The following is a 115,343-nucleotide window of genomic DNA, read 5'->3' on the forward strand; positions in this document are numbered from 1 at the left end:
CGTAACCGTCGATGCCGATGTCTTCAACCTGGACACGGTCTCGTCCGTCGTCAGCGATGAGGTCAACGGCACCTCGATCCGGAGTCTGCCCCTCAACACGCGCAACCCTTACGACCTGCTCGAGCTCGCCCCCGGCTTCGCCGGTTCAGTCGGCAACGACTACAACGCAGTGAGCTACGCCGTCGACGGCGGTCGCCAGGGCTACACAGACGTTCTCGTCGACGGAACCCCGGCGGGCTTCCCCACCGTCAACGGCAACTCCGGCATCGGCATCTTTCCTTCGGTGGACGCTATCGGCGAGTTCCGCCTCATGGCCCAGAACTATCCCGCGGAATACGGCCGCAGCCTCGACGGCATTCTGAACGTGGTCTTCAAGTCGGGAACGAACCAATTTCACGGGGCAGCGTTCGAGTTCATTCGCAACTCCGATCTGGATGCCAACAACTACTTCTCCAAGCAGCACGGCACTCCCCTGCCGCCCTTCCGACGTAACCAGTTCGGCGGCACCCTTACCGGACCGATCTTCAAGAACCGCACCTTCTTCCTGCTCTCCACCGAACTGCTGCGCGAAGATGACTTCAACACTCTGACCGCAACTGTTCCCACCCTGGCCCAGCGTTCGGGAGACTTCTCGCAGACCTTTGGCGCCAATAAACAACTGATTACGATCTACAACCCGTTTACGACCCGTGCCAACCCCAACGGACCGGGTTCTATCCGCGATCCCTTCGCGGGCAACAAGATCCCCATGTCGATGATGAGCCAGGTCGCGCAAAAGGCGCTGGCGTATTATCCGCTTCCCAACGTTCCGGGCGACCCGGTCACTAACGCGAATAACTACTTTGCGACCGGCAGCACCGTTAACGCGATCAATGCCTGGGACATCCGCATCGATCACACGATCAGCGACAAGCAGAGGATCTTCGGACGCTACTCCGATCGCTTCTACCAGGACAACCCCAACCCACTCTTCCCCGCTGCGGATGCCGTTGCAGAGGGACTCATCAACAACCAGGACTTCGACCGTGGTCTCACCCTGGGCTACACCGCAACGCCCAATGCCCGCACTATCCTGGACGTCCGCCTCGGCTTCGCCCGGACGCTCTACAACTACCTGAACAACAGTCTCGGCTTCCAGGCCACAACGCTTGGCCTGCCTGCCTCCTTCAATGCAGCTGTGGGCACGACCGCGTTGTTCCCTGTCTTCTCTCCGGCTGGCTATGTCGGCCTGGGCAACAACGGCAACCGGCATAACGCCTTTATGACCTACAGCCTTCCCGGCTCTCTCACACTGGTGCGTGGATCTCACACGATCAAGATCGGCTTCGATGGCCGGCTCATTCGCGTGAACGACCATGAGAGCGCGGACAGCTCCGGCAACTTCACCTTTGGCACGACCTTCACCGGCGGACCAAACCCGAACGCCGCGAGCGCGAACGCCGGCAACGGCCTGGCTTCGATGCTGCTCGGCACCGGTACCGGCGATCTCATTCAGGCCTACAAGGACGACGCCTCGCAGAGCTACTACCTGGCGGAGTACGTACAGGACGACTGGCGTGTCACCAATAAGCTGACGCTCAACCTCGGCCTGCGCTATGACCTCGACACCCCACGCACGGAACGCTTCAATCGGATGAACTACTTCGATCCGACCGTCTCCTCTCCTCTGTCCTCGAATGTTCAAGGGCTGCAGGGTGGACTGGTCTTCGTGGGTGTCAATGGCGTCAGCCGTCACCAGTACCACATGGATACCAACAACCTCGCACCTCGCTTTGGATTCGCCTATACGGCACAGAAGTCGACCGTCATTCACGGCGGAGCAGCTATCGTCTACGGACCGTCCGCGCAGGCTGCGGCCGGTACGGTCGGGCCGTATGGCTTCCGTGTGCAAAACAACTGGATCAGCACCGCCAACAGCGATGGCATCACCCCTTCCAACACACTCGACAACCCCTTCCCGCAAGGCTTCCAGACACCGCCGGGCTCCTCGCAGGGACTTCTGACCGGTGTCGGCGGCCAGATCGAAGGCGCGATTCAGAACACTCCCACACCGTACGTCGTGCAGTGGAACCTGGACGTCGAACAGAGTCTGCCGTATGAGACGACCTTCGACATCGCCTACGTCGGTAACCGGGGCCGCAAGCAACAGCAGAGCCGTGAGGGTGGTATCGATTTCGATCAGCTTCCCCAGGCGGACCTCGCTCTTGGCTCGCACCTGAATGACGTCGTAACCAATCCTTACTTCGGCGCCATCTCGAGCGGAGCCTTGACCGGACCGACGACCAATCGCGCGCAGCTGCTGAGGAAGTACTCGCAATACACGAGTGTTCTTCCGCTGTTCCTCTCCGGTGGCAACGATCAGTACGACGGCCTGCAACTGCGCCTGTCCAAGCGTATGGCCTCGGGACTGCAGTTCCAGGGCTCTTATGTGTGGGCGAAGAACTTCGACAATGGAACGAACCATCAGGACAGCTTCAATCCTATGGCTGACTATGCGATCAGCTCGCAGGACATCCATCAACGCTTCATCATGAGCTACATCTACCAACTGCCCTTCGGACGCGGAAAGGCGTTCGGCGGAAACATGTCGCGCCTGGGAGATGTCTTCGCCGGCGGATGGCAGGTGAATGGCATTACAACCTTGCAGGGAGGCACACCGCTTCAGATCTCTGCGACCAATAACCTCTCCAACTTCGACTTTCAGACGCTCTACGCCAACACCAACGGCCAGAATGCGGCGCTCCACGGCAGCATTCATCAGCGTCTGAGCAAGTACTTCAACACGGCGGACTTCAGTCAGCCCGGCAACGCCACCAACCCCTTCGCTCTGGGCAATGGACCGGCGTACTATAGCAGCCTGCGCGCGCCAGGGTTGAACAGCACGGACCTGTCTCTCATCAAGGACTTTACGACGATCAATCGTCTAAAAGTACAGTTCCGTACAGAGCTGTTCAATGCCTTCAATCATGTCCAGTTCGCTGGACCGGATACGGGCGTAAACGATGCCTCGTTCGGCGAGATCACCTCGCAGAACAACCAACCCCGGCAGCTTCAGTTCGGCTTGAAATTGCAGTTCTAATCCAACCGGCGGGGAGGGTCGCCTTCCAGCAACCCTCCCCGCCGATTGATCTCAGCCAGCAGCATGAATACTCTTCATATTTATCCCCGTCTCAGATAAAAAGGACCAGCCCCGTTTTGATGAAACCTCTTTGCCGTTTGCTTCTGTGTGCCCTTCTCTTTGGACACATCACCAGGCCCAGCGCAGCACAATCGACGTCCGGCTCTCACGCAAAGAAACCGATTGTGGTTGTCGTTACGATCGATGGCTTCCCTGCACGCGCGCTCCAGGATCCCCGCCTGCCGATGCCCACGCTGCGTGCCCTCGCGGCCTCCGGAGCCGTCGCTACAGGAATGCGGCCGATCAATCCTACGGTTACCTGGCCCAACCATACCGCTATCGTGACCGGCGTCAACGCCAGCCGGCACTTCGTCATGGTCAATGGTCTGCTCACGTTTCCAGCGAATGGAACCGCGCCAGAGGTTGAGCCCTGGACGGACAAAGCGAAGTTAGTGCACGCGCGCACGCTCTACGAAGCCGCTGCTGAAAAAGGTCTTACAACGGGCCAGGTCGACTGGGTTGCGATCTATGGCGCGAAGGGCGTGAACTGGCAGTTCGGAGAGAGTCCCGATATGCATGACTCCACCCCTCAGGATCTGGTGGCCCGCGGCCTCCTTACGCCTGAGCAGGTGAAGCAATTCGACGAGGGCAGCAGCCCCGCCTGGCGCGACGAGATCTGGACGGATGCAGCCGTGGACATCATCGAAAAGCACACACCCAACCTGATGCTGATCCATCTCCTGCAGACGGATTCCATCCAGCATGAGTACGCTCCCCTCACGCCCGCAGCCTATGCAGCCTATGCCTATGCCGACCATTGCCTGACCAGAGTAGTGGAGGCGGTGCGCAAGGCAGGCGTACTCGATCGGACTACGTTCTTTATCCTCTCCGATCACGGGTTCACGACCTATACCCATACCCTCAGCCCCAACGTAGCTCTCATTCAGCAAGACCTCCTCCACAAGCAGGACAAGGATTATGCAGGAGACGTATGGGTCAAAGCCGAAGGCGGCGCTGCCGGAGTTTATATTCGCAATGCCAACCGCCGCGCGGAGCTGCTACCGAAGCTAAAGGCCTACTTCGAAGGCATCCAGGGAGTTGATCATGTCTATACGAATGAGGAGGCGCGGTCGATCGGCATTCCAGCGGACACCGATACCGATCAGGCACCGCAGCTTTATCTCACGGCCTCGCCGGATTACTCCTTCGATGACGACACCAGCGGTGAGCTGACGAAGACGAATCCCCCTCGTGGTCAGCATGGCTACCTGAATACCATGTCCGATATGCAGGCCCTCTTTGTAGCCTCTGGAGCGGCGATCAAACCCGGACTCAAACTGGATTCCGTCACCAATCTTCAGGTAACTCCAACAATCGCGAGGATACTCGGCCTGCAGATGCCCGAGGCGAAGGAGCCGGCGCTGGACGGTGTTTTGCGCTAGTGTCTTGAGTTTTTCATTCGTTATAGTTCTTGCTGTTGTTTTCTTGTTGTCATTCCCTGCGAGAATGACAACAAGAAAACAACAGCAAGAACAAAACAGCTTAAATTCAAGGCGCTCGGTTACAAGGCTCCGATGACGTTACCGAGTCCAGAACAAACCCAAAGTTCGAGCGGCGGCCATGCAGAACAATGGACGATCCTTCTGTCAGGGTGTTCACCTTGCATTGGCCATTCACGCGAATCGCATATCCCGTAACCAGCGCGTAGAGGCTGCGATAGGACTCCAGAGAGAGCCACCGTCCATCGTTTGTCTTCACATCTGCATAGTCTCTGGCCGTGCCTTTTCCTCTATGCGTTCCGACATGAGATACCGTGGCCTGTATGGATTCTGGCGACTGTGCCGTTTGAACAAGAACAACCCGAATGGCAGAGTCGAAGACGAAACAAATCACAGTGAGTACTGCGAATACCAGTAAGACCTGGTTACCCAGCTTCTTCCACCACGCAGCCTCTCCGAGCACCTTCGCATACCTGGCATGGAACCATGCCAACCCAAGCACTCCAACGCCAGATGCGCCTCGCATGGCGATATACAGGATTCGCAGCTGCTGCGCCCGCGTTGTGAGCAGCCGGAGAGCAACGCTGTCCAGCCACCCCCAAAGGAAGAAGATCGTACCTATCCCGCAGAAAAACAACATCAACAACAGCAGGATAGGAAGGTCAGCTTTGTGGGTTCGGGCGTTGTCGAATCTCGTAGCTCCTGCTGCCCCCTGTAGTCGCGTCCTTCTCTCTTGCCTCTGCCTGGTAAGGGCGGGCACCAGGGCGGCAACGATCAGAATCGCCATGCCCAGCACCAGGTAGAAGAAAGTTTGCATGATGCCCGATGCTACCGAAGAAATAGAGGCTTGGCCATTCGAGGGTAGAGGAATACCGCTTGGCGTTAGTGGCCCGGCGGGCTGGAAGCAGATTCCCTTGAGGAAATGACAAATACAAAAGCAAAACAACAGACTTGAGCACTTGCACTCTTGTGGCTGCGATTACCCTCTCCAGAATATCGTTTTGGGCCAGCAACACTACCGTTCATGAGAAAATTTCAATATGAGTGATTTCATTCCCAAAACAGGCGGAGTAAAAGTAGGCGGACTGAGCCGGGCAGCACAGAGGCTCCAGTCCGCACGCGAAAAGGCTGCCCACGTAAAAAGTGGCGCAAAACCCCTTCCCGGAGCGTCTGTGTCATCGTTTAATAAGGCGAAAGCCTCGTTTGCCGGCACGAAGAAGACGTCCTTTCAGCGCAAGGCCGTCTAGCCAGATGGCTTAGAGCCTTAGCCTGGGGGAGCAGTTCATCGCCCCCCAGGCTCGCCCAAAAGCCTCTACGAACGACCGGCCCGGAGCCTATTCCGCAGGCTCGTAATTCAGGTTCTGCCCGAGCCACCGCTCGACCTCAGCCACGCTCATCCCTTTGCGCTTGTGATAGTCGACGACCTGGTCGCGATCGATCTTGCCCAGGCTGAAGTACCGCGACTCCGGGTGCGCAAAATAGATCCCACTCACGCTGGAACCGGGCCACATAGCAAACGACTCCGTAATCTGCATGCTGGTGTTCGCCTGCACGTCGAGCAGTTGCCAGAGCGTCCCCTTCTCCGTGTGATCCGGGCACCCCGGATATCCGGGAGCAGGCCTGATTCCCCGATACTTCTCCTGAATCAGCTCCGCGGGACTCAGGCCCTCTGCGTGTCCGTAGCCCCATTCATCGCGCACCCGCTTGTGCAGGCATTCGGCGAAGGCTTCGGCCAGACGGTCGGCGATGGCCTCTGCCATGATCGCGTTGTAGTCATCGTTCTCGGCCCTGAAGCGGTCGCACAACTCCTTCAGTCCTATTCCGCTGGTGACCGCAAAGGCGCCGATGTAATCTAACAGCCCGGTCTCCTTCGGCGCAATAAAGTCCGCCAGCGACCGGCACGGCTCCGTGCCTTCCCGGTTGGCCTGCTGGCGAAGGAAGTGGAACCGGTCGAGTACCTCTGTGCGTATGCCGTCCGTGTACAGCTCGACGTCATCGCCCACGGCGCTGGCAGGAAAGAACCCATATACGCCACGCGCCGTAATCAGGTTTTTCTCAATGATGGTGTCCAGCAGCGCATTGCCTTCGGTGAAGACCTGGCGTGCCTGCGCGCCATGCTCCGGGTGATCGAAGATACGGGGATAGATTCCCTTCAGCCCCCAGGTGTGAAAGAACGGCGACCAGTCGATGAACTCGCGCAGCGTCGCCAGGGGAAAGTTGTCCAGCACGCGCACGCCGGTAAACTCGGGAACGGCGAGGTCTTCGGCCCGCCACTCGATGGGAGTCCGACGCGAACGAGCGGTCTCGAGGGAAACGGTCTTCTGTCGCGGCGAGGCGTGTGACTTGCGAAGCGCCTCGTAGTCGGCGCGATGCCGCGCCACGAACTCCTCCTTGCCGTCTTCGCTCAAAAGGCTGGTCGTCACGGGCACCGCGCGGCTCGCGTCCAGTACGTGGACTACGGGTTCGCTATAGTGCGGCGCAATCTTGACGGCTGTATGGGCCCGGCTCGTCGTCGCCCCGCCGACCAGCAGCGGCAGCTTGAAGCCCTGGCGCTCCATCTCCTTGGCCACATGCACCATCTCGTCGAGAGACGGCGTAATCAGGCCACTGAGGCCGATCAGGTCCGCCTTCTCCGCCTTGGCGCGTTCGAGGATCTTTTCGGAAGAGACCATCACTCCCATGTCGATGACCTCGTAGTTATTGCAGGCCAGAACCACACCGACAATATTCTTGCCGATGTCGTGAACATCGCCCTTGACGGTGGCCAGAACGATCTTGCCCTGGGCCTTTACTTCCTGGCCGGCCGCAAGCATCGCGGCCTTCTCGGCTTCCATGAATGGCGTCAGATACGCGACGGCTTTCTTCATCACGCGAGCGGACTTCACGACCTGGGGCAGGAACATCTTACCCGCTCCAAACAGATCGCCCACTACGCCCATGCCGTCCATCAGCGGGCCTTCAATCACCAGCAGAGGACGGCCCAGCTTCGCGCGTGCCTCTTCCGTATCGATGTCGATATAGGCATCGATCCCCTTGACCAGCGAGTGGGATAGGCGCTCCTCGACCGTACCGTTGCGCCACTCCTCAATCTTCTTCTCGTCCTGGACCGTGCCCGAGCTTTCAGCCTTCAGCTTTTCGCCGTGCTCCACCAGGCGCTCTGTTGCATCGGGACGGCGGTTCAGCAGCACGTCTTCGACCAGCACCTTCAACTCCGGCTCAATCTCCTCATATACCTCGAGCATGCCGGCATTGACGATGCCCATGTCCATACCCGCCGCGATGGCGTGGTACAGAAAGGCCGAGTGCATGGCCTCACGAACCTTATTGTTGCCTCTGAAGCTGAAAGAGATGTTCGAGACGCCGCCGCTGACCTTCGCGTGCGGCAGGTTGGCCTTGATCCAGCGCGTCGCGTTGATGAAATCAACCGCGTAGTTGTTGTGCTCCTCCATGCCGGTGGCAACCGTGAGGATGTTCGGGTCGAAGATGATGTCTTCGGGAGGAAAGCCGACCTCGTCGACGAGGATACGATAGGCCCGCTCGCAGATGCGTATCTTCTCCTCATACGTCGCGGCCTGGCCCTGTTCGTCGAAGGCCATCACCACCACCGCAGCACCATACTTGCGTACTGTGGCAGCGTTATGCCGGAACTTTTCCTCACCTTCTTTAAGCGAGATCGAGTTCACGATTCCCTTGCCCTGCAGGCACTTGAGTCCGGCCTCGATGACCTCCCACTTCGAGGAATCCACCATGAAGGGCACCTTGGCGACCTCGGGCTCGCTGCCCAGCAACTGCAGGTAGCGCGTCATGGCGACGGCGCCGTCGATCATGCCCTCGTCCATGCAGATATCGATCACGTTCGCGCCGTTCTCGACCTGCTGCCGCGCAATGCTTACGGCTTCTTCGTACTTGCCTTCCTTGATCAGCTTCGCGAACTTCGGCGAACCGGCCACATTGGTCCGCTCGCCGATCATGATGTAGACGCCGGACTGCTGGGTGAAGGGCTGTGATCCTGATAGGCGGAGCGGCTTCGTCTCCGTAACCGTGCTCATGCTCCCAACTCCCGCGGAGCCTTACCGTCAAGAGCTTTGGCAATCGCAGCAATGTGCTCAGGGGTATTGCCGCAACAACCACCAGCAATGTTGATCAGACCACCTCGCGCAAAGTCACCTAGGTAGCGCGCCATATCCTGCGGCCCCAAATCGAACCCGGTCTCGGAGAGCGGGTTCGGCAGACCTGCATTCGGGTAGCAAGAGATCGCCACGTCGGCCTTCTCCGAAAGCTCTTCCAGAAACGGATACATGAGATCGGGACCGAGAGAACAGTTGAGCCCCACCGACAGCGGCTTCACATGCTGTACTGCGTTCCAGAACGCCTCGGTTGTCTGCGCGGAGATCAGCGTCTCGCCGCCACGTCCCACGGCTGCTGAGATCATCACCGGCAACTCCTTGTTATTTGAGGTAAGGCCATCCTGATCGAACACCTCGCGGATGGCGACCAGCGCGGCCTTGGCGTTCAGCGAATCGAAGATCGTCTCCACCAGAAGCAGGTCGGAGCCTCCGGCGATGAGGGCGCGCACCTGCTGAACATAGGCGGCCTTCACCTGATCGAAGGTAACGACGCGGAAGCCTGAGTCATCGGCATCGGGCGAATTGGAAAGAGACACCGTCAGCGGCCCGATCGCACCCGCCACAAAGCGTTGACGCCCTGTCTCGTTCGCTGTCCGATCGGCCCACTCGCGGCACTGCCGCGCCGACTGCTCATTGATCTCCCAGGCCAGGTCGTTGAGGAACTTATCTTCGATGATCTTCTGGTAGAACTCGGGATCTTTGCGGCCGCCGTGCTCCCGCGGGTCGTCCACGAAGAACTCGCTCTGGGTGATCCCAGTCGCGCCGAAGGTGTTCGTCTCGATGATGTCCGCGCCGGCCTCCAGGAAGCGGCGATGAATATCACAGATCATCTTCGGCTGGGTCAGCGAGAAGAGGTCGCCGTTGTTCAGCAGGTCTTTCTTCGAGTCCTTGAAGCGCTCTCCGCGAATGTCGGCTTCTGTCATGCCATAGGTGCGGATCGTCGTGCCCATCGCTCCATCGATGATGGCGATTCGGCTCTCCAGGATCTTTTCAAGAGGATGTTGGTGGGCTTTCGTCATGTCTCCCTGATGGCCTTGCACGTGGCTATGCCGCAAGAGCGGATTATCCCGAGTTGTAATTCCCTGATCTCAACACAAGGGTTGGAAATGCGAAGAAAGCCTGAATGGCGTTCGTCGAAGTTCTTCCCGGCCATACGCTCCCGATGCACGATAAAGATCGGTTGTGTGCAACACCGCACAAAACCGAAGGCACCTGCCGGAGCTGACCTATTGAGTTCAACTGTGTGCTTTCGCGCTGCCGCATTCGGCACCGCAACACACCTCCTTCATTATAGCGATACCGTCAATGCCCCTTCCTGAAGCATCAGTAGCCACTCCTGCACTTTAGATTCAGAAGAGAGACTGTTGATTCGACGGCTCACCCCTCGTCCTTTTGCGGCGGTCATCGAAGACCGTCCTGCCACCCATCGACTTAGAGATGTGGTGCTCATGCTCCAGGGCAGCATTGAAGTCCGCAAACGGTTGGCCCTCCTGCTCGACCGTTCGTGTCAGGCGATCGAGCCGTTTGAAGCCCTCCACCTTTTCCGTATGCCCTAATCGAGCCGCCTCCAGGGAACGCCGCAAGATCTCGAGCGACTCATCATAGGTCTTGAGGGGCACAGGAAACGGATGCCCATCCTTACCGCCGTGCGCGAAGGAAAAACGCGCCGGGTCGGAGAAGCGGCTCGGCGCGCCATGGACGATTTCGGCGATCAGAGCGAGCGATTGCAGCGTCCGCGGCCCCAGGCCTTCTACAAGCAGCAGCGAGGCAAAGTCCCGAAGTTCCTGCTCGTGGGCGACGGCAAGAACTGCACCGAGCCGCTTTAGGTCGACATCTTTGGCTCGCACATCATGGTGCGCCGGCATCGTCAGCTTGCGTGCTTCACTCAATGCGGCTTCCATCGGTTCCCTCGCAATCGTGAGCAGAGCCTGTTGAGCCTTCGCAGCGCGGGCATCGACCAGATTGAGGATCTCCCCCTGGGGCTTCCCCAGGATTGCCGTATGCGGATTCGATACAAAATCCCGCACAGCAGCAGAGTGCCAGTGATAACGGCGTGCCAGATGGCTCTCAGGATTCATCCCCTGCTGCACCACCACCCATTCGCCTGATTTCGTAATCGCGAAGGAATGCAGATAAAGCTGAAAGCCATCGGCTACGGCGTTGTTATCGACACGCGCGGTAAGCCGGCTCGTGCGGGCCAGTAACTCTCCATCCAGGCCTGTCTTCAGCGAAAACGCTCGAAGCTCGTCCGGAGTGCCCACCGAATGGCGACCTCGCCCGCCACAAACCGCCAGCCCCAGTTCGGCAAAGCGAGGATTCAAGCCGTGCTTCAATGCTCCCATTACTGAGGTCGTAATGCCGGAAGAGTGCCAGTCCATGCCCATGACGCAGCCGAACGACTGGAACCAGAACGGATCGCTCAGCCGGCTCAGGAACTCACTCACCCCGTACTCCAGGATGGTGTACTCCGCAATCGCCGTACCCAGCGCCGTCATGCGGTTCGCGAGCCAGGGCGGCACGCGGCCACCGTGCAGCGGAAGGTCGGCACTCCCTGATCGTTTCATGTGCGCGCCTCATTCATTCTTTCCATCTTCGCCCTATCTTCGCTTACAATCAAGGGCATGAGCGGGGAGCGAGAGCTTCATCCCGAATCCGAGGCCGGGCATCCGCGCGAAGCTCCGCTTCGCAAGATCGTCCATGTTGATATGGACGCGTTCTACGCTTCGGTGGAACAGCGTGACGACCCAACGCTTCGCGGGAAGCCCGTTGTAGTAGCCTGGCGCGGCAACCGGTCAGTCGTCTGCGCCGCCTCGTATGAAGCAAGGCGCTTCGGCGTACGCTCCGCCATGCCCGCAATCACCGCCGAACGCCTGTGCCCTGAAGCCATCTTTCTGCCTCCCGACTTCACTCGCTATAAGGCTGTATCACGCGCCGTGCGAGAGATCTTCCAGCGCCACACCGATCTCATCGAGCCCCTCTCCCTGGACGAGGCGTATCTCGATGTCACGGTGAACAAGAACGGCCTGCCCACCGCAACGAAGGTCGCAAGCGCGATCCGTCAGCAGATCCGCGAAGAGTTATCTCTCACAGCGTCCGCGGGCGTTGCTCCTAACAAGTTTCTGGCCAAGATCGCCTCCGACTGGCGAAAGCCCAACGGCCTCTTTGTCATTCAGCCTGGAGACCTGGACACGTTCCTCCCCCCGCTGCCTGTCGGACGAATCCCCGGCGTTGGCAAGGTAACGGAGACTCGGCTCAACCAGGTTGGCATTCAGACGGTTGGGGATCTGCGGAACTTTGAACTGGCCACCCTGGAAGCACAGTTTGGCCGCTACGGTCTGCGCCTGCATGAACTCGCGCGCGGCATCGATCACAACCCGGTCGTCCCTGACAGGCCCACCAAGTCGATCTCCGCGGAGGATACGTTTCAGCGCGATATTCCGCTCTCCGAGACAGAGGAGTTGATTCGGCGTCTCGCGGAAAAAGTATGGACGGCTTCGCGCAGAGAATCGCGTATGGCGCGGACAGTCGTTCTCAAGCTGAAGACGAGCGAGTTCAATATCCTCACGCGCAGCCATACACCGCTCGTTCCCCCGGCATCGTGCGAGGAACTGACGACCATCGCGCTCTCTCTGCGCGAGCGTATCGATCTCGCAGCAACACAGCGCTTTCGCCTGGTGGGTGTTGGCTTGAGTAACTTTCGCGAGCAGGAGAGCCCACCGCCGCCGCTCTTTGAAGAGGCTGTGGAGTCCGATCTAGAGTGCGAAGCCTAACCGAGAACGCTGCTTTTGTTGTTGCGGCTGCCGTTCTTGTCGTTGCTTTTCTTGTTGTCATTCCCGCAGGGAATCTGCTGTTTGTTCGTACCACGGCAATTCTTCGTGAAAGCAAAGAGCGTGGTGCGAGCCGTGCCCCTTCCATTGTTGCCTCGCAAATATCGGTGCCGTGCTAGCAGGCAGCAGATTCCCTGCGGGAATGACAACAAGAAAAGCAACAGCAATTTACTCCGACATCTCACAAAGCCTGTCTAAAAAAGGCTCCTGCGTCTTCTTGATATGCTCTCGAGCTTCAGCAATCGAAAACCAGTGACCCCGGTCTACTTCAGGAATCTCCAATAACTGCCCCGACTTCGGAGGCCATTCGATCTCGCACGTATTGCTGACCAGTTCCGCGGGATCGCAGTCTCCCTCAAAAGCCCAGGCTGTGACAATCTTCCCGCCTGCCTGCTTTATCTTCCCTAAAGCTTTGAAGGGACCCTTCGCAACAAACCCTGTCTCCTCGACGAACTCCCGCCGCGCAGCCGCCTGAGGTTCCTCGTCCTTCTTATACTCACCCTTGGGAATTCCCCACGCTCCAAGGTCCTTCTTCGCGAAGAAAGGCCCACCCGGATGGACCAGAAAAACTTCCAATCTGCCTTCACGTCTTCGATACATCAATAGACCTGCACTTACTCTTGGCATCTTTAACCAGCCCGCACTTCAAAGAACAGATCGCCCGTTCCACGACAGGGTGTCGCGGAACGGGCAGCCTGCTTAGAATGCCAGCTTCAGAGCAAATTGCAAAATACGTGGAAAGTTCTGTTGATTGAGCGCGACAGTACCAAATCCCGTAAACCCACCATCTGCAAGACGAGTAGGTGGTCCGTCCGATGGGTTGGAATCAGGACCGGGAAACAGGACACTGTTCGTCAAGTTGAAGGCATCTGCACGGAAGGTAAGGTTGTACCGCTTCGTGATGGCAAAGGTCTTTTGCAGCGTCGCGTCAAGATTCGGGATCGAAGGCTGGCGCAGCGTAGCAATGCGATCCGGCAGGTTTTTCAGAGCGTATTCGGGGATAGTGGAGTAGCAACCCAGCTTGGTGCCGTTGCTATAGTCGTTGTAGAGATATTCGCCCAACGTCGGCCCTCCATTCGGACGGAAGCTGTGGTTGCAGTTGTAGTAGTAGCTGTTATTCAGGCTGACGGGGAAGCCGGTCTGCATCGACAAGATGGAGCTGAAGCGCCACTGATTGATCACACCGCCCAGAATCCGTCCGGGGTTTCTCAGAAAATGTTGCCCCTGCCCAATCGGCAGATTCCACTGATCCGAGAGCGCGAAGATGTGGGTACGGTCAAAGGAAGATATCTCGTACTTTACCCTCGGGTCCTGATACGGATAGGAGTTCACATAGTTCAGCGCGCTCATCGTCTTGGAGTACGTATAGGCAAGCTGGAAGCTCACTCCATCCGGGCCACCCAGACGCTTATTCAGCTTCACCTCGAGCGCGTCATACAGATTGCGGCCGAGTGGCGCGGCATCCCATGACACCTGTCCGAATGCCGAGTAAGGCAGCATCAGGGTAAGTGCCTTGATCGTTGGACTGGAGCCGATCGTCGATGTAGCCGGCAGAACTCCATAGTAGGGATTCGTCACCTGCCGGTCGAAGAGGTTGGGATTACTGATTCCCTGCTCCACCTGAGCCAGCGAAAGAGGATTCAGCGACGTCGATACGCGCAGATCGTAAGCGAAGTTACCAGAGAACCTGACATCCAACGTCATCTGGTCGGGCAGCTCACGCTGGAAACCAAGCGAGGTGATGTGGGAGTAAGGAATCTTTCGCTGCGGAAAGTCGAGCGACTGAGAGTTGCCAATCGCCGTCAACAAGCCGCCCGCAGCGCCAGCCGGCTGTTGGGCTCCGCTGGGAAAAGGCGTTCCACTGGCGAAGTATCCCGAGGGTGTGATGTTTCCGTTCAAAGAAGCCGTATAACTCGTCGTCTGCGAAAAGCCGGAGTTCGTTCCGTTCTCCAGGCCGAAGGAGTACATCAATCCATAACCACCACGAATCACGGTCTTGGAGTTGATCTGATAAGCAAAACCAATGCGCGGAGCTACATTGCCAAAGCTGGTGTTGTACGCGTTTTTCGGTTGACCGTTCGCTCCAGCGAACTGGAGACCGCCCGTTACAGTGGCGAGGCTGGTCGGATTAATCCCGGCAGCCGTGAGCGCCCCGGCAGCAGCCGCCAGATTCGACTGATAGGTTGAGTTGTTCGTCACCGGATTGACGCAGGTCAGGCACATGCCGCGATTCAACGCGTTGTGCCAGGCCTGAGCGCCGACCTGTACGTCATAGCGAATTCCCAGGTTCAGCGTAAGTGCTTTCGTCGCCCGCCAGTCATCCTGCGCATACAGCGCATACGTCGGATAGAACACGAAGGCGTTGGCGTTCCAATCCACGCCTCCGCTCGTCGGAGCCCCAAGCAGCATATCGCCCACATCGAAGCCATCGCTAACCCCGGGGATGGTGTTGCGCGTCAGCGGATTGGCCTGCGTGGCAAAGGTGCCGAAGGTGAAATCACCATTGGCATGCCCGGCCTGCTTGGGAGATCCATGCTGCAGCATGTGATATTCGCCACCAAAGTGCAGGGCCTGTGTTCCCAACTCCTTCGTAACATCGCCGTTGAAGCCGATATCGTTGTACACACCCGAGGTCAGAACGTTGCCAACAACCTGGGGGTAGTACCCACCAGTAGTAGTGAACTCCGGCAACTGTTTCAGAGAGGTCGTGGGAAGCGACGGCATATTCAGGCCGATGGTCGTGGGGTCCACCGCGTCCGCGAAATCGCCATCAGGAGAGAACATGGCATACCGAGCATAAGACGCCTTCAGATCCAATAGAAGGGTTGGAGAAAAGGTATATGTCATATCCTGCGCGGCAGTTACCGTCTGGTGGGTAACGTCGATGCTTCCATTCTCGGCAGGTGCGGGAAAACCGCTGGTATTCCGAAAGTCCGTTCCACTCTGATAGGCAATCAAGCTGTACCAGCGCACCGCATCTGAAGTGTTGTAATCGACACGCGCCATCTCCTGGTTGTAGGAGGTGCGGTCCGGAGTATTTGCGATGAAGTTATTCTGGACCGAGTTGACGTTGATATTGGGCAGGGGATAAAGGTTCAACACAGCGGCGCCGATCGCATTAATGCGGTCCGCAGGAATCGTGTCATTCGGAAATGGGTTGCGAATATAACTACCGCTGCAATTACCGATAGCTCCGCCAGCTACCGAGCAGTGGGTTGTACTCGGATCGTAGACGGTAAATCCGGTGCCGGTAAAATCAACTCCCTGGCCATTAGCAGGCCTCAAAAAGGCGGGAGGAACACTGGTAAGCGTTGTAAGACCTACAGATTCCCGAAACCCTTCGTAACTACCGAAGAAGAATACCTTGTTATGAATGACTGGTCCACCAACAGTCGCCCCAAACTGGTTCTGGTGCATGGACTGGCGAGGAAGGCCTGCAAGATTATTCTCAAAGTTATTGGCATTGAAGATGCCGTTCTCGAGATAGTCATACATGGTGCCATGCAGCGCATTGGAACCGGACTTCACCACCATATTGACCGTGCCCCCGCCCGTACGGCCATAGCGAGCATCGTAGGTAGAGGTCATGACGTTCACCTCCTGGAGAGCGTCGATATTAGGCGCCAGTTCCCAGGTTCCCTTCCCACCCGTACTCTGCTCGGTGATGTTCGTGCCATTGAGAGTGAACTGCTGGTAGCCCTGTGCGCCCCCGCCTACGACGTAGGCGTTGGAGACGTCCCAGCCACGAGTTCCCGTGCCATTGGAAAAGCTGGTCGTCGTAAACTGCGATCCCGGCGTCGTGCCCAGCAGGGTATAGATCTGCCTGCCATTCAGCGGAGCACTTTCAAGCTCGCGCTGCGACAGAATCGTTCCACCCGAGCCGCTCGCCGTGTCGATCAGAGGAGGCGCGTCGCTAATCGTGACGCTATCCGCAACGCTGCCGACCTGAAGAACAAAATTGACTCCACGGTATCCGCTCGCCTCGATCAGCACATTGTCCTGCACCTCTGTCTTGAAGCCCTCGGCACTGACGCTGACCGTATAAGTTCCTGGCAGGACGTAAGGAATGTAGTAATCACCGTTCCTGGTCGTTACCCCCTCATAGCTTTGCTGTGTTGCATTGTTAACAGCCTTTACACCGGCTTTCACCATCACAGCGCCTGAGGTATCGGTTACTCGTCCAGTCAGGGTTGCGCGAAACTCCTGTGCAACAGCCGACTGTATCGCCATCAACGCCAGAACCATCATCAAGCTACAGAAAGTCCTCTGTACCCATTTCATTGCTCGCATCGCTCTCCCTTTTGCACTTCAACTCCACTAGTAGCAGCTAAGAGAGGGCGACACCCGTCAAACCACAATGGAAAACAGTGGATGCGACGCAATACAACATCTCGCAACATTGAACATAAGAAATGACTTAGAGAAAAACATAGCAAGTTGGCGTTTATCGGAATTTAACTATCCCTACGGCTCACGATTGCAACTAGCTAAATCTGAATATCTTCTCGCCAGGTATAGCCCTGCCCGTGTAAGTGTCTGGTGTAACTCCATAAGGGCATGGAATATCGATCTATAGCCGCACAGGACTAACACTCGTTGTTTCATACAGCGCGGTAGATTGCAGCATCAGATTTTTATGACGGAATAGATCTTAGGGTATGTCGTTAAAGTGCAAACGCCGAGTGCTTGAAGGACGCCAAGTTTGCGCAGAGTTTCCTTTGCGTCAACTTGGAGTACTCAGCGCACTCGGCGTTTGCAGTTTGGCTTAGCACGGCATCTGCCGCACTAAGGTTATCTTCCGTTTGTTTCCAATCGAGGCTCCGGACCAAGATCCAAAGTCAATGTAGCTCCATTTACGATATCCGCATGAGTGATCTCCACCTTTGCGTAGGGAGCACCATTGAGCTTTGCCGACCGGATATATTGATTTGCAGTCGAGGCATGCTCCGCGCGGATCGTAAAGTCCTTCCCGTTATCCTGATGAATCACGATATGAGAAAAGATGGGGCTCCCAAGGGCATATACCGGCTTTCCTGGGCACACAGGATAGAAACCCATCGCACTCAGCACGTACCACGCGGACATTTGCCCGGCATCGTCATTTCCAGGTAGACCGCCTGGGCCGCCATGGTATTCGTTCTGCAAAATCTCCCGGACATGGCTTTGCGTCTTCGAGGCAGCACCAGCATAGTCATACAAATAGGCAATCTGGTGACTGGGCTCATTGCCTTGCTGGTAGAGCTTAGCTGCAAAGAGGCCATCGAGCTTCGCAATGAAGGCAGCATTTCCACCCATCGCCTGAATGAGACCGGGAATATTCTGCGGAACAAAGAAACTGTACTGCCACGGAACGCCTTCCGTAATGTAGTGATACTTCCCATCCGGACGAAACGGTTCAGACCACGTGCCATCCTCGTGACGGCCACGCACAAAACCAACCGAGGGGTCAAAGATATTTCTCCAGTTCTCAGCCCGGAGACGAAGTTTGGCTGCATCCGATTCCTTCCCTAAAGACTGGGCAAGATCGGCCGCCAGCGAATCGTCATAAGCATATTCGAGAGTTCTCGAAACCTGCTCCTGGTGGTGATAGGCATCCGGAACCTTGTCTTCGAGAGGAATAAACCCATAGTGAAGATAGGAGGAAAGCGCTCGTCTGCCCTTTCCATCCTTGTACTCCGCAGCTGGTGGTGTCACCATCGCACTTTGCAGGATGAGTCGATAGGCTTCGTCGACATCGAAATGGCGAAGACCTTTGGCATAGGCATCGACAATGATAGAGACAGCATGGTCCCCGATCATCTCGCCGGTATAGTTATTCCAGGCAGGAAATATCGGCAAAAAGCCGCCCTGTTCCCCTTTATCGACAAGCGACTGCACCATCTGCTCTTCCCTGTGCGGGTCGAGAATCGTCAAGAGCGGGTGCAAGGCCCGAAAAGTATCCCAGATCGAATAGTCGTCATAATAAGCCCCCGAATCCGCATGATGCAGCTTGCCCTCCTGCCCGAAGCCTGCGTATGTCCCATCCGCATCGCTCACTACATGAGGAGCAAGGGAGGCGTGGTACAGCGCCGTATAGAAGACCGTCTGCTGCTCAGCCGTTCCACCCTGTACCTGAATACGATTCAGCAGCGTCTGCCACGTCTTCTCGGTCGATCGTTTGATCTCATCAAAGTTCCAGCCACTCTCTTCGGCGTCAAGATTTTTCTCTGCTTCCTCGATGCTGGTAAACGACGTTCCGACTTTGACTAATAAAGATTTTCCTTCCCAATGAGAGAAGGTGACGAAAGCGCCGATCTTATTGCAGCCACCCTTCTGCTCCCGCCGAGTCCGGTCGATCTCCGAACCGCACCAGACTCCTGACTCCGCGAACGGGCTCTGGAAGCGCGCAACAAAATAGCCGTTGAAGCCCGCAGTCTGCCCACTGCCGGCATAAAGGCGATGGACAGGGTTATATCCGACAATCTCATCGCGGTCCGCCCGAATCTGCACATAACCTTCACCGGACTTTGCGTTCGGTGTGATCAGCAGATTGGCCCTCACCCCCCTGGGAAAGCGAATACGCAGCATTCCCGAGCAGGCAGTTCCTGTCAGCTCAACTTTTGTGTTGTATCGATCCAACAGGGTCGAGTAATAGGCAGGAGACTCGACTTCCTCCTCATGCCGGTAGGCAGAGGCTCTAAGCTCGGGAGTGACATTAAGCTCTCCCACGGTCGGCATAAGGGTCACACTGCCGTAGTCCTGCGTGCAGCTACCGCTTATCCAGTGGGTTCCTCGAAAACCTGTGATCCGCGTGTCCTTGTAGTAATAAGGAGAGATGCAGTGATCTTCGACCGTCCGCGTCTCGGGCGTCCAGCCCGTCATCGCAAAGGGAACGCCCACCACCGGGAGGGTCTGTCCCTCATTTGCGGTTCCTATGCGTGGGTCAACCAAGCGGTAAGGAGTAGCTGCGACCGCCGAAAGAGAAAACACCAGGGAAAACAGAATCGTTCTGTTGTACCAGCGTGCCGGCGAAATGCAGGCGCGCAGGATCGTAATCCATTTGAAATTGTATGACTCCATGTTAAGCGAAGGCGCGTACGCCAGGTTTCCTTTCCGTGTAGAGCGGGCTGTAGCGTTCCCAGGCTGGAGCCGGAGGTTCGGGTCTGAGAATCGATACCGGTTTCATCAACCCAAAGATCGCGACCTGTCTGGGCCTCTAAGAGTGTTGTAACCAGGAACACAAAACCCATTAATAACAGTCTGGCTCTCCTTGTATCGGTCAAATCACTTGAAGATACATGTCGCAGAACAGGGAGAAACACTCTTTTACAGGACAGATTACAGAGCCTTTACGCGAGAATATCTTTCATATCGTTCACTGAACTTTAACCAGCATGACGGAGCCCGCCTGACAGAGCAGAGCTACAGGTTCTCCCTGTCTAAAATTCTTAAATCTGGAGTTCACCTTCCCTGCCATAGCCTCATGGCATGAGGCTATGGCAGGGAGTGCAGCAGGTTGATTCATCAAACTTTAACTAAAGTGAGTTCTACTTGCTCCTTGAGCCTCCATGCCTGTTTCTCCCACAAGTAGTGTCGAAGATTCCCTGCCCATAACATCGTTTCGTGACGAGGAGCGATGGCTTATCGCGGAGCAAATCGCTACTTCAACGACGTTCGCCAGGTCGCCGCGGCTATCGCAATTGCTTCTTTATCTCTGCGAACAAGCTCTTCTTGGACACACCGCTCAGCTTACGGAACAGAATATTGCCGCGGAGTTTTTCGGGCGCAAGGGACGGTTCGATCCCGCGGCGGACACAATCGTTCGGTCTCACGTATTGCGTCTCCGGCAGAAACTTGAAGTATATTTTCAGGAAGAAGGCCGCCATACACGGCAGCGAATGTCAATTCCCAAGGGAGGATACGTCCCAGCCTTTGAGGATGTCCCAGAAGAAATTGCTGCCCCAATGCCGGATCAGCGCCTGACTCCTCCCGATAACGTATCTGTGGAAAGCTCTGTCGATCTCTCAAAATCCAAACACATCCATCGACGTCTCTTTATAGCCTGCGTGGCTCTGAGCGTCGCGTGCACGTTATTGCTTGCATCCCTGATCGTCAACCGGTCGCCCTGGCAACGCGGAAGCATCTTCGACCAATCCCCAAGACACCAGCTATGGAAACAACTCTTCACTCCCAGAATGGGAACGATGCTCGTGGCAGCCGACAGCGGCCTTGTGATGTTGCATGGGATTACACAACAAAACAGCACCTTATCGGAATATCTAGGAAGAAACTTCAGCAAGGAAACAGCCTCCATCACAACCATGCGGCCTGAGGTCGCGCTCTCCATCGCGGATCGGCGTTATACGTCATTTGTAGATCTGGAGTTTTTCGACCGGCTTACGCATGTGCCGGAGGCTCTTTCCAGAAGCTATGCCATCCGATACGCGCGCGATATCAACATCAATGACCTGAAGAATTCCAACGTAGTGCTTTCGGGTTCACAGGACGCAAATCCGTGGATCGAGGTCTTCGAACCTCAGATGAACTTTGTTCTTCAAAATGATCTACTGCACAATGTTCGAGCCTTCGCGAACCGCAAGCCGCAAGACGGAGAAAGCAGCCTCTATCGATGCGATCAGTTCGAATACGGCGTTCTGGCTTTTCTCCCGAACCTTAGCAACACCGGGAATGTGTTGATCGCCGAAGGAACCTCCGTAGCTGGAACAGAGGCTATCAGCGACTTCTTATTCGCGAACAGCACCCTGGATACGTTCCTCAGAAAAATAGCGAAACCTAATGGCACCATTCCGCATTTTGAGGTTCTTATGGAATCCGGAAATTTGAACGGTAGTGCTTCGCGTTCGCAGGTTGTGGCTTACCGGACCTACTAGTTCCCCCATCTTCAATCGCCAAATAGTAGATCTTGCCACCTTTGCGCTGTCGGTTAACGGGGGTAAGCTGGATCTGAACATGCGGAAGGGCGACATTAGCGTGTTCCGAATGGACACGAAAGAAATTGACGTTAAAATCTCGAACATAAAGACCAAGATTCATACCATTGCCGTTGAAGCTCTTGCTCACAAGGGCTTTGATCGCTGCACTTTATTTCGGAACGCCCTTCAAACCTAACGCGCTGCCAACGCCCACGATTCTTACGCCATTCGAGTAGAGACCGGATATGAGTGCAATTTTTTCGTCAACCATTCAGGTTCTTCATCCCGGAAGTAACGAGCTTGTCGTTCATTTTCCGGTGGAACATACGCTCTCCGTTCTGTTCGGTATCCTGGCCGGCGTCTTTACCCTGTTCTTTGGCGTGCTTATCAAAAGCAACGGCCTGCGTGCATCCTCTCTGGCGCTTCTTCCAGGATTTCTTCCGGCCATCCTTTTCCTCTACATCGTCACCCAATCCTCCTCCATCACCTTCTCCAAGATTGATAACAGCGTCGTCATCCAGGAACATCTGTTTTTTAGAACCCAGACAGCGCGCTACCCCCTCGAGAGTATCGACCATGCTGAAGTGGCCCTCGACGATGGCCATAGCCATATGTTCTACCTGGCCACGAACTCCGGGCAGCGTATTCCTGTAGGAGGCGGATGGACACCGCGGCGGGGATACTACGAGGCCGCCGACGCCGTAAATCAATTTATGCCTCCATCGCGCGGAACAGGCACTGGCATTGGTGCACCTTCTCCATCTTTCAACTTTGAAGAAAAGCGCAAGCAGGCCGAAAAAGCATTCCTCGACAAGGCCGATGAAACTCCCAAGACGAAATAACTGGAAGTCTATATTCGCTCGACCAACCATTCCCTGCTGAAATGAGCCTTGAAATGACCTCCAAAGACTCACACGCTCGCCTTGAACCTATCCAGGAATATTCGCTGCTCCCGATCAGAAGATCGAATGAATTAACAGGTTGCTCTCTCTATTGGATTCCAGTAAGTGACGTTCCTGTCTACGGAATCATTTCGCGTACCTCCTTCGAGGAAACGCTGGAGATGATCACGGAGACCGCCCAAAAGGTTTAGTCAAATGAGATGCCCCGAATCCTTCTTTCAGGATTCGGGGCATCTCAACCTGGTTACTTTCGCCCACAGTGACGTGAACCCGGCAACCCTATGCGAAGGGCTCCTTACGGAACCACGTAGGTTTGGGATCCAAGTACGCCGAAGCTGGCCGTTACATTATCCCTGTCGATATACTCGCCAACCTGCGCCGGTGCTGAGGTCGAACCAATTCCAGAGGCAACGTCAATCTGTTTTTGGTCAAACACCCGATCGATGCCGTAGGTGTATGCGTACGCAGGAACTGTGAGTGCAGAGTAGCCGGAAACTCCTCCGACAGTCTGCGTGCCATAGATCGCATGAAAGTCGTACTTGACGTTGTTGACGATGAGATAGTCGATGAACACGCACTCAACCGCTGTACCGCTGGTACCATCCTCCTTGCAAACGCTGGTATCGCCCGGCTTGAAGGTGACGTGGTACTGGACATGTACAGAGCCTGAGTAGAGAGCACCGGCTGCGTGTGTAGCAGGTGCGGTTCCAGCCCATCCGCGCTGGCTGGCCGTGCAGGTATTGCCGCTCGCTGCTGTGCAGAGGATCTCTTCATTGTCTACAAGAAGGATCATCCCCGGCTCAACAGTTGCGGCTGTCACAGAGCCCGTAACGTTGGGTGTAACCGTGAAGCTCTGCTGGGTGGCCGAGGTGATGCCAGCAGACAGTTTTCCGAAGGGCAATTGGCAATCGTGGTTAATCTTCGTCATCGACGAGAAGCCGGTAGCGCTGAAGTTTGTCCAGCCGGGTGCGTGCTGGCCGTTGTACTGCCAGCCGCCGTCAATGATGGAGCATTGGAACGAAGCGCCCAGGTAGCCATAGGTTGGAATCGCGACGTTCCATGAGTTCATGTCGAGCTCCCAGTTCTCAACATTAGCCGGGTTGATGGAAGCCGTATATTGCGGCCAGATATAGAAGTCCTCGATCATGGTAGTGCAGCTGTCGCATCCAACCGATCCGGTGTCATAAGGCCACAGCACCTGGAGACCGCCACCGGCACCACTCAAGTTCTCCGTAGTCATGTTGAAGTTGGTCGCCGTGCCGCCACCACTCGCGGAAGGCAATGATTGATTCGGCACCATGCCGATCTGGGTTGGAATCCCGCACACACCGTCGGCGCAGGTATTATTCCCGGGGCCGTAGTCGAGGTGAGGGGTGTTGTAACTGGAGACATACGGCGCGGACTGGCTCTCCGAGCTGGACAACACTGTCTTCCAGTCGCTCGTCGTAGCCTGCCCATTTTGTACCGCTACGCCAGTGTTACTGCCGCTTGTCATCTGCACAGCCGCTGCATTGATCGTGCTCCCCGGTGCAACTGTGATCGGACTGCCCGGAATATATTCGATGGATGCTTCCGTCGCCGTCGATCCATCCAGCGTATAGAAGATGCTGGCTCCCACGATCGAGGTGGACATTGTTACCTTGCCGTTAGAGTACGAAAAGCTGATCGTAGTCCCGGCAGTGTAAGAGTTGCACGCCGTGCCGCTGGGGGTATACCCGGAGGCCGTGGCGTTAGCGCAAATCGTCTCAGTGGTAGCCGGATCCACATATATGGAACCCGTATAGGCCGTGCTTGGTGTACAGCTTCCCGTCGCAACGTAGCACCACAAGATAGCTGCGCCGGAGGTGGGGTCTGTAATGGTCGTGCTTGTGGGCATCGCGTACATGCCGGATGCCAGTGTGATGGATGGCGTCGCCGTCTGGGCTTCTGCCTTGGTGTACTCGTGGCAGACAGTGGAGCTGACACTGTCCCCTGAGGCCGTTGCGTTGGCACAAATCGTCTCGGTGGTAGCTGGGTTCAAGTAAATCGCAGCGGTATAGGACGTATTCGGGGTGCAGTTCCCCGATGCGACATAGCACCAGAGGATTGAGGCTCCGGAGGTAGAGTCCGTGATCGTGGTGCTTGAGGGGAAGGTGTAAGAGCCGGAAGCCAGGGTTATGACAGGAGTCGCTGTCGTCTGAGCGTGAAGAGCCGTCGCACTCAGAGAGGCGATCAGCACGAGTAACATCGAAAATATTTTCATCGATAGATCTCCAGGATGGAATGTCGAAACGGGATAAACAAAAGCCACAACTCAAATACACATCGATTGAGGCGACTTGCCGTTCTCACCGATGCCTTCGCCGTACTGCTGCCTAAAGCCCAGCAAGGTCGGTTAACTTTGCTGTGTGCCATAGATCTCTCCCTGGAGCTACCGCTGGCGAGCGCATTGAGGAAACCGTGATGAGCCACAGTTTCCTCAATGCCTTTGCAGTTGCTCTTAGAAGTTGAAGGTGGCCTCGATCTGTCCCTGGCGATTGCCGGCAGAGAACTTCGTGGTGACCTGGCCGAAGTTGGAGGAGTTTACCGTGGTGGTCGGGAAAGGAGCCTGGGTGCGGTTGAACGCGTTGAAGTAGTCCATGCGAATCGCGAACGAGGTTCCATCGGTGAGACGGAACACCTTCTTGGCGCTCAGATTCTCCGCCGGATACCAGGGACCGCGCACCGCGTTATAGACGCGCTTGGCGTTACCCAGCACATACTCGCTGCCGGTGTTGCTCCAGGCGTTGGTGCTGAACAACAGCGGTGCCGGCCCTTTGCCCGTAAAGAATTTCGTAATCTGGCCGTAGTTACCTGACCAGAGCCGAACCAGAGGATTGAAGTTAGGACGGTTGGTCCCGTTCAGGAAGCTCTCACCGCTCTGCGTGATCGCCAGTGGCTGGGAGTTGTTGTAGGTCAGGATCGCCGATACCTGCCAGCCGCCCAGCCACTTACCTGTCTGGCCCGAATTGAGCCAGTGCTGGCCTGGGCCGAAGGGAAGCTGATAGAGAACGGCAGCCTTCGATTCGAACGAGCCCGTCGAGTCCTCTCCCCAGTCCGCCTTCTGGTTGAACTTGTTCACGGTCGTGACCAGGTTGTCGTATAGCCTGGGCAGTTCGATACTGGCCAGGAAATTTACGTTGTTCGACAGGTGCTTATCGGCCTGCACCTGGAAGGCGCTAAAGTACGTGGTCCCCGACTGATCCCAGGCCCACGCTACGTTGGAGTACTGCGGGTAGGGTTTCAGAGACTGGTACACCGTGGCGCTGCCGCCGAACTGCGCTGCAAAGTTCGCATAAGGAGCGGTGAAACCAGCAGCTTTCGCAGCAGCCGAGTTGATGTTATCCGACAGCAACGCTCCGTATTGCAGGACCGAAGGATCGGGCTGGCTGATGGGGTTGCGGTTAGAGCCCGAGAGATGTGTAACTCGGTTCCCGGTATAGTCGAAGGTCAGCACCGTGTGCCAAGGAATCTGCCGCTGGACGCTCAAGCTCCACATCTGCAGGTGCGGTGCCTCACCGTTGTGGGCGTAGTCCAGATAATAGATAGTTTGCGCAACACCCAGTCCCGAGTTGAAGGGATTGGGACTTACGTTGGGAATCGGGTTAACCGCGCCGGTTGCGGGGTTGGTCCATTGGCCATAGGCGGAGGTATAACCTCCGGTTGAGCTTAGTGTGTAACTACCGCCCAACAATCCAGCCATGTTATTGGGGCTACCACTCAAGCCTTCACCCTGGCCGTAAGCGCCACCATAGCCCAGGTAAGTAATGGTGTATCCGCCCTGAATCACCGTGTTCTTATCGACGCTGTAGGCGAAGCCTATGCGCGGACCAAAGTAGAGATGGTGCGTGGCTACATGGTTATAACCGGCACAGCCCGTGCAGTTGCCATACTCGGTAGCAGCACCCGGCAGATTTCCGGCTGCGGGATTTGGAGTTGCCGGAGCCAGGAACACATTGTTGTTCTGGGTCATCGTGTACGGAATCATTACGTCATAACGGAGGCCGGCGTTCAGCGTCAGCTTATTCGTGACCTTGAAGTCATCCTGGATGTACCCGGAGTAGGAATTCGTATCGAGCGCAGTCGTGGTTGACGCCGTACGGGTGGCTGAATCGGGCAGGCCCAGCAGGAAGCTGGCAAACGAACTGCCGTATTGGGAAAAGTTGACGTTGGTCGTGTCCGGGATAGAGGTTTCAGCCTGGCTGAAGCTGAAGTGGCCACTGCTGTAGTTGTTGAGGGTGTACTCCCAATAGTGGTGGTACTCAAACCCAATGTTGATCGTGTGGCGGCCCTTGTTCCACAGCCAATTGTTGAAGATGTTCCAACCCATGTTGTCGACGTAATAACGGACGAGACTACTGTTGCTGTTACCCCAGTTCGTCGGTGCTTCCTGGCCGTTGAAGCTAATGTACGGCAGGGTGTTACTGCCCAGCACTCCGCTAAAGTTCACACTGTTGTTAGCGTTCATATTGTTCTGAAACTTGTTTTGCGCAGCAAACCCAGCCGTCATCACCAGGTTGGGATGTATGACCTTGGAATAATTCGCCAGCCACATGTTGGCGTTGTCGGTAAGACCCTCCTGGCCGGTAAGCGGATTACTGGCAGGCACAATGGGAGCATCTTCTTCCTGAGTCACGTAGTAGTGGTTGCGCCACCAGGTAAAGGCAATGTTCTGGCTCTGCGAAATCTGGTGATTCAGCGTGATACCCCAGGCCTGGTTCTGGTTCGGCACCGAGCTGATCACCGGGTTCATGTTGTCCTGCAGACCGTAGTTGGTTCCTGTCGCATTCGGGCTGGGAATGTACTGGAGAAGCGACGCCGACAACGGGTCGATTCGGCTCGCGCAAATAACATTGAGTTTGCCGTTGCACTGGAACTGCTTCCCCGTCTGCGGATCGTAGATCGGAATCAACTGGCCACTGGGGTTAACGAAGTTGCTGAAGTCGCCGCTCTTCTGGGCTGGCGTTGGAACGGCGCCGATGGTCGTGATGCCCTGGTTCTTATTGAAGATGTCGAAGCTCAGCAGAAAGAATGTCTTGTTGTGGCCGTTGTATAGTTTGGGCAGAACTACAGGGCCTCCGAGGGTACCGCCCCAGTCCGTCTCCTGATCCACGGGAGCAATCGCCTTCCCTGCGCTGTTGAAGTTCGTCGGGAAAAAGCCGGCCGAGTCGAAGATGCTATTGCGGTCGATAAAGAAGCCATCACCATGCAGCTTGTTCGTACCCGAGCGCATGTTGTAATCAACCGCGCCCTGCACCATACCGTATCGCGCTGAAAAAGCATTGCGGATAACGCGAAATTGATCCACCATCTCATACGGCGGGTCCGAGTTAATGTCGGAGGCAGTATCAATCTGCAGGCCGTTGTAATAGTTGCCCGCCGAGTTGATCTGCGAAGCAGCTCCGCCCTCGACCGTCACGCTGCCATAGGAGCCGGCGCGCACACCAGGCGCCAAGGTGGCGAAGCTGGTGATCTGACGCATGTAGCCATTGATCAAGAGAGGCAGGTCCGACACTTCCTGCGTCGGCAGTATCGAGTCAAGCTGAGGATCGGTGGTGTCCAGCCGGACGGAATTCAGCGATGAGACCTCCACCGTCTGATTGATGGAGCCCACCGTCAGCTTGATATTGTTGGTCGCCTGGGCCCCGACTTCGACAACAACATGCGTCTGCTCGAACCGTTCAAATCCTTCCGCTTTCACCGTAATATCGTAGGTTCCAGCAGTCAGGGGCACCGTGTACAAGCCCACCGAGGATGCGGCAACCTTTGTCTTGATCCCAGTCGCTTCATTGATGAACATAAGTTGCGCACCAGGGATAGCGGCCCCCGAGGGGTCCGCCACCCTGCCGGTGAGACCGGCACTCTCCTGCGCATAAAGGTTTTGAAAAGCCGGTACCGCCAACACGAAGAGCAGAACCAACATCCGGACAGCGAACTGCTTAAACTTTCGACACGTCATTTGAAGTCCCTGTGTTTTTAGTGAGAAAGGGGAGAATATGCCAACCATCGCCGCTGTCGCTGAATGACCATACCGCGTCATATTCTGCATTGTTTCGTCTCCTGATGTTCCTACTGTGTCTCTTGTTGATTGCTGCTTCATCACGGTCATCTGCGTGCAACACTTGCTGTACCCGATGTCTGACTATGGCGCGCAACAATGCTTTGCCCAGCAGCCAACAGTACGTCCTTCTCTGCTAAGTTCCATCCCTGCAAGGTGAAATGAACGTCACCCGGTCCAACCGCGCCGGACGGCACATGAACGGCGACGGTGCGTTCTTCTCCAGGCAAAAGGGATATGTAGTTATCGCTGTAATACGCCGGTAGTACCCGCGTATGGTCGGCATGGAAGAGCGTCAGCTTCATCGCCACCGAGGGGCTTGCACCAACATTCTTCAAGCGAACATTCCAGATGCTCTCGTCGCCGCTTGAGCTGGAAAACGAAGGACCTGCCACCGTATGCGCCTCGATGGAAGCCGGTGCAAGGTCATTCAAGGCTCGATAGCTCGCATCGTCACGTGCAATCCAGTAGAAGTTGTCGGCTACCAGGGCACCCTTTTCATCACGCATCTCAAGCCGAACGAAGACGAGAGGATTCTTCTGGATCAGCGACGAAAGGGGCAGGTGCAGCACGGGCATTACGGCATTCGCGTCCGCCGTCACGGTAGCGTTCTCGGTATCGAGAGTCGCGTCGGAGGGAGAAGCGATTCGCACCGCAACATGGAGATTTTTTTGTTGCTGCAGCGTGGTGTTTACAGCAGCAACCGTGTAATCAGACAAGTCCATCTGCACATGAAGCGGAGCATTGGCCTTCTTTACGCCATAGAACGACGCCTGCGTGTCATAGTCCGAGCTGTACATCTGCCACATCGTGCTCGGCCAGGCAGGTTGAGTCATCCAGATCATGCGCCCACTGTTCGGCGACCACAGGTGGGCATACATGCCTTCAAAGATGGCCTGGTGGTCCACATAATTGAAGAGCTGAATGCGACGTTCAAATTCGGATAGCGACGTTGACGGTCCAAGCTGTAGATCAAGCGCACGCATCAGCTCATGGGTATCTCCCCCATTACTCCGGTGCCAGTCGTGATAAGCCCAGGCGTCGTTCAAAGGCCACTGATCTTCCGGTGCGACCGTGTGTTCGAACGCCTCTTTCGTAGGGAAAGAAGAGATTCCTAGTTCCACGGAAAAGCCGCGGTTCAACTTACTGAAATAAAGCGCAGGCTCACGCCACTTGTAAGGACCGCTGGGACGAAGATCAACAACATTCGAACTTGGAGAATAGAAGCGAGTGCCATCCTCCTCACGCAGCATATCGATCATCATGTCGTTGAGCGCAGGAGGAGGAACGCCTTCGTTGCGTCCACACCAGACCACGATGGACGGATGATTGCGATAGCGCCGAACAACATCGCGAGCATTATCGACAAACAAGGTAGGATCGTCTGGCTCTGCGTCCGTATTTTCGGTAGAGGCCCAGAAGTCGTTCCAGACCATCATCCCGTACTCGTCCGCAAGCTGATAGAAGGTCTCTTCCGTGCTCTGGCCTACCCAGTTGCGAATCATGTTGAGGTTGGCTTCGCGGTGCAGACGGAAGTACGGTTCAAGACGTTCCCGGCTGACACGCTTCCGGGAGTCGTCCATCCCCCAGTTGCCGCCACGCACGGCAATGCGGACGCCGTTCACCTTGAGGATGAGGTCCGTCAGACCCTTGTCATTAGCCAGGGGACGAATCGCAGAGGTTCCCTCTGCCTGCGGATCGATCGTGGAGGCCCATCCCTCCGCAGTCTGCCGCATGTCCTCGTGATGGACATCCACAGCGTCATACCCTTTGCCCAGGGTTTCCGCCGGAAGAGCTTCTACTCGCTGCAGCCGTCCTGCATGGTCGAAGAGAGTAAGTTCATAGGTCACTTCTCGAACTCCGAACGTGCTCTGCCGTTCATCCTCGATGACGCCGCTATCGGCTATCGCTTGAAGCTTCAAGTGATAAAGCTCCGGCGAGCCATAGCCGTTTGGCCACCAAAGGCGCGGATGAGAGAGATGCAGTTGTGCAAAGTCTCGCGGCAGAAGATGGAGGATCGTATCCCCCGGTGGCACGGTAGCGGGTATCTTCACGCGCACCCCTTCAAAAGCGGCAACGACAGCGATATGCAGAGGAGTAGCACCGGAATTATGTACCGGCAGATGCAGCTCTACATCGGCGGACGAGCGATCCGGCAACGGCAGCCGCGTGACGACTTGTGGGTCGCCGAACGTGACGGCGCCGGTCTCTGTGAGACTTACTCCCTGCCACAAGCCGGTGTCGCGGTCACGAATGGCCGGCACCCAATCCCAGCCTTCCGTGGCTACAAAAGTTGGGCCATCGATGGCCAGGAAGCCGCCATCCGGTCCTGGGCCTCCTTTAATGGATTGCTCCTGCGGTATGCCAGGATGAGGAGGCGGTGCAATCCGAACGGCAAGCGCGTTCATCACACCCGGACGCAAGAGATGCGTCACATCGAAGTCGCCACGCCGGAAAGCTCCACGAATCCGTCCCAGGCGCTGGCCATTCAACCACACCTCAGCGGCATAGTTGATTCCGGCGAAGTGAAGTGTTCTGCGCCTGCCAGAGATGTCAGTCTTCGGCGTGGGAAACTCCACGCGATACCAATAGTCATGTTTGTTGAGCGACTCGGGAATGGCCAGATTGTTCAAGCCGAAGTCCGGGTCGGGATAGATGCCTCGGTCGATCATGGTCGTAAGGACCGTGCCGGGAACCGTGGCGGCAAGCCATGAGGAATCATTGAAGCCTGGCAGAGAAACCTGCGCACCGGCCTTCGGAAGAATTGTCGCTGTCCCCACGTTCGACAGCAGACGCCAGTTCGCCGCGATCTCCCAGGAGTTCTTGCCAGTCTCGTGAAGCGTCGGCCCTGCTGGCGGCAGCGGCTTTGCCCGTGGCTTCTCCGGCGCTGCACCATACGGCATCTCTGCAGGGTCCTGCGGAGCACGGAGACCGATCCCCTGCTTTACCTGGATGCTCCACGGCTTGGCATTTTCCTCTCTCAGCTGCGCATCGAAGTTCGGAGCCGCTGCGAACATCTTCTGTATCTCCGCAGCCGGGATCGAACGCGCGGCCACGGAGAACCCGCCAATGTCACCACCGAAGCGAACCATGCCGCTCGAAGACGCATCCGGAGCTATCTGGATCTCCGGGCTGATATCACCTCTGACCGAAGAGCCCGATAACGCGGACATCCCATCCACATAGAGCGTGACTCGTGTGCCGTCATCCGTTACAGCAAGCATGTGCCATATCCCGAACCGTAGGGAGGACGTCGCAAGCAGCGAAGACTCCGCCGAGAAACGCACACCGGGCCGCCCATCACGAACTTCAAAGTAGCGAGCGTTAGAAGAAGTTGGATCTCCGATTCCAGCGATCAGGGAGTTTATGTCGGAACTGTCGGTCCGGAACCACACCCACTCGCTCCAGCTCTGAGCATTGGCGAGGGACGCCGACAGGGGCTTCTTCAGAGAGGGGCCACCCTCCACCAGATTGGCAAGGTAAGGACCTGCCTGTTCCACAACCTGGCCAGCGAAACAGCACGGTAACAATCCCGCAACAGAGAGGCCGAGCAGCGCACTTCTTAGCGTGGGCAAGTGCAGGACTCTCAACATGCGCGCTTTTATGCAGCTCATGGCCCGAAACATCATTTCAAGGGGTTCCAACCTAAATCTCCTTCAGGGACGGACCCAGCCTAGGAGACCCTCAGGTCGAAAACTACGTTTGGGAGGATTGGAAACCAGGTTTGGGCAGTTTGGGCTCTGCCCTAACGTGCGTCAAAAACGCCTAACATCCCCCGGGTTTATTGCAGCGCTGTAATGATTCGGTACACGCGCGTGGATTGTCATGCTCCTTTGTTACAAACTCAGGGTTCGGTCTGATACAAATATCGCCACAGGTCCAGTCATGTCTACTTTGCAAAACTTGCGCGACGAATCAGGCATTACCGGAATCCCGTCGCTCCCGCTCCCAGCGGAAGAGATACGCGAGCATCTGGACATGATCCTGGCGGGGAACGAGTTCTGCTCCAGTCGCCGATCCTCGGAGCTATTACGACACATCGTGGAACGTGCCCTTGCGGGCGACACGGAGAGTCTTAAAGAGCGGCTGCTCGGGGTAGAGATCTTCCATCGCAGAAGCGACTACGACACAAGCACCGACGCCATCGTACGAGTGACAGCAAGCGATGTCCGCCGCCGGCTGGCCAACTTTTATTCCGAGTCTTCAGCTCAGTCCATGCGCATCACCTTGCCGCTGGGGTCCTACGTTCCGGACTTTATACCGCTTGCAATACGTGAAGCTCCAGCCGGAATCACTCAGACTAAGTATCCTGACGGCGGCCCGAGCAAGATAACCACTCCGGTTCGTGCTCCAGGGGAACCCATCATCCTCCCCGTTGAGACGAGAAAATCACATCCCATCCATTTAACGAAACCCGTAGCCTTGGCCTTCTGCCTCTGCATGCTGTTCGCATTGGGCGCAGGCTGGTGGCTTCGAGACATCACCCACGGGCGCGGCTTTTCAAAGGATGACCGCGACTATGCGTTTTATGACGACCTCCTCGGATCGATTGGCGAAAAATCCAAGGAGACACAGATTGCCCTCACCAATCCGCACGTCCTGCTCTATCTAGGTCTCAATAAGGCAGGCCCCGCCCTGGGAGAAAACCCGAAGGACGTGCCCGTTCCTCCGGACATGGCTGCGGTTCTAAACCAGACCTCGAACGATAATCAGGCGAACTTCCCGTTCCACCACTTCTTTGTGGACACCAGCAACTACACCGGCTTCGGAGAGGCCACCGCAGCCTTCGGTGTATCGCGCCTGTTACAGGCAACCGGTCGAAGCGCACACCTTACCGGCGCAAGGTTCTTGAACTGGGACTCTGCCCGGCAGGAACAACTGGTGATCTTAGGAGCGCCCCATGAGAGCGCGTTCGTTCAGAGCACACTCTCCGCCGCCAACTTCACCATCGATTACAACTCGATCCACAATGCCCATCCCCTTCCAGGGGAGCAGGTAGATTATTTCAAGTCAGGCCACGGAGGCATGCTGGAGGATTATGGTCTGATCTGGATGACCAAATCTCCCTCCGGCACGCGTGTCCTGGTTCTCGCTGGTCTAAGTAGCGCAGGTACGGCCGGAGTCGGTGAGTTCTTCAGCGATCCGGAACGGATGCGGCCGGTTTATAAACAACTGCGCGCTCTGGCAAAAAAAGGCACCTTCCCTGAGTCCTGGCAGGTCCTTTTGAAGATTGAAACGCGTGAGTATATTCCCGTTCAGGTAAGCCCCGTCGCGCTGCGTATTACTGAAGGAAACTAAGCACCTGCGTTTCGCAGCTTGAATCCACGTCGTTTTATCTGCAGGCAGACTCCACAGCGTCAGCAGCCGCAATGGCTCCATTTTCTTTTTCTACAAAGGTTCTGGCCTGTGCCGCTTTAGCCCGTATCTTCTCATCACTTAAAACTTTGCGTAGCTGCTCCGCTGCATGAGGTGCATGGAAACGATCTTTGCGTAGAGACAGTCCAAGCCCCAGCCGTTTGATTCGCGCTGCATTATCCGGTTGATCGAAGGCGTGCGGCACAACGAACTGTGGGCACCCCGCTCTCATCGCCTGCGCTGTCGTTCCTATGCCGCCCTGATGTACGACCACAGCCGCATACGGAAAGATCTCCGAGTAGGGAGCATAAGCCGTCACCATATGATCGCGCGATCCGGAGATCCCCGGACTTCCCTTGCCCGTCAGCAACAAGGCGCGACGTCCCAGTTGCTCGGCTGCTCGCTTGCCTTCCGTATAGAAGCTTCCCGGGTTCATCACCGCAGTAGAACCGAGTGTGAAGATAATCGGCGGTTCTCCGTTCTGAAGAAAATGTCTTACCTCATCGGTAAGTCCGGATGCCGGATTCTGACGATCGTAAAAAGCAAATCCGACGGTCTTCGTGTGATCCGGCCAATCGACCTGTGGCTTTGCGAACGCTGAAGAGAACATCGCCAGGTTGAGGTACGGCGAATTCTTATCTTCAAACATCGGGTGGCTGGCGGCGGACAAGCCCAACTCCTTCCGCAAGGTATAGATCGGCTCGGCCCAACTCTTTGTCTGTTTGCGTGCGAGCTCTTTCATCGCACGGTTCACCGTGACACCAGCTCCCCGAATGAAAGCGAACAGCGGCAGAGGTCCGATGATGGACGGATCGTGTGCTGATAGAAATTGCCACGGAGCAAGAACTAAGGACGCCCAGCCGATGCCCAACCGTTCGGCGACGAGAGGCGCGGCAAACACGAGCTCTCCGGTAATTAGAAACTTCGCTCCATGGCACGCCGCCAGGAGATCGTCATACACGCCTCGCATATGCGGCATGAGAAGCTTTCGGATGAAATTCTCAGGCCCCTGCTTTGGATCCATGATGCTGCTGAGCAATTCGGGATCTTCTGGAGAGAGATGCTTGGGACCGATGGAATGAAAACCTAACCCTGTCGAGACAATCTTGGGGCGGTAGAACTCTGATGTGGCGATGACCACCTCATGTCCGCGTCTCTTCAACTCCAAACCAAGGGCAATGCAAGGATGTACGTCACCCAGAGAACCAATCGTCGTTACAACTACCTTCACAAACACTCCATCTTTCGAGCCTTCATACCCTATGTCGAGGCAACGTCTACTAAAGATTCAACTTTCAGATATTCCCGCCATCGCGCTCCTGCGATTTACGTTCCGCAAAAAGTTTGGGTGACGCATTCCTCGGGACGAGCCGGCATGGCATACCGCTCCAACTCAGCACGATCGTCGTAGGGCCGCGATACCACGTCCAGCAGTTCCTCAAACGGTTGGAAGTCCTGCCGCATAACGGCAGCATCGATCACCGCCTGTACCCGGTGATTGCGCGGGATGAAGGCTGGATTCGCCCCTCGCATCGAAGCGATGCGATCCTCTCGCGATACAGGTTCTGCTTCGAGGCGTCGACGCCATCCAGCAGCCCACGAATCATAAGCTTTAGGATCAGCAAACAAGACGCGAACCGCCGCATCGCCTTCCGTCCCAGCGACGGCATCGCACAGCCTGCGGAAGGTGAGCGTGAAGTCGGCGCGATTGGCAGCCATGCGGTCCAGCAGATCCTGAATCAGAGCCGCATCGCCTTCGCGCTCCGTAAAGAGGCCCAGCTTACGCCGCAGACCAGCTTCGCGAGCCGTATCGAAGTGCAAAGCGAACGCGGCAAGCGACTCTTGAGCTGAGGCCAACCCAGCCTCTTCACTTCCCGACTCCTGATTCAGGAGTGGCAGCAAAGCCTCTGCGAGACGCACCAGATTCCAGTGCATGGCGTGCGGCTGATTGCTATAGGAATAACGCCCCTGCTGGTCAATGGAGCTAAACACCTGATCCGGATCGTAGGCTTCCATAAAGGCGCAGGGGCCGTAATCGATGGTTTCGCCCGAGATGGACGTGTTGTCGGTATTCATCACACCGTGGACAAAACCGAGGAGCAGCCATTGTGCGACCAGCCGCGCCTGCCGGGCGATCACACCATCCAGCAGGGCGCGGTACGGATGGCTCGACTGTCCAGCTTCGGGGTAATGCCGGGCGATTGCGTAATCCGCCAGCGTGCGCGTCCCGTCCACATCGCCTCGTGCGGCAAAGTATTGGAAGGTACCCACGCGAAGATGGCTGGCAGCTACCCGGGTCAGCACAGCACCTGGCAAAACTGTTTCGCGAAACAATTGTTCGCCTGTAGTCACCGCAGCCAGGGCTCGCGTGGTCGGCACACCCAGCGCCGCCATGGCCTCGCTCACAATGTACTCACGCAGAACAGGTCCGAGTACGGCTCTGCCATCGCCGCGACGGGAGAAGGGTGTTGGGCCGGAACCCTTGAGTTGGATGTCGTAACGTACGCCGTCCCGTCCAACCACTTCGCCCAGCAGGTTGGCGCGGCCGTCGCCCAGTTGAGGCACGAAGTGTCCGAATTGGTGTCCTGCATAAGCCATCGCCAGCGGCTCGGAGCCCTCAGCCACGCGATTCCCTGCCAGAATCTCGACGCCCTCCGGACTAGCCAGCGCCTCCGGATCCAGTCCGAGGCTCTGTGCTAATTCTGCATTAATCTTTATAAGACTCGGGGCCGCTACCGGCGTGGGATTCAGCCGGGCATAGAAGCCTTCCGGCAATCGCGCATAGGTATTGTCGAAGTTGAAACGAATGTGCTGGGGGGCGGGAGATGCGATCGTAGGAGCCTCTGCTGAACTCATGATCCATTCTACGTGGGCAAATTCCCAGGCACCAATCGCCTGAGCTTCTCTCCTGCTTTCGGTGCGAATCGGTTCTCAGGCGATGCCGCGACCGGCAACCATGGCGTCGTCTTCTTTCGTCGGAACCTGTGCTGTGGGTCGGGAGACAGTTGGCCAACGCCAATGCCCCATCGAGGTACTCGTCGACATGTTCTACTACAACAGTAGAAAGAATTTAAGCCATTCTTGTTCGATGTCAAAACTCGTATCGGACCTAAACAAATTCCGCGGATGCCTCTCAAATCCAGAGAGACCTCCGCTCAATACGACAGCTCGCAGAGGTCCTATGGCCGTCTCTGGAATCACACGCCGTCTCAAATGGGTTCTCCCGCTCTTAGCGCCCACTCTCCTGGCATGGGCACATTCGCATCCGAAAGAGAATCCTGTTGCAAAGCCCGAAAAAATCACAGTGACCATTCTGGCTATCAGCACATCAACCAGGCAGGGCTTTGCGGGCAACGAAGACATCTATCTTGCCTCTTTCACCGGCCAGCAGGGCGCGTCTCAATTGATCAGACTCGCCGACTGGACGGCGTCTGGGAGTTCAGGTGTGCCAGCGATGACCGTCGGCCAGAGCTTCCATCTTTTAGCGACCCGGACACCCTGGTGTGACAGCAATTCGCGTAACTTCTTTTTGCCTGTCTCCGCCGAAGAGCGTTCTCAGCTTCTTCCGACCGGCACCCAGGGCGATTTCCCTCTACCTTGTTATCGCGACCAGCATGAAAGCATTCGTGCCGTTCAGGATACGCCTACAGACAAAAAACATGGATGGCTTTGGTTCAAGCACTAGGTTAAGCCGGCATTGCAACCCTCACCTTGGGGCTGACGAACAAGTGTTGGAGGGAACGCCGCACTGTTTGGAGCGGGGCCCTGCGATTTAGCGTGACTCTACCGATCAGATCGTCTCGCCAATATCGCCGGGCCCACCGTCCAGGCTCTAGTTCACAGCCCATTGCTCGTTCGGCCCGGAGTTGCAGCTAAACGTCTGGATCAATGTTCCCGATGCCGTTCCATCTCCTCGCACGTCGAGACAATTGCTCGGATTGTTCGCTGGGGTGAACTCGTACGTGCTTCCTGTCGAAACAGCATTCCATGCCTGAGCCGACGAGCCGTTGCAGGGATCAAGTACGACTGCCGCTCCGCTTCCAGTACCGGATGCAGTCAGGCAGAAGCTGCCCTCCGTTGCCAGGTTGTAGTAACCGGATGGAACGACGTTTGCATTGGAGATGGCCCAGGACTGAGCGCCCGTCCCATTCGCCGTAAACACATCGATGGGATTACCGCTTACCGTGCTCGCGCCCTGATCATCCAGCCGCAGGCTCGTAGAGTTCTGAGGTGTCAGCGTGTGCGTTCCATTCAAGCTCTTCGCGGCGGAAGACTGATAGACGCGAACATAGTCAACCAGCATCGTTGCCGACGAGGGCGTGCTGCCGTCGGTCGATCCCGGAAAGCCTCCATCTCCAATCGCAAGGTTTAGCAAAAGGAAGAAAGGATTGTTGAACACCCACTGATCGCCTGAAGGAATCGTCGACGAGGTGACCGTCTTAAAGACATTCGACGGGCTGTCGCGATAGTACTGCAGTGTATTCGGGCTCCAGATCACCCCGTACACGTGGTAGTTGGCGTCATCCACCCGGCCGCCATTGGGAAACGTGACCTGGGCGCCAATCCCGTTCGCGCCAGAATAACCCGGCCCGTGCACCGTCGAAGAGGTGGTGGTCGGCGAGTACGACTGCACCCACTCCATGATGTCTTGTTCCCCGCACCCAGGCCAGGGATCCGAGTTGATATCCGCACCCAGCATCCAGAACGCCGGCCAGAATCCATCGCCTACCGGCAGCTTCATACGCGCCTCAATCCGGCCATATTGGAACTGTCGGAGCCCTTGTGTCTTCAACCGCGCCGAGGTCCATTGTCCACTCGAGTTGCGAATCGCCGTAATGACAAGGTTGCCATTGCCGTCCTGAAACGCGTTTGGCTGGCTCGCTACGCAGGGGGTTAGATTCGATCCCGGAGCGCAGTAGTCTTCAATCTCCGGGTTGCCGAATCCGCTGTTTCCAAGGTCATAGGTCCAATTGGCGGAGTTAGGAGACGTACCTGCCGCTGCATTGAACTCATCACTCCACTGCAAGGTCCAGCTCTGCGCCTGGGCTCGTTGCGCGAGTCCTGTGTTGAGCAGGAGCAAAAGTACAGCCGCGCTCACTGCAGTGAAGATTCGTCTTGTAGGAGATGAGGGATTAGTGATTGCTTTGAATCCCATGTGCTCTGCTGGTAAGAATTGGATTCGCATCGGTGTCCTTTAAAGCTGGGTTTGTGAAGCGCGAGGATGCTATCACACCCCAAGTGCGTTCGACACCTCGTGCTATGGGCTCCCTACACCGGTAAATGTCGGACAAACCAATCCTGATCAGCCTGTCTTACAGGCTCTTTTCTCCTTAGAAACGAATCCTCCCGGAAAACTGAAAGTCACGGCTGCCTGAGTTACTGGTTGCGCTACTTACCGTTCCGAAGCTGGCACTGTTCACTACCGTATTGATCCCACTAAACGTCACCTTATTAGTCACATTCTGGCAATCCACACCGAAGATGAAGCTGGAGTTATCAGCAATTTGAAAGGATCGCCTAAGTCCCATATTCAGGTTGTATACACCTGGCCCTCTTAGCCCAAAGGGTGCACTACGAGGGGCATCGCCGATCATCAGAGCGCCTGAGTTGCAGAACGGCCCGCTGCTGGAAGCGCACGTCGTATTTCCCATGCCTTCCCCCGGAGTCGTACCGGTGATAGCTCCCTTGATGTAGGAATACTTACCAAGATTTTCCGCGGTAGCTCCATGTCCCCAGCTTCCGTTCTGACGAACCTTTCCGGTGAAGTTCGGATTTACGTCTGGCATGCATTGTCCCTGGCCGGGCTCACTGGCAGCCGAACACGCCGTAGAAGTAAGTGCCAATGGAGCTCCAGAGGCATAGGTGAAGACTCCGGATAAGTTCCATCCCTCAAGAACCGCGCGTGTAAGAAAATGGCCTCCACCGATCTCGCCTTTGCCGAACGGAAGTTTGTAGACGCCGAAGATCGCCAGATTTTGTGGCTCGCTGGTAGCACTCAATCCGCGATCGATCCGGTCCTGGGCCCAGGCCTTTCCATTGAGCGTGACGCTTGCTGGAATAGCGTATCCGCTGCGGATCGTACCGGCATCATCGAGTTGTTTGGAGTATGTGTAATTCAGGTTCAGAGTCAATCCATGCGACGCCCGCTTGGCAAGTGAAATCTGCAGAGAATGGTAAGACGCATTCGCCGTTTGACTTCCCCACGTGTCCGTTGTGCCGGAGTACTGAGGCATCCATGTCAACATCTGTCCGATGGTCGCATAACCCGCTCCCTTGGCCGTGTTTGCGGCGGCAATGAATCCTGGATAAGGAGCAGCAATGCCCGGAATGATCTGATTCGCCGCTGCGATATTCGCTGCGGTTGCTGGCTTGGAGAGCAGTCCTGCTCCATAGATCCCGACACCGAGTGCATAGTACTTAGGATCGATCTCCCCTGACTGCAATCCGCGAATATTATTCGCCCCCGCAATGAAGTGGCTCTCGGAGCCCGCATAGTTGACCATGATCGTCAGATCCCGGATCAGTTCACGCTGAATACCAAAGTTCCAGAAATCGAACTCTGGCGCCCGTCCTGAGACATAGGGATCGAGATAGCTGATCGAACCCGGAGTTACAAACGTCCCGGAGCTATTGACATAGTTTCCAGTGTTGAGCGACTGACTGCCCGGCCCAGGAGGAGTAATTGCCGGAAATGTATACCCAGGCCCGCCAAAGGTATTATTAGCGAGGCCTTGCGCCTGGAAGGCCGAGCTATTGTTCAGATAGAACGCGGGACCCGCGCCGGTACCAGCGCCACCGTCTGAGAACACCGGCGAGCTCGTGAAGCCCAGCGATCCAGTTCCCTGGTACGCACCGCCCGCTCCGCCTGTTCCTCCACCATGAGAATAGACGACAGCAAACGCACCCCGCACCACCGTTTTCTCATTGAGGCTATACGCAAAGCCCAGCCGCGGCCCCCAGTTCTTCATGTAGTTATGCGCGGGCGTACTGCAGCCACAACTAACACCTGCTCCTCCGTAGTTCCCTGCAAATTGAAGCGCACCGAGACTTCCAGTAGCCGGGTTAGTGATGCTCGGATTGAGAAACGAAAAGCGATTCAGAACCTCGTTATAGGTCGGCAGATAATCCCAACGAAGCCCCAGGTTCAGTGTCAACTTTGGAGTGACCTTGAAATTGTCCTGAAAGTAAGGAGCCACAGGATGGAACCGGCCACCCAGCACAGAGAAGGGTAACTCGGTAACGCTCGCAGCACTGACAGCCCCGAGCAGGTAGCTCGCATAGGAGTATCCCGTGCTCGTTGCATAGGCAGAGCCAGTCTCCTGCGCTGTTTCGTTCGTGCTCCAATTCAGTTGGAGACCCGAGGTAGGACCATCCTGTGCCGACTGATTCAACTCCAGTCGCTGGATCTGGATGCCAAAGGTCATGGCATGCCTTCCCTTTACCCATAGCAGATTATCCAGAATCGTATAAGACTCATCCACCGTTGTCTTGCTTGTACCCTGGACGCCATCAGCCCATTGGGTCTGTGCATTGCTGCCTGCAAAGACCTGAGTCGGAAATTCAGTAACCGCTTGAGAGTCGGCAGGCAGGCCACTGAAATTGATACCCATATTCTGGGCCTCGTACTGACTAACTCCCTGTGTAAGGTTCGTAGAAGGAGGGCCCCCGAAGTTACTGAACCCAAACTTAAACTGATTTACAAGGTTCGGGTTGATTGTGTACGTGTCCTGCATGTCGGCCCAGTGACCACCGGTCTGGGTATAGACAGACGCCAGATAAGGGACCGGCAACACTCCATTGCCCGTGTAAGGAACGGGATGAGTATTCCCTCCCGTTACGACGAAGGAGAGCCGATTCTTCGGAGAGATGTCGTAGTCGATGCGGCCTGAATAAAGCCAGTTTCGATTCCCTGTCGGGTAACCGCCGAGATAGTTATTCTGCAGACCAGATGTCGTAGGAGCCGGCAGGAACGATTGCATCGTCTGCGCGATGGGAGAGATTTTATTCGTCGGAATAATATTAGGGGTCAGTATTCCATTCTTCATCCCCATGAATGGTTTGCGCGTGCATACGTTTCCGTTGCACGTCTGCGTAGTAGGATCATAGATCAAGTAACCCGGCCCATTGACTCCGGCAGCTCCTGTACCCGCAGCCTGGGCACCGCTCAATAGCTCGGTGAAATCACCTGTGCGCATGAGCGTCGTAGGCACGGTTCCAGTGGAATAGCTCGGCGCGGTATTGGCATGCGTCAGATCATAGGCCGCGAAAAAGAATAACTTGTTTTTTCCACTAAACAAATAAGGAATGCTGATAGGGCCGCTAACCGCGGCAGTAAATTCATTTTGATGATCGGCAGGCTTTCCGGCAGGAACCGTCTTGATTACACCATCCACTAACTTCTGAGTCGTTGCGGCAGGCGCGGTAAATCCCCACGTATCGAAGATCGTGTTGCGAACAAAGTCGGCAATCGTACCGTGATATTGATTGCCTCCCGAGGCCAGGGTGTAGTTCACAGAACCCGCACCCTGAGCATCCACAGACTGCCCACTGGTTGTAGCTCCAATCTGATCGATCGCCTCTGAAGGCACAAGGTTGAAGACGGGGCGGTTGTCGCCAATCTGGCTAATCTCTGAGATGGGAATGCCGTCGAGATAGACCTCCTCCACACGGCTGGCAGTACCGGAAAACAGCGAAGACCGCGCCCCCGGCTGAGCACCCGGAAGAAGATTCGAAAACTGGGTAATATCTCGTTGCTGATTGCCTGCGACCAGAAGCGGAAGATCCATGTACTCCTTGCTCGTGATCGTTCCACCGAGCACGGCATTGGTCGTATCCAATGCCGGGGGCGCAGAGCTTACAGTCAACGTCTCACCCTGGCTCCCGGGATGGAGCGTAACGTTGAGCCCGAAGGCCTGCCCCGCGTTGATCACAATATTCTGCTGCTTCACATTCTCGAAGCCATCCGCTGCCACTGTGACCGTATAAGTTCCGACGATGAGCGGGCTAAGTTCGTACAAACCACTCGACGAGGTTGGGCGGGTAGTAACAACGCCGGTAGCATTGTTTGTAGCCGTCACCGTAGCATTTGGAATCAGGGCGCCGGTAGAGTCCGTAACGGTGCCGGTGATTGCCCCATCTCCACTCGTCTGAGCCTTCGCCGAGTACACCAAGCCTGCCGATCCCAGAAGCACGATGAGGCCGTAGACTGCATAACGCTGCAGGCTGCGCCGCAGTGTTGAGAGTTTCATTGTCGTTCTCCAAAACTTATAAAGGCGTTTCGTTCGCTGAGGGGTGCACGACTCTGGTCCCTGAGGCACTGCAGGCGCTTCACTCTGTTCGTTATGCCAGCCTGGTCCGATCTCTATAGGCAGCGGTTAGCTTTGAGAGGTTGTCACGTATGCCCGCATGGCCTGGATCTTCGGCCAGGTTATGCATCTCGAGTGGGTCGCTCTGTTCGTTGAAGAGCATGCTGCCATTTTTGCCGTCCGCGCCGAACTCCACGTAACGCCAATGATCCTGGCGCACAGCTAAGCCATGAATCGTCTTCCCGTCTTCACTCCATAGGCTGAAGGCAGGACGCTTCCATGTTGACTGGGGGCGATGTAGAAGCGGCGTGAGACTGGCGCCTTGCAGTCCAGACGAAGGACGTGAGAGTCCGCACAGCTCCACCAGCGTCGGATAGATATCGAGAGACTGCACCAGCCGCGTTGAGGTTTGCCCATTCCCGGCAGCCCTCGGATCATGAATGATCAGCGGAACGCGTGTTCCCATCTCGAACAGAGATCCAGCCTTGGACCACTTCCCTTTTTCGCCAAGCTGGTAGCCATGATCGGCGACAAAAACGATGATGGTGTTGTCACGAAGCCCAAGCGCATCGAGTTCGTGGATCACGCGACCCAGATTCCAGTCCACCCAGGAGATGGAAGCCAGATAGGCACGAATCACCTCTTTCGCTTCTGTGGTGCTGGCTCCGCGGCCAATGAAGAGGTCTGCATTGCGCGGGCGGATAGCTGCCTTGGGAAAGCCTGGCGGCACCGTCGGCCACGCCTCAAAGTCAGGCGTCAGTTCCAACTTTGCGGGGTCGTACAGATCGAAGAACCGCTGCGGCGCAGTGGGAGGACTGTGTGGCTTGGAGAAACCGCATCCGATGAAAAAGGGTTTATCCCGATACGTTCTCAGATAGCCGATCGCGGTCTCCGCGACACGGTTCTCAGGATGCTCTCCGCCATCTCCATCCAGAATCAGAATCTCGTCCGAGTGAGCGGCCCTGGGATCTTGCGTCTTCGACACAGGGATTCCAGGAGGAGGTGGCGGAACAGACTGAGGTGGAATGATCTCTCGATGCTGATGGTACTTCCCTTGCGTGTCCTCATCGCTCTGCTCGGACGCAGCCTCAATCGCTGCGATGGACACATCGCTGCCCCCGACGGTCCAAGCCTTCGGATCGTCATATCCGCCATGAAAGATCTTCCCTGTACGCGCCGTAACGTAGCCCTGCTCGCGGAAGAGTTGAGGCAGACTGGTCAGGTCCGGGCGAGTATCGCGGAAGTTCGTGCGATTGCCCAACACCTTCGTATCAAGCGGCACCTGTCCTGTGAGAAGCGAAGCGCGCGAGGGATTGCACAGGGGAAACTGGCAGAAGTTGCGGTCGAACCGCACCCCCTGCTGGGCCAAAGCATCAAGGTTCGGAGTCTGCGCCCGGAAGTGACTCCCGTAACAGCCCAGTTCCACCCTCATATCGTCCGACATGAAGAAGAGGACATTGGGCTTCTTTATTTCGCGCGCAGAGGCTGAAGCTGTGAGAGCTCCGGCAATGGCTGTGCCCGCAGCTTGAGCAATGAACTGACGTCTGGTCGTCCGCTTCTGTGATTGATTTGGCATTGTCCTCTGGCTCGTTATCTTTGCTGTGCGTTGTGGGTATTCCGCTTGGGTAGCGACCGTCGTCGCTACTGGAAACATCGGCAGGAAAGAGGGTTTTCGAGTGGGTTGCGTTTGCAAAAAGCAGGAGCTTTGCGGAGCATCAGTAACGCTTTGGTGTGCCTTGAGGCAGAAGGGACGCAGAGACAACAAAGCCCACCAGGTGTGGGCGAGGTCCAGCGCTCAATTCAGGAAAGATTGATTTGGTTCAATCAAGCCGAGCACAGACGTTCACACCACAAAGTTGTTGCGAGGAGCAACAACAAAGCTTGCGAGCGATCTGGCGAAACGTCTTCATGGATATGAAACAAGTTCTCATATGACTTATCGTGCCGTCAAGTGAACTCGCCCAATCATGATTGGCAGCATGCAGCTACGTTGTTGTGGCAGCAGCCGAAAAGGCATGATTTCACAGGCTGCGGAAAAGTAGCCATTTGGTCTTTAGGGCCAAAGGCCCGTCTCATACCAGCCTGGGGCAAAGCGAACCCGAGCAGACATGCGATAGCGTGTTGGCTCGGGGCGCGTCGCCCCAGGTTAGGGGCAGGAGAAAAAGTTGAGGGCTGTAAGCCCGACTCATCTCCTGTGCCGGGCACGATGAATCGGGCTTACAGCCCTCTGTTCTCTTGTTGACTTCCTATCTGGGGCTACGCTTGCAGCGAGCTAAAACCCGCTCGCTGCTGCACTCCACCCCAGGCTGGGATAAAACGGGCCCTTGGCCCTAAAGATAAAGACGTTCTCCCCAGGCCTCAGAGCCTCTACGCCAGCAGCAATCCACGATCATCCGCATCCTGCTCGGCGAACGCCTCCGAATATCGCTGCGTATCAGATACGACCCAAGCCTGATAACCAGACATCCAGTCCTTCATGCCTGCGATATACCCACGCAACTCGGGGCTTGCGGACCTCTCCACCACTTCGGACAATCGCGAGAACTCCTGAATCTCGGAGCACACCCTCTTCGCCGTGTAGTCGATCCCCTCCTGCAGAGAACGCCCCTGTCCCGCGTAGATCCCGACCATGTTCCAATACTGCCCCGGCTGCCGGAGTTCGACGGCGAGACTTTGAATGTCATTGCTCCAGCAGACGACGTGATTGGCATGCCGGCGCAGCTGCTGCACATCGGGACGGTAGTATTCCTCCGCCAGGAGCGGGCCGTCATTGGCGATGTCCGAGAGATCGAGGCAGGGGTTCATCCCACTGGTGTGCCGCCGGATCGTCTCATAATGTCCCACTTCAACCGACTGGGACTGGGTGTGATTCAGGATCTGCAATCCCGCCGTGCTTGCCCACATCCTCATACCATTGGCGAACCGCTGAAAGTGCTCATGCGACAGCTGTTTCCTCAACCGCATGCAGATATCCAGCCAGGCCTCTTCCCCATACACAGGACAGGCGCTCAGCCGATTGAAATCGAGGACGTCAATCATGGCCGTCAAATTGGGAATCGTAGAGGGACCAATCGTCTCCACCCGATCGACAAACAGGTCATCCGCCAGGAAGAACCAAATAAAATAGTCTGCAATCGTCCGAAGCAGCTCACGATTTGCCCGTGGATAGCAGCGAGCGGCGAGCCACGCATACTTGGTTCTACTCACGCGATCCAGATACTGCTTGTTAGGAAGCAGCCCGTACTCGAGAGCCCACCCCTGCATCTCCTGTTCGACAAGATCAGCAAAGGGCGAACACGCGGCAGCCCAGGGAAACTCAAAGTTCGGAACGCGTATCTGTTGGAGTTCGTTGACCAGTTCTGCAGACATGTTTACTCCGTGACCTCAATAGATAAAACAAACCGGGTTGATGCTGCGATCCATGACCCTGCAGATCCCGCGAGAGAACTCGCTGCGCTCATTATAGGAACCTGTATATAGCTTGAGGCCCCCTGATTGCAAAGGCGAGGCATGGTCGATGGCTATAAAGAGTCAGTACCAACCCTCCGTGAGCATGATGTTGCTCCGATCGACATCACGCTCTGCGTACAATATCCAGCGCTCATCGGGAGAGACCGCGAGCCCCCGGTCATACTCGTTGACTCCAAACTGGGTCTGTCCCAGCTTTGTTTTAGAGCCTGTTTTGAGATCCACGCGGAAGACGTCAGCCAGTGCCGTACCTTCCATCTTCTTCTGAAGATAGTAGAGGTCTTCTCCAACCACCATCCAGTATCCCCACATTCCTGAGCCTAACGGCCCCGCGACCGGCTGAGCCTCACCTCCATTCAGAGGGATCCGCCAGATTGTCGTCTTATCTGTATCCTGGATGTAGTAGAGGCTCTTCCCATCAGCAGATTCCATACCGTTATAGCCGCCGTGCTGCGTGATCTGGCGCTCTTCATCGCCGTTGACCTTCGTCTTCCATACTTCAAAGCGGCCTGTTCTGTTGGAGCTGAAGTAGAGAGACTGTCCATCCCTGGACCAGTTCGGAATGAGATTGTCCGCTGCCTCGAATGCGCCGGTTGTCACGAGTAAAGGAATCCCGCCTGAAGCGTTGACGACAAAAATCGCTGACCGCCCATGGAACCCGGAGTTGAAGGCCAATAACTTCCCGTCGGGAGACCAGCGCGGGGAGCTGGTGTTCGGGCCGAAGATATTTGTGAGGCGCTTGCATTGCGTCCCATCGTTTTTGCAGACCCAGATCTCTGATGCGCCTGTGCGGTCACTCTCAAAGGCGATCTCCGAACCGTCAGGGGAATAATCCGGCGCAGAATCAATAAATCGAGACGCGATAAGCTGCTCCTGTTTGCCATGACCGTCAGTGGACATGCGCCACAGACTGCCGTTCCGCAGCAGATCGATGTACGCCAGCCGATGTCCCTTCGGCGAGACAACGGGGTCTTCTGTATGGGCGGGAAGTGTGGAGAGAGCCACAGGAGGGTCTCCATTTAGCGAGAGCTTCCAAAGATTGCCGACACTCAACGCCCGGGAAGAGGCGACAAGCAGGCTTTGTCCGTCAGCGCTCCACGTAAGCCCGTTGATCGAGTGAATGTTGAAGGGCAAGACTCGATCGGGGCCGCCGTGCGCCGGCATGACATGTATTTCAGCCGAAGAGGGACCCCGCGCCCTTACAAAAGCGATCCAATCACCCTGGGGTGAAAAGACTGCATTAACATCGACGCTCAGTGCCGGAGGATGAGTCAGGGCTTGCTTTTCACCGTTTTCGAGAGAGACCAGCTCAAGATGAGAGCTTTCATCTGCATCCTCTTTTTCCGTAGTCACCAGCCAACTACCATCCGGAGACCAGTTCAGAGTAGGCACGTCGTGGAAGGCAGACTTGAGGTTATTGATGAATGCGAGATGCCGGGCTGTGTGAGGCCTCTGCACCTTGGCAACCTCGATCTCCAACCATTTGGGATCTTCGGTCGCGCGCAGGTAAGCGATCTCTTCTCCTCTTGGGGACCAGGCCGGAGAGAAGCTCTTTCCCCCATCGCTCAGCTTCTCGCGGTCGTCACTGTCGACTTTCTGCATGTAGATGGCCTGGTCCTGCCCCGCATCGGAGTGCCACGAATAGGCAAGGCTATTGCCGTTGGGAGAGAACGTCGGCCAGGAGTATACCCCAGGCACACTTGTCAGAGGCCGGCTGTCGGACGCCGCATGGACCAGCCCTGCCTGGTGATGTCTGCTGTAAGAGACACGCATGACCACAATGATGACGACGAACGCCGACAGAACGGCCACGAATATGCCCCACGAGGCCCTCGTGGTCAGGCGTGAAACAGGTTTTTCATGCAGTACCGGAATGAATGTTGCTGTCGCTGGGATGCCCGGCTCGCTCGGAACTTCCTTCAGAGCTGTAACGTCGGGCGGGAGACCGTTGGAGGACTCTGTCTTCGTGACCGGTATCGTGAAGCGATAGCCGCGTCGCGGGACGGTCTCAATGAACTCGGAGTCTGGACAGTCTCTGCTGAAAGTCTTTCGAAGAGCAGAGATGTGAACGCTTAAATTGCCTTCTTCGACGAAAGTGTCCGGCCATACAGCCTGCAATAACGTCTTCTTGTCGATGAGTTGGCCCGCGTTCCGGACCAGAACATGAAGAATGTCAAAGGTCTTTGGCGGCAGCGGTATCGACGCGTCACCGTGCCAAAGGCGACAGTCCTGCACGTCCAGGCGATAGTCTCCGAAGCTATATATCCTGCGATCTACCTGGATTAGCGAAACTACGCTCTCCTCTTGTTGTGAGACCGGCATGTCGCGATTCTTTCACCCCTAAACAATAAGGACTCACGAAACAGATCTTAACTGGCGGCTATTACGGGGCCGTTACAGACATCCCACGCGCATGTCTGTACGCCCTGTTATCCGCTCTTAAGACTTTCATAAGAACTTCTAAAGAAGACCTACAGGATTCGAAACGCCCAAATACCTAGGGTAGAGCTACGGAAAGCGAACCTATATTCCCTCAGAAGCCTGACACGGCCCGTGCAGCTTTGTCTGTGTATAACTTCGCCCACCAGTTCACATGAGGCTGTGCAGGAATGTTAAGGAGATCGTTTCTCAAATCGTCGTTGGCCCTCCCTGTTTCAGGAATGTTACTCGGTCGCTCTTCATTGGGGTTCTCTCAGGCCCTCCCTTCCCCTCTGGTCGCGCCTAAATCGCGCCCCAGCGATTTCGATTTCGTGTTCTTCACGGACTGCCATCTCGAACCCGAACTCGCAGGAGTCGAGGGATGCGTCAAATGTTTCACACAGATCAATAAAGAGAAAGCGGACTTTTGCATCGCGGGCGGCGACCAGGTCTTCGATGTATGCGAACAGGATCTTACCCGCGCACACCTGCTCTTCAACCTCTACCAACAGACGGAGAAGGATCACCTGAGCGGCAAGGTTTACTACACCGTCGGCAACCATGACGTGGTCGGCATTAATCAGAAGAGCCCAGTGGAACCGGGGGCTCACGAATATGGGAAGAAGTTATATGAAGACTACTTCGGAAAGCGCTACTACTCCTTCGACCATAAGGGCTGGCACTTCATCGTCCTCGATTCGATAGGCATCGAGTATTACAAGATCTTCAAAGCCGAGTTCGATGAGGAGCAGCTTGCCTGGTTGAAATCCGACCTGTCGTCCGTCGGCCCCTCCGTGCCCATCATCGTGGTCACGCACGTCCCGATTGCGACCGTGCTGGGCACACTCAGTACGCATTCCCACAACGGCCCCGGCCCTATCGCTGCAAACTCCTATGCGGTGCACGAACTCCTCGCCGGACACAACCTGAAGGCCATCCTTCAGGGACATCTGCATGTCTGGCAAAAGTCGGAATATCAGGGAGTCCAGTACCTCATCAGCGGTGCCGTATCAGGAGCCTGGTGGGAGGGGGCGATGGACGGCACTCCAGAGGGCTACACCCTCTGCCAGATCCGCGGAGACCAACTTCATCTCTCTTATGTGACCTACCCGTGGGTCGCTCGTGTCCAGCACCCAAAAAGCTGAGCCACTGAAACCAGAATTCCCTCGCGCAGAGCAGTTATCACGACACACAACACGATTGAAATGGAGCTACGACTATGTCTTGCGATCTCTTCGTTTGCATCTCACGCCTGACTCCCCGCTTGAGCAAAGACCGCGGCTTTCGGAAACAACTTATCCTCTCACTCGTCCTCTTGATTGCGGGCCTCCTGGGTCTCAGTGAGACAGGGTACGCCCAAAAGGGCCTGACAAGCCTTAGAGGCACGATCACCGACCCGTCGGGTGGAACCGTCTCAGGCGTATCGCTGACGCTCACCGATCTTGCCAGCCAGGCAAAACGGCAACTGACCACAAAAGACAACGGCGAATATGAGTACAGCGCGTTGAATCCGGGAAGATACCGGCTCGACGTCACCAAATCCGGATTTAAGAATGTCGCGCTCGAAGGGCTCCTTCTTGAGGACGGCCGCGTGAGCGTGAAGGACGTAGTGCTCACTGTCGGAGGAGACACCTCCGAGATCACGGTAGACAGCAAGCCCGATGTCATCACGACGGACACAGGAGTGATGGAGGTCGGCTTCGACAGCAACCGCATCAAGCTGACACCGACCAATGACCAAAACCCTGGTCCTGAGGCGCTGCTGAGCTCGCTGCCCGGCATCACTGCCACCGGTTATTCAGTGCAGATCTCCGGACAAGGCGCGAACCAACTGGTGCTCAACTACGACGGTCTGCAGAACCGCGAAGGAAACCAGAACGTCAATATCAACTTCTATCAAGAGTTCACAGCTGTCACCAGCAATGCGTCCGCGGAGTGGGCAAGTGCGGTCAATGAAAACTCCACCTCCAAACGCGGCGGCAATCAGTTTCATGGCGGTGCAGCCTACAGGATGTTCAACAATACGCTCAATGCGTCCGGATACTTTGCACCGACGAAGAACCACTCCCTGATGGACGAAGTAATAGGCGAGTTGGGCGGCCCCATCATCCGGGACAAGACCTTCTTCTACGTCGGCTTTATGAAGCAGTTGTACTACGCCGGCACCTTCAACCAGACAGAGGTGCCGACGCAGCAGATGCGTAGTGGAAACTTTGGCGATACCGTCATCACAGATCCGGCCACCGGCAAGCCCTTCCCAAACAACATGATTCCAGCAGGAAGAGTAAGCCCTGTCTCACTTGCTCTGCAGAACGCGTACGTGCCTCTTCCAGACCAGAACTTCAATGACCCCAGCCTGAACAACTATGGATGGACTCACCCCTTTCCTTCGGACATCTTTGAGGGAACATGGTGGTTTGCGCGCGTCGACCAGCAGATCACCTCACACAACAATTTGAGCTTCCGGTTCAGTTCGAAGTCGGCGCCGTATGTCCTGGCCAATAACCTTCCCGATTTTTTCCGGACGCGGCTCCGCTACAACAACCAGTACACCCTGGCCGATACGTATATCTTCTCGTCAAATCTCGTCAACGAATTCCAGATCGCCCGCAATTACCTGAAGCTGTTCGATGGCCAGACGGAGGGGGGACAGACGCCTCTGCGTGGCGCAGACGTCATCTCGCAGATCGGTCTTCAAGGAATCGACACGACGGGCACGCAAGGGATTTCAGGCTCGCCTGCGATGAATATCTCAGGGTATGCCGACCTGTCGACGCCGTCCGGCGGACTGGGCGATGATGAGCATGATCTGGTCATTCAAGATTCAGTGACCTGGACGTTTGGAAGACACGTCATCAAGTTCGGTGGGAACCTCATCAACTACAGAACCGGCCAGGGAGTTGTGCCTAACTTCGGCTCGTTCTCCTTCGATGGCTCATTTACCGGAAATGGATATGCGGATTTCCTTCTGGGCCTGCCGAGAACCAGCGAGCGCTCGAATCCGATCTACAACGAAGCCTATGTATCGCACGAGGCCGGACTATTCGCACAGGATAGCTTCAAGCTGACGCCCAAGCTCACCCTGGACTATGGTCTTCGCTGGGACTATTACGGACTCCCGCATTACACGGACAATCTTGACTACAACTGGGACATCAACACTGGAGCGATCGTCGTCCCTGAATCTTCGCTTGGAAAGGTAAGCCTGCCGCCGCTCTATCCCTCCAACATCCAGATCGTGGCCGGCCAGGTGACCGCGAACCCGAAGCTGACGAATCTGCGTCCACGTCTCTCTGCTGCCTATCGTCTCCGCGATGAGATGGTGCTGCGTGGCGGCTATGCGGAGTTCACCGAGCGTTATGGCATCTCAGATCGCGTGAACAATGGCGGGCCGTTCGCAGTCGCACAGAACTATACAAATCTGAATGCAGCAACCCCGACGGGCGCGTTGTTCTCGTTCCCGAACCCGTTCCCCGCAAACCTGGCTTCGGCGCAGACACCGTCCCAGTCCGTCACGGGATATCCCCTCGACACCGACAACGGAACGATCCGGCAGTACAACGTCACTGTCGAACAGAAGATGTTTCATGACCTCGGGTTTCGCCTCGCGTATATCGGCTCGCATGGAAGCGGTTTGAGCTACAAGACGAACATCAATCTGCAGAGACCGAGCACGAATCCCTACACGCCTACCAACAATCCCTGGCCACAGTACAACCAGATCAACTATTACTTCTCGAATGGATCGCAGAAATATAACTCCATGCAGGTCGAGGTACAGCGCCGTACCGGCTGGTTCCAGTTCGATGGCCACTACACCTGGGCAAGCAATCTCAACGATTTTTCCGACACGGAAAATCCCTACGACGTCCTGAGCCACTGGTCGAAGGACGCAACGACCCGGCGGCATGTCGGGGTGATCAACACTTACATCGATCTGCCGTTCGGACATGGCAAACGCTACATGAACCATGCGCCACGGTGGATGGACGCGACCCTCGGAGGATGGAACATCCAGACGATCAGCTACTTCGGATCGGGTCTCTACATGGGACCGCAGTACAGCGGAGCTGATCCCTCGAACACGGGTACATTCGGCGGCATTCCCGATCGCGTCCCGAATGTTGCCTTGTATCCCGCCCACAAGAGCGCAGCCCTCTGGTTCAATCCAGCAGCCTTCACGGCGCCCCAACCGGGCCATTTCGGCAATGCCGGGGTGGACTCAATCGAAGGACAAGGACTGTTGTCTTCCAACATCAGTCTGAGCAAGACCTTCCGTCTGACAGACCGGGTGCACTTCCTGCTAACGGGAGCCGCATCGGATGTATTCAACCGTTCGGGGTTCAACGACCTCGACACCAACATCAACGATACGACCGCGGGACAATACTACGACATCACTCCTGACTACGTGGGAGACCGCTCCGGTCGCAGAATGATCTCGATCAAGGGCCGGATTGAGTTCTAATCGCTCAGAGTATGTGTTAGATAGTGTCTGACGAATCTCCGATTCGTCAGACACTATCTAGTCCCATGTACCAAGACACTTGAAAGAAGGCAATATTAACTAGACTTCGTTTCACCTGATCCGCCGATTTCGTGCGAAAAAAGAGCCGCCTTGAGGTGGATGCGTCCGGCTGCCGAGAGAATGATGTCTCCTTCGGTATGAAGCACGACCAGGTTTCTGCCGGTATCGGGTGAATTTTCTGTCATGGTGAAGGAGTTGCTGTTGGGCGTGGCGAGCACCACAGCTTCCTTGCCCTGGGTATCTACAAACTGCATACGATTGCCACTCTTGGTAAGGATGCGCTTGATGTCGTTGGACTGAATGTCTGAACCGTAGTAATCCTCACGTGGGGCCTGATGGACACCATTCCAAACGGATCCGATGATGAGTGGGCGCTCAGGGTCGCCGTCTTCAAAGATCACCGCGACCTCGTCTCCGGCCTCCGGCATGAACATAAATCCGCGATCGGGGCCGGCATGTGGACTGACAGTGCGAGCCCAGTGGGTAGAGCCATCCTCCTGCCAGAAGAATTGGACCTTAATCCGGCCCATCTTTCTAGGATCGTTGTGATCCACCACCCGAGCCGGGACCACACCGTTCCAGGTGCGCGATGCCGGAGGGAGTGGGCTCCGGTATTTTTTCCATGGCGTGCAGACAAAATTGTTGGTGTAGCCCTGCTTCGTCCATTCGTGAACCACTTTTACCAGGCCGTAAGTTCCTTTGGCGTCCAACGTTCCGTCGATCTGAACGGTGTCACCGGCCTTGAGGTTTTGATTGCGTGACGAACCTGCGCCGATGATGGCTGCTCCCAGTGACCGCTCGCTTTCCTGTTGAAGCTGCGTCTGATAGTCCGCAAGGGTCATAGCCCGTGCCCGCTGGGGCTCGAAGCCCGGCGGCAACTGCTGCGAGGCGGATTGCACTGCACTGCTGAGGCGCTGCGCCCCATCATAGAATGCCGGTGAATTACTTACCTGCGTAAAGGTATTCGATGCCATGGCATGATGGTCGTAGTGGGAGCCGCTGAAGCTCGGTGGAGCCATCTTTCCGTGCAGGGTGAATCGGATCAGGCCACCTTCTTCGCTCCGCCAGGCGACGACACTACCGGCCTGAAAGCTGTCAAAAATCTCAACTCCGCCTTGAGTGGGCCGCATCCATGCGCCGTAGTCGTCGACAATACGGTTGAGAAAAGAAAAGTCAGTCTCTCCATATTGCACATAGTTCAACGCCTTGCCGCCCGAGGCCTGCACGCTAACACTAAGACCGGAGCGTCCGGCGATCGTCCCTGCTATCGCAGCGAGATCTTTCTCCGCATAGTACTGCTTGTGTGCTGTGATATCGAGCTTATAACTGGAGCTGACAGCAACGAGGCGCGCCGTATAGCTGCCCCAGATCTCATAGGTAAGTTGAACATCCGAGATGAAACCCGTGAAGTGAAGATGCGCCACTCCATCATCGTCGACGGTCTCGATCTCTATCGTCTTGCCCAGCAGGTCTTCCACGGGGATGCGGCTGTCCTCAGTTTGCATGCAGACCACCGTACAGCTCCAATGTTGATTGAGTTCCTGCACTACCTCGACGGAAGCCAGCAAAGAGTCCTGTAGGATGTCATTGCTAATTTTGATTTGCGGTAGAGGCATAAACTAAGAATCTCCTTGTGGGCACCCTGACCTGCCCCCGATCATCAGGACATGATGGCGTCAGCTTGCTGCATCGGGAGGTGCTGGAGCCGCAGGCGTGCCCTGAGCATGTCCGCCTTGTCCTGGATTAATGTAGACTTTGCCGCTTTTAATAGTGATGGCGCCCGGGCTAATATCTATGAAGTCCGTACCAGTTCCGCTAAACAGAGAAATCTGCTGGGCATCGATGACAATCTTCCCTGTACTCTTCAAGTGAATCTCGTCGACGGCTTCCAGGGTATAGACCTTCGCCACCTTTTCCAGATGGCTGCCCGCTTGCAGTTCACGGGAGCTATCGCCCTCGGCAATCAGTTCCTTGCGAGCTTTTTGGAGAATCAGCGCCTGGCTTCCATTTCCGGAAGGAGGATCGGTCACAATACCGGCCACGGCACCGCTGGTGCCCTTCAGAGCGCTGACAGAGGTCATGCTCTTGGGATCGAGCGAGCCAAAACCTGGGGCCTTCACATCGCTGCTGATCTTATTGGATCGGGTTGCGGTGACAACATTGCTTTGAAATGTGCTCATCCAAGTGGGTCCGACGAGGAGGTGTTCGAACGTTTATAAAAACCTGGTTTCTTAAGCAACTTTCCTTCAAATCCCTGCACCATATCTTCTCATGACATGCGCGGGAACCAAATTTCAATTGTAAAAAAATGTTGAATACGACTAAGCCTGCGGGGAATGCACAGGATGGGACGCGATAAGCTTTCGGCACACCGCGATTGTCGGGGGTTGTTTTGCTCTCATCGCTCGCGAGTTTATCGTCCACAGGAAACTTGTATCAGCCGCGGAAATTATGTCAACGATAACGGCAGGAGATTGAGATAGTCGTGGTTTATCAAATGCAAGAAGCTTGTCTAACGCTGGACGATACATGGCAGGATCAAAGTGTAAATGTATTGATTCCTACGGAACTGGCGACGAAAGGCGTGAGCCTGGTAGTTGCTCGCGACGTCATCCCCTTCGGAATGACATTGGCAGAGTATCTTGAGCAGCAAAAATCTACCTTTCAGAAAGAACTTGCCGAATTTGAACTGATGCTTGACGCCCCGGGATCGGTGGATCACCGGCCGGCACACTTTCTTGAGTTCTCCTGGAATAACAACGGAAAACTGCTGCAGCAAATGGTCATCGTAGTGCAAGACAATAACCGTACCTTAAGCCTTACCGGCACCATCCCCGGCAAGAGTGATCAGGATATCCGCGGATTCCTGCTGTCGGCGATGACTAGCCTCAAGTTCAATCCCAGTCACTAGTGGGGACTCCGTCCTCGCGACGGCGGTTCTCCGAAAAGCAGAACAGACTCTCACGCAGAGTAGGTCATGAGCGATCCCACGGAACCGACAGCACAACAAAAGCTGGACGCCCTCAAGGCAGAGGGCAGCAACCAGGGCACGGTCGATGCCATTGCGACCGGCGGACATGCCATTAGCGCCGCGTACGTGGCCGATGGCGCTGTCGCCGCCTACGGTGCGGGTGGCACGGCCGGATGGATAGCGCTGCGTTGCTTCGCGACAAGGCTGGTTGTTCCCTTGGCAGGAGCAATGGCTGGCGGCTACATCGCGCAAGCGATCGGGGCCGATGAAGGGGTCTTGAAAGTTGCGGAATTCTTCGGTGCGGAGAGGCAGGCGCAGCCCGGCCCGCAACCGGCCGTGGTGGACGACCAGATTGCGCATAATCACGCTTTTAGTGGTGCACTGACCGGGCTGTTGGTCGGTGTAGCGGTAGGGGCTGGGTTAGCGTTGATGATCGGCACAGGTGGATTACTCGCTCCGCTGGTGATCGGCGCCGCTGCCGGCTTTGCCGGCGCCGCGGTGAGCGGAGCAGGAGCCAAGATGGCCAGCATCACAGGCCACATCACATCCGGTTCTCCCGATGTCTACTTCGAAGACAAGCGCGTGGCACGAGTCACGGATCTCGTGGCATGCGACGATCACGGCGAGAAGCAGATCATCGAAGGCAGCGAGACCATCTTCATCAATGACCTGCCCCTCACCCGGATCGGACACAAGATCAAGTGCAGCGCAGTGGTTCAACAGGGCTGCACCACCATCTTTGCCGACGAGACCTCAAAGCTTTATGGCGAACCGGATGCCGAGTTCTCCCCCTTGCAGCAACTTTTTCTCTCCGCAGTGGAAGTACTCAGCTTCCGCTCCGCATCGCGCGAAGGCGGCCTGCTGGATGGCTTGCTGCGGAAACTCTTTGGCGAGCCGATCGATCTTGTCACCGGAGACTATGCGGAGTACCGTACCGACTTTGAATACGCGAGCGTTCTGCCGCTACGGCTGACCCGCTGCTATGCAGGCAGGCAGCAGGTGGAAGGAGTTCTGGGGCGCAAGTGGATCTCCAACTGGTCGCAACGGTTGCTCTATGCCGAAGATGGCCGCACGGTCCTGCTCGAAGATGCCGCCGGGCAGAGACTGGTGTTTCTCACTCCAACCACCGCTGCCAACTCGATTCATCTCAAGGCACCCTATTACATGCTGAGCGGCGCCGGGCCGGAGACCAGGCTGTTCGATAGTCGCAGCCAGCAGACCCTGATCTTTGTACGAAGTGCAGGCGATTCTCTCGTTGGGCGGTTGGCCGCAATCGAAGATCGCAACGGCAATCGCATTGATTTTGTCTACTCCCGTAACCGTCTGCAGCGCATCGTGCACTCCGATGGAGTGGCGTTCGAGGTTGCCACTACGCCGGAAGGCCATGTGCTCTGGGTAGCCATGGTGGGCAACGATCAGCCCCTGGTCCAATACAGTTACGACGAAAGAGGCAACCTCACCTCTGTCCATAGTCTGTTCAAAGGCGAATTCCACTACGACTACAACGAGCATGGCTGGCTGACGCATTGGCGGGATTCCGCTGCAACCAAGGTCTGGTTTGAGTACGACGGAGGGGGGCGGGTCATCGCCACGCGCACCCCCGAAGGCATCTACAACGACCGCTTTATCTATCACGACACGGAGCGAAGGACACTCTACATCGACGCCACCGGCGCACAGTGGGAGCTATGGTTCAACTCCGACCACCTGGTCATCCGGGAGCAGGACCCGCTGGGCCATGTAACCCAGCACACCTGGGATTCGCTGGAGCGCAAGCAGACTATGACGGATGCTGCTGGGCGGGTCACAAACTATCAGTACGATGACGCCGGCAAGCTCACGGCGGAGATCGACTGGGTTGGCCGAACCACGCGGTATCAATATGACAGGCAGGGCCTGCTCACCGAGGTGCAATACCCGGACGAACTGAAATCGCGCCGTAACTATGATCTCCACGGCAACCGCGTAAAGAGCACGCGCCCAGACGGTTCGAGCCTCAGCTATACCTACGACGAGCAGGGCCGGTTGCTCTCGCAAACTGATTCGACGGGCTCAAGACGAACCTGGGAGTACGGCCCGCAAGGGCGTCTGGTGGCCACGGTCGATGCTGAAGGGCAGCGAACGGAAGTCGAGCAGGATGTCTGGCGGCGGCCGCAGCGGATCAAAGATGCTGCCGGATTCTCAACACTCTTTGAGTACCAGGCAGGGCCCGATAATCCGCGTGCGGCTCTCAGCCGCGTGATCCATCCCGATAGTGGAGAAGAGCGCTTCAGCTATGACTCGGAAGGCCTGCTGGCCAGACAGATGGGCGCGGAAGGCCAGCTCAGAAGCTCCGACTACGGAGCCTTCGATCTGCTGCGCCGCGTCACCGACCCCGAGGGTCACTCCCTGTCCTTGGAATACGATGGCGCCGCCCGGCTTACTGGACTAACCAACGCCATGGGTGACCGCTGGATCTATACCTATGATGCTGCCGGACGCCTGGCAATCGAGACCGACTGGGCAGGGCGCAGAACGCACTATCTGCGCGACGCGCTGGGCCGTCTCCAGCAAAAGCTCTTGCCGGATGGCGTGGAGCAACACTTCCTCTGGGATAACCGCGACCGCATCGTCGGTGTAGCCACCGCCACCTCCAGGATCGAGTATGAATACGACACCGCCGACCGTCTGATCCGGGCTGCCACCTACTATCTCCCGGAAAACGATAGCGATCCGGAGACCTCCAGCAAGCCGCAAAGCGAGGTCCGGCTTACCTACAATCGGCAAGGGCAGCTTATCCGGGAAGTTCAGAATGGGATGCCCCTCAGCTACCGCTATGACGACGCCGGGCGCTGCGTCAGCGTCATCAGTCCCACGGGGGAGACGCGCCTTCAGTTCGATTCTCGCGGGCTGCTCGCAGGGTTCGACAGCAACGGTCACGGACTGGAATTTCAGCGCAATGCCCTGGGGCTCGAGGTAGAGCGGCAGTACAAGCCCAGGACTCCCTCCATTCAGACGGCCTTCAGCCTCCAGCAAAGCTATGATCTCTGCGGACGACTCGGCGAGCAGCAGGCTGGCGGCCATCGCTGGAACTCGCCGGAGGAGCCCACGTTTTTTGCCTCCCGTGAACTGTCGCGCCGCTACGAGTGGGATAAGTCCGGTCGTCTGCGAGGCGTAGAGGATAACCTTCGGGGAAAGACAGACTACCGTTATGATTCCCGCGACCAGGTCACTGCAGTCCTGCGCGAACAAGGACTCAACGGCGGAGCCCCGGCTCAGGAGAGCTATCAGTACGACGCGCTGATGAACCTGGCCAGCAGCAACGCTGGGGCCCACAAGTACCGGCACGGGCAGGTAGAGAAGGCCAGCAACTCAACCTACCACTACGATAAGCGGGGCCGCGTCGTCAGCAAGACGGTGCTCAAGAATGGCTTCCGCCCTCAGACGTGGACCTACGAGTGGGACGACTTCGACCGGTTGATAGAAGTACGCGCCGAACGGGGCGGCCGCTGGCGGTACACCTACGATGCCTTTGGCAGGAGAATCGAAAAACAGTGTCTTACGCCGGTCAAGGCCGGCGCGGTGAGCCGCGTTACGTATCTATGGCAGGGCGCGAAGGTATCCGAAGAATGGCGCACTGCAGCAGAAGACGAAAGCGCAATAGAGATCGACCGCTGGCACTATAAGCCCGCGACCTTCCACCCCATAGCGAAGGAAACACTAGCACGCACCGAGATCGATCCCTTCGCTCTTGCGGAAAGCACATTTTATCCGGTCGTAACCGACGAAGCAGGCACTCCCAGGGAGCTTTTCAACGCAGAAGGTGATTGTGTCTGGCGGGCTGAGTACACTCTGTGGGGTGAGATATCAGGGAACACCCCAGGTCCGAGATCTTCCGATGCAGAATGCAATCTGAAGTTCCAGGGGCAGTGGAAAGATGACGAGAGCGGTCTGCACTACAACTTCCAGCGCTACTATGATCCTGAAATTGGCCAGTACTTGAGTTCCGATCCAATTGGGTTGGAAGGTGGAACGCGAAGCTACGGGTACGTGCATAATCCAGTAAGTTGGGTGGACCCATGGGGACTTGCAGATGCGCTTGGAACGATTAAATATCCAATAAATCCTAACTTGACACCAGTTCCTGGATCTCGTCAGGATGCGATCGATGGTGCATGGGAACAGGAGCGTGATCTGGTTAATACGACGGGAAGTGGAACAGTTAATTGGACCCCAGAACAGAGCCAGGAGCTTTTAAATACAGGTGAGGTAAACGGTTATACTGGCCATCATATTAACAGCGTCTCGGAAGAACCCTCTTGGGCCGGGGATCCGAGGAATATTAGATTCCTGCCGAACGGGAGAGCTCCTGGAATGTCAAATGATCACCTCTACAGCCCTCAGGGGCATCGCGGAAATTGGCGCAATAGGACTAGGGGACGTCTGATCGATCGTGAAGCTATGATCAATCAAGGGAAATGCGGTTAAGGAGAAATCAACATGTCTTACGAAATCTCGTCCAAAAACTTCAAAGATGTATTGGATAAAGCAGGTATATCTTATTCAACCGAACATGTTTCTGATCAAAACAAAGAATGCAGAGATGTTTTTAACGATCAAGACCTTAGAGAGATAAGCCAGTTCGGATACGTTGGCGATGTTTCAATAAAATGGCCAGTGGAGCAATTCTATATATACCCTCTTGCGAATCTGCTGAAGATGCAGGAAGGATATCGAGTCTCGAATGGGATCGCAGACACTCATTGGGATCAAGCGAAGTATGTTATCGGAGATTGGGCAGCAGACCCTGTTTCAATCGATAAATCGGGGGGCATCTGGTATGCCGTCCACGGGGAAGGCGAATGGAACTACGATAAATTATCGAATAGCCTTGAAGAATTTATCGATACACTTAGGAAGTGGGTTGAATATTTTTTGATTGAAAACAAAGGGAAAATAAAAAACGAACAAAGAAAAATTACACTAGAGAAAAAGGCGGAAGTTCAAGAAATAGTACTTGGCTCTCTGAATGAAGAATGCAAAAAAGGCTTTATGCGTTTTTTGTTCTCGTAAATGAGTACCTAGGTCGGGCATAAGAGCGTCACATCGTATTCACTCGAGGAGAGCAGACAGGAGACGCCACAGAGAGAGTGCTAAAACCGCATTTGTTTTGGAGATAATGGAGACTCCATGCAAGGCCGAAGCGGCATATTCGGACCTCGTAGCGCAATTACGAAAGAGATCGTGGCGTGCGGCTAACATGATCCGAACGATATCAATTAAGGTAGGCTTTCAAGGCGCCGTCGATTGCATTGGTCGAGGCTGCCGTTGATTGGCTCCAGCCTGCTGGTGGACCAGGATTTCTGCTTCTGGAAAAGACAGGCGACCCGAGTTTTGCGCAAGCAGGTGGAGGGAATGACGCTTGCACTATCGAGTGGAGAGAGTATTCGAACGGGAGTTTCCGGCACTGGGTCGCGGGACTTCCGGGGTTCGACTCCAAAAAGAACATTAAGATCCCAGGTAACGGGACGTATTTCACGATCAAGGCAAACGAACAGCTTTCAAACAAAAATGTAAAAGCGATTCTACTTTCGTTCGCCCAAGGCAAATCGCGACCACAAGAATTTGTCTGGCGTGACATCACAGCACAGTTCGGGACCTGAAACTTCCCGGCGCTTCAAACCGTAGTGGCAATTCTAGTATTTGGGGAGCTTTCGAAAGATATGACACAAGAGCAGCTTGCGCATCTTCGCGATGCTCGTTTCTTAAGAAACCCAGATGAGGTTAATACATTTGAATCGGCATTATCGGAAATTAAACGGCAGGGTAATGTAACCCAACCTGAAGCCGAAGAGTTATATCGCATTTTTGCTGACTCTTCATCTCAGCAAGATGTCCTCTGGCGACTACTGCATCTAATAGAACACCTTGACCAGAGCGTTTGACTCCCAGCATTCGTTGCCGTGCTGCCGGAGATGATGACCAATTCCTCCGAATGGGCAGACACGATCACAGCACGAATCCTTAATGCAGAGAGGTCTCTGTCATCACTTAAGGTGCTGTTGAAAAGCACTCCTGGAAGTCTGAATGCCATCCTATCAATTTTGGAAGAATTGGCACGAGACCAGAATCCTCGTCTGCAGAAGCTGCGCGAAAATGCCGCCATTCTGTTGGAAGATCTTCAATCCAGTCCGTAGATAGAGTTCATTCCTTACCGCTTAGTTTGCACTCGAGTAGCAGTTGGTTATTACGAAAAGGCGCGTAGAGCCGACGGTTCAGCAGCACCCAAGCCGCTTTCAGCAAAGAAGCGAAGCAGAAATGCGGTTAAGAGCAAGGCAGGGAAGATAGAGCAACAACCGTGACATTCTGAAGTCTGAAAGGAAATTGCGATGAAAGAGTACCGCGTACAGAGAATTTGGCTTTGGCTCATTACGATGATTGGCCCACCCCTTGCTCTCGCTTTTATTGCTATAGCTGTTCTTACTGTTTTTGCCTCGGATGCAAACCCTACCCAAACACTGGCTCAAAAGTCCCTCACTTCCCTCATTTGCGTTTTCCTGGGGCTTGCTATGGCATATGCACCTTGGACTGCTTGGACGGCCCGTTTATGGCTTAACGACACAGGAATTCGGTTTAAATATGGCTTCCGGACTCACGAGATTCACAAAGAGCAGATTCGTAGTTATTCCTTGCGCCCTGGCGTAAGAATGGTGGCGATGCCTCTCATGCCAGGGTTCATCGAACTCTACGGAACCGACAAAAAGAAGATTGCAAGCATTCCGGGATACTTTGAAGGCAGAGCCGAACTATTAGCCTGGCTGAACAAGGTAGTGTCTGGGTAGATCCAGAAATCCGACGGAATCAAGCTCGTCCGCCGACGCATCAAAACGAACGCCTCATTCTGGTCAAAACCGGCATGGCAAGCTGCGTTTCAGATCTGTATGAGGCGCGAAAGTGTAAGAGGAATAGCTCAAGGCAGCAGAAGACAGAGGGTTCCTTGGCATCGCGCTGCCTTCTAAAACGACCTCAGCAAATCAGAAATGATCAAGAGCTTCTTTCTATCTCACCCTTCTGGGCACGCACTATCAAAGCAGCTACGTCGCTGGCGTGTGGATCAGTCATCATGCTGGCATGGTCCGAGTCAATAGTATCTTCCCTGTTTTTGTGGGCCTGGATGGTAATGACACTCCAATCGAAGTCCGTCGAGTAATTTCTGATATCTGATTGCTTTGCCCAACACGCATGGATGGGCACATTGAGGGCGGGGAGCTTAGCTTCAGTGATTCGAATGTGCTGATATTCCATATTTTTTACCTGTTCGTGCATCAACCGGATTGATGCGGGCGTTGCGTCAGGATGACCTTCCCTCATTACCTGCAGAAGTTCGGCTAGCTGTGTTTCACTCAGTCGATCAGGGTCATTTAGGAAAGATTCCAGGGTGTCTGCAGATATGAGCTCGAGTACCTCTGCAGAAAATTGTGTATGTAACACGTTGCGCCAATAGGTCGAAAGAAACACTTTATCCATTGATGGCAATGGCATATCAAGTAGTCCGACATAGCACAATTGCTGGCCGCGGCGTTCGAGTTCTGCGGCCACGGCTAAAGCGATACGGCCGCCTGCGGACCATCCAAAAAGCCTATAAGGTCCGTTTGGTTGTTGCTCTTGGATCATATCGGCATACTGCATGGAAACTTTCTGAAGCGCATCGCTCTTCTCCCACCATAGAGGCCGTGGCTGCAGGCCAAAGACACAAAAATCCCTGCCCAGGTTTCTTGCAATAACGCTGTAATAGTTAATGTGCTCACCGACCGTAGGCATGCAGAATATTGCCCTGCCATCTCGGTTGCCTGCCAGATGAATCACGTGCGCAGAGGGGGTGGCCTCGGACAGGCATAGAGCTGCTAGTTTGGCAATGGTAGGAGCGTCAAAAGGGGCACGCACAGGTAACTTGACGGCCAACTCCGAACGTATGCGCGAGACAAGACGTACGGCCAGCAGGGAGTGGCCGCCTAAATCGAAGAAGTTGTCATTGCGGCCGATAGTCTCCACGTCGAGCACCTCCGACCAAAGCTCCGCAAGACGCCTCTCCAGATCGTTCACAGGAGCTTCGTAGTCTTCCCGGGCATAGGCATCGGCCGGAGGCACTGGAAGCGAGTTGCGGTCCAGTTTGCCATTGGCATTGAGCGGCAGATTGTCCAACCTGACATACGCTGCCGGAACCATATAGTCGGGCAGCGTAGCTCCCATGTGGGCACGTAACCGATCGACACCAACCGATACAGTCGTATCGACCAGAGTGTAGTAAGTGACTAGCCGCTTTTCCCCCGTCTCGTCTTCGTTTACAGTGACTGCGGCATCCCGCACATCAGGGTATGCCCGTAGACGTGCCTCGACTTCCTCCAGCTCGACACGGAAGCCGCGGATCTTGACCTGCGAGTCAAGCCGTCCCAAGTACTCGACTCTTCCATCGGCCAGCCAGCGCCCGATATCTCCCGTCTTGTACATACGAGTGTCGGGATCGTTAACGAAGGGATTGGAGAGGAAACGCTCCGCCGTCCGCTCCACCTGGTTGATATAGCCCCGTGCCAACCCTGCACCAGAGAGATACAGCTCTCCCGTGACTCCTACAGGAACAGGCTGCCGATTCAAATCGAGGATGTAAATTTGCATGTTCGAGATGGGACGGCCGATCACGGACCGGTCGCCGTTCAGACCTTCCTCTTCATCGAAAGCAAAGAACGTAGCATCCCCATTGACCTCCGACGAGCCGTAGAAGTTGAACACCCTTGTATCCGGGCTATTGGTCTTCACTAGGCGCACGACATCCGGTGTAAGCTGCTCACCGCTGCAGATCAGGTTGCGCACCGAACCAAGCGCGTCGGGCCGGATGTCGAGCAGCGATTTGAGGTGAGAGGGCACGATGGTCAAGTTGGTCACTTGCCACAACGCCAGTCCCTCCGCCAGCCATTGAACATTCTTCAGACGGTCGCTGCTGAAGATGATCGCCTTGCCCTTCCCAAGGAGGGCACCGAGTATCTCGGTGATCGAATCAATAAAGCTTATGCTGGTTTTAATCGCAGTAACTGGTCTTTCATGTTTCACTATGCCACCGAACCACATCAGTCTGTTGGCAAGACCGGAGACCGTTCCAGCGACGCCTTTGGGCTGACCGGTAGAGCCGGAGGTATAGATGACATAGGCGAGGTGCGAGGACCGTAGTCCTAGTGCGTTCGCATCGGGGTTGGTCTCCGGCCGGCTGTGCCACGAGGCCTCCAGATCGAGGTCCAGGACGGGTACCTCCAACTTACCCAGCGCTTGCTCCAGGGTCTCGCGCGCCGCCCCGTGCGTCAGCACCGCTACCGGTCCGGAGTCCGCAAGCATGTAGCTCAGACGATCCACAGGATACGCAGGGTCCAGAGGAACATACGCTCCACCTGCCTTCAGAACCCCCAGCAGCGCCACCACCATCGCCACCGAGCGCTCCACGCAGATCGCCACACGGTCGTCCGGACGAACTCCCAGAGCCACTAACTCATGCGCCAGACGGTTCGCGCGACAGTTCAACTCCCCGTAGCTTACCCGCTCCTCCTCAAACACCAACGCCGTCGACTCGGGGCTCCCCTCCACCTGTGCCTCGAACAGTCCATGGATCGTCGACTCCAACGGATAAGCCACCTCCGTCGCGTTCCACTCCACAAGCAGCTGCTCACGCTCCGAAACAGGCAGCATCGACAGAGTATGCACCGGCTGCGCCTCGTAGGCGACCATCTCGTGCAACAGACGCTTCAAGTAAGAGACATACCGCTGTACGGTGGCTTCCTTGAATAGGGCAGTGCTGTATTCGAGGATACCTTCGACTCCATTGGGTGTTTCCAGCATGTCCAGTGTCAAATCGAATCTGGCCATGGTGCGTTCCGTAGTGAGGGAGGTAATATTCAGCTCCGGCAAGGCCAGAGTCATGGCCTCATTGCTCTGCCACGCGAACATGACCTGGAAGATCGGGCTGTGCGCCTGACTCCGGCTCGGCTTGATCCGCTCCACCACCTGCTCGAACGGCAGCTCCTGATGTGCCTGCGCTCCGATGGCCGTCTGACGAACCCGTCGCAGCAGTTCACTCACCGTCGGCTGGCCGGAAAGGTCCACCCGCAACGACAGCATATTGACAAAGTAGCCAATCAGCTCCTCGGTCTCGCGCTGCGTGCGGTTCGCTACCGGCGTACCGATCACGATGTCCTGCTGACCCGACAGCCGCGAAAGCACCGTAGCCCAGGCCGCCAGCACCGTCATGAACAGCGTCGTACCGTGTCGCTGGCTCAGCGCCTTCAACTCCCCGGTCAGCGTCGCGTCGAAACTCAGCCGCACCTGCTGCCCCTCGTAGCGCTGCTGCGCCGGGCGGGGGTAATCGATTGGCAGTTCCAACAGCGCCGGCGCACCGGACAATGTCGTCTCCCAATACGCCCCTTGCGCCTCACGCCTATCCCCGCCCAGCCACCGGTGCTGCCAGACTGCGTAATCCCCATACTGAATCGAAAGCTCCGGTAGAGGATCCACCTCCCCGGCCCGATACAGGCCGTACAGGCGGCTGAAATCCTTCACCAGGACTCCGATCGACCAGCCATCCGAGATGATGTGGTGCATCGTCACCAACAGCACGTGCTCAGTAGGCGCCAAACGAATCAATCGACCACGGATCAGTGGCCCCGATGACAGCGAGAACGATCCCCCCGCTTCCTCCTGCGCGATCTGCTGCAGTTCGCTTTCCGCATCGCTCGCATCGCTGAGATCGTGGATCTTCAGATCAAACGGCGTTGCTGGATCGATCTGCTGCACCGGCTCCCCGCCCACAACGACAAACCGGGTGCGGAGAGATTCATGCCGTAAAACGATCTGGTCCAAAGCCCGCTGCAGCGCTTCAGTATCCAAAGTCCCGCTCAAACGCAGGCCCACTGGAATGTGATACGCCTCGCTGATTCCTTCCATCTGCGCCAAAAACCACAACCGCTGCTGCGCGAACGATAACGGCAAGAACCCATTACGCTCCGCGCGCTCAATCCGGGGCAAAGCAGTTGGGCTGGACTGCGCACATGCCGCCACTTCAAGTACGCTTGGGCCGCTGAAAAGCTCGTCCAGGCTGATTTCCTGGCCTAGCATGTCGCGCAGGCGCGACATGACCCGTACAGCCAGCAGGGAGTGACCGCCCAACTCGAAGAAGTTGTCATTGCGGCCCACCCGATCTACTCCTAGTACCTCCGCAAAGACCCCCGCTACGATCTCCTCCACCTTGCCTGCCGGCGCCTCATAGCCGCGCCGCACATAGGCCTCGTCGTCCGGCGCCGGTAGCGCCTTCCGGTCCAGCTTCCCATTCGGGCTCAGAGGAAAGGACTCGATCCGCACATACGCCGACGGAACCATATGCGCAGGAAGCGTCGCGCTCAGATGCGCCCGCAGGAACTCCGCATCCACCTCCGGCGCATCGCCGCCAGCCGCCTTGTAGTACGCCACCAGGCGCTTGTCCCCCGCCTTATCACTCCGCGCCAGCACGATGGCCTCTGCAACACTCGCATGCTTGCCGAGAAGTGACTCGATCTCGCCCAACTCGATACGAAACCCGCGGATCTTCACCTGAAAATCGTTCCGTCCTAAATACTCGATATTCCCGTCGGGGAGATACCGCCCAAGGTCCCCGGTCTTATACAACCGATCCCCCGCTACGAAAGTACTCGGGTTAAAACGCTCTACCGTCAGCTCGGCGCGGTTCAGATAACCACGTGCCACTCCCGCCCCGCCGATGTACAACTCCCCAGCAACACCGGTTGGAACTGGTTCGCCATACTCGTCCAGTAAGTAAATCCTTGTATTCGCTATCGGTCGACCGATCGGTGGTGCCTGGTCACTTCCATGACGGCATTCCATCAGCGTTGCCCAGATGCTTGTCTCAGTTGGCCCATAGGCATTGAAGACACGCCGCGCGGAAGACCACTTTTTGATGAGGTTCGCTCCCGGCAACTCTCCGGCAAGAATCAACACCGCAAGAGTTGTCAGAAGCGCTTCGTCGGATTCTATGTTTGCCAATGCCGCTGGCGTTAGCACCGCATGTGTGATGCCAAGCTGTGCGATCGTTCTTTGAATAGATGCTCCCAAAAGCGAAATCTTGTCTGCCGGTATGCACAAACATGCGCCATGGCAGAGGGCCAGGACCATTTCATAGACACTTGCATCAAAGCTAAACGAGGCAAACTGCAAGACACGGCTGGTTCGCGCAATCGATAGCGATTGTGCCTGCGCACCCACAAGATTGCAGATGCCCCTGTGCTCGATCATGACGCCTTTGGGCTGACCGGTAGATCCGGAGGTATAGATGACATAGGCGAGGTGCGAGGACCGTAGTCCTAGTGCCTGCGCATCGGGGTTGGTCTCCGGCCGGCTGCGCCAGGAGGCCTCCAGATCGAGGTCCAGGACGGGTACCTCCAACTTACCCAGCGCTTGCTCCAGGGTCTCGCGCGCCGCCCCGTGCGTCAGCACCGCTACCGGTCCGGAGTCCGCAAGCATGTAGCTCAGACGATCCACAGGATACGCAGGGTCCAGGGGAACATACGCTCCACCTGCCTTCAGAACCCCCAGCAGCGCCACCACCATCGCCACCGAGCGCTCCACGCAGATCGCTACACGGTCGTCCGGACGAACTCCCAGTTCCACCAACTCATGCGCCAGACGGTTCGCGCGACGGTTCAACTCCCCGTAGCTTACCCGCTCCTCCTCGTACACCAACGCCGTCGACTCGGGGCCCCCCTCCACCTGTGCCTCGAACAGTCCATGGATCGTCGACTCCAACGGATAAGCCACCTCCGTCGCGTTCCACTCCACAAGCAGCTGCTCACGCTCCGAAACAGGCAGCATCGACAGCGCTTCCCGTCCGACCGCTCCCGGTTGTTCCAGAGCATCCGCCAGCTGGCTCAGCACCCTGTCCATGTAATCGCAGAGCCGCCGTCCGCCGTCTTCGCCGACCAGCGAAGTCACCTGCGCCACCAGACGAAAGCCCTCGCCCAGATCGTCCACCGACAGAGCCACCGGATAGTTGGTCCGTTCCTGAGCCTGCAGGACCCGCAGGCCAGGCAGCGCCGCCGGGCCGTTCTCCTGTTCGCCCTCCGCCGTATGACGATAGTTGAGGATCGCGCTGAACAACGGCAGCGGGGCCTGGATGCCGCTGCAACGCTGGGCCAGCGCCAGCGACGCATGCTCATGCGCCACCAGAGAACTCAGCAGTCCATGCGTCTGCAGCACCTGCTGCCGGAGATCGGATCCCACCAGAGACACCCGCAGCGGCAGCGTGTTGATCAACATACCCAGCGCCTGTGCGCTGTGTTCCCCGCCCTGCAGACGACCCAGCAGCACCGTGCCGAACACCACGTCGTTACGGCTGGACAGACGGCCAAGAACATGTGCAAAGGCCAGATGAAATAAGCTTGCCGAACTCACGCCCAACTGCCGTGCCTGCCGGCGAAGCCGGGTCGACAGCTCTGGCGTGACCACGCGTATCGCTTCTTCCTGGGTGCCCGCATCCTGCACATCGGCCAGTCCATAAGGCAGCGTCGGCTCACCCACCTCTCCCAGCATCGCGCGGAAGTAAGCCTCATGCTCCGCCTCACTCCCCCGCAGGCGAGCATGCGCAATATAGTCCCGATACGGCGCCGCAGGCGCCAGCTCCGCAGCCTGACCCAGCAGGCATGCTTCCAGCTCCCGCAGGATGATCTCCACCCCCACATGGTCCACAGCCAGATGATGATGCAGCAGCTGGATCACCCAACGGTCCTGGGACTCATCGCGCGCCATAAACACACGCAGCAGCGGCGCCTGACGCACATCCAGACGGTAACGCCGTGGACTGTACAGCGTCTTCAGCTGATCGGCGATATCGCCGTCCTCGATCGACAGCGCAACTTCTTCCACCACCAGCACAGCAGCACGGCACACCACCTGCACCGGCGACCGCAGACCCTCCCACAACACTGCCGTACGCAGCACGTCATGGCGGGCTATCACCTGCTCCAGCGCTCCCACGAAGCGATCCACCTCCTCACGCCGGTCCAGGCTCAGCAGCATGTTCAGCAGGTAGATATCGCCTTCACGTGAGGCCAGATGATGGTAAAGCACCCCTTCCTGTCCCGGGGAGAGCGGATAGATGTCCTGGATGTTGCCCGCTCCTCCAGGAATCGCCTGCGTGATGCGCGCGATCTCAACAGGCTCCAGCTCCACCAGCGGCAGCATCGCGGGCTCGATCTTCGTGCAGCCCTCGGGAATACCGTTGGCCGGAACCACGAATACGATATGTTGAGACAGACTGCCGGCCAGACCGGCTACCGTCGGCTGGGCAAACAGAGTACTCACCTCAGTCTGCCAGCCCGCCTCGCGCAGACGCGACAGCAGACGCACAGCCATCAGCGAGTGGCCGCCCAGCTCGAAGAAGCTGTCGTTGCGGCCCACCCGCTCCACCCCCAGCACCTCCGCGAAGACACGCGCTACGGTCTCCTCCATCTCCCCTACAGGAGCCTCGTAGCCACGCCGCACATACGCCTCGTCGTCAGGCGCCGGTAGCGCCTTCCGGTCCAGCTTCCCGTTCGGGCTCAGAGGAAAGCTCTCCATCCGAACATACGCCGACGGAACCATATACCCAGGTAAGGTCGCGCTCAGATGACCACGCAGCAACTCCACCTCCACCGCTGCTCCAACCGCCGCCGTGTAGTACGCCACAAGACGCTTCTCCTCTGCCTCCCCACGCGCCACCACCACCGCTTCCCCTACTCCCGCATGCTGACACAGAAGTGACTCGATCTCCCCCAGCTCGATACGGAATCCGCGGATCTTCACCTGAAAATCGTTCCGACCTAAATACTCGATGTTCCCGTCAGACAAATACCGCGCCAAGTCCCCCGTCTTGTATAACCGGTCCCCAGCCACAAAAGGACTCGCAATAAACCGCTCCGCCGTCAACTCCGCACGGTTCAGATAACCGCGACCCACCCCCGCACCACCGATGTACAACTCCCCAGCAACTCCAACAGGCACCGGCTCCCCATACTCGTCCAAAAGGTAAATCCGCGTGTTCGATATCGGCCGGCCAATCGGAACGGAACCATTCCGTCTTGTCTCCTCGGACACTTCATAGACAACCATTCCGACAGTAGCTTCCGTCGGACCGTATTCATTGATCAGCCGTATCTTCGCCGCATTGCGCCAATCTGCAACACCGCTGGCCGACAGCGCTTCCCCCCCAATCACAAAAACACCTGACAAACGACCTCGCATCGCGACAGGTCGGATCTGCCTCAAAACATCCAGATGCGTAGGAGTCAACTTCACAAGAGATATCTCCTCTGAATGATCCAGAAGTGCCGACAGGCTCGGTAATTCTGCTTCTCCATGCGGCAGAAGTCGAACCTCGCCACCGGTGATAAGCGGCGTAAGCAAACTGGTGACTGTCGCATCGAAGGCAAACGAGGTATTCACCGGGGCGATATTGCCAGACCGGAAGTCATATGCCTTCGCCGCCCAGAAAAGATAATTCACCACGTTCCTGTGCTCGACCATCACCCCTTTGGGGGTTCCAGTAGATCCGGAGGTATAGATGACATAGGCGAGGTGCGAGGACCGTAGTCCTAGTGCCTGCGCATCGGGGTTGGTCTCCGGCCGGCTGCGCCAGGAGGCCTCCAGATCGAGGTCCAGGACGGGTACCTCCAACTCACCCAGCGCTTGCTCCAGGGTCTCGCGCGCCGCCCCGTGCGTCAGCACCGCTACCGGTCCGGAGTCCGCAAGCATGTAGCTCAGACGATCCACAGGATACGCAGGGTCCAGGGGAACATACGCTCCACCTGCCTTCAGAACCCCCAGCAGCGCCACCACCATCGCCACCGAGCGCTCCACGCAGATCGCTACACGGTCGTCCGGACGAACTCCCAGTTCCACCAACTCATGCGCCAGACGGTTCGCGCGACGGTTCAACTCCCCGTAGCTTACCCGCTCCTCCTCGTACACCAACGCCGTCGACTCGGGGCCCCCCTCCACCTGTGCCTCGAACAGTCCATGGATCGTCGACTCCAACGGATAAGCCACCTCCGTCGCGTTCCACTCCACAAGCAGCTGCTCACGCTCCGAAACAGGCAGCATCGACAGCGCTTCCCGTCCGACCGCTCCCGGTTGTTCCAGAGCATCCGCCAGCTGGCTCAGCACCCTGTCCATGTAATCGCAGAGCCGCCGTCCGCCGTCTTCGCCGACCAGCGAAGTCACCTGCGCCACCAGACGAAAGCCCTCGCCCAGATCGTCCACCGACAGAGCCACCGGATAGTTGGTCCGTTCCTGAGCCTGCAGGACCCGCAGGCCAGGCAGCGCCGCCGGGCCGTTCTCCTGTTCGCCCTCCGCCGTATGACGATAGTTGAGGATCGCGCTGAACAACGGCAGCGGGGCCTGGATGCCGCTGCAACGCTGGGCCAGCGCCAGCGACGCATGCTCATGCGCCACCAGAGAACTCAGCAGTCCATGCGTCTGCAGCACCTGCTGCCGGAGATCGGATCCCACCAGAGACACCCGCAGCGGCAGCGTGTTGATCAACATACCCAGCGCCTGTGCGCTGTGTTCCCCGCCCTGCAGACGACCCAGCAGCACCGTGCCGAACACCACGTCGTTACGGCTGGACAGACGGCCAAGAACATGTGCAAAGGCCAGATGAAATAAGCTTGCCGAACTCACGCCCAACTGCCGTGCCTGCCGGCGAAGCCGGGTCGACAGCTCTGGCGTGACCACGCGTATCGCTTCTTCCTGGGTGCCCGCATCCTGCACATCGGCCAGTCCATAAGGCAGCGTCGGCTCACCCACCTCTCCCAGCATCGCGCGGAAGTAAGCCTCATGCTCCGCCTCACTCCCCCGCAGGCGAGCATGCGCAATATAGTCCCGATACGGCGCCGCAGGCGCCAGCTCCGCAGCCTGACCCAGCAGGCATGCTTCCAGCTCCCGCAGGATGATCTCCACCCCCACATGGTCCACAGCCAGATGATGATGCAGCAGCTGGATCACCCAACGGTCCTGGGACTCATCGCGCGCCATAAACACACGCAGCAGCGGCGCCTGACGCACATCCAGACGGTAACGCCGTGGACTGTACAGCGTCTTCAGCTGATCGGCGATATCGCCGTCCTCGATCGACAGCGCAACTTCTTCCACCACCAGCACAGCAGCACGGCACACCACCTGCACCGGCGACCGCAGACCCTCCCACAACACTGCCGTACGCAGCACGTCATGGCGGGCTATCACCTGCTCCAGCGCTCCCACGAAGCGATCCACCTCCTCACGCCGGTCCAGGCTCAGCAGCATGTTCAGCAGGTAGATATCGCCTTCACGTGAGGCCAGATGATGGTAAAGCACCCCTTCCTGTCCCGGGGAGAGCGGATAGATGTCCTGGATGTTGCCCGCTCCTCCAGGAATCGCCTGCGTGATGCGCGCGATCTCAACAGGCTCCAGCTCCACCAGCGGCAGCATCGCGGGCTCGATCTTCGTGCAGCCCTCGGGAATACCGTTGGCCGGAACCACGAATACGATATGTTGAGACAGACTGCCGGCCAGACCGGCTACCGTCGGCTGGGCAAACAGAGTACTCACCTCAGTCTGCCAGCCCGCCTCGCGCAGACGCGACAGCAGACGCACAGCCATCAGCGAGTGGCCGCCCAGCTCGAAGAAGCTGTCGTTGCGGCCCACCCGCTCCACCCCCAGCACCTCCGCGAAGACACGCGCTACGGTCTCCTCCATCTCCCCTACAGGAGCCTCGTAGCCACGCCGCACATACGCCTCGTCGTCAGGCGCCGGTAGCGCCTTCCGGTCCAGCTTCCCGTTCGGGCTCAGAGGAAAGCTCTCCATCCGAACATACGCCGACGGAACCATATACCCAGGTAAGGTCGCGCTCAGATGACCACGCAGCAACTCCACCTCCACCGCTGCTCCAACCGCCGCCGTGTAGTACGCCACAAGACGCTTCTCCTCTGCCTCCCCACGCGCCACCACCACCGCTTCCCCTACTCCCGCATGCTGACACAGAAGTGACTCGATCTCCCCCAGCTCGATACGGAATCCGCGGATCTTCACCTGAAAATCGTTCCGACCTAAATACTCGATGTTCCCGTCAGACAAATACCGCGCCAAGTCCCCCGTCTTGTATAACCGGTCCCCAGCCACAAAAGGACTCGCAATAAACCGCTCCGCCGTCAACTCCGCACGGTTCAGATAACCGCGACCCACCCCCGCACCACCGATGTACAACTCCCCAGCAACTCCAACAGGCACCGGCTCCCCATACTCGTCCAAAAGGTAAATCCGCGTGTTCGATATCGGCCGGCCAATCGGAACGATCTCAGGACGCTCCGGGCACGGCCATGCCGTAACGTCGATCGCCGCCTCCGTCGGACCATACAAATTATGCAATTCCACCGTGGGCCATTGCGCTCTGAACTGTTGCGCCAGCGAAGCCGGCAGAGCTTCGCCGCTGCACAGCACGCGCCGCAGGCCAGTGCAGGCCGACACGTCGCTTTGGTCCACAAAAACCCTCAGCATCGACGGAACGAAGTGCATCGTCGTAATGTGCTGGCTCTGAAGGATCTCGATCAGATATCCCACATCCTTATGCCCTTCAGGACGTGCCATGACTAACCGTGCGCCATACAGAAGTGGCCAGAAGAACTCCCAGACCGAAACATCAAAGCTGAATGAGGTCTTCTGCAGAACGGCATCCGTCTCATTAAGCTCATAGGCACGCTGCGTCCAATCCAGACGGTTGACCACGCCCCTGTGCTCATTCATGACGCCTTTGGGCTGACCGGTAGAGCCGGAGGTATAGATGACATAGGCGAGGTGCGAGGACCGTAGTCCTAGTGCCTGCGCATCGGGGTTGGTCTCCGGCCGGTTGTGCCACGAGGCCTCGAGATCGAGGTCCAGGACCGGTATCTCCAACTCACCCAGAGCTTGCTCCAGGGTCTCGCGCGCCGCCCCGTGCGTCAGCACCGCTACCGGTCCGGAGTCCGCAAGCATGTAGCTCAGACGATCCACAGGATACGCAGGGTCCAGAGGAACATACGCTCCACCTGCCTTCAGAACCCCCAGCAGCGCCACCACCATCGCCACCGAGCGCTCCACGCAGATCGCCACACGGTCGTCTGGTCGAACCCCCAGTTCCAACAGCTCATGCGCCAGACGGTTCGCGCGACAGTTCAACTCCCCGTAGCTTACCCGCTCCTCCTCAAACACCAACGCCGTCGACTCGGGGCTCCCCTCCACCTGTGCCTCGAACAGTCCATGCACCGTCGACTCCGACGGATAAGCCACCTCCGTCGCGTTCCACTCCACCAGCAGCTGCTCACGCTCCTCCGCAGGCAACATCGACAGCTGCGATACCCGCTCGTCCTCGCCACGCGTCATCGCTTCCAGAAGACGAACCAGATACTGTCCGTAACGCTCCACCGTCTCGGACCTGAACAGAGACGTCGCATACTCCAGAGACCCTACGATCCCAGCATCCGTCTCGCTCAGATCAAGCGTCAGGTCGAACTTCGCTACAGACGATTCGCTCTCTAATCCGGACAGACGCAGACCCGGCAGATCCAGATCAGACACCTCATTGTTCTGCCACGCGAACATCACCTGGAAGATCGGACTGTGCGCTAAACTCCGGCTCGGCTTGAGCCGCTCCACCACCTGCTCGAACGGCAGCTCCTGATGCGCCTGCGCTCCGATCGACGTCTGGCGAACCCGCTTCAGAAGTTCGCTCACCGTCGGCTGACCCGTAAAGTCCACCCGCAGCGCCAGCATGTTGACGAAGAAACCAATCAGCTCCTCGGTCTCGCGCTGCGTCCGGTTCGCTACCGGTGTACCGATCACAACGTCCTGTTCCCCCGACAAGCGCGACAGCAGTACCGCAAAACCACTCAGCACCGTCATGAACAGCGTCGTACCGTGTCGCTGGCTCAGCGCCTTCAACCTCTCCGTCAGATCCCGATCCAGTTCAAGGCTTACCCGGCCGCCTGCATAACTCTGCTGCGCCGGGCGGGGGTAATCGATTGGCAGTTCCAACAGCGCCGGCGCACCGGACAATGTCGTCTCCCAATATGCCCCTTGCGCCTCACGCCTATCCCCGCCCAGCCACCGGTGCTGCCAGACTGCGTAATCCCCATACTGGATCGAAAGCTCCGGTAGAGGATCCACCTCTCCGGCCCGATACAGGCTGTACAGGCGGCTGAAATCCTTCACCAGGACTCCGATCGACCAGCCATCCGAGATGATGTGGTGCATCGTCACCAACAGCACGTGCTCAGTAGGCGCCAAACGAATCAATCGACCACGGATCAGTGGCCCCGATGACAGCGAGAACGATCCCCCCGCTTCCTCCTGCGCGATCTGCTGCAGTTCGCTTTCCGCATCGCTCGCATCGCTGAGATCGTGGATCTTCAGATCAAACGGCGTTGCTGGATCGATCTGCTGCACCGGCTCCCCGCCCACAACGACAAACCGGGTGCGGAGAGATTCATGCCGTAAAACGATCTGGTCCAAAGCCCGCTGCAGCGCTTCAGTATCCAAAGTCCCGCTCAAACGCAGGCCCACTGGAATGTGATACGCCTCGCTGATTCCTTCCATCTGCGCCAAAAACCACAACCGCTGCTGCGCGAACGATAACGGCAAGAACCCATTACGCTCCGCGCGCTCAATTAAAGAGCCTCGCTTCTTTTTGGCTCTTGCCTTAGCTAAAGCAAAAAGTTTGTCGCGTTGCTCTTGAGTCACATCCGTTTTTTTTAGTTCCAGTTTCATTGCTGCCATCCATTCGAGCCGAAGACTAATAACGTGGTTCTCTTACACCTCACGTAGTGAGGTGTCGACTAACTACATTCCCGCGGGTCTACAGAAACAGGAGCGTCGAGATTGGCAGCAGAATTACTGCCAATCTCCAGCAATGCAATCAACGTGCAGAACCCCGGTCAGGTGTTGCCGATGCAGAAGTATTTATGAAAGATCACTTACTTCAAAAGATTGGAAGATAAGTTCCTCAAGTAATGCGGCTTGAGTGCTGAACACGGGGCTCTCAAATATATCGCCAATTTTTAAATCCACATCCAACTCATCTCTAACGTGAGAACTCAGCCGTACAGCCAGTAATGAGTGGCCACCCAGATCGAAGAAGCTGTCGTTGCGGCCTACCCGTTCCACGCCGAGTACCTCCGACCAGATAGTCGCCAAATGCTCTTCAAGAGCACCTACCGGCGCCTCGTAGCTTGGCCGCACATACGCCTCGTCATCCGGCGCTGGCAACGCCTTCCGGTCCAGCTTCCCGTTCGGGCTCAGAGGAAAAGACTCCAACTCCATATAGGCCGACGGCACCATATACTCCGGAAGCGTCAGGCTCAGATGTGCCCGCAAAATCCCTGCTTCGACCCTCAGTTCCTTTGTCGGCGTGTAATAGGCTACGAGACGTTTATCGCCTTGGTCATCCTCACGTGCTACTACCACCGTCTCGCTCACGCCAGGGTGATCCAGCAGACGTGCCTCGATCTCCCCCAGCTCAATCCGGAACCCGCGGATCTTCACCTGAAAATCGTTCCGCCCTACAAACTCGATGTTCCCGTCAGGCAGGTATCGCACCAGGTCCCCGGTCTTGTACAACCGGTCTCCCTCCACAAATCGGCTCGCCACAAATCGCTCTGCCGTCAACTCCGCGCGGTTCAGATAACCACGTGCCACTCCCGCCCCGCCGATGTACAACTCGCCCGCAACACCGACTGGAACTGGCTCACCCTCAACATCCAAAATGTAAATTCGCGTGTTGCTGATGGGACGGCCAATCGGAATCGACGTGTCACCGACGGAACTCACAGTGAATAAGGTTGCGAATGTCGTCGTCTCCGTCGGCCCATAGCCATTGATCAACGATGTTCCCGAAAAGGCCTTCACAGCCTTACTGACATGAAGCGGGCTAAGCTTATCTCCTCCTGCCAGCAGAACACGTACTGTCTGGAGACTGTCCATGATCTCGATAACAGCAAGATCGAAGAGAGCAGCCGTCAGCCATAGGACGCTGATGCTATGACGATAGATAAGTGTCTGAATCTGATTTAATTCTGGCTTCTCCGGCGGAAAGATAATCAGCCGTGCTCCACGAACCAGGGACACCCAGATTTCAAACACTGAGGCATCGAAGGAAAGGGATGAGAGCTGAAGGAAAACGTCCTCAGATGTAAGCCACGGAAACGAAGAGATTAGTCGAATCGTATTCCTGTGTTCGATCATGACGCCTTTGGGCTGACCGGTAGAGCCGGAGGTATAGATGACATAGGCGAGGTGCGAGGACCGTAGTCCTAGTGCCTGCGCATCGGGGTTGGTCTCCGGCCGGCTGTGCCACGAGGCCTCGAGATCGAGGTCCAGGACCGGTATCTCCAACTCACCCAGAGCTTGCTCCAGGGTCTCGCGCGCCGCCCCGTGCGTCAGCACCGCTACCGGTCCGGAGTCCGCAAGCATGTAGCTCAGACGATCCACAGGATACGCAGGGTCCAGAGGAACATACGCTCCACCTGCCTTCAGAACCCCCAGCAGCGCCACCACCATCGCCACCGAGCGCTCCACGCAGATCGCCACACGGTCGTCCGGACGAACTCCCAGAGCCACTAACTCATGCGCCAGACGGTTCGCGCGACAGTTCAACTCCCCGTAGCTTACCCGCTCCTCCTCAAACACCAACGCCGTCGACTCGGGGCTCCCCTCCACCTGTGCCTCGAACAGTCCATGCACCGTCGACTCCGACGGATAAGCCACCTCCGTCGCGTTCCACTCCACCAGCAGCTGCTCACGCTCCTCCGCAGGCAACATCGACAGCTGCGATACCCGCTCGTCCTCGCCACGCGTCATCGCTTCCAGAAGACGAACCAGATACTGTCCGTAACGCTCCACCGTCTCGGACCTGAACAGAGACGTCGCATACTCCAGAGACCCTACGATCCCAGCATCCGTCTCGCTCAGATCAAGCGTCAGGTCGAACTTCGCTACAGACGATTCGCTCTCTAATCCGGACAGACGCAGACCCGGCAGATCCAGATCAGACACCTCATTGTTCTGCCACGCGAACATCACCTGGAAGATCGGACTGTGCGCTAAACTCCGGCTCGGCTTGAGCCGCTCCACCACCTGCTCGAACGGCAGCTCCTGATGCGCCTGCGCTCCGATCGACGTCTGGCGAACCCGCTTCAGAAGTTCGCTCACCGTCGGCTGACCCGTAAAGTCCACCCGCAGCGCCAGCATGTTGACGAAGAAACCAATCAGCTCCTCGGTCTCGCGCTGCGTCCGGTTCGCTACCGGTGTACCGATCACAACGTCCTGTTCCCCCGACAAGCGCGACAGCAGTACCGCAAAACCACTCAGCACCGTCATGAACAGCGTCGTACCGTGTCGCTGGCTCAGCGCCTTCAACCTCTCCGTCAGATCCCGATCCAGTTCAAGGCTTACCCGGCCGCCTGCATAACTCTGCTGCGCTGGGCGTCTGTAGTCCGACGGAAGGGACAGTAACGTTGGAGAACCCGACAGCGTTCTGCCCCAGTACTCGGCCTGTGGCTCCAGCGCCTCCCCGCCCAGCCACTGGCGCTGCCAGTGCGCGTAATCCCCATACTGGATCGAAAGCTCCGGTAGAGGATCCACCTCCTGCGCGCAGCTGGCCGCATACAACGCCCCGAACTCCTTCACCAAAATGCCGATCGACCAGCCATCCGATACGATGTGGTGCATCGTCACCAACAGCGCATGCTCCTGCTCCCCAAGACGCACCAGGCAACCACGAACCAGCGGGCCTCGTTCCAGATCGAACCCGGCTCTGGCCTCTTCTACCACCAGAATAGACAGCCGCTCTTCTTGATCCGGTACTCCGGACAGATCCCGACGTTCCAGCGTAAAGCCTGCCTCCGCCCCATCGATCCGCTGCACAGGCTCGCCCTCCACCACCACGAAGCGCGTTCGCAATACCTCGTGACGGGCCACGATCCGGTCCAGCGCAAACTGCAACGCTGCCTGGTTCAGAGTTCCGCTCAGACGTAGCGCTGCCGGCATGTGATATGCCTCGCTGACTCCCTCCATCTGCGACAAAAACCATAACCGCTGCTGCGCGAACGACAGCGGCAGATCCTGATGCTCTTGCACCCGCTCGATCGCCGGCAGCAGTGCAAGCTCAAGGAAAGGAATCCTTGCCGCCAGATCCTGTACCACCGGATAGGAAAACAGATCACGGACATCGATCCGCAGCTTCGCACTGTGCAGACGGCTCAACACCCGCATCGCCATCAGCGAGTGGCCGCCCAGCTCGAAGAAGCTGTCGTTGCGGCCCACCCGCTCCACCCCCAGCACCTCCGCGAAGACACGCGCTACGGTCTCCTCCATCTCCCCTACAGGAGCCTCGTAGCCACGCCGCACATACGCCTCGTCGTCAGGCGCCGGTAGCGCCTTCCGGTCCAGCTTCCCGTTCGGGCTCAGAGGAAAGCTCTCCATCCGAACATACGCCGACGGAACCATATACCCAGGTAAGGTCGCGCTCAGATGACCACGCAGCAACTCCACCTCCACCGATGCTCCAACCGCCGCCGTGTAGTACGCCACAAGACGCTTGTCCTCTGCCGCCCCACGCGCCACCACTACCGCTTCCCCTACTCCCGCATGCTGGCACAGAAGTGACTCGATCTCCCCCAACTCGATCCGAAACCCGCGGATCTTCACCTGAAAATCGTTCCGCCCTAAATACTCGATGTTCCCGTCAGACAAATACCGCGCCAAGTCCCCCGTCTTGTACAACCGGTCCCCAGCCACAAAAGGACTCGCAATAAACCGCTCCGCCGTCAACTCCGCACGGTTCAGATAACCGCGACCCACCCCCGCACCACCGACGTAGAGCTCTCCGCTCATACCGATGGGCACCGGCTTCCGCTGCTCATCCAAAATATAAATACGAAGATCGGGGATCCGTCTGCCAATGGGACTTCCGGTAAGGGAGACGGCGTCCAGAGCGGTGAGCTCGCGATAGGTGACATGAACGGTGGTCTCAGTGATGCCGTACATGTTGATCAGCAGGCAGGCCTGATTCTGTGTTCTCTCGTACCAGGGCTTGAGCAGGCTGACATTGAGGGCCTCTCCACCGAAGACGACACAACGAAGGCTGTGTTGAAGAGGGTTCTCTTCCTGCGCCGCGATGAGCTGCCGGAAGGCGCTAGGTGTCTGGTTGAGGATGGTGACGTGCTGGGTGCAGAGCAGTTCATAGAACTGCCGGGGCGAGCGTGTGACGATCTGGGGAACGACGATGAGTCGTCCACCGTGGAGCAGGGCTCCCCAGATCTCCCATACCGAGAAGTCGAAGGCGAAGGAGTGGAAGAGCGTCCAGATGTCAGTGGCGTTGAAGTGGAACCAGTCGGCAGTGGCGTGGAAGAGTCGAACGACGTTCCGGTGCTCGACCATCACCCCTTTGGGGGTTCCAGTGGATCCGGAGGTATAGATGATATAGGCGAGGTGCGAGGACCGTAGTCCTAGTGCCTGCGCATCGGGGTTGGTCTCCGGCCGGCTGTGCCACGAGGCCTCCAGATCGAGGTCCAGGACGGGTACCTCCAACTTACCCAGCGCTTGCTCCAGGGTCTCGCGCGCCGCCCCGTGCGTCAGCACCGCTACCGGTCCGGAGTCCGCAAGCATGTAGCTCAGACGATCCACAGGATACGCAGGGTCCAGAGGAACATACGCTCCACCTGCCTTCAGAACCCCCAGCAGCGCCACCACCATCGCCACCGAGCGCTCCACGCAGATCGCCACACGGTCGTCCGGACGAACTCCCAGAGCCACTAACTCATGCGCCAGACGGTTCGCGCGACAGTTCAACTCCCCGTAGCTTACCCGCTCCTCCTCAAACACCAACGCCGTCGACTCGGGGCTCCCCTCCACCTGCGCCTCGAACAAAGCGGTAAGTACGACCTCGGGCAGTGGATGCGAGGTTTGATTCCAGTCCACCAGTATCCGCTGACGCTCTTCCGACGTGAGTAGCTCGAGTTTGCCAATGCGGCGTGTCTTTTTTTTAGCCTTCATCGCGGGCTCAATTTCACGCATGTTGTTCACTATTTTCCTCGTCCAGCGCCTCGGCAATCTGCTCTAAGACACTATTCATGTAAGTCCATATACGCTCTGCATCCAGGCTTGGGACCACGCAGGCTCGCAGCACAAATCCACTTTCTGTATCGTCTACCGCCAGCGTGACGGGAGAGTCGCCCCCATCGTGCGCAGCAAGAGATTCGATAGAGAATGGTTCGATCGGTTCGTCCATCCTCAACTTCCGATAGTGCCGGTAGTTGAGGATGCTTAGGAACAGAGGGCGGGGTGCAGGTACGTTGCTGCATCTTTGCGCCAATGCAAGAGGTGTTTGCTCATACGACAACAATGCCGCCAGGGTGTCGCTAAGTTGCCTGATCTGATCCTGCGCACTTTCTTCGCCGATATGGATACGGATGGGTAGAGTGTTGATAAACAGACCCAGCACGCGGTCGGCTCCCGCGCCCGCATGCATGCGGCCCGAGAGTACAGTGCCGAACACAACATCTTCGCGTCCTGCAGTTTCCGCCAGAACATATGCCCACGCCAGATGAAATATAACGGCGACACTTACACTGAGCGCACGCGCATGCTCACGCAAGCGCGCAGCTAACTTCGCATCTAGCGGCCGGGAGGCTTCATGCATGCTTTCGCTTTCCACGCCGGAGATACCGAATGGAGCGGTCGGCTCATCGAAATCGCCCAGCATAGCTCGAAAGAAGCTCTCCTGCTGTGTTTGATCCGCTCCCAGCCGGGCCTGTGCGACAAAATTGCGATAAGGCAGCGCGGCAGGCAGGCTTTCAGCTTCTCCGTACAGGTGCGCTCCAACTTCCTGCTGCACCAGCTCCAACGACACGCGATCCATGATGATGTGATGGAACAGCAGCAGCACGATCCAGCGGCCATGCACTTGATCTTCTGCGAGGCAGGCCCTCAGCAGGGGCGCCTTATCAAGATCGATACGGTAGTGCCGTGCGTCGAATCGTGCGCGCAGGTAATCGTCGATATCGATCGCCGTTGAGGGTACTTCAATCTCTTCTATCGGTATGGCCACCTTGCGCAGCACGACCTGAACAGGCTCACGCAACCCCTGCCAAAGCACTGCCGTGCGGAGGATATCGTGCCGGTTCACGACAGACTGCAGGGCATCAAGCAGGGCAAGCGCATCTTCCCGGCTCTTCACTGCAAGCATGTTGCTCAACAAGTACGGATCGCCCTTTGTATTGGCAATATGCTGAAACAGCAAACCTTCCTGAAGCGGAGCCAAGGGATAAATATCCTGAATGTTCGAAGAGCCCCCAGGTATCCGTTCGGCAATAGATTCGATCTCCGCCGCGCTCAGAGTCACCAGAGTCAGCATCTCCGGCGTGATCGTTTTGCACGATTGCGGAATCAGGTTTGGTGGAACTTCAAAAAAATCCTTCTCTTCTGTTGTTTCAGCCAGAGCCTTCAGAGTGGTCTGGTTGAAAAGAAGCTGCCCATCGACCTTCAGGCCCTCGTTGCGCATACATTCGAGGAGCTGCACTGCGAGGAGTGAGTTGCCGCCGATGGCAAAGAAGTTGTCCTCGCGACTTATCTGTTCGATGGGGAGTTGAAGCACGCTCGCCCAAAGCTTGGCCAGGGTCTGCTCGCGTACGCCCTCCGGCGGATGGTGCCCAGGGACGGGAGCGACGGCAGGCTCCGGGCGAGGTAAGGCAAACCGGTTCAACTTGCCATTCGGGAGCAGGGGCATTGCTTCCATCGGCACATAAACTGCTGGCACCATATGCGCGGGGAGACGCCCGGTAAGCCAGCGATGGAGTTGGTTGCGGTCCGGCGAAGCCTCCCCCAGACGCGGAACATAATAGGCGGCCAAAAGAGCATCGGGCATACCCGAGTTCCAGCCCTGCACCGCGACGCGCGCAAGCTTGGGGTGCTGCCCCAGCACCTGTTCCACCCCAAGCGGATCAACTTTTTGGCCCCGAAGCTTGACCTGAAAATCGACTCGGCCTATGTATTCCAGCTGCCGTACGGGACCGCGGCCGAGCCGAGCCATATCCCCGGTACGGAAAAGGGTAGTGCCGTCTCCGTTGAATGGGTTAGACACCTGGCGTTCCGCAGTCAACTCCGGTTGACGCCAGTAGCCATGCTTCCCTATCGGCACGCCCTCCACGCAGAGCTCTCCGACAACACCCGGCGGCACCGGTTGACCGTCTTCCCCGAGCAGATGGAGCCGCGTGTTCGCAATGGGTATCCCCATTGCGACGCTCCCGGACCCACGTGTCTCGCTCGATATGCCCGGCCCGGCTGCATGGAAGTAGGTAAGATCGTTGGTCTCCGTCGTGCCGTAGTTGTTATAGAGGTGTGCCTCCGGCAACAACTGCGCAAACCGCGTCCGCAGAGCTTCCGGCAAGGGCTCGCCCGCAGTGACCACATACCGCAGACTGTGAAGATGCTCCGGGTATGCAAGCAGTGCGTTCAGTTGCGAGGGCACCAGATTCAACCGTGTCACTTCCTGCTCGGCCAGGGCCCGCGCAAATGTAGGTGTATCCCGTACCAACAGATCCGAGGCTATCCACTGTGGCACCCCCGCCAACAGCCCGGAAAACATCTCCTTCAGGTGCACTACGAAACCTGTCGCCGTTTTTTGCGCCACCCGCTCTCCGGGAGCGAAAGGGAGGGTCTCCCACAGATTCCGCAAACAGTTCAGTAACTGACCGTGCTCGACCTGAACACCTTTCGGCTTTCCGGTCGAGCCCGAGGTATAGGCGATGTAAGCCAGATCTTCCAGATCCGGCTCCGGCCCCTGCTGCCATGGCTCTTCTTCCTGCTCGTCCCACAGCGCATCGAGCGTGATGAGTTTTGCATCGTCAAGGTCGAAACCATGCGATTGCTCGCGTTCGACTACGATCGCCCTGGGCTCGACATCAGCCAGAATTCGTGCGGCATAACTGTCCGGATAGCCCGGATCTACAGGCACATATACCCCACCGGCCTTCCATATTCCAAGCAGGGCTGCGACCAGGTCTACCCCTCGTGGCAGATACAAGGCAACCCGCTCGCCGGCATTCACCCCGCGTGCCACCAGAACCTGGGCTACCCGCCCCGAACGCCGGTCCAGCTCTCCATAGGTCAGCGAGAGCTTCCCATCCCGGCAGGCTACAGCCTCTGGGCGCAAACGCACCTGCTCTCCGAACAGTCCGATGATGCTGCCAGTCTCCCAGACGCGCTCCGCACCCAGCAGCGCAGACTCCTGCGCGACACGCTCCTCGGACGTCAGCTCGATCAGCTGCGACAAGCGAGAGCTCGGCTCAGCAACCAACCGACCCAAGACTATCTCTAACTCATCGAGCAGCGCTCCAACCTCGGCGGCATCGAACCTGGCAGAATCGAACTCGGCTGCCACTGTCAGCTCCACCTCTTCCCCGAAATATTGCAGGTCCAGGTCGCTCGTCGCCTGCCTGATCCGGTTCCCTTCAAATACAAGTGCTTCCAGATTTCCGGCCCAGTACCGTACGTCGGCCTGTCGGTAATTCTGGTGGCGCAGCATAATCGGCACTGGCGAGCCACCGTCAGACTGCCGCAGACCTTCAACCTCAGCCAAAAGCCGTTCAAACGGCACACTCTGGTGTTCGAAGCCGTCGAGAATCGTGCGGCGCACTCTATCCACCAATTCGTGCCCGTTCGGATCCCCGTCCAGGTGCAGTCGCAAAGCGACGATGTTGATGAAAAAGCCGATCAGTGGTTCCAGTTCCAACCGCTCTCTACCAGCCACCGTCGTGCCCAACAATAGATCAGCGACCCGAGTCCGCCGGTAGCTCACAAGCGCCCATCCCGCCGTAAGCACCATGAACAAGCTTGCGCGACGATCGCGCGCATAGCCAGTCAGCGCCTCGGCCAGCTTCCTGGGCATCGCTCGCACCACCTGTTGCGCATCACCTCTCTCCTTCGGTGCAGGAGCTCCGGCCAGTACGAGCGGTGCCGGAGGTGTAGCCAAAACTTTCTTCCAGTACCCTATCGACCCGCTCAGATCCAGCCCTCTCTGCCATACGGCCCAATCTGCATACTGGATCCCGAGCGGCGTTAACTTTGGCGCATCGCCCTCCACCTTCGCCCGGTACAACTCCCGCATGTCTCGTACCAGTACATCAACCGACCAGCCATCGGCCACAATGTGGTGCATGGCCAACGACAACACATGCTCCTCTGCGCTGATCTCTACCAGCAGTACTCGAAACAAGGAGCCCCGCTCCAAATCGAACACCTGCTCCTCATGCACCCGAACTAAAGCTTCCACCTGCGAACGCGCTGCCTTCTGAACCTGAAAATCAGCTTCAGTCGGTTCGTCAATCATCTGCTGCGGTCGGCCATTTTCGCCGGGAACGAAGCGCGTCCGCAGTGGTTCATGCCGCTCCACAAGCGCATTCAACGCAGCACGCAACGCTTCCACGTTTAGAGGTCCAGTCAGCTCCAGCGCACCACCCATCGCCCAGCGAACTCCGTCCCCCATGGCTTGCTGCGTCCACAATCGTTCTTGCACCTCCGACAGCAGCAACGCGCTCTCCCGGGGCAGAGGGATTAAACCTCCCTGGCCACCGGCCTGCCGAGCCCTCTTCTCACGAAGCAGTTTGAGAAGTTCTTCGCGTTCTGTGTCGAGTGTCTTTTTCATCTACCACGCAGCCTTAATAAGTGAATGTGTGTGAACTCCGGGCTATTGCAGTTTGCTAAGGTCACTGTCGAATTCCGGATTCGCTAACTTCGAACTAAGTTCGCCTCCATGCAGCCGCGCAACGAACTACACAGCAGAATTTGCTTGGCGTTGAAAAGATCTTCAGGAAAAAGCGTCCGTTCTGCGGCATCGAACTGCCCATCTTGCAAGAGGATGTCCCGCATGATACCGGGCAGAATTCCCGAGGAAAGCGGAGGTGTCCACCAGTTGTTGTCTATATATAAAAAAAGGTTTGTTCGCCCGCCCTCGGTAATTTCGCCACGCTCATTTACAAAAAGCATGTCAAAAGCACCCTTGGTTTCTGCTAACTTCCATCCGCGGTCATATTCGTCGCGGATGGAAGTTTTATGCCGAAGGAGCGGATTAGAAGAGCTTTGTGAAGCGAATCCCCAATCCGATCCCAGCAGCAGCCTTACAGGTCCGGAATGAATCGGCTGCAGGGGATAACGCCGTATTTCGAAAACTCCCGAACGCTCAAGACTAATACGCAACCGATATGGTCCAGCCTGGGCCAGCGCTTCATCACTGCAAAGCGCTTCTTTCCGAATGCTGTCTAGATCACAGACAAACCCTAAGGTCTGGGCACTCGCCGCAAGCCTGGAGAGGTGACGGTCCAGATAGCGCAAACCCGTGTCCCTTGAACCGTAAAGTGTTTCGAACAGATAGAAATGCATCTTAGGCACTCCGCTTGATTTCTTGTTCCTCGGTTCCAGGAGCGGCCAGCAATGCGATGGCGCTGAAAGGAGCGAGCGCCTTCAGCAACATCTCGTCATACTCCTCCTGAGCGTCGGAAAGATGAATGATGGCACCTCCCACACCAATTTCAGCAATATTTTCGTTAATCACTGCCGTCCGAATAACAATATTCAGATCGACCCCGCCATTTAGGGATAGGTAACCGATTGCGCCGGAGTAAATTCCGCGCGGTGTTTGCTCCAGGCTATCGATAATTTCCAAGGTCCTTTTCTTGGGTGCTCCGGTCATCGAGCCGCCAGGAAAGCATCTTGCGACGCATCCTACCGGCGACTGCTCCAGAGTTCCTCGAATCGTCGACACCAGTTGATGGACCGTGGCATAGGATTCGACATGCATGAGCGACGGTACATGCACTGAGCCAGCGACGCAGGAGCGGGTAAGGTCATTGCGTAGCAGGTCTACGATCATCAGATTTTCGCTAAAGAATTTTTCGTCGTCGAGTAGTTGCTGTCGATTAGACTCGTCTTCAAACTTATCCGCGCTCCGCCGTGTCGTGCCCTTGATCGGCTTGGTTTCCACCATGCCGTCCGGGGTAATCTTCAAAAAACGCTCTGGCGAGCTGCAGAGAACGCTGGTCTGGCCAAAATGCAACAGGCAGGCATACGGTGCAGGATTGATTTCACGTAGTGCCAAATAGGTATTAAAGATGTCGGCTGGAGAGTAGGAGGAAAGTGGGACACGCACTCGATTGGTTAGGCATATCTCATAGGACTCTCCTTTAAGGATCTGCTGTTTTGCTACGGCTATCTGATTCAGATATGAAGTTTTGTCATGGAGAAGGAAGGGCTCGATATCGCTCGGGCGGAGAAGCGGTGGGCGTGTCTCGCAAACCCTATCTGACGCGGGTAAGGTACGAAGCACGTCCTCCACATAGGAAAACCAGGCTTCCACGCCTGTTGCGTCCCCCCTGTGAAGCGCGACGAGGTAAAGCTCGTCGTTCGTGTGATCGGCGGCGAGAAAGCGGTCGACAAACAGCAACGCTGCGTCAGCCATCATGCTCGGGTGCCCGGGTACCCCCTCTGTGATCTCCATCAGCTCATAGCCGAGATACCCGACAAACCCTCCATTGAAATCAAAAGGAAGCGATTGATCTGTTGTCACAGTCATTGACGCCAGATGCTGTTCAGTGACCTTGAAGACATCGTCTTCCAACTCTTCAGGCTCTTTCGCTGCCCGCAGGATAGTAGTACCGCGACCCACGAAGCCCTCGACTCGATAGGATTCAGGACCGTCGCCCGCTCCCAGGAATGAAAAGCGAGCCTGCCCGGTATCGTGGCGGCTGGAGTCAAGCCAGAAAGCATAAGGCGCGGTTATGAAAAGGGCCTCATAGATTCGGGCTGGTGTGGAAGATAAAGGAAGCTTGCGGCTTGCAAGTTGAAAATTCAAAGCTTCACCTCCCTGAGAAAATTGGCCATTAGGGTTTCTCCGAACTCCGAACAGATGGACTCTGGATGAAATTGAACGCCAAAGATGCTTCGCTCACGGTGCTGGAGCCCCATGATGAGTCCCTCATCGGTCCAGGCAGTCTTATAGAGCGGTTCGGGCAGATCGGAATCAACAATCAAAGAGTGATAGCGGACCATCTTGACGCGTTGTGGGATCCCCTCAAATAAACCTTGACCTTCATGGGAAATCACGGCAATTTGTCCGTGTACAGGTTGCGGGGCAAGATCGACTTTCCCCCCGAATGCCACGCCAATGCCCTGGTGTCCCAGGCAGATGCCAAAAACCGGTTTTTCGCTATGCTGCAAAATATCAGCGCATATTCCGAAATCCCGCGCACGCGCCGGATGGCCAGGGCCGGGGGAAATCACGACACAATCGGCATTGAAATCCGCGAAGGCAGAGTAACTGATCTCATCATTGCAAAACACTGTGGCGCTTATCCCGGAGACGCGATAGATCAAGTCGCGAATGTTATACGTGAAGGAGTCATAGTTGTCGATTAGAGCTATCTTCACTGCATCCCTGCCTTAAATGAATTGGTTGAATTATTATTTGCACCCTTGCAGGCACGCCGACCAAACGATTCAAAATTTGAAGAATTGAGGCGAACTCTTTTCAAAAGCAAGTGAGCGCACAAATTTTATTATTTTCTTTCCCGTGGTACTGAATAACATTGCTGTTTACAAAACACAGCAACGGGTTATTTATTCCATTCAGGCTTATTTTTCGCCAAGCAAGAGCTGACTTACTTCCTCGGCAGACAGATTCTCTACGAGTGTTTGCAACTCGGCATCTGAAGTTAATCTTTCCGATGTTAGATCGATCCATAAACCTAAAGAGGCGATCGTAGGCTTATTGAAGATTTCTCGGACGCTCATCTTTATCCCCAACTGCTCTTCAAGCCGGGCGATCACCCGCACAGCCATCAGCGAGTGGCCGCCCAGCTCGAAGAAGCTGTCGTTGCGGCCCACCCGCTCCACCCCCAGCACCTCCGCGAAGACACGCGCTACGGTCTCCTCCATCTCCCCTACAGGAGCCTCGTAGCCACGCCGCACATACGCCTCGTCGTCAGGCGCCGGTAGCGCCTTCCGGTCCAGCTTCCCGTTCGGGCTCAGAGGAAAGCTCTCCATCCGAACATACGCCGACGGAACCATATACCCAGGTAAGGTCGCGCTCAGATGACCACGCAGCAACTCCACCTCCACCGATGCTCCAACCGCCGCCGTGTAGTACGCCACAAGACGCTTCTCCTCTGCCTCCCCACGCGCCACCACCACCGCTTCCCCTACTCCCGCATGCTGGCACAGAAGTGACTCGATCTCGCCCAACTCGATACGGAATCCGCGGATCTTCACCTGAAAATCGTTCCGACCTAAATACTCGATGTTCCCGTCAGACAAATACCGCGCCAAGTCCCCCGTCTTGTACAACCGGTCCCCAGCCACAAAAGGACTCGCAATAAACCGCTCCGCCGTCAACTCCGCACGGTTCAGATATCCACGACCTACCCCCGCCCCACCGATGTACAACTCCCCAGCAACTCCAACAGGTACCGGCTCCCCATGCTCGTCCAAAATGTAGATACGCGTGTTCGATATCGGTCGACCAATCGACGGAACGCTGTTCTCATTGATATTGCATAGATACGCCGTCGACCAGATCGTCGTTTCTGTTGGACCGTACACGTTGAAAACATCCGCCCCAAAATTAGGGAGAATGGGCAGAAGATCGTGCGGCATGGCCTCCCCGCCACACAATACTTTCAGCTCATACCGTTTCGTGGGATCAGCGTTTGCTAATAGCCTCCAGGTTGCAGGCGTAGCTTGTAATATCGAGACCTTATTGTCAATGACAAGCTCCGCCAGGGCTTCTCCTGCCGCGCTTATCTTGCGTGGCACCAACACAATTTTTGCCCCATGGAGGAGAGGAAGCCATAACTCCAGCCCGCTGATGTCGAAAGAAATAGGAGTTACCGCTGCCAACACATCGGATGTCTCGATGACGAGCATCTGCGCAAAGCTGCATAACAGATTCACCGTATTCCGGTGCTCGACCATCACCCCTTTGGGGGTTCCAGTGGATCCGGAGGTATAGATGACATAGGCGAGGTGCGAGGACCGTAGTCCTAGTGCCTGCGCATCGGGGTTGGTCTCCGGCCGGTTGTGCCACGAGGCCTCGAGATCGAGGTCCAGGACCGGTATCTCCAACTCACCCAGAGCTTGCTCCAGGGTCTCGCGCGCCGCCCCGTGCGTCAGCACCGCTACCGGTCCGGAGTCCGCAAGCATGTAGCTCAGACGATCCACAGGATACGCAGGGTCCAGAGGAACATACGCTCCACCTGCCTTCAGAACCCCCAGCAGCGCCACCACCATCGCCACCGAGCGCTCCACGCAGATCGCCACACGGTCGTCTGGTCGAACCCCCAGTTCCAACAGCTCATGCGCCAGACGGTTCGCGCGACAGTTCAACTCCCCGTAGCTTACCCGCTCCTCCTCAAACACCAACGCCGTCGACTCGGGGCTCCCCTCCACCTGTGCCTCGAACAGTCCATGCACCGTCGACTCCGACGGATAAGCCACCTCCGTCGCGTTCCACTCCACCAGCAGCTGCTCACGCTCCTCCGCAGGCAACATCGACAGCTGCGATACCCGCTCGTCCTCGCCACGCGTCATCGCTTCCAGAAGACGAACCAGATACTGTCCGTAACGCTCCACCGTCTCGGACCTGAACAGAGACGTCGCATACTCCAGAGACCCTACGATCCCAGCATCCGTCTCGCTCAGATCAAGCGTCAGGTCGAACTTCGCTACAGACGATTCGCTCTCTAATCCGGACAGACGCAGACCCGGCAGATCCAGATCAGACACCTCATTGTTCTGCCACGCGAACATCACCTGGAAGATCGGACTGTGCGCTAAACTCCGGCTCGGCTTGAGCCGCTCCACCACCTGCTCGAACGGCAGCTCCTGATGCGCCTGCGCTCCGATCGACGTCTGGCGAACCCGCTTCAGAAGTTCGCTCACCGTCGGCTGACCCGTAAAGTCCACCCGCAGCGCCAGCATGTTGACGAAGAAACCAATCAGCTCCTCGGTCTCGCGCTGCGTCCGGTTCGCTACCGGTGTACCGATCACAACGTCCTGTTCCCCCGACAAGCGCGACAGCAGTACCGCAAAACCACTCAGCACCGTCATGAACAGCGTCGTACCGTGTCGCTGGCTCAGCGCCTTCAACCTCTCCGTCAGATCCCGATCCAGTTCAAGGCTTACCCGGCCGCCTGCATAACTCTGCTGCGCTGGGCGTCTGTAGTCCGACGGAAGGGACAGTAACGTTGGAGAACCCGACAGCGTTCTGCCCCAGTACTCGGCCTGTGGCTCCAGCGCCTCCCCGCCCAGCCACTGGCGCTGCCAGTGCGCGTAATCCCCATACTGGATCGAAAGCTCCGGTAGAGGATCCACCTCCTGCGCGCAGCTGGCCGCATACAACGCCCCGAACTCCTTCACCAAAATGCCGATCGACCAGCCATCCGATACGATGTGGTGCATCGTCACCAACAGCGCATGCTCCTGCTCCCCAAGACGCACCAGGCAACCACGAACCAGCGGGCCTCGTTCCAGATCGAACCCGGCTCTGGCCTCTTCTACCACCAGAATAGACAGCCGCTCTTCTTGATCCGGTACTCCGGACAGATCCCGACGTTCCAGCGTAAAGCCTGCCTCCGCCCCATCGATCCGCTGCACAGGCTCGCCCTCCACCACCACGAAGCGCGTTCGCAATACCTCGTGACGGGCCACGATCCGGTCCAGCGCAAACTGCAACGCTGCCTGGTTCAGAGTTCCGCTCAGACGTAGCGCTGCCGGCATGTGATATGCCTCGCTGACTCCCTCCATCTGCGACAAAAACCATAACCGCTGCTGCGCGAACGACAGCGGCAGATCCTGATGCTCTTGCACCCGCTCGATCGCCGGCAGCAGTGCAAGCTCAAGGAAAGGAATCCTTGCCGCCAGATCCTGTACCACCGGATAGGAAAACAGATCACGGACATCGATCCGCAGCTTCGCACTGTGCAGACGGCTCAACACCCGCATCGCCATCAGCGAGTGGCCGCCCAGCTCGAAGAAGCTGTCGTTGCGGCCCACCCGCTCCACCCCCAGCACCTCCGCGAAGACACGCGCTACGGTCTCCTCCATCTCCCCTACAGGAGCCTCGTAGCCACGCCGCACATACGCCTCGTCGTCAGGCGCCGGTAGCGCCTTCCGGTCCAGCTTCCCGTTCGGGCTCAGAGGAAAGCTCTCCATCCGAACATACGCCGACGGAACCATATACCCAGGTAAGGTCGCGCTCAGATGACCACGCAGCAACTCCACCTCCACCGATGCTCCAACCGCCGCCGTGTAGTACGCCACAAGACGCTTGTCCTCTGCCGCCCCACGCGCCACCACTACCGCTTCCCCTACTCCCGCATGCTGGCACAGAAGTGACTCGATCTCCCCCAACTCGATCCGAAACCCGCGGATCTTCACCTGAAAATCGTTCCGCCCTAAATACTCGATGTTCCCGTCAGACAAATACCGCGCCAAGTCCCCCGTCTTGTACAACCGGTCCCCAGCCACAAAAGGACTCGCAATAAACCGCTCCGCCGTCAACTCCGCACGGTTCAGATAACCGCGACCCACCCCCGCACCACCGACGTAGAGCTCCCCAGCAACTCCAACAGGCACCGGCTCCCCATACTCGTCCAAAAGGTAAATCCGCGTGTTCGATATCGGCCGGCCAATCGATGAATGGATAACGTCTTCAGGCCGAACGTCCAACAGCGTGGAATTGACCGATGCTTCAGTCGGACCATACGCGTTAATAAGTCTGGGGCGATGTCCATCGCGCTTAAACCATCTAACTAAAGCACTCTGACTGACCGCTTGACCGCCAATCATTATCTGGCGAAGACACTGAGGAATTGCCAGAGCCTCTTCCTTAATGAGTTGCTCCCAGAACGCTGAAGGCAAATTCGCTATGGTTATCTTGAAACACTTGCAGCATGCAATAAATCCTTCATTGCTCTTCAACCACCGATCACTGCGCAGAACAAGCGTAGCGCCGGACAAAAGAGCCCCGAAAATCTCCTCGATGGACATATCAAATGCTGAAGACGCAAACTGCAACATGCGGTCAGATTGAACGATCCGATAATGTGACTTAAGGGCTTCGATCATGTTGACCACGCCCCGATGTTCGATCAAGACGCCTTTGGGCTGTCCAGTGGAACCGGAGGTGTAGATGACATAGGCCAGGTGTGTGGACCGCAGCCCTAGCGCCTTCGCATCGGGGTTGGTCTCCGGCCGGTTGTGCCACGAGGCCTCCAGATCGAGATCCAGAACCGGTACCTCCAGCCCACCCAGAGCTTGCTTCAGGGTCCCCCGCGCCACCCCGTGTGTCAGCACTGCCACCGGTCCGGAGTCCGCAAGCATGTAGCTCAGACGATCCACAGGATACGCAGGGTCCAGAGGAACATACGCTCCACCGGCCTTCAGAACCGCCAACTGGGCAACTACCATCTCCAGAGAACGCGCCACGCAGATCGCTACACGATCGTCCGGACGAACTCCCAGATCCACCAACTCATGCGCCAGACGATTCGCCCGACGGTTCAGCTCCCCGTAGCTTAGCGATTCCTCCTCGAACACTACCGCGGTCGCCTCGGGACTCTGCTCCACATGCCCCTCAAACAGACTATGGATCGTTGCCTCCGACGGATAAGGAATCTCCGTCGCGTTCCACCCCACCAACAACTGATCCCGTTCCTCGACAGACAATAAAGCAATCTTCCCTATGGGCTGCTCCGGATCGGTAACGACCGCCTCCAGCACGCGCCGGAAACTCCCGTATAACCTCTCCATCGTTGCAGGGGCAAACAGATCCGTGGCATATTCCAGCCGTCCGCTCAGTCCTTCAGGACTCGCAGTCAGATTTAGTGTCAGGTCGAAATTCGTAGTTAATGCCTCGAACTCAATCCGCTCAGCAGCTAGGCCCGGCAGCGTTAGTTCCTCTGGAACCAGGTTGAGCGCCAACATCGCCTGGAAGACCGGCTGTCTTCCCATGTCGCGCTCCGGCCGCAACAGCTCCACCACCTGCTCGAAAGGCAGGTCCTGATGCGCGTAGGCTCCCAGCGTCCTCTCGCGAACCTGCACCAGCAGTTCACGGAAGCTCCCACTGTTCTTCAATTCGGCACGCAACGCCAAAGTATTGACGAAAAATCCAATCAACCCTTCTGCTGCCGGCTCGGTGCGGTTGGCGATCGGAGTGCCGACCACTACATCGTCCTGCCCACTCCACCGGCTTAGCACCAGCTGGAAAGCAGACAACAACACCATAAACAGCGTTGCACCTTCCTTCCGCGCCAGCCTTTCCAAGGCCGAGGTCAGCGTTGCACCCAACTCTACCGGCAACGTCGCGCCTCGAAAGCTCTGCTGTTTTGGCCGAACGTAGTCCAACGGCAGCTCCAGTGCAGTCGGCGCTCCAGCAAGCTGCTCCTGCCAATACCGGCGCTGACGCTCCAGGGCTTCCCCTTGCAGCCAGCCTCTCTGCCATAACGCATAGTCCACGTACTGCACAGGCAGCGGCGCCAGTTTTGCCGAAAGCCCTCTCGTGAAGCCGCTGTAGAGCATACCGATCTCGCGAATCAACACGCCCATCGACCAACCGTCCGAGATGATGTGGTGCATCGCCAGCAAGATCACGTGCTCTGTCGCTTCCAAACGCAACAAACGCACCCGCAGAAGGGGCCCTGTCTCCAGATCGAAGCTCTTACTTACCTCCTCTGCTCCGATCCGCTGCAGTTCTCGCTTCCGGTCTTCCCTCGAAAGATGACTCAGATCTTCCACTGGAATGGATACCCGGCCTGCAGGATCGATTACCTGATAGGCAACGCCGTCACGGCTCCTAAAACGAGTCCGAAGACTCTCATGCCGCTCCGTCAATGCCGCCATCGCCGACTCAAAGGCCGATACATCCAGATCGCCCGGGAGTCTCATGCCGGCAGAGATCGTATACGCACCGCCAGGCACCCCTAGCTGCTCCAACATCCATAGCCGCTCCTGCGCGTAGGACAACGGAACCTGCTCCGGACGTTCCTGCCGCAGCAGAGGCGGCCGGTCCGACGGCTCGTCCACAGCAGTGCGCGAAGGACTCGATCCAGGACGAGTAACGACAGAAGAGCCGTCTTGAGAATCCGCGGTTTCCCAAGTGGTTGCGATGGGCCGATTCATCCCAGATTCTGGAGCTGACTTGCCGAGGATGGACCGCACTAAATCTGCCTGGTCCGCAAGAAGCCGGATGAGCATCTGGTTCTGCTCCAGCAGCATACGTTCCACCGACTGCTCCGATGGAGCAGCAGAGTTTTCCGGCGACGATACAGCAGGAGTTATCAGCTCAACTGCCTTCGGTACCTGCGGGGGATAATTCTTGCGGGGATAGTTCTTGTCCAAATAGGCCGCAAGCAAGCGGACCGTATGAAGATCGTTGAAAAAGCGCCCCATAGAGAGCTTGGTTCCGTATTGCTTCTCGATCAGCAGAGTCGCTTCGATCAACACGATAGAGTCGGTACCCATATCCAGGAACGATTGATCTATATCGAGCGTCTCCGAAGCGACATGAATAAGCTCGCTCATCTTCGTTCGCAACCAATCTTCCGTCGTCCCCCCTGAGGGGATCGGCTGATCCGATGAAAGGAGGGGGTTTGCCAGAGGCTGTACCGCTGGAGATCCCTTTGCTTCAAACCACACCCGCTCGCGTTGGAACGCATATTGGGGTAAGTCAATCCGATGTGCAGGCTGAGGCTGGAATGCAGCCCACCGAATGTCCATGCCTCGCCTATAAAGCTTCAGCAGCGCACCTATGAAGGCTTCTTCCTCGCGCTGCGGTCCCTGAACTCCGACGCTCTCGCCCTGCCATCCAGCCGGTAGCGAAGCGCGCGCCATTCCCAACAAAACCGCATTTGGACCTATCTCGATCAGAACATCCAGCCCATCCCCTACCAGGCTTTGAATACCGGCGGAGAATTGCACAGCCTGCCGTGCGTGCCGACGCCAGTAGTTCCCATCCAGTGCTTCTCTATGAAGGGTGCCAGTGAGATTCGAGTAGAGGGGTATGGCCGGAGGTGCGACATGAACCGCGCGGGCAGAGGCTTCAAACCGATCGAGCATCGGCTCGATCAGGCTGGAGTGAAAAGCATGCGAGGTGTTCAGTGGAATGAACCTGACTTGGCGGGCACTTAACACGTCCAGCACTGCCGCGATACTTGAGACTTCTCCAGAGATAACAGTGTTAAGAGAACCGTTGACGGCAGCGATGGAGATTGTAGAGCTGTAAGGTGCAATTACTTCTTGAACGATGCTTATGTCCGCAAGAACCGCAACCATCTTCCCAGTCGCAGGTAACTCCTGCATCAGGCGGCCACGTTCGAGAATGATGCGTAAACCGTCCTCGAGCGAGAACACGTCCGCAGCCACAGCCGCGGCAAACTCCCCCACACTATGACCGATGACAGCGTCGGGTGAAACGCCGAACTGTTTGAGCAAAGCGACAAGAGCCACCTGAAAGGAGAACAGCGCCGGCTGGCAGAACGCAGTCTGGTCGAGAACCTCCTTGCGGAAAAACATGGCATCGAGAAGTGAGCCTGGAAGCAATGGATCGGCGATTGCACAGCAACGATCCAGTACTTCACGAAAGACCGGGTAGGTCTTGTACAGGTATTGCCCCATACCCGCATACTGGGAACCCTGGCCGGTGAAAAGGAATGCGATCCGGGCAGCAACCTGCCGACGAACCTCTTTTTTGTCTCCCTGCTGAAACTGCTTAAGCATCGCGACAGCATCCTCGCGAGAGGAGACGGCCATAGCCAAGCGGTGTGACCAGTGGGACCGGCCCACCGAGGCGGATGCAGACACGGCAGCAATATCGAGCTCGGGATTGGCACCTAACCAGCGCTCATAGCGCGCAGCCAGCTCAAGCAACGCCATGTCTGTCTTGGCCGAAAGCACCAGAGGATATACTTCGCGCTTACTTTCCAGAGCTGCTGAAGCTGCGAGTGGGGCTTCTTCCAGAATCAGGTGGGCATTTGTGCCACTCGCTCCGAAACTGCTTACACCTGCCCGTCGAGGCCGTTCGGTACGCGGCCAGGACAGCCTGTACGAACAGACCTCGATCGCAATTGCGTGCCATGGAATGATCTCGCTCGGTTGCTCACAGTGAAGATGCGCAGGAATCTGCTCGTGCTCAAACGCCAGCAGCATCTTAATCACACCTGCCATCCCGGCAGCCGACTCCGTATGGCCAATATTCGTCTTCGCTGAGCCAATCAGCAGCTTGTTATGGCCGATGCGATCTTTGCCATAAACTGCAGCTAACGCTTGCACCTCGATGGGATCTCCCAGCGGTGTACCGGTCCCATGGGCTTCGACATAATCGACAGAGGCCGCAGGAATCTTGCCGAGCGCACTACGCATGACCGCTTCCTGTGCCCTGCCGTTTGGCGCGGTAAATCCAGTTGATGCGCCATCGTGATTCACTGCGGATCCGCGAACAATGCCCAATATTCGATCTCCCGCTGCCTTAGCGTCAACAAGCCGCTTGAGCACGAGAACGCCGCACCCTTCACTGCGCACAAATCCATCCGCACCGGCACTGAAGGTGCTGCACCGACCTTTGCGAGACAAAGCACGCGCACGGGAAAGTGCGACGGTATTATCCGGCGAAAGAATCAGGTTCACTCCTCCTGCAAGGGCGAGATCACACTCTCCGTGACGCAGGTTCTGGCAAGCGGTATGGATGGCGGCAAGTGAGGATGAACAGGCTGTATCGAGAACCAGGCTCGGGCCATGGAAGCCGAAGAAGTAGGAGAGGCGGCCAGCCGCAGCGTTCAGCGGGTTGCCGCTGAGGAAGTAGCTGTCGATAGGCGAAGTTGAAGCGTTTTTTAGTTGAAGGTTGGCATAATCATTCGTCGTGATCCCAACATACACACCCGTCTGGCTTCCCTTGAGACTCTCGGCAGGCAGTCCGGCATGCTCCAGCGCCTCATGGCTGACCTCGAGAAGCAGGCGATGCTGGGGGTCCATGGATGCTGCTTCTCGTGGAGTGAGTTTGAAGAACGCCGGGTCGAACTGATCCACATTCCGAAGAAAACCGCCATGACGATTGTAGGTACGGCCTTTAGCTTCCGTATCAGGATCGTAATACGCTTCAACGTCCCAACGTTCTCCGGGAATCTCGGTAATAGCGTCAACACCATCGCGCAAAAGCCGCCAATATGCGTCCAGGCTGTCAGCATCGCCTGGAAAACGGCAACTCATGCCGATGATTGCGACTCCTTCGTCAGCATCCTCCTTGAGCGAAAAGCTTTGCGTCGGCGTAGAGGATGCGAAAGATGCAACCGGTCCAGGAGTGCCGACAGCCCGGGATCTTTCTTGATGTGGAGATATGGAACGCGTCTCTCTGAGACTGCTCACCGTGGCAGACGAAGTCTCTGCAAAAGTGCCACTGTGCTCAAGCAGAGCATCAGCCAATGCATGAATGGACGGCTGATCGAACAGCACGGTAGCGGGCAGGCTGACACCAGTCGCTTTTTGCAACTGCGAACGAAGCTCGACCGCCATGAGCGAATCCATGCCCATATCGAAAAAACCCTGGTCGCGATCGAGTGTTCCCTGTTGATACCCCGTCCCGAACCCGAGAACATCGGCCGTTTTTTGCTCAATCAGTTCAGCAAAGAAGCGCCGCCGCTCCCCACTTGACAAGCGCATGTATGCCGGAGGCGCCGCTATATGCGGAGTAGTATCTACGTGCGTCACATTGTCAATTAATCCGCGGATGGAATCGAGGAACGAACGTTGCCCACGCGCTTCATACGACTGCTGAAAAACATTCCAGTCAACGTCCGCAATCGTGACTTGCGTAGTTCCCGATAGATAGTCCAGCGCATCGAGTGCCGTAGCTGGATCAAAGGTATTGATTCCAATACCTCGCAATAATGTCTCGGTCACCTGAGAGGTCATACCGCCTTGCGCCCAAGGTCCCCAATTGATACTCGTTGCGGGTAATCCAAGCATCTGGCGGTAATGAGCCAGTGAATCGAGATAACTGTTTGCTGCCATATAGTGCGCCTGCTTGGGCGATCCCCATACAGAAGCAATTGAGGAGTAAAGAATAAAAAAGTCCAGAGGTAAATGGCGGCTGTGATCGTGCAGCAGCCACGCTCCGACGGTCTTCGGGCGTAGCACCGCCTCCAGATCTGCGAAATCTACCTCCAGAAAAGCCTTGTAACCTGCGACACCTGCGGCGTGGATGATGCCACGTAACGGTGCAACTCCTCCGGCGAGCCTTTCAAAGAGCTTCCGCACCTGACCCGCATCGCCGATATCACACGCTTCAGCCTGAACCGTTACGCCTCGGCTTCGAAGTACGGTTATGGCCTCGTGGGCGTTGCGTGTTGCCGGGCCCTGCCTTCCGGTGAGGATGAGGGAGCGGGCACCCCGGGCAATGAGCCACTCTGCGGTCCGCATGCCCAAAGCTCCAAAGCCCCCAGTGATTAAATAGGAAGCATCTGGATCAACACGCAATGGGGAATAAACCGGAGCTTGAATCGGCCGCGTAAGTCGGGCAGCGTAGCGCATACCGGAGCGCAGCGCCACCTGATCTTCTCTTCCACCATTCAGAATCTCTGCCAGAAGTACCTCAGGTTCGTCATCCGACGCCGTCTGAGCTAGATCAATGAGCGATCCGAACAAATCGGAGTGTTCCGCCAGGGCACCCTTGGCAAGACCGCGCATCGACGCATGCGTAAGTCCCGAGATCTGCGGCGAAGAGCCAGCTCCGACGACATCGCGCGTAACGACCCACAGCTTCACGCTATTCTTGGGCCGAATCGTGCTGACCTTCTGAACCAGCAGGAGCAAGGCTGCTGCATGAGAAAAGGGTTCTCCTTTATCCAGCCCCCACAGAAAAACTATGCGCCGATTGTCACCGCCGAAATGGGAAATCAACTCCTGAAACTGTTCTCCGTTTCGCGGATCAATCGAAACTTCTTTAAGGGCTTCCATTCCGCTCGCGCGAATCTCGGCGGCACCGGCATTCACCAGAGTACACACCACACCCCTGGCTGCGAGCAGCCGTGCGAGCCTGCGGCCCAAGCCATCCTGATCTGCAAAGATAAGCCAGCTGGAGCCTCTTGGCTCTGTCAATGCCATCGACTTCGCAGGCATCTCCTCCCACGAGATATGAGAGAACCACCGCTGGATCGCAGGATCTCCAACTGGTGTCGTTGGCAGCACCTGTGAATGAACAGAGGAATTTACAACGGCTGCAACCTCCGGCTTTTCCAGCCAGAATCGCTGCCGCTCGAATGGATAGTTAGGCAGCATGCCTTCAGGCTGGCCGCTCTCGACAAAGATGCGGTCCCAATCGGCACTGAGTCCGCGGATGTAGAGCGCCGCGACTGCGCGCTCCAGCGAAGCTCCGGCCCGCAGCGAACCAAGTGTAGCGTCAATCGCCAGCAAACCGAGTTCTTGCCGGACCTTGCCACGGCTCAATGAGATATTCCGCTGCTTTGTCCAATAGGAGGGATCGGACGCTTGACTGCTCGAGATCTGCTCACCGCTGTCACTGCTTATCAGCTTTACGGAGGGCTGCGCCAGGCGGATCTCACGCAGAATCTGCCCCCACTCCTGCTCCGAGTCCCACGCGGCAAGCAGCCGCTGTGCATCCTCGCGCTTCATCACACCCGCAAGACAAGCCGCGACCAACTGGCCGGCACCAATACCTAGAACTACATAAGGCTCGACGCTCCAGGATCGCCACAACTGCGCCCAGGCATAACCTGCCGCGAATCTGCCGAGTCTTGAATAAAGCGCATCTAGAGGAACACCGCAGCTATCGAAAGCTCTCCGAAACGCTGCCTCTGTTTGGTATAACTCAGCTGCCGAACGTACTGCGCGCTCGTCCTGAAGATCAAGACAGAACGCAAGCCGGAAAGCCTTTCCGCGTTTTATTTGTCCCGTGAAAGTACTGTTCGATGAAAATACATGCGCGGCACGAAAGGAGAAATGGCTGCGCCCAACAGCAGCCGATCGACAAACAGCCGATATTTCTTCAGCAGAGGCTCCCTCGAGCATTTGTCTGTAGTCTTTCGTGAGAGATTCCAAAGCCGTTGCAGATTTTGCAGAGACCAGCAACGTCGTCCGGCCGATAGCTCGGGGAGCCATAGCTGGAGGTTCTTCAATCAAAGCGTGGGCCGTAGTTCCGCTAAATCCAAAAGAACTTAGTCCGGCGATCCTCTTTGCCTTGCCTGTTGGCCAGGAGATCGGCTCCTGTGCGACCGTGATCGGGATCGACGCCCAAGGTGTTAATGGATTTAGTCTTTCAAGGTGAAGCTGCGCGGGGATGCGCCCATTTTTAAATGAAAGAAGTATCTTAATAAGCCCAGCAATACCGGCTGCCGACTCGAGGTGCCCAATATTGGTCTTAACCGATCCAATGGGTAGTGGGCTGGCCGCTGGTCGGTTGGCTCCATACACATGGGTCTGTGCTTCGACCTCAATCGGATCGCCAAGCGAGGTACCAGTACCATGCGCCTCTATGTAGCCGATCTCTTCCGGGGCGAGACCGGCCTGCTCCAGAGCACGCCGCATCACACGTTCCTGTGATGCTCGGCTCGGCACTGTCAAGCCACCACTAGCTCCATCCTGATCGACTGCGGTACCGCGCACGACACCGAGAATGCGGTCCCCATCTGCAACTGCGTCGTCAAGTCGCTTGAGAACCACTATGCCGCAGCCTTCTCCACGCACGTATCCATCAGCAGCCGCATCGAACGCCTTTGAACGGCCGTCGGGCGACAACATGCGCGCCTGCGAAAAGCTCACCATCACTTCAGGAGAGAGAATCAGGTGCACCCCACCCGCAAGCGCCATCTTTGTATCGCCAGACCGTAGACTTTCGCAAGCTAAATGCAGGCTGACAAGCGATGACGAGCACGCGGTATCAATAGCCATACTCGGTCCCGTCAATCCAAGCACATACGACAGCCTTCCTGCCGCCATGTTCAAGGCTGTCCCGGTTCCGACGTAGCTGCTGGATTGCGTCGGCAAAGAGCCTAGCCGAATCGCATGATCGAAAGTAGTGATGCCGACATACACGCCGGTTCGCGATCCTTCAATACTCTTGGGCGAGATATTGCTGTTTTCCAGTGCCTCCCACGCTACCTCGAGTAAGAGCTTCTGCTGCGGATCCAGGAACAAAGCTTCCCGCGGAGCAATGTTGAAGAAAGCAGCATCGAAACGATCGATCTGCTCGAGAAAAGCTCCATAACGTGTAGCCATCTTGCCGGGTGTCGCCGGATCGGCATCGTAATACTCATCTATATTCCATCGATCCCGCGGGATTTCGCTCACAGCGTTGCGTTCACCGTCCAGCAGATCCCAAAAACGCTCCGGTGTAATACTTCCGCCTGGAAATCGGCATGCGGCTCCTATAATCGCGATCGGTTGATTGCGCTCTGCACGAAGAGTCTCGATCTCGCGACGACGAAGACGTAACTCTTCGAGAGCTGCCTTCAGGCTCGCTGTCCCTTGTGGATTCATTTGCCGCCAATCTCCTTTGCAATTAACTCTGTAAGCTCTTCTTCATTCAGGTCTCGAGAATCTTCCTCGATATCGGCTGTCCCCAGGTCCATGGTGAGTTCGCGAAGCAGATGATCCGTCAGAGCCGCGATCGTGGGGAAAGTGAAGAGAAGTGTGCCGGGTAGGGTGCGGCCCAATGTCGAGGAAAGCCGGTTGGTTAGTTCAAGCGCCAAAATTGAATCGCCCCCCATTTCTAAAAATGACTGTGTCGATGTGATAGCTTCCACGTTCGGTAGGCGCAGGGTTTCTGAGAAGATCTCCAGCAGTCTTGCTGCAAGCCAGTCAAAACGGTCGACTGAGGCGCAGGAGCGCAGAGCGATTACAAATTCCGTATCTCGGTCCAGACCTTCGTGCCGCTCTGTCGGTAATCCGGCAAGCTGTGACGAGGTAATTGCCGACACGCTCTTTCTGGATAGTTTTGCGGAGGCTAGTTGAGTGACACCGATTTGAATCGCTCCAGAGCTCATCAACTGCCCGAGCATGGTCAACGCCACGTCCGCAGGCAGTGCTGCAACGCCGAACGACGACATACGCTCGACTGCAGCCCTTCCATACTCTGTGGCTGCCATACCCAGATCGGCCCATGGCCCCCAGTTCACACTCAGTGCGGGCTTGCCTGTCGCCCTACGATGATGCGCGAGGGTATCAAGCACGAAGTTAGCAGCGGCATAGCTCCCCTGGCCCGGCAGGGTCACCAGCGATGCCATGGAAGAGAACAGCACAAAGTGATCAAGCGCTATGTCACGGCTCGCCAGATGCAGGTTCCATGCGCCTTCTGCTTTTCCAGCACCGCTACGATAAAAACGTTCACCGTCTTGAGCCAAAAGAAGCCCATCGTCAAGCGTACCGGCGAGATGAAAGATCCCCTTCAACGGCGGCATTGAATTCTCAATTTCCCGAACCACCGCCATCGTTTCATCTGTATTCGCCAGGTCACAGCGGAAGAAGCGCGTCTTCTCATTGACTGACTGCTGCGGGACGGTCCGACCGAGAAGCGCAACATTGCCCGCTCCCCTCTCCAGAAGCCACTTTGTCAGGCGTGTGCCAAGACCACCCACGCCGCCGGTGATCAGGTATGTTGCATTCTCCTCAAAGCCGGGCGGCAGATTACTTTCCATGGGCTGATGGTCGTGAAGGATCTTGGCCGCATAGCGCTGGCCGTCCCGCAAGGCGAGCCTAGCTTCACCGAATCTCCCCTCGATCGCATCTAGCAAACAAGCACTGGGTCTGGCGGGATCTACATCCAGTAGCCCCCCCCATAACTCCGGATGCTCTGCCTCAATTGCCTGGCCTAATCCCCAGAGTGCAGCCTGTGAGACTGCGGGTACGTCTTGTTCTAAGATTGGCATCGCCCCGGCAGTAACGAGCCACAAATGGGTTTTGCTGCCACTAGCTAGGTTTCCTTTAAGCATTCGAACGAGCGCGAGGACGCTGGAACTGACCTTAGAGCGACCCGCCATATCAGTCGGCTCCAGATCGAGGCTCCCCAAATGAACGACGCCCTGCAGAGTCTGGTCATTCAGCGACAGCTTTTCTACCTCTACTTCGGAGATGAGCGAGCAAGTATTTCCCTTCCGACTCAACTCCATTGCGAGCTGCGCTCCTACTCCTCCGCTGTCCGCAAGGATCAGCCAATGGCCTACACTTGCCGACCGCGGGCCCGGCGTGCTTTTCAGTAACTCCCAGTGGCGACGATAGAGCACTGCATCCGAATGTTCATCAGCTTTTACATTGCCTGGCAGTGAATGCTCTTGCGTGAACGCCTCTATCCAATAACGATTTCGCTCAAACGGATAAGTCGGTAACCCCAATTGCTGTGGTTGAATATTGGAAGCGAGCACCGCCCAGTCAACATTTCCCCCATTCAAATAGAAGTCAGCAAGTTGATCCAAGATCGAAGTCCAACAGGCCGCGCTCGGGCTGATAGGAAGCACCCAGTCAGCCTCCTGGCACATCTCGGACGATTCCAGAAACAACACTGACTCATCGAGAGAGGTGGCGAAGACCAGCGCTGCCTCCTTCCCAATCCCTTCCCAACTGATCGCCTGTGGTCTCACACCAAACCTGACCCAGAGTTGAGCCAGAACGGACTGGACGTCTGAAACTGAAATTGCCCGAGTCTCTAGCTCTCCGGGCTCTGAACCTAGCAACTTCCGGAAGGCGGGGAGCATAGTCGCCAACTCGTGCGCGGTCTCTCCGGCGCCATATTCTCCGCAGAAGTGAAACACAATTCGGCGGCGCACGCTTGTGGCTCTCGGCTTCTCTCTGTGCGCCAACTTCGTCAGAAGTTCTTCGCGACTCGAGAATATGATTGCCTGACGATGTGCCAGGAAAGAGCGGCTGCGATTGACTGTATAGGCGAAGTCCTCAAGCTGCGTTTCAGGATGCTTCTTGAGAAACTCGGCATAAGAGTCCGCGATCTTCCCTAAAGCTTCCGGTGTTCGCGCCGCGAAAGCCAGCAGGTTCGCTCTATGCTGCTGGACGACCGCTCTCTCCGAACGAACCGGCCCCTCTGCGAGAATCGCATGGGCATTCGTTCCTCCAAATCCAAATGAACTTATTCCAGCGATCCGCCCTGCCGTCCCAGCCTTCCAGCGCATGACATCCTGGGGCACATGAAACGGCTTATCTGCTATCGCAATATAAGGATTCATAGAGGTGAAGTGAAGGTGGGGGGGCACTTCTTGATGTCTGAGTGCGAGAGTGGCTTTGATGAGACCGGCGATGCCAGCCGCAGCCTCTAAATGGCCGATATTTGTCTTCACCGATCCCAACCAACAAAGATCATCCTGAGTGCGATTTTCTTCAAGGACTTCGATCAGAGAGTTCAGCTCGATCGGGTCGCCTAGTCGTGTACCTGTACCATGCGCCTCAACCATGCCGACATCGCAAGCTTTTACTCCAGCCTCTCGCAATGCCTCTCGGATCACCGCCTGCTGTGCCGGCCCGTTCGGAGCGGTTAAGCCATTGCTGCGGCCGTCCTGATTCACAGCCACGCCTCGTACCACAGCCTGAATGCGATCTCCAGCACGGATAGCTTCAGAAAGGCGTTTCAAAAACACGACGCCTACGCCTTCCCCACGCACATAACCATTGGCCTTCTCATCGAAAGCCCTGCACACCCCATCGGGTGAAAGCATGCCTGCCTGAGTAAACGCAGCACTGAGTTGCGGCACAAGAATAAGATTCGCTCCGCCCACCAGTGCCGTGTCACATTCCCCACGCCGGAGCGCCTGGCAGGCTTGGTGCAACGCAACCAGAGAGGAGGAACACGCGGTATCAACACTCCAGCTTGGCCCGCGGAGATCAAAAACATAGGAGATGCGGTTAGCTGCAATACTGAGTGCATTGCCCGTTGTCGCATATGGGCTGATATCGGCCGACGCCTGCCATATCAACCGAGCATAATCAGAACCACTGATGCCCACCATAACTGCAGTGCGGCTGCCTGCCAGGCTGGACGGCGCAATTCCGCTATCTTCTATTGCCTCCCAAGCCACTTCAAGTAGCAAACGCTGCTGCGGATCCATCATCTCCGCTTCGCGGGCATTGATACCGAATAGCTCTGCGTCAAAACGGTCGACCTCTTCGAGCATGCCCGTCGGAGGAAGGCCCATTACGCGACGAGGAGAAGCAGCGACCGCATCCTGACCATTCTTCAACAACTGCCAGAACGCCTCTGGATTGTTTGCACCAGGAAAACGGCATCCCATGCCGATGATTGCGATTGGCTCATTCTCACTGCCATGCATGGCACGTATTTCATCTACAGGCTGCTCGTTGAGTCGCTGCGCCAGGAGCGCAATGCTCGGATAGTCATAGAGAAGAGTTGGCATAAACGGGCGTCCAAGGTACTCCTCCAATTCGCCCGACAAGGTAATCGCATCACTCGAGTTCAGGCCGTACGTGCTGAATGGTTGCCAAGGATCAAGCTCCTGCATCGGAATACCTGCCAGGCGCGAAATGCGCGCTGCCAGCCACATTTCCAGATTGCTCCTTTCGGATCGGCTCGAAACTTCCGGTACCACAGTGTTCAGCTTTTGCCATTTCGCAATAATCTCCAGTCCCACGCCCTGGAGATATGCGGTGCGAACTTGGCGTCTCTGAACCTTTCCGCTCGAAGTGCGAAGAATGCTGGCTGGCCGTAGAAAAACCACGGCATGTAGCGAGGCGCCATGCTCTTCGGACAAAGCGCGGCGGATAGCGGATGCCGTGGCCTCAGAATCGAGCGATCGCATGGCCTCGCGGCGCACCTCTATAGCCAGCACGATGCGCTCTTCTCCGTCCTCCTCTACAGAGAAGGCTGCTGCAGCATGTGACGCAAGCGCTGGATCGGCGTCCTCCGCAGTGCGCTCCAAATCGTGGGGATAGAGATTCCTGCCCGCAACAATAATCAGGTCTTTAAGCCTGCCGGTTATAAAGAGATCATCGCCATTGAGAAAACCAAGATCACCGGTGCGAAGATAGACGTTTTCGTCTGAATGACCTCCCTCGATATGCGCGCTGAAAACCTCCTTGGACTCTTCCTCACGTCTCCAATATCCCTTGCCGACGCTTGGACCAGCAAACCAGATCTCACCAACTTCTCCTGCACGGCAGAGAGTACGAGTCTCAGGATCGACAATCTTCAGCGCGTGCTCTCCCCAGGTCGAACCGCAAGACACTAACTGTTGTGCACCGGCATCAGCCGACTCTACGGCTATTCCATGACTAAGCTGATCGGTATTGAATCGCTGCAGGAGAGGATACGTATCCTTGGGTTGACCTGCAATGAACAGTGTGGCTTCGGCCATTCCATAAACAGGTCGCATCGCTCTGGCGTTAAAGCCACAGGGGGAAAACTCCCGCGTAAATCGCTCAATGGTAGAAGCACGAACGGGCTCAGAACCACTCAAAGCCGCGCTCCAACTACTGAGGTCTAAGTGCGCCTTCTCCTCAGCACTCACTTTTTGCGCACAAAGCAGATAGGCCGAGTCCGGCGCCGCACAAGCTGTGCCTCCAAACTTCGTAATGGCATGAAGCCAGCGAGCCGGTCTCTGCATAAAAGCTGCAGGATCCATCAGCACCGTCTGGCCGCCGGCAAAAAGCGGTAGAAGAACGGTGCCCAACAAACCCATATCGTGGAAGAGCGGCAGCCAACTGACACTAACCAAGTCCTCTCCGGCCGCCACGCAAGAAGCAATCTGCCTGACGTTTGCCAAAATGTTGCCGTGGCTGACCATTACTCCCTTGGGAATGCCAGTCGATCCGGAAGTGTACTGCAGGAATGCTAGGGTCCCGCCATCCACTGCGGGCCGTACCCAGCCAGCTGCAGCCTGTGGGCTATTGCGATCTATTGCGACAACTGGAATCTGTCCCACTGCAGAAAGATCGTTGCTACGACGCTCCATAGAGTGAAGCGTTGCGCTGTCCACAAGTATTGTCGATGGCCTGCAATCCTGCACAATAGAATGCAGCCGGTCAGCAAAGCGATTCTTCAAGGGAGGGTACGCTGGCACTGCTACCGCTCCGGCATATAAGCAACCGAGAAATGAAGCGATAAAGTCAATCCCGGAAGGATAGAGCAGAAGCACCCTCTCCCCGAATTTACTGCTTGCCTGTAGCCGTGCCGCGACGGAACGCGCTCGCAAATCCAACTCGCTGAATGAGACTCGGTCGATCTCGCGCTCTCCGTGTTCTAGAGCAATGAATGCTGTTCGATCGGGCTGTTGTTCTGCGCGAGCCTGAATCATTTCCAGAATACTTTGAGCTACACCATGATCTTGAATCATAACAACCTAAATATCGGATCCCTGAGTGCCGACACACAGCCGTGATATATAGCGAGAAACTACCTGTATGAACGAGCCTGCATAGGTCGCAATACAGACAGAGCATATTGCTTGGAATCAGACTCAGCGATCACCGATGATCAATGCCTTCTATACCAGTTGGAGAAGGGCGCTCTAGGGCTGAAGAGCTGGCGACATGTGTTCAATAAGAGCTCTATATGTCACACTAACGCTCACCCCTCTGCTTAGTGGCGTTAGTGATGGCCCAACGCATAGCAGTTCTTCCCTTGCATCTCGATAATGCGTGCATCGCAATCGGCATCAATGGGCTACGCATGCAAAATGCTTACCTATCGACCTGTCATAAAAACACGCACCGCTGCTAAATATTCCCGCTAAGTCAGTCTGGAACGAACCATCGACATGACAATAGCCAACTCGTTCAATTCTCGCGTATTAACAGATGTTTCGATAACAAAGGTCGAGTTGCCCTGTTGAGCCAAATTGACCAGGATGTCAGCAACCTGCTCCCTGTCTCCCACCAGATAAGGACAATCGGACTGCCCCATTCGGAAGGGGTGCAGCCATACCCCCGGAACGGTTGGCACACTACTTTCTCCACGCTTGAGTTCGGCATGAAGGCCGCGCTTCCAGGTTGCATCCGTGTTTTGCACTGACACGTCCAGCATCTCAGGCCCTAAATCGTCATAAGGGAACAGTTCGATAGCCGCATCCCTGGCAGCATTCCAGCTATCCCTGGTCACAACACCGAAGTGAAGTGCGGCGGGCACACCTTTCAACTCATCAAATTGGACAGGTAACATGCGCATACGACTGGCAGCGATGCGATCTGCGATCTGTGCAGCGAATACAGAATGGCCCGCAACAAACAATCCAGGCATCAGCTTCTGCGGCACAGCTGGCAGCAACTGTAATTTATTTACCTGATAGAAGTCGCCCTTCGAGCTTACGGGACGCTTGCTAGAAATAAGTGAAAGTAGAATCTCACTATACTCATTGAGCCTGCGATAACGGTCCTCGTGCTTCGTCGTATCTCCAAGCGCGGAAAGCTCACCTATCGAAGTACCGGCGATCAAATTAAGATGCACCTTGCGCTGGTAGATTTGCGCAATCGACGTTATCATTCGAGCCACCATAAACGGATGCATATGGGCCGGATTGACCGCAATGATAGGTTCGAGGTGTTTCGATGTAGCGATGATTGACTGCGCAAGGACCCACGGTTCAACGGGGGTACTCGTGCCGGTGAATAACAACATGCCGCAACAGCTGTTTGCGTCACTCCACTGTGCTAACGCCAAAGAATCCTGCGTATGACGTAGCGAGTCCGGCGTTCGTGGAATTACGGTAAAGACGCGCAAAGAATTGTGATTACCTGATGTCATGTTTTACCTTGAATGGATGAACACTTCATAGGTGCCACAATCCGTGACACCTATGGTTAAAGTCGACTTCGACACAAAGCACGATGCAGTGAGATTGCATCAATCTCTGCGCTTCTGAGCTAAGTCACTATATACGGCGGCAAGCTCGCTTAGACTAATCCCAGTCTTGAACAGGAATATGATCTCGAAGCCCTTTGATTTGGTTTTTGTCATCCACAAAAACCAACTGAGGCTTCCATCCCTTTTCAATATCTACCTCATCAACCGTCGCGAATGCTGCAATGATGAGCAGATCTCCGAGTTGAGCCCGCCTTGCAGCTGAGCCATTTAGAGAGATCATGCCGCTCCCGCGTTCTCCCTTGATAGCATAAGTGGAAAACCGTTCACCGTTATTGATGTTCCATATATCGATGCGCTCATTTTCAATGATATTTGCGGCTTCCAGTAGGTGTTCATCGATTGCGCAGGAGCCCTCGTAATGCAGTTCGCTATGCGTAACGAAGGCTCGATGAATTTTTGACTTTAGCATGTGACGTTGCATGACATTTCCTTTGCCGAGTTCATATTGTTAAAGGTATGAGTTGAGTATTTGCAGATACAAGCAAAAGACTCAATCAAATCAGAAAGCTGCGAACCCGCAGTCCGTCTGTCTAACCGCGCTTTAAACCTTCTTACGTGAAATCTTTAGCTGGCCTTACTGTCCAATAATGGCTTAATCACGCCGTCTTGAAGTTTGATCACACGGTCAGCACAGTTGAAATACTGATCGTCATGAGAGATGACAATAATAGTTTTTCCTCTTTTCTTAAGCTCCGGCAAAAGCTCGGTATAGAAAACCTTCTTGAAGACGGGGTCCTGATCTGCAGCCCATTCATCAAAAAGATAGATGGGGCGATCTTCCAGATAAGACGAGACAAGAGCCATGCGCTTGCGTTGTCCCGTCGATAGCTTTGTAGTCGAAAAACGGTTCTTCTTGATCTCAACTTTATGGGTTAGATCGAATTTATTCAGATATTCCTGCGCCAACACCATGTTCGAATCATGTTCGCCAGACAGTACTTCATCGAAAAGGTAAAAATCTGCGAAGACAGCGGAAAATAAATTTCGGTAGTGTACCCTTCGCGAGTTGGAAACGATGTGGCCATTCAGTTCGATATGACCGGAGTGTGGCTCGTAAAACCCGAGAATCAACATAGCGAGCGTGGTCTTGCCACTCCCGTTACCACCGACAACGAAGACCACTTCACCCTCGCGAATTGACAGGTTCAGCGGGCCGAGCATGAACGTCTTATCGTCTGATTGACTTGGATATTGGTGACATACATCCACAAAGCAAATCAACGCTTCCGCCCCGCCAGCCTTTGATAAAAATATGTCGCCAGAAGGCTCATCCACACTCTGCTCCCGATGCGCTGCGAGGTCTACGTTCAGATGTCGCAGCCGGAGCATAGCGATTTCAGCCCGTCGCAAATCAGGCAAGGATCCGACAAGATTGCTGACAGGCTGAATCAGGTAAAGCAATAAGAACGAGAGACTAATGCTTACCGCGGGTCCAATTTTCAACAAAAAGGGAAACAAAAAAAATAGAAAGCCGATGGCGATAATGAACAACATCCCTCCAATATTCACGGCGAAGGAGTACCCTATCATCGCCTTCGAATAGAGGGAACGGAACCTTTGGACGGAAGGGATAAAGACATTGTCGAGAAAGTAGGTTTTCCTCCGAGAGCTAAGTTGAAGCTCCTTGAGTCCTTCCAGGATTGCCCGAATATTTCCATAGAGGACATCTGTTTGTTCGCGCACCTGCTCCATTTGTGCTCGAGGCAGGCGCTCGAGTATATGGTAAATACAGGCTCCTGCCGCCAGAAAGCAAAGGAGTATCAAACAGCCACTCAACGATAGAAAAGCGGCATAGCAAAGACTAAAAACTATGACAATACCGTTGCCAATGACGTTTGGTACAAGGTGTGCAGATTGAGTGAGCATATCGATGTCCGATGTGAGCATCGCAGTCAATCCAGGCTTTCCTATCGATTCAAGCTTTTTATATTCTGATTCCAAAAGGTTTACGGATGATTTCACACGGAAATCAAGAATCATATCCTGCGTTAGGCTGATCAGCAGAATTTCTGACGATATGCGACTGGCAATTTGCACAAAACAAAGTCCGAAAAATGTCCACGCCAGACTTGGCAAATGATTCCTCTGCACCGCCCCTTGACTGATCACCTCGATCACGCCCACTGCAGAGACGCCATTGATGACGCCTACAATAATCGCTAGCGTGAATCGAAATGGCATTTTCCTAATAAAATAAGCAAACATTGAATTGATCCAGATCCTTCAACGAAAACTTGCCGAAAGAGTCAGCCTTTCCGCTAAGCAGTAATACCTTGGGGAGGCACCGCTAAAACTGGCGCTACTTGCCGAGCAATGAGGCACCGATTGCCGGATTGCCCTGAGCCTCGTGTTAGACATAGAGTTATCTAATAATTGAGCCATGCCCTCCGCTGATACGGGACACAACAACGATTCCACCAATTGCCCCTAGTGAAGACACCTAGTAAGTCCGTATATCTCTTTGTCGTTTGCAAAAACAGGGGTGTGTGACATTTTTCCTCCTTGATGCAATGAACATCGCAGGTTAGGTTTTGTTGAGCCCATACGACATGGTGGAAGAAGCTTGTTTGGCGTCTGCTGTCTAAGGATATAAACAACTCAGTCTGGCTTTTATTCCCAACATGTTCCCCATGCGTGGAAAATGTTGCGAAAAGCCGGACCGGTCGGTTCCGATCCAGCGCGAAATGATTACGATTGGGGCAGTCCTGCTGATATCCCCCTTGGAAGACGGAGATGAGCATCGTTTTAATTGGGAAGACAATTTATGAGATTCATATCCTTGGGTATACCGTCAGCAATACTGCGCTAAGATCTTCTATATCACTCGCTTTTAGATGTCGACTTTTTATTTCAGTCATGCAACCACTCATCGTAAAATGACTGGTAAAATTTCTTGGCGTAAGGATCGCGAAGTTCGCAGGTACAACTCTCCCGTGCATCACGGGCTATGCATGAAGCCAGACCAAGTGGGGGCCAGGACTGTTGTAATCTAGGCCGTCGAGTGGACTCGGCAAGGATGGTGCTTCACAGTCAAGAATTACTAATTGGGTAGCTGGGATAAAACGGGAATGAGCGTCGCTGACAATCTATCGAGGAAGCTACGGTGGGAAATCCGTTCCACAGACTTGAAACCAACATGTTTTGTAGAGACGACAAGACGAGACTGCAATTGACTAAAGCCGTTATCCCCTCAGGAGTATGGGGCTGGTCGACTATAGTGCTTTATCTTTGATGCTCACGAACGTAGCCTCTTTGAGGCCGCTTGCGAATTAGTTACCTTTCTCAGACAAATCCTGCGCCAGCAGTTGGACTTCCTCCTTCAGGTTTCAGCAATTCTATAACCTTCCAACGCTTTTCCATTGGCACTCGGAGATCTTGTCATCGGTATTTGAAATGCTCGGCGCACACTACAGGGAATCGCTACAATGGCGAAAAGATTTAGAAACTGATACTAAGCTCGACGTTAGCTTGTTCAACGCTATCCTTTCAGATAAGCTCGAACATTTGTGCTCCCGCTATTCCGGGTCATTGGTAGCGCAGTCCACAGCATCCTGCACGTAGCCCTCTTCTTTCTAATGACTACAAACAGTGGCACGCACTGAGACACAAGTTAGAAGGTGTGAACCGGTATTGAGAAAGGCACCTCTTAGGAGACTCGGGCAGGAGGGGGCGTTGCGAAGCACGATCGCTTGGAAGGTTTGCGTTCCAGTATGGACTTGAATTTCTACCTGATCGAATTCTAGCCAGCATTTCTCTAATGGATACCAGACTTTATAGATACTTTCCTTGATACTGAACAACAAGCGATCCCAGCAGACATCTTGCTCCTTGCGACTTGCAATCCACGCTAGTTCCCTCGGG

The 115,343-nt window shown here is 56.4% G+C and carries 46 protein-coding genes (2 of these 46 only partly in view); 15 read left to right on the forward strand and 31 right to left on the reverse strand.

From position 1 onward, the window contains the following. Together ACIX8_RS15975 and ACIX8_RS15980 are read left to right on the forward strand one after the other, a co-directional pair. A protein-coding gene (locus ACIX8_RS15975) for a TonB-dependent receptor (RefSeq protein WP_014266403.1) crosses the window boundary here: on the forward strand, positions 1-3,079 show its 3' portion. 359 nt of this gene lie to the left of the window's left edge; the window shows 3,079 of its 3,438 coding nt (coding positions 360-3,438); its start codon lies off the left edge, out of view; it ends in the stop codon at positions 3,077-3,079. A 224-nt stretch (positions 3,080-3,303) separates the two neighbouring features. Further along, the gene (locus ACIX8_RS15980; protein WP_263053372.1) at positions 3,304-4,560 is read left to right on the forward strand and encodes an alkaline phosphatase family protein; all 1,257 of its coding nucleotides are present in this window, start codon (positions 3,304-3,306) and stop codon (positions 4,558-4,560) included. Positions 4,561-4,666: 106 nt separating this feature from the next. Here the strand turns inward: ACIX8_RS15980 and ACIX8_RS15985 are convergent, their stop codons facing one another. Next, positions 4,667-5,434, reverse strand: a complete 768-nt coding sequence (locus tag ACIX8_RS15985; protein WP_014266405.1) for a hypothetical protein — start codon at positions 5,432-5,434, stop codon at positions 4,667-4,669. Positions 5,435-5,657: 223 nt separating this feature from the next. On the opposite strand from ACIX8_RS15985, the gene ACIX8_RS15990 reads away from it, so the two are divergent. Continuing rightward, entirely contained in the window at positions 5,658-5,864 is a 207-nt protein-coding gene (locus tag ACIX8_RS15990) for a hypothetical protein (protein ID WP_014266406.1), read from the forward strand. 87 nt (positions 5,865-5,951) lie between these two features. Here the strand turns inward: ACIX8_RS15990 and metH are convergent, their stop codons facing one another. From metH to ACIX8_RS16005, 3 genes are all read right to left on the reverse strand, one after another. Further along, the gene (gene metH, locus ACIX8_RS15995) at positions 5,952-8,666 is read right to left on the reverse strand and encodes a methionine synthase (RefSeq protein ID WP_014266407.1); all 2,715 of its coding nucleotides are present in this window, start codon (positions 8,664-8,666) and stop codon (positions 5,952-5,954) included. Beyond that, positions 8,663-9,763, reverse strand: coding sequence for a homocysteine S-methyltransferase family protein (locus ACIX8_RS16000; RefSeq protein WP_014266408.1), 1,101 nt, complete (start codon positions 9,761-9,763; stop codon positions 8,663-8,665). The genes metH and ACIX8_RS16000 overlap by 4 nt, the downstream gene beginning before the upstream one ends. 330 nt (positions 9,764-10,093) lie before the next feature. Continuing rightward, positions 10,094-11,308 carry a DUF763 domain-containing protein gene (locus tag ACIX8_RS16005; protein ID WP_014266409.1) on the reverse strand — a complete coding sequence of 405 codons (1,215 nt, stop codon included), beginning with the start codon at positions 11,306-11,308 and terminating at the stop codon, positions 10,094-10,096. 57 nt (positions 11,309-11,365) lie between these two features. Between ACIX8_RS16005 and dinB the strand changes: the two genes are divergently transcribed. Beyond that, positions 11,366-12,514 carry a DNA polymerase IV gene (dinB, locus tag ACIX8_RS16010; protein ID WP_014266410.1) on the forward strand — a complete coding sequence of 383 codons (1,149 nt, stop codon included), beginning with the start codon at positions 11,366-11,368 and terminating at the stop codon, positions 12,512-12,514. Positions 12,515-12,739: 225 nt separating this feature from the next. Here dinB and ACIX8_RS16015 read toward each other — a convergent pair whose 3' ends face one another. The 3 genes from ACIX8_RS16015 to ACIX8_RS16025 form a co-directional block, all read right to left on the reverse strand. Further along, positions 12,740-13,198 carry an NUDIX hydrolase gene (locus tag ACIX8_RS16015; protein ID WP_014266412.1) on the reverse strand — a complete coding sequence of 153 codons (459 nt, stop codon included), beginning with the start codon at positions 13,196-13,198 and terminating at the stop codon, positions 12,740-12,742. Positions 13,199-13,270: 72 nt separating this feature from the next. Next, positions 13,271-16,819 carry a carboxypeptidase-like regulatory domain-containing protein gene (locus tag ACIX8_RS16020; RefSeq protein WP_014266413.1) on the reverse strand — a complete coding sequence of 1,183 codons (3,549 nt, stop codon included), beginning with the start codon at positions 16,817-16,819 and terminating at the stop codon, positions 13,271-13,273. A gap of 543 nt (positions 16,820-17,362) precedes the next feature. Continuing rightward, positions 17,363-19,630 carry a GH92 family glycosyl hydrolase gene (locus ACIX8_RS16025; protein ID WP_014266414.1) on the reverse strand — a complete coding sequence of 756 codons (2,268 nt, stop codon included), beginning with the start codon at positions 19,628-19,630 and terminating at the stop codon, positions 17,363-17,365. An 884-nt stretch (positions 19,631-20,514) separates the two neighbouring features. Here ACIX8_RS16025 and ACIX8_RS16035 point away from each other — a divergent pair. After that, the gene (locus ACIX8_RS16035; protein ID WP_150110634.1) at positions 20,515-21,441 is read left to right on the forward strand and encodes a hypothetical protein; all 927 of its coding nucleotides are present in this window, start codon (positions 20,515-20,517) and stop codon (positions 21,439-21,441) included. Positions 21,442-21,728: 287 nt separating this feature from the next. Next, positions 21,729-22,325, forward strand: coding sequence for a hypothetical protein (locus tag ACIX8_RS16045; protein ID WP_014266417.1), 597 nt, complete (start codon positions 21,729-21,731; stop codon positions 22,323-22,325). 355 nt (positions 22,326-22,680) lie between these two features. Here the strand turns inward: ACIX8_RS16045 and ACIX8_RS16055 are convergent, their stop codons facing one another. From ACIX8_RS16055 to ACIX8_RS16065, 3 genes are all read right to left on the reverse strand, one after another. Continuing rightward, positions 22,681-24,627, reverse strand: coding sequence for a chitobiase/beta-hexosaminidase C-terminal domain-containing protein (locus ACIX8_RS16055; RefSeq protein WP_014266419.1), 1,947 nt, complete (start codon positions 24,625-24,627; stop codon positions 22,681-22,683). 237 nt (positions 24,628-24,864) lie between these two features. Further along, on the reverse strand, positions 24,865-28,326 hold the full coding sequence (locus tag ACIX8_RS16060; protein ID WP_044176888.1) for a TonB-dependent receptor: 3,462 nt from the start codon (positions 28,324-28,326) through the stop codon (positions 24,865-24,867). Between the two features lie 182 nt (positions 28,327-28,508). Beyond that, on the reverse strand, positions 28,509-32,036 hold the full coding sequence (locus tag ACIX8_RS16065; protein ID WP_190273677.1) for a glycosyl hydrolase 2 galactose-binding domain-containing protein: 3,528 nt from the start codon (positions 32,034-32,036) through the stop codon (positions 28,509-28,511). Positions 32,037-32,346: 310 nt separating this feature from the next. Between ACIX8_RS16065 and ACIX8_RS16070 the strand changes: the two genes are divergently transcribed. Then, positions 32,347-33,759 carry a hypothetical protein gene (locus ACIX8_RS16070; protein ID WP_014266422.1) on the forward strand — a complete coding sequence of 471 codons (1,413 nt, stop codon included), beginning with the start codon at positions 32,347-32,349 and terminating at the stop codon, positions 33,757-33,759. 34 nt (positions 33,760-33,793) lie between these two features. Here the strand turns inward: ACIX8_RS16070 and ACIX8_RS16075 are convergent, their stop codons facing one another. Further along, positions 33,794-35,047 carry a glycosyltransferase gene (locus tag ACIX8_RS16075; RefSeq protein WP_014266423.1) on the reverse strand — a complete coding sequence of 418 codons (1,254 nt, stop codon included), beginning with the start codon at positions 35,045-35,047 and terminating at the stop codon, positions 33,794-33,796. Positions 35,048-35,142: 95 nt separating this feature from the next. Further along, positions 35,143-36,672 carry a protein adenylyltransferase SelO gene (locus ACIX8_RS16080; RefSeq protein ID WP_014266424.1) on the reverse strand — a complete coding sequence of 510 codons (1,530 nt, stop codon included), beginning with the start codon at positions 36,670-36,672 and terminating at the stop codon, positions 35,143-35,145. Positions 36,673-37,120: 448 nt separating this feature from the next. Here ACIX8_RS16080 and ACIX8_RS16085 point away from each other — a divergent pair, with 448 nt between their 5' ends. Next, on the forward strand, positions 37,121-37,501 hold the full coding sequence (locus ACIX8_RS16085; protein ID WP_150110635.1) for a hypothetical protein: 381 nt from the start codon (positions 37,121-37,123) through the stop codon (positions 37,499-37,501). 147 nt (positions 37,502-37,648) lie between these two features. Here ACIX8_RS16085 and ACIX8_RS16090 read toward each other — a convergent pair whose 3' ends face one another. From ACIX8_RS16090 to ACIX8_RS16110, 5 genes are all read right to left on the reverse strand, one after another. Further along, positions 37,649-38,971, reverse strand: coding sequence for a family 16 glycosylhydrolase (locus ACIX8_RS16090; RefSeq protein ID WP_052310633.1), 1,323 nt, complete (start codon positions 38,969-38,971; stop codon positions 37,649-37,651). Positions 38,972-39,146: 175 nt separating this feature from the next. Further along, positions 39,147-43,064: a TonB-dependent receptor gene (locus ACIX8_RS16095; protein ID WP_014266427.1), complete on the reverse strand. Its 3,918-nt coding sequence runs from the start codon at positions 43,062-43,064 to the stop codon at positions 39,147-39,149. 91 nt (positions 43,065-43,155) lie between these two features. Then, on the reverse strand, positions 43,156-44,697 hold the full coding sequence (locus tag ACIX8_RS16100) for a sulfatase (RefSeq protein ID WP_014266428.1): 1,542 nt from the start codon (positions 44,695-44,697) through the stop codon (positions 43,156-43,158). A 791-nt stretch (positions 44,698-45,488) separates the two neighbouring features. Continuing rightward, positions 45,489-46,490: a terpene synthase family protein gene (locus ACIX8_RS16105; RefSeq protein WP_014266429.1), complete on the reverse strand. Its 1,002-nt coding sequence runs from the start codon at positions 46,488-46,490 to the stop codon at positions 45,489-45,491. A gap of 162 nt (positions 46,491-46,652) precedes the next feature. After that, entirely contained in the window at positions 46,653-48,911 is a 2,259-nt protein-coding gene (locus ACIX8_RS16110) for a winged helix-turn-helix domain-containing protein (RefSeq protein WP_014266430.1), read from the reverse strand. Between the two features lie 428 nt (positions 48,912-49,339). Here ACIX8_RS16110 and ACIX8_RS16115 point away from each other — a divergent pair, with 428 nt between their 5' ends. Continuing rightward, positions 49,340-50,152 (forward strand): metallophosphoesterase family protein, encoded by an 813-nt coding sequence (locus ACIX8_RS16115; RefSeq protein ID WP_190273678.1) that lies wholly within the window; start codon positions 49,340-49,342, stop codon positions 50,150-50,152. 74 nt (positions 50,153-50,226) lie between these two features. Further along, a complete protein-coding gene (locus ACIX8_RS16120; protein ID WP_014266432.1) occupies positions 50,227-53,475 on the forward strand; it encodes a TonB-dependent receptor in 3,249 nt (1,082 codons plus the stop codon). Positions 53,476-53,570: 95 nt separating this feature from the next. Here the strand turns inward: ACIX8_RS16120 and ACIX8_RS16125 are convergent, their stop codons facing one another. Both ACIX8_RS16125 and ACIX8_RS16130 read right to left on the reverse strand, forming a co-directional pair. After that, the gene (locus ACIX8_RS16125; protein ID WP_014266433.1) at positions 53,571-55,151 is read right to left on the reverse strand and encodes a type VI secretion system Vgr family protein; all 1,581 of its coding nucleotides are present in this window, start codon (positions 55,149-55,151) and stop codon (positions 53,571-53,573) included. A gap of 60 nt (positions 55,152-55,211) precedes the next feature. Beyond that, positions 55,212-55,715 carry a hypothetical protein gene (locus tag ACIX8_RS16130; protein ID WP_014266434.1) on the reverse strand — a complete coding sequence of 168 codons (504 nt, stop codon included), beginning with the start codon at positions 55,713-55,715 and terminating at the stop codon, positions 55,212-55,214. A 305-nt stretch (positions 55,716-56,020) separates the two neighbouring features. Between ACIX8_RS16130 and ACIX8_RS16135 the strand changes: the two genes are divergently transcribed. The 5 genes from ACIX8_RS16135 (at position 56,021) to ACIX8_RS16160 (ending at position 63,327) form a co-directional block, all read left to right on the forward strand. Next, complete coding sequence (locus ACIX8_RS16135; protein ID WP_014266435.1) at positions 56,021-56,446, forward strand: DUF1795 domain-containing protein; 426 nt, start codon at positions 56,021-56,023, stop codon at positions 56,444-56,446. A 66-nt stretch (positions 56,447-56,512) separates the two neighbouring features. Further along, positions 56,513-60,973 (forward strand): RHS repeat-associated core domain-containing protein, encoded by a 4,461-nt coding sequence (locus ACIX8_RS16140; RefSeq protein ID WP_014266436.1) that lies wholly within the window; start codon positions 56,513-56,515, stop codon positions 60,971-60,973. 12 nt (positions 60,974-60,985) lie between these two features. Continuing rightward, positions 60,986-61,558, forward strand: a complete 573-nt coding sequence (locus tag ACIX8_RS16145; protein WP_014266437.1) for a hypothetical protein — start codon at positions 60,986-60,988, stop codon at positions 61,556-61,558. Between the two features lie 614 nt (positions 61,559-62,172). After that, positions 62,173-62,430, forward strand: a complete 258-nt coding sequence (locus ACIX8_RS25310; RefSeq protein ID WP_083836702.1) for an Imm30 family immunity protein — start codon at positions 62,173-62,175, stop codon at positions 62,428-62,430. Between the two features lie 444 nt (positions 62,431-62,874). After that, complete coding sequence (locus ACIX8_RS16160) at positions 62,875-63,327, forward strand: hypothetical protein (protein WP_014266438.1); 453 nt, start codon at positions 62,875-62,877, stop codon at positions 63,325-63,327. Between the two features lie 202 nt (positions 63,328-63,529). Here the strand turns inward: ACIX8_RS16160 and ACIX8_RS16165 are convergent, their stop codons facing one another. The 12 genes from ACIX8_RS16165 to ACIX8_RS25315 form a co-directional block, all read right to left on the reverse strand. Beyond that, positions 63,530-77,200 (reverse strand): non-ribosomal peptide synthetase, encoded by a 13,671-nt coding sequence (locus ACIX8_RS16165; RefSeq protein WP_263053373.1) that lies wholly within the window; start codon positions 77,198-77,200, stop codon positions 63,530-63,532. A 318-nt stretch (positions 77,201-77,518) separates the two neighbouring features. Further along, entirely contained in the window at positions 77,519-82,630 is a 5,112-nt protein-coding gene (locus ACIX8_RS24695; protein ID WP_052310636.1) for a non-ribosomal peptide synthetase, read from the reverse strand. Continuing rightward, complete coding sequence (locus ACIX8_RS16170; RefSeq protein WP_014266441.1) at positions 82,623-87,257, reverse strand: non-ribosomal peptide synthetase; 4,635 nt, start codon at positions 87,255-87,257, stop codon at positions 82,623-82,625. The genes ACIX8_RS24695 and ACIX8_RS16170 overlap by 8 nt, the downstream gene beginning before the upstream one ends. Positions 87,258-87,340: 83 nt before the next feature. Continuing rightward, positions 87,341-87,991 (reverse strand): aminotransferase class IV, encoded by a 651-nt coding sequence (locus ACIX8_RS24700; protein ID WP_014266442.1) that lies wholly within the window; start codon positions 87,989-87,991, stop codon positions 87,341-87,343. A 1-nt stretch (position 87,992) separates the two neighbouring features. Next, positions 87,993-89,459 carry an anthranilate synthase component I family protein gene (locus ACIX8_RS24705; protein WP_014266443.1) on the reverse strand — a complete coding sequence of 489 codons (1,467 nt, stop codon included), beginning with the start codon at positions 89,457-89,459 and terminating at the stop codon, positions 87,993-87,995. Continuing rightward, the gene (locus tag ACIX8_RS16180; protein WP_014266444.1) at positions 89,456-90,034 is read right to left on the reverse strand and encodes an anthranilate synthase component II; all 579 of its coding nucleotides are present in this window, start codon (positions 90,032-90,034) and stop codon (positions 89,456-89,458) included. The genes ACIX8_RS24705 and ACIX8_RS16180 overlap by 4 nt, the downstream gene beginning before the upstream one ends. Positions 90,035-90,238: 204 nt before the next feature. Further along, positions 90,239-104,146 carry a hybrid non-ribosomal peptide synthetase/type I polyketide synthase gene (locus tag ACIX8_RS16185; protein ID WP_014266445.1) on the reverse strand — a complete coding sequence of 4,636 codons (13,908 nt, stop codon included), beginning with the start codon at positions 104,144-104,146 and terminating at the stop codon, positions 90,239-90,241. Beyond that, positions 104,143-109,956: a type I polyketide synthase gene (locus ACIX8_RS16190; RefSeq protein ID WP_014266446.1), complete on the reverse strand. Its 5,814-nt coding sequence runs from the start codon at positions 109,954-109,956 to the stop codon at positions 104,143-104,145. The genes ACIX8_RS16185 and ACIX8_RS16190 overlap by 4 nt, the downstream gene beginning before the upstream one ends. A gap of 395 nt (positions 109,957-110,351) precedes the next feature. Beyond that, a complete protein-coding gene (locus ACIX8_RS16195) occupies positions 110,352-111,362 on the reverse strand; it encodes an LLM class flavin-dependent oxidoreductase (protein WP_014266447.1) in 1,011 nt (336 codons plus the stop codon). 154 nt (positions 111,363-111,516) lie between these two features. After that, the gene (gene panD, locus ACIX8_RS16200) at positions 111,517-111,903 is read right to left on the reverse strand and encodes an aspartate 1-decarboxylase (RefSeq protein ID WP_014266448.1); all 387 of its coding nucleotides are present in this window, start codon (positions 111,901-111,903) and stop codon (positions 111,517-111,519) included. A gap of 143 nt (positions 111,904-112,046) precedes the next feature. Continuing rightward, entirely contained in the window at positions 112,047-113,687 is a 1,641-nt protein-coding gene (locus ACIX8_RS16205; protein ID WP_014266449.1) for a cyclic peptide export ABC transporter, read from the reverse strand. Between the two features lie 1,367 nt (positions 113,688-115,054). Then, positions 115,055-115,343 carry the 3' portion of a 4'-phosphopantetheinyl transferase family protein gene (locus ACIX8_RS25315; protein ID WP_150110894.1) on the reverse strand. Its footprint extends 362 nt past the window's final position, so 289 of the gene's 651 nt are visible here — the last part of the coding sequence; the start codon falls outside the window, past its right edge — the gene reads right to left on this strand; its stop codon occupies positions 115,055-115,057.

Source organism: Granulicella mallensis MP5ACTX8, from assembly GCF_000178955.2.
GTDB classification, from domain to species: domain Bacteria; phylum Acidobacteriota; class Terriglobia; order Terriglobales; family Acidobacteriaceae; genus Granulicella; species Granulicella mallensis.

Coding starts and splice junctions, on each gene's coding strand:
- ACIX8_RS15985 (WP_014266405.1), bottom strand. CDS start 5,434: ATGCAAACTTTCTTCTACCTGGTGCTGGGCATGGCGATTCTGATCGTT.
- ACIX8_RS15990 (WP_014266406.1), top strand. CDS start 5,658: ATGAGTGATTTCATTCCCAAAACAGGCGGAGTAAAAGTAGGCGGACTG.
- metH (WP_014266407.1), bottom strand. CDS start 8,666: ATGAGCACGGTTACGGAGACGAAGCCGCTCCGCCTATCAGGATCACAG.
- ACIX8_RS16000 (WP_014266408.1), bottom strand. CDS start 9,763: ATGACGAAAGCCCACCAACATCCTCTTGAAAAGATCCTGGAGAGCCGA.
- ACIX8_RS16005 (WP_014266409.1), bottom strand. CDS start 11,308: ATGAAACGATCAGGGAGTGCCGACCTTCCGCTGCACGGTGGCCGCGTG.
- dinB (WP_014266410.1), top strand. CDS start 11,366: ATGAGCGGGGAGCGAGAGCTTCATCCCGAATCCGAGGCCGGGCATCCG.
- ACIX8_RS16015 (WP_014266412.1), bottom strand. CDS start 13,198: ATGCCAAGAGTAAGTGCAGGTCTATTGATGTATCGAAGACGTGAAGGC.
- ACIX8_RS16020 (WP_014266413.1), bottom strand. CDS start 16,819: ATGATGGTTCTGGCGTTGATGGCGATACAGTCGGCTGTTGCACAGGAG.
- ACIX8_RS16025 (WP_014266414.1), bottom strand. CDS start 19,630: ATGGAGTCATACAATTTCAAATGGATTACGATCCTGCGCGCCTGCATT.
- ACIX8_RS16035 (WP_150110634.1), top strand. CDS start 20,515: ATGCCGGATCAGCGCCTGACTCCTCCCGATAACGTATCTGTGGAAAGC.
- ACIX8_RS16045 (WP_014266417.1), top strand. CDS start 21,729: ATGAGTGCAATTTTTTCGTCAACCATTCAGGTTCTTCATCCCGGAAGT.
- ACIX8_RS16055 (WP_014266419.1), bottom strand. CDS start 24,627: ATGAAAATATTTTCGATGTTACTCGTGCTGATCGCCTCTCTGAGTGCG.
- ACIX8_RS16060 (WP_044176888.1), bottom strand. CDS start 28,326: ATGTTGGTTCTGCTCTTCGTGTTGGCGGTACCGGCTTTTCAAAACCTT.
- ACIX8_RS16070 (WP_014266422.1), top strand. CDS start 32,347: ATGTCTACTTTGCAAAACTTGCGCGACGAATCAGGCATTACCGGAATC.
- ACIX8_RS16080 (WP_014266424.1), bottom strand. CDS start 36,672: ATGAGTTCAGCAGAGGCTCCTACGATCGCATCTCCCGCCCCCCAGCAC.
- ACIX8_RS16090 (WP_052310633.1), bottom strand. CDS start 38,971: ATGGGATTCAAAGCAATCACTAATCCCTCATCTCCTACAAGACGAATC.
- ACIX8_RS16095 (WP_014266427.1), bottom strand. CDS start 43,064: ATGAAACTCTCAACACTGCGGCGCAGCCTGCAGCGTTATGCAGTCTAC.
- ACIX8_RS16100 (WP_014266428.1), bottom strand. CDS start 44,697: ATGCCAAATCAATCACAGAAGCGGACGACCAGACGTCAGTTCATTGCT.
- ACIX8_RS16105 (WP_014266429.1), bottom strand. CDS start 46,490: ATGTCTGCAGAACTGGTCAACGAACTCCAACAGATACGCGTTCCGAAC.
- ACIX8_RS16110 (WP_014266430.1), bottom strand. CDS start 48,911: ATGCCGGTCTCACAACAAGAGGAGAGCGTAGTTTCGCTAATCCAGGTA.
- ACIX8_RS16120 (WP_014266432.1), top strand. CDS start 50,227: ATGTCTTGCGATCTCTTCGTTTGCATCTCACGCCTGACTCCCCGCTTG.
- ACIX8_RS16125 (WP_014266433.1), bottom strand. CDS start 55,151: ATGCCTCTACCGCAAATCAAAATTAGCAATGACATCCTACAGGACTCT.
- ACIX8_RS16130 (WP_014266434.1), bottom strand. CDS start 55,715: ATGAGCACATTTCAAAGCAATGTTGTCACCGCAACCCGATCCAATAAG.
- ACIX8_RS16140 (WP_014266436.1), top strand. CDS start 56,513: ATGAGCGATCCCACGGAACCGACAGCACAACAAAAGCTGGACGCCCTC.
- ACIX8_RS16145 (WP_014266437.1), top strand. CDS start 60,986: ATGTCTTACGAAATCTCGTCCAAAAACTTCAAAGATGTATTGGATAAA.
- ACIX8_RS16160 (WP_014266438.1), top strand. CDS start 62,875: ATGAAAGAGTACCGCGTACAGAGAATTTGGCTTTGGCTCATTACGATG.
- ACIX8_RS24695 (WP_052310636.1), bottom strand. CDS start 82,630: ATGCGTGAAATTGAGCCCGCGATGAAGGCTAAAAAAAAGACACGCCGC.
- ACIX8_RS16170 (WP_014266441.1), bottom strand. CDS start 87,257: ATGAAAAAGACACTCGACACAGAACGCGAAGAACTTCTCAAACTGCTT.
- ACIX8_RS24700 (WP_014266442.1), bottom strand. CDS start 87,991: ATGCATTTCTATCTGTTCGAAACACTTTACGGTTCAAGGGACACGGGT.
- ACIX8_RS16185 (WP_014266445.1), bottom strand. CDS start 104,146: ATGAATCCACAAGGGACAGCGAGCCTGAAGGCAGCTCTCGAAGAGTTA.
- ACIX8_RS16190 (WP_014266446.1), bottom strand. CDS start 109,956: ATGATTCAAGATCATGGTGTAGCTCAAAGTATTCTGGAAATGATTCAG.
- ACIX8_RS16195 (WP_014266447.1), bottom strand. CDS start 111,362: ATGACATCAGGTAATCACAATTCTTTGCGCGTCTTTACCGTAATTCCA.
- panD (WP_014266448.1), bottom strand. CDS start 111,903: ATGCAACGTCACATGCTAAAGTCAAAAATTCATCGAGCCTTCGTTACG.
- ACIX8_RS16205 (WP_014266449.1), bottom strand. CDS start 113,687: ATGTTTGCTTATTTTATTAGGAAAATGCCATTTCGATTCACGCTAGCG.